This is a genomic window from Nonomuraea sp. CA-218870, from assembly GCF_050936535.1.
GTDB lineage: Bacteria > Actinomycetota > Actinomycetes > Streptosporangiales > Streptosporangiaceae > Nonomuraea > Nonomuraea corallina.
The window spans coordinates 55,724-167,356 of sequence record NZ_JBNJMN010000001.1; the positions used below are offsets into that span (position 1 = coordinate 55,724).

Annotated in this window: 106 protein-coding genes, 4 tRNA genes and 1 pseudogene (1 of these 111 running past the window's edge); 59 read left to right on the plus strand and 52 right to left on the minus strand. The window is 71.4% G+C overall.

Translation table 11 applies throughout. The features are described 5' to 3' along the window. On the minus strand, nt 1-73 hold the 5' portion of the coding sequence (locus tag ACQEUU_RS00265) for a hypothetical protein (RefSeq protein ID WP_433058578.1). It extends 422 nt beyond the left edge of the window; 73 of the gene's 495 nt are visible here — the first part of the coding sequence; the start codon lies at nt 71-73; the stop codon falls past the left edge of the window. A gap of 42 nt (nt 74-115) precedes the next feature. Then, nucleotides 116-388, minus strand: a complete 273-nt coding sequence (locus ACQEUU_RS00270) for a hypothetical protein (protein ID WP_433058581.1) — start codon at nt 386-388, stop codon at nt 116-118. A gap of 11 nt (nt 389-399) precedes the next feature. Here ACQEUU_RS00270 and ACQEUU_RS00275 point away from each other — a divergent pair, with 11 nt between their 5' ends. Together ACQEUU_RS00275 and ACQEUU_RS00280 are read left to right on the plus strand one after the other, a co-directional pair. Continuing rightward, on the plus strand, nt 400-1,146 hold the full coding sequence (locus ACQEUU_RS00275; protein WP_433058584.1) for a class I SAM-dependent methyltransferase: 747 nt from the start codon (nt 400-402) through the stop codon (nt 1,144-1,146). A 178-nt stretch (nt 1,147-1,324) separates the two neighbouring features. Beyond that, the gene (locus ACQEUU_RS00280) at nt 1,325-2,944 is read left to right on the plus strand and encodes an ABC-F family ATP-binding cassette domain-containing protein (protein WP_433058586.1); all 1,620 of its coding nucleotides are present in this window, start codon (nt 1,325-1,327) and stop codon (nt 2,942-2,944) included. Here the strand turns inward: ACQEUU_RS00280 and ACQEUU_RS00285 are convergent. Further along, the gene (locus ACQEUU_RS00285) at nt 2,933-4,168 is read right to left on the minus strand and encodes a hypothetical protein (RefSeq protein ID WP_433058589.1); all 1,236 of its coding nucleotides are present in this window, start codon (nt 4,166-4,168) and stop codon (nt 2,933-2,935) included. The two genes, ACQEUU_RS00280 and ACQEUU_RS00285, sit on opposite strands and share 12 nt — an antisense overlap. Before the next feature lie 171 nt (nt 4,169-4,339). On the opposite strand from ACQEUU_RS00285, the gene ACQEUU_RS00290 reads away from it, so the two are divergent. Both ACQEUU_RS00290 and ACQEUU_RS00295 read left to right on the plus strand, forming a co-directional pair. Continuing rightward, complete coding sequence (locus ACQEUU_RS00290) at nt 4,340-5,296, plus strand: NAD-dependent epimerase/dehydratase family protein (RefSeq protein ID WP_433058591.1); 957 nt, start codon at nt 4,340-4,342, stop codon at nt 5,294-5,296. Further along, nucleotides 5,293-6,129: a glycosyltransferase family 2 protein gene (locus tag ACQEUU_RS00295; protein ID WP_433058594.1), complete on the plus strand. Its 837-nt coding sequence runs from the start codon at nt 5,293-5,295 to the stop codon at nt 6,127-6,129. The genes ACQEUU_RS00290 and ACQEUU_RS00295 overlap by 4 nt, the downstream gene beginning before the upstream one ends. On the opposite strand, the gene ACQEUU_RS00300 is transcribed toward ACQEUU_RS00295, so the two are convergent. The 3 genes from ACQEUU_RS00300 to ACQEUU_RS00310 are packed head-to-tail and all read right to left on the minus strand — an operon-like array spanning nt 6,015 to nt 8,454. Continuing rightward, entirely contained in the window at nt 6,015-6,548 is a 534-nt protein-coding gene (locus ACQEUU_RS00300) for a GtrA family protein (RefSeq protein ID WP_433058597.1), read from the minus strand. The two genes, ACQEUU_RS00295 and ACQEUU_RS00300, sit on opposite strands and share 115 nt — an antisense overlap. After that, nucleotides 6,545-7,291, minus strand: a complete 747-nt coding sequence (locus tag ACQEUU_RS00305) for a class I SAM-dependent methyltransferase (protein WP_433058600.1) — start codon at nt 7,289-7,291, stop codon at nt 6,545-6,547. The genes ACQEUU_RS00300 and ACQEUU_RS00305 overlap by 4 nt, the downstream gene beginning before the upstream one ends. Next, a complete protein-coding gene (locus ACQEUU_RS00310) occupies nt 7,288-8,454 on the minus strand; it encodes an NAD-dependent epimerase/dehydratase family protein (RefSeq protein ID WP_433058602.1) in 1,167 nt (388 codons plus the stop codon). The genes ACQEUU_RS00305 and ACQEUU_RS00310 overlap by 4 nt, the downstream gene beginning before the upstream one ends. A 461-nt stretch (nt 8,455-8,915) precedes the next feature. Here ACQEUU_RS00310 and ACQEUU_RS00315 point away from each other — a divergent pair, with 461 nt between their 5' ends. The 3 genes from ACQEUU_RS00315 to ACQEUU_RS00325 all read left to right on the plus strand — a co-directional run bounded on the left by ACQEUU_RS00315 (nt 8,916) and on the right by ACQEUU_RS00325 (nt 11,580). Continuing rightward, the gene (locus ACQEUU_RS00315; protein WP_433058605.1) at nt 8,916-9,314 is read left to right on the plus strand and encodes an ATP-binding cassette domain-containing protein; all 399 of its coding nucleotides are present in this window, start codon (nt 8,916-8,918) and stop codon (nt 9,312-9,314) included. A gap of 260 nt (nt 9,315-9,574) precedes the next feature. Then, complete coding sequence (locus ACQEUU_RS00320; protein WP_433071683.1) at nt 9,575-10,237, plus strand: response regulator transcription factor; 663 nt, start codon at nt 9,575-9,577, stop codon at nt 10,235-10,237. A gap of 41 nt (nt 10,238-10,278) precedes the next feature. Beyond that, nucleotides 10,279-11,580, plus strand: a complete 1,302-nt coding sequence (locus ACQEUU_RS00325) for an ATP-binding protein (RefSeq protein WP_433058607.1) — start codon at nt 10,279-10,281, stop codon at nt 11,578-11,580. On the opposite strand, the gene ACQEUU_RS00330 is transcribed toward ACQEUU_RS00325, so the two are convergent. The 4 genes from ACQEUU_RS00330 to ACQEUU_RS00345 form a co-directional block, all read right to left on the minus strand. Continuing rightward, entirely contained in the window at nt 11,571-12,473 is a 903-nt protein-coding gene (locus ACQEUU_RS00330; protein WP_433058609.1) for a TAXI family TRAP transporter solute-binding subunit, read from the minus strand. The genes ACQEUU_RS00325 and ACQEUU_RS00330 overlap by 10 nt on opposite strands. A gap of 43 nt (nt 12,474-12,516) precedes the next feature. After that, entirely contained in the window at nt 12,517-13,872 is a 1,356-nt protein-coding gene (locus tag ACQEUU_RS00335; protein WP_433058612.1) for an FAD/NAD(P)-binding protein, read from the minus strand. Nucleotides 13,873-13,927: 55 nt separating this feature from the next. Then, nucleotides 13,928-16,165: an SCO7613 C-terminal domain-containing membrane protein gene (locus tag ACQEUU_RS00340; RefSeq protein WP_433058615.1), complete on the minus strand. Its 2,238-nt coding sequence runs from the start codon at nt 16,163-16,165 to the stop codon at nt 13,928-13,930. Between the two features lie 506 nt (nt 16,166-16,671). Then, a complete protein-coding gene (locus ACQEUU_RS00345; protein ID WP_433058618.1) occupies nt 16,672-17,328 on the minus strand; it encodes a hypothetical protein in 657 nt (218 codons plus the stop codon). Nucleotides 17,329-17,388: 60 nt separating this feature from the next. On the opposite strand from ACQEUU_RS00345, the gene ACQEUU_RS00350 reads away from it, so the two are divergent. Next, nucleotides 17,389-19,398: a BTAD domain-containing putative transcriptional regulator gene (locus tag ACQEUU_RS00350; protein ID WP_433058621.1), complete on the plus strand. Its 2,010-nt coding sequence runs from the start codon at nt 17,389-17,391 to the stop codon at nt 19,396-19,398. A gap of 32 nt (nt 19,399-19,430) precedes the next feature. Here ACQEUU_RS00350 and ACQEUU_RS00355 read toward each other — a convergent pair whose 3' ends face one another. From ACQEUU_RS00355 to ACQEUU_RS00375, 5 genes are read right to left on the minus strand one after another with little or no spacing between them, the layout of a single operon-like run. Continuing rightward, on the minus strand, nt 19,431-21,044 hold the full coding sequence (locus ACQEUU_RS00355) for a hypothetical protein (RefSeq protein WP_433058623.1): 1,614 nt from the start codon (nt 21,042-21,044) through the stop codon (nt 19,431-19,433). Then, nucleotides 21,037-23,775: a hypothetical protein gene (locus ACQEUU_RS00360; protein ID WP_433058626.1), complete on the minus strand. Its 2,739-nt coding sequence runs from the start codon at nt 23,773-23,775 to the stop codon at nt 21,037-21,039. Before ACQEUU_RS00360 ends, ACQEUU_RS00355 begins: the two co-directional genes overlap by 8 nt. After that, nucleotides 23,772-24,128, minus strand: a complete 357-nt coding sequence (locus ACQEUU_RS00365; protein WP_433058628.1) for a hypothetical protein — start codon at nt 24,126-24,128, stop codon at nt 23,772-23,774. The genes ACQEUU_RS00360 and ACQEUU_RS00365 overlap by 4 nt, the downstream gene beginning before the upstream one ends. A gap of 3 nt (nt 24,129-24,131) precedes the next feature. Further along, nucleotides 24,132-24,839 carry a hypothetical protein gene (locus tag ACQEUU_RS00370; RefSeq protein WP_433058631.1) on the minus strand — a complete coding sequence of 236 codons (708 nt, stop codon included), beginning with the start codon at nt 24,837-24,839 and terminating at the stop codon, nt 24,132-24,134. A 10-nt stretch (nt 24,840-24,849) separates the two neighbouring features. Continuing rightward, nucleotides 24,850-25,365, minus strand: coding sequence for an IPT/TIG domain-containing protein (locus tag ACQEUU_RS00375; RefSeq protein ID WP_433058632.1), 516 nt, complete (start codon nt 25,363-25,365; stop codon nt 24,850-24,852). Between the two features lie 300 nt (nt 25,366-25,665). Between ACQEUU_RS00375 and ACQEUU_RS00380 the strand changes: the two genes are divergently transcribed. From ACQEUU_RS00380 to ACQEUU_RS00390, 3 genes are all read left to right on the plus strand, one after another. Continuing rightward, complete coding sequence (locus ACQEUU_RS00380; protein WP_433058634.1) at nt 25,666-26,493, plus strand: NAD(P)-dependent oxidoreductase; 828 nt, start codon at nt 25,666-25,668, stop codon at nt 26,491-26,493. A gap of 39 nt (nt 26,494-26,532) precedes the next feature. Beyond that, on the plus strand, nt 26,533-26,877 hold the full coding sequence (locus ACQEUU_RS00385) for a winged helix-turn-helix transcriptional regulator (RefSeq protein WP_433058636.1): 345 nt from the start codon (nt 26,533-26,535) through the stop codon (nt 26,875-26,877). A 160-nt stretch (nt 26,878-27,037) separates the two neighbouring features. Beyond that, on the plus strand, nt 27,038-27,322 hold the full coding sequence (locus ACQEUU_RS00390) for a DUF1540 domain-containing protein (protein WP_433058639.1): 285 nt from the start codon (nt 27,038-27,040) through the stop codon (nt 27,320-27,322). A gap of 54 nt (nt 27,323-27,376) precedes the next feature. Here the strand turns inward: ACQEUU_RS00390 and ACQEUU_RS00395 are convergent, their stop codons facing one another. Then, complete coding sequence (locus tag ACQEUU_RS00395) at nt 27,377-28,819, minus strand: RICIN domain-containing protein (protein WP_433058641.1); 1,443 nt, start codon at nt 28,817-28,819, stop codon at nt 27,377-27,379. On the opposite strand from ACQEUU_RS00395, the gene ACQEUU_RS00400 reads away from it, so the two are divergent. The 6 genes from ACQEUU_RS00400 to ACQEUU_RS00425 all read left to right on the plus strand — a co-directional run bounded on the left by ACQEUU_RS00400 (nt 28,818) and on the right by ACQEUU_RS00425 (nt 34,645). Continuing rightward, entirely contained in the window at nt 28,818-28,967 is a 150-nt protein-coding gene (locus tag ACQEUU_RS00400) for a hypothetical protein (RefSeq protein WP_433058644.1), read from the plus strand. The genes ACQEUU_RS00395 and ACQEUU_RS00400 overlap by 2 nt on opposite strands. Nucleotides 28,968-29,123: 156 nt before the next feature. Beyond that, entirely contained in the window at nt 29,124-30,428 is a 1,305-nt protein-coding gene (locus ACQEUU_RS00405; RefSeq protein ID WP_433058647.1) for an RICIN domain-containing protein, read from the plus strand. Between the two features lie 62 nt (nt 30,429-30,490). Then, nucleotides 30,491-31,915, plus strand: coding sequence for an RICIN domain-containing protein (locus tag ACQEUU_RS00410; protein ID WP_433058650.1), 1,425 nt, complete (start codon nt 30,491-30,493; stop codon nt 31,913-31,915). A gap of 218 nt (nt 31,916-32,133) precedes the next feature. Further along, nucleotides 32,134-32,340, plus strand: a complete 207-nt coding sequence (locus ACQEUU_RS00415) for a cold-shock protein (protein WP_106241661.1) — start codon at nt 32,134-32,136, stop codon at nt 32,338-32,340. Between the two features lie 354 nt (nt 32,341-32,694). Beyond that, entirely contained in the window at nt 32,695-34,104 is a 1,410-nt protein-coding gene (locus ACQEUU_RS00420; protein WP_433058653.1) for a DEAD/DEAH box helicase, read from the plus strand. Between the two features lie 58 nt (nt 34,105-34,162). After that, nucleotides 34,163-34,645: a LuxR C-terminal-related transcriptional regulator gene (locus ACQEUU_RS00425; protein ID WP_433058656.1), complete on the plus strand. Its 483-nt coding sequence runs from the start codon at nt 34,163-34,165 to the stop codon at nt 34,643-34,645. Nucleotides 34,646-34,844: 199 nt separating this feature from the next. Here the strand turns inward: ACQEUU_RS00425 and ACQEUU_RS00430 are convergent, their stop codons facing one another. After that, nucleotides 34,845-35,240 (minus strand): nitroreductase/quinone reductase family protein, encoded by a 396-nt coding sequence (locus tag ACQEUU_RS00430; RefSeq protein ID WP_219550557.1) that lies wholly within the window; start codon nt 35,238-35,240, stop codon nt 34,845-34,847. Between the two features lie 5 nt (nt 35,241-35,245). Further along, a complete protein-coding gene (locus ACQEUU_RS00435; protein WP_219550552.1) occupies nt 35,246-35,992 on the minus strand; it encodes an SDR family NAD(P)-dependent oxidoreductase in 747 nt (248 codons plus the stop codon). A 69-nt stretch (nt 35,993-36,061) separates the two neighbouring features. Between ACQEUU_RS00435 and ACQEUU_RS00440 the strand changes: the two genes are divergently transcribed. From ACQEUU_RS00440 to ACQEUU_RS00450, 3 genes and pseudogenes are all read left to right on the plus strand, one after another. Next, the gene (locus ACQEUU_RS00440; protein WP_219550547.1) at nt 36,062-36,904 is read left to right on the plus strand and encodes a LysR family transcriptional regulator; all 843 of its coding nucleotides are present in this window, start codon (nt 36,062-36,064) and stop codon (nt 36,902-36,904) included. 39 nt (nt 36,905-36,943) lie between these two features. Beyond that, entirely contained in the window at nt 36,944-37,855 is a 912-nt protein-coding gene (locus ACQEUU_RS00445) for a hypothetical protein (protein ID WP_433058660.1), read from the plus strand. Then, nucleotides 37,807-38,163 (plus strand): annotated as a pseudogene (locus ACQEUU_RS00450) (tyrosine-type recombinase/integrase); the annotation flags it as partial. The gene ACQEUU_RS00445 and the pseudogene ACQEUU_RS00450, both read left to right, overlap by 49 nt. Before the next feature lie 170 nt (nt 38,164-38,333). On the opposite strand, the gene ACQEUU_RS00455 reads toward ACQEUU_RS00450, so the two are convergent. Both ACQEUU_RS00455 and ACQEUU_RS00460 read right to left on the minus strand, forming a co-directional pair. Beyond that, nucleotides 38,334-38,409 (minus strand) — tRNA-Lys (locus tag ACQEUU_RS00455). Nucleotides 38,410-38,456: 47 nt separating this feature from the next. After that, nucleotides 38,457-39,611, minus strand: a complete 1,155-nt coding sequence (locus ACQEUU_RS00460; RefSeq protein ID WP_433058663.1) for an acyl-CoA dehydrogenase family protein — start codon at nt 39,609-39,611, stop codon at nt 38,457-38,459. Between the two features lie 91 nt (nt 39,612-39,702). Here ACQEUU_RS00460 and ACQEUU_RS00465 point away from each other — a divergent pair, with 91 nt between their 5' ends. Further along, nucleotides 39,703-39,999, plus strand: coding sequence for a PspC domain-containing protein (locus tag ACQEUU_RS00465; protein ID WP_433058665.1), 297 nt, complete (start codon nt 39,703-39,705; stop codon nt 39,997-39,999). Here ACQEUU_RS00465 and ACQEUU_RS00470 read toward each other — a convergent pair whose 3' ends face one another. Next, nucleotides 40,000-41,274, minus strand: coding sequence for an MFS transporter (locus tag ACQEUU_RS00470; protein ID WP_433058668.1), 1,275 nt, complete (start codon nt 41,272-41,274; stop codon nt 40,000-40,002). Between the two features lie 109 nt (nt 41,275-41,383). Beyond that, nucleotides 41,384-41,734 (minus strand): metallopeptidase family protein, encoded by a 351-nt coding sequence (locus ACQEUU_RS00475; protein WP_433058671.1) that lies wholly within the window; start codon nt 41,732-41,734, stop codon nt 41,384-41,386. 33 nt (nt 41,735-41,767) lie between these two features. Here ACQEUU_RS00475 and ACQEUU_RS00480 point away from each other — a divergent pair, with 33 nt between their 5' ends. From ACQEUU_RS00480 to ACQEUU_RS00505, 6 genes are all read left to right on the plus strand, one after another. Further along, nucleotides 41,768-43,327, plus strand: coding sequence for a metallophosphoesterase family protein (locus ACQEUU_RS00480; RefSeq protein WP_270153052.1), 1,560 nt, complete (start codon nt 41,768-41,770; stop codon nt 43,325-43,327). Next, nucleotides 43,328-43,400 (plus strand) — tRNA-Glu (locus ACQEUU_RS00485). A gap of 85 nt (nt 43,401-43,485) precedes the next feature. Then, nucleotides 43,486-43,560: transfer RNA gene (locus tag ACQEUU_RS00490), tRNA-Asp, on the plus strand. A gap of 5 nt (nt 43,561-43,565) precedes the next feature. After that, nucleotides 43,566-43,639 (plus strand) — tRNA-Phe (locus ACQEUU_RS00495). A 133-nt stretch (nt 43,640-43,772) separates the two neighbouring features. Further along, on the plus strand, nt 43,773-44,033 hold the full coding sequence (locus tag ACQEUU_RS00500) for a type II toxin-antitoxin system Phd/YefM family antitoxin (RefSeq protein ID WP_270153012.1): 261 nt from the start codon (nt 43,773-43,775) through the stop codon (nt 44,031-44,033). Further along, on the plus strand, nt 44,018-44,425 hold the full coding sequence (locus ACQEUU_RS00505) for a PIN domain-containing protein (RefSeq protein WP_270153011.1): 408 nt from the start codon (nt 44,018-44,020) through the stop codon (nt 44,423-44,425). Before ACQEUU_RS00500 ends, ACQEUU_RS00505 begins: the two co-directional genes overlap by 16 nt. An 89-nt stretch (nt 44,426-44,514) precedes the next feature. Here ACQEUU_RS00505 and ACQEUU_RS00510 read toward each other — a convergent pair whose 3' ends face one another. Together ACQEUU_RS00510 and ACQEUU_RS00515 are read right to left on the minus strand one after the other, a co-directional pair. After that, entirely contained in the window at nt 44,515-45,141 is a 627-nt protein-coding gene (locus ACQEUU_RS00510; protein ID WP_270153010.1) for a hypothetical protein, read from the minus strand. A gap of 9 nt (nt 45,142-45,150) precedes the next feature. Next, the gene (locus ACQEUU_RS00515; protein WP_270153009.1) at nt 45,151-45,708 is read right to left on the minus strand and encodes a TetR/AcrR family transcriptional regulator; all 558 of its coding nucleotides are present in this window, start codon (nt 45,706-45,708) and stop codon (nt 45,151-45,153) included. A 150-nt stretch (nt 45,709-45,858) separates the two neighbouring features. Between ACQEUU_RS00515 and ACQEUU_RS00520 the strand changes: the two genes are divergently transcribed. Continuing rightward, nucleotides 45,859-46,365: a hypothetical protein gene (locus ACQEUU_RS00520; protein WP_270153008.1), complete on the plus strand. Its 507-nt coding sequence runs from the start codon at nt 45,859-45,861 to the stop codon at nt 46,363-46,365. A 127-nt stretch (nt 46,366-46,492) separates the two neighbouring features. Beyond that, nucleotides 46,493-47,701, plus strand: a complete 1,209-nt coding sequence (locus tag ACQEUU_RS00525) for an RNA polymerase sigma factor (RefSeq protein ID WP_270153007.1) — start codon at nt 46,493-46,495, stop codon at nt 47,699-47,701. 18 nt (nt 47,702-47,719) lie between these two features. On the opposite strand, the gene ACQEUU_RS00530 is transcribed toward ACQEUU_RS00525, so the two are convergent. From ACQEUU_RS00530 to ACQEUU_RS00555, 6 genes are all read right to left on the minus strand, one after another. Next, nucleotides 47,720-48,082, minus strand: a complete 363-nt coding sequence (locus ACQEUU_RS00530; RefSeq protein WP_270153006.1) for a YciI family protein — start codon at nt 48,080-48,082, stop codon at nt 47,720-47,722. 99 nt (nt 48,083-48,181) lie between these two features. Next, nucleotides 48,182-48,907: a DUF6882 domain-containing protein gene (locus ACQEUU_RS00535; RefSeq protein ID WP_433058679.1), complete on the minus strand. Its 726-nt coding sequence runs from the start codon at nt 48,905-48,907 to the stop codon at nt 48,182-48,184. A gap of 69 nt (nt 48,908-48,976) precedes the next feature. Continuing rightward, nucleotides 48,977-49,444, minus strand: coding sequence for a S26 family signal peptidase (locus ACQEUU_RS00540; RefSeq protein ID WP_433058682.1), 468 nt, complete (start codon nt 49,442-49,444; stop codon nt 48,977-48,979). Nucleotides 49,445-49,599: 155 nt separating this feature from the next. Further along, a complete protein-coding gene (locus ACQEUU_RS00545; RefSeq protein WP_148035312.1) occupies nt 49,600-49,806 on the minus strand; it encodes a hypothetical protein in 207 nt (68 codons plus the stop codon). A 102-nt stretch (nt 49,807-49,908) separates the two neighbouring features. Beyond that, on the minus strand, nt 49,909-51,711 hold the full coding sequence (locus tag ACQEUU_RS00550; RefSeq protein WP_433058685.1) for an ABC transporter ATP-binding protein: 1,803 nt from the start codon (nt 51,709-51,711) through the stop codon (nt 49,909-49,911). Continuing rightward, nucleotides 51,708-52,259 carry a hypothetical protein gene (locus ACQEUU_RS00555; protein WP_270153003.1) on the minus strand — a complete coding sequence of 184 codons (552 nt, stop codon included), beginning with the start codon at nt 52,257-52,259 and terminating at the stop codon, nt 51,708-51,710. Before ACQEUU_RS00555 ends, ACQEUU_RS00550 begins: the two co-directional genes overlap by 4 nt. A gap of 209 nt (nt 52,260-52,468) precedes the next feature. Between ACQEUU_RS00555 and ACQEUU_RS00560 the strand changes: the two genes are divergently transcribed. Further along, entirely contained in the window at nt 52,469-52,954 is a 486-nt protein-coding gene (locus ACQEUU_RS00560; RefSeq protein ID WP_270153002.1) for a DinB family protein, read from the plus strand. Nucleotides 52,955-53,057: 103 nt separating this feature from the next. Here ACQEUU_RS00560 and ACQEUU_RS00565 read toward each other — a convergent pair whose 3' ends face one another. Continuing rightward, entirely contained in the window at nt 53,058-53,510 is a 453-nt protein-coding gene (locus ACQEUU_RS00565) for a flavodoxin family protein (RefSeq protein WP_433058689.1), read from the minus strand. Nucleotides 53,511-53,621: 111 nt separating this feature from the next. Here ACQEUU_RS00565 and ACQEUU_RS00570 point away from each other — a divergent pair, with 111 nt between their 5' ends. Together ACQEUU_RS00570 and ACQEUU_RS00575 are read left to right on the plus strand one after the other, a co-directional pair. After that, nucleotides 53,622-54,269 (plus strand): HNH endonuclease family protein, encoded by a 648-nt coding sequence (locus ACQEUU_RS00570; RefSeq protein ID WP_433058692.1) that lies wholly within the window; start codon nt 53,622-53,624, stop codon nt 54,267-54,269. A 79-nt stretch (nt 54,270-54,348) separates the two neighbouring features. After that, the gene (locus ACQEUU_RS00575) at nt 54,349-55,122 is read left to right on the plus strand and encodes an ArsR/SmtB family transcription factor (protein WP_433058695.1); all 774 of its coding nucleotides are present in this window, start codon (nt 54,349-54,351) and stop codon (nt 55,120-55,122) included. Between the two features lie 424 nt (nt 55,123-55,546). Here the strand turns inward: ACQEUU_RS00575 and ACQEUU_RS00580 are convergent, their stop codons facing one another. Then, complete coding sequence (locus ACQEUU_RS00580) at nt 55,547-57,583, minus strand: cellulose binding domain-containing protein (protein WP_433058698.1); 2,037 nt, start codon at nt 57,581-57,583, stop codon at nt 55,547-55,549. Between the two features lie 233 nt (nt 57,584-57,816). On the opposite strand from ACQEUU_RS00580, the gene ACQEUU_RS00585 reads away from it, so the two are divergent. Genes ACQEUU_RS00585 through ACQEUU_RS00600 form a run of 4 tightly spaced genes read left to right on the plus strand, consistent with a single transcriptional unit; the run spans nt 57,817 to nt 61,227 of the window. Beyond that, nucleotides 57,817-58,728, plus strand: a complete 912-nt coding sequence (locus tag ACQEUU_RS00585) for an ABC transporter ATP-binding protein (RefSeq protein ID WP_433058701.1) — start codon at nt 57,817-57,819, stop codon at nt 58,726-58,728. Nucleotides 58,729-58,733: 5 nt separating this feature from the next. Continuing rightward, nucleotides 58,734-59,429 carry an ABC transporter permease gene (locus ACQEUU_RS00590; protein WP_433058703.1) on the plus strand — a complete coding sequence of 232 codons (696 nt, stop codon included), beginning with the start codon at nt 58,734-58,736 and terminating at the stop codon, nt 59,427-59,429. Nucleotides 59,430-59,432: 3 nt separating this feature from the next. Then, the gene (locus ACQEUU_RS00595) at nt 59,433-60,605 is read left to right on the plus strand and encodes a sensor histidine kinase (protein ID WP_433058706.1); all 1,173 of its coding nucleotides are present in this window, start codon (nt 59,433-59,435) and stop codon (nt 60,603-60,605) included. Then, entirely contained in the window at nt 60,598-61,227 is a 630-nt protein-coding gene (locus ACQEUU_RS00600; RefSeq protein WP_433058708.1) for a response regulator, read from the plus strand. Before ACQEUU_RS00595 ends, ACQEUU_RS00600 begins: the two co-directional genes overlap by 8 nt. Nucleotides 61,228-61,231: 4 nt before the next feature. Here ACQEUU_RS00600 and ACQEUU_RS00605 read toward each other — a convergent pair whose 3' ends face one another. Next, a complete protein-coding gene (locus ACQEUU_RS00605) occupies nt 61,232-61,861 on the minus strand; it encodes a response regulator (protein ID WP_270152993.1) in 630 nt (209 codons plus the stop codon). Next, on the minus strand, nt 61,839-63,956 hold the full coding sequence (locus ACQEUU_RS00610; protein WP_433058711.1) for a sensor histidine kinase: 2,118 nt from the start codon (nt 63,954-63,956) through the stop codon (nt 61,839-61,841). The genes ACQEUU_RS00605 and ACQEUU_RS00610 overlap by 23 nt, the downstream gene beginning before the upstream one ends. A 163-nt stretch (nt 63,957-64,119) precedes the next feature. Between ACQEUU_RS00610 and ACQEUU_RS00615 the strand changes: the two genes are divergently transcribed. Next, nucleotides 64,120-64,758, plus strand: coding sequence for a hypothetical protein (locus tag ACQEUU_RS00615; RefSeq protein ID WP_433058714.1), 639 nt, complete (start codon nt 64,120-64,122; stop codon nt 64,756-64,758). 38 nt (nt 64,759-64,796) lie between these two features. Here ACQEUU_RS00615 and ACQEUU_RS00620 read toward each other — a convergent pair whose 3' ends face one another. The 5 genes from ACQEUU_RS00620 to ACQEUU_RS00640 all read right to left on the minus strand — a co-directional run bounded on the left by ACQEUU_RS00620 (nt 64,797) and on the right by ACQEUU_RS00640 (nt 71,900). Continuing rightward, complete coding sequence (locus tag ACQEUU_RS00620) at nt 64,797-65,774, minus strand: acyltransferase domain-containing protein (RefSeq protein ID WP_433058717.1); 978 nt, start codon at nt 65,772-65,774, stop codon at nt 64,797-64,799. An 11-nt stretch (nt 65,775-65,785) separates the two neighbouring features. Beyond that, nucleotides 65,786-67,507, minus strand: coding sequence for a glycoside hydrolase family 2 protein (locus tag ACQEUU_RS00625; protein WP_433058720.1), 1,722 nt, complete (start codon nt 67,505-67,507; stop codon nt 65,786-65,788). After that, the gene (locus ACQEUU_RS00630) at nt 67,504-68,796 is read right to left on the minus strand and encodes an MFS transporter (protein ID WP_433058723.1); all 1,293 of its coding nucleotides are present in this window, start codon (nt 68,794-68,796) and stop codon (nt 67,504-67,506) included. The genes ACQEUU_RS00625 and ACQEUU_RS00630 overlap by 4 nt, the downstream gene beginning before the upstream one ends. A gap of 99 nt (nt 68,797-68,895) precedes the next feature. Beyond that, entirely contained in the window at nt 68,896-69,792 is an 897-nt protein-coding gene (locus ACQEUU_RS00635; RefSeq protein WP_433058726.1) for a sugar phosphate isomerase/epimerase family protein, read from the minus strand. An 11-nt stretch (nt 69,793-69,803) separates the two neighbouring features. Beyond that, nucleotides 69,804-71,900 carry a PQQ-dependent sugar dehydrogenase gene (locus tag ACQEUU_RS00640; RefSeq protein WP_433058729.1) on the minus strand — a complete coding sequence of 699 codons (2,097 nt, stop codon included), beginning with the start codon at nt 71,898-71,900 and terminating at the stop codon, nt 69,804-69,806. A gap of 246 nt (nt 71,901-72,146) precedes the next feature. Here ACQEUU_RS00640 and ACQEUU_RS00645 point away from each other — a divergent pair, with 246 nt between their 5' ends. Both ACQEUU_RS00645 and ACQEUU_RS00650 read left to right on the plus strand, forming a co-directional pair. Further along, nucleotides 72,147-73,190, plus strand: a complete 1,044-nt coding sequence (locus tag ACQEUU_RS00645) for a trypsin-like serine peptidase (protein ID WP_433058732.1) — start codon at nt 72,147-72,149, stop codon at nt 73,188-73,190. A 74-nt stretch (nt 73,191-73,264) separates the two neighbouring features. Beyond that, nucleotides 73,265-74,080: an SAM-dependent methyltransferase gene (locus ACQEUU_RS00650; RefSeq protein ID WP_433058735.1), complete on the plus strand. Its 816-nt coding sequence runs from the start codon at nt 73,265-73,267 to the stop codon at nt 74,078-74,080. Between the two features lie 3 nt (nt 74,081-74,083). Here ACQEUU_RS00650 and ACQEUU_RS00655 read toward each other — a convergent pair whose 3' ends face one another. Then, the gene (locus ACQEUU_RS00655) at nt 74,084-74,926 is read right to left on the minus strand and encodes a helix-turn-helix domain-containing protein (RefSeq protein WP_433058738.1); all 843 of its coding nucleotides are present in this window, start codon (nt 74,924-74,926) and stop codon (nt 74,084-74,086) included. A 463-nt stretch (nt 74,927-75,389) separates the two neighbouring features. Between ACQEUU_RS00655 and ACQEUU_RS00660 the strand changes: the two genes are divergently transcribed. After that, complete coding sequence (locus tag ACQEUU_RS00660; protein ID WP_433071685.1) at nt 75,390-76,352, plus strand: endonuclease/exonuclease/phosphatase family protein; 963 nt, start codon at nt 75,390-75,392, stop codon at nt 76,350-76,352. Between the two features lie 31 nt (nt 76,353-76,383). Here the strand turns inward: ACQEUU_RS00660 and ACQEUU_RS00665 are convergent, their stop codons facing one another. The 3 genes from ACQEUU_RS00665 to ACQEUU_RS00675 all read right to left on the minus strand — a co-directional run bounded on the left by ACQEUU_RS00665 (nt 76,384) and on the right by ACQEUU_RS00675 (nt 79,357). After that, a complete protein-coding gene (locus tag ACQEUU_RS00665) occupies nt 76,384-77,571 on the minus strand; it encodes an NAD(P)/FAD-dependent oxidoreductase (protein ID WP_433058741.1) in 1,188 nt (395 codons plus the stop codon). A gap of 3 nt (nt 77,572-77,574) precedes the next feature. Further along, complete coding sequence (locus tag ACQEUU_RS00670) at nt 77,575-78,261, minus strand: helix-turn-helix transcriptional regulator (RefSeq protein WP_433071687.1); 687 nt, start codon at nt 78,259-78,261, stop codon at nt 77,575-77,577. A gap of 181 nt (nt 78,262-78,442) precedes the next feature. Next, nucleotides 78,443-79,357 (minus strand): transglycosylase SLT domain-containing protein, encoded by a 915-nt coding sequence (locus ACQEUU_RS00675; protein WP_433058744.1) that lies wholly within the window; start codon nt 79,355-79,357, stop codon nt 78,443-78,445. A gap of 81 nt (nt 79,358-79,438) precedes the next feature. Here ACQEUU_RS00675 and ACQEUU_RS00680 point away from each other — a divergent pair, with 81 nt between their 5' ends. From ACQEUU_RS00680 to ACQEUU_RS00690, 3 genes are all read left to right on the plus strand, one after another. Next, on the plus strand, nt 79,439-79,741 hold the full coding sequence (locus tag ACQEUU_RS00680) for a 4a-hydroxytetrahydrobiopterin dehydratase (RefSeq protein WP_270155652.1): 303 nt from the start codon (nt 79,439-79,441) through the stop codon (nt 79,739-79,741). Between the two features lie 82 nt (nt 79,742-79,823). Beyond that, the gene (locus tag ACQEUU_RS00685) at nt 79,824-81,212 is read left to right on the plus strand and encodes an AAA family ATPase (protein WP_433058748.1); all 1,389 of its coding nucleotides are present in this window, start codon (nt 79,824-79,826) and stop codon (nt 81,210-81,212) included. After that, nucleotides 81,206-82,402, plus strand: a complete 1,197-nt coding sequence (locus ACQEUU_RS00690; protein WP_433058751.1) for a tetratricopeptide repeat protein — start codon at nt 81,206-81,208, stop codon at nt 82,400-82,402. The genes ACQEUU_RS00685 and ACQEUU_RS00690 overlap by 7 nt, the downstream gene beginning before the upstream one ends. Nucleotides 82,403-82,406: 4 nt before the next feature. Here the strand turns inward: ACQEUU_RS00690 and ACQEUU_RS00695 are convergent, their stop codons facing one another. After that, nucleotides 82,407-84,542 (minus strand): MMPL family transporter, encoded by a 2,136-nt coding sequence (locus tag ACQEUU_RS00695; RefSeq protein ID WP_433058754.1) that lies wholly within the window; start codon nt 84,540-84,542, stop codon nt 82,407-82,409. Between the two features lie 144 nt (nt 84,543-84,686). Between ACQEUU_RS00695 and ACQEUU_RS00700 the strand changes: the two genes are divergently transcribed. Continuing rightward, the gene (locus ACQEUU_RS00700) at nt 84,687-85,154 is read left to right on the plus strand and encodes a MarR family winged helix-turn-helix transcriptional regulator (RefSeq protein ID WP_433058757.1); all 468 of its coding nucleotides are present in this window, start codon (nt 84,687-84,689) and stop codon (nt 85,152-85,154) included. A gap of 38 nt (nt 85,155-85,192) precedes the next feature. Here ACQEUU_RS00700 and ACQEUU_RS00705 read toward each other — a convergent pair whose 3' ends face one another. Then, the gene (locus ACQEUU_RS00705) at nt 85,193-85,672 is read right to left on the minus strand and encodes a hypothetical protein (RefSeq protein WP_433058759.1); all 480 of its coding nucleotides are present in this window, start codon (nt 85,670-85,672) and stop codon (nt 85,193-85,195) included. A 339-nt stretch (nt 85,673-86,011) separates the two neighbouring features. On the opposite strand from ACQEUU_RS00705, the gene ACQEUU_RS00710 reads away from it, so the two are divergent. The 5 genes from ACQEUU_RS00710 (at nt 86,012) to ACQEUU_RS00730 (ending at nt 90,076) form a co-directional block, all read left to right on the plus strand. Then, nucleotides 86,012-86,863: an AlbA family DNA-binding domain-containing protein gene (locus ACQEUU_RS00710; RefSeq protein WP_433058762.1), complete on the plus strand. Its 852-nt coding sequence runs from the start codon at nt 86,012-86,014 to the stop codon at nt 86,861-86,863. A gap of 83 nt (nt 86,864-86,946) precedes the next feature. Beyond that, on the plus strand, nt 86,947-87,309 hold the full coding sequence (locus ACQEUU_RS00715; protein ID WP_433058764.1) for a hypothetical protein: 363 nt from the start codon (nt 86,947-86,949) through the stop codon (nt 87,307-87,309). A gap of 69 nt (nt 87,310-87,378) precedes the next feature. After that, nucleotides 87,379-87,987: a hypothetical protein gene (locus ACQEUU_RS00720; protein WP_433058767.1), complete on the plus strand. Its 609-nt coding sequence runs from the start codon at nt 87,379-87,381 to the stop codon at nt 87,985-87,987. Between the two features lie 225 nt (nt 87,988-88,212). Continuing rightward, on the plus strand, nt 88,213-89,481 hold the full coding sequence (locus tag ACQEUU_RS00725) for an AAA family ATPase (protein WP_433058770.1): 1,269 nt from the start codon (nt 88,213-88,215) through the stop codon (nt 89,479-89,481). Next, nucleotides 89,462-90,076 carry an RloB family protein gene (locus ACQEUU_RS00730; protein WP_433058773.1) on the plus strand — a complete coding sequence of 205 codons (615 nt, stop codon included), beginning with the start codon at nt 89,462-89,464 and terminating at the stop codon, nt 90,074-90,076. The genes ACQEUU_RS00725 and ACQEUU_RS00730 overlap by 20 nt, the downstream gene beginning before the upstream one ends. Before the next feature lies 1 nt (nt 90,077). Here the strand turns inward: ACQEUU_RS00730 and ACQEUU_RS00735 are convergent, their stop codons facing one another. Both ACQEUU_RS00735 and ACQEUU_RS00740 read right to left on the minus strand, forming a co-directional pair. Beyond that, on the minus strand, nt 90,078-91,217 hold the full coding sequence (locus tag ACQEUU_RS00735; RefSeq protein ID WP_433058775.1) for an acyl-CoA dehydrogenase family protein: 1,140 nt from the start codon (nt 91,215-91,217) through the stop codon (nt 90,078-90,080). After that, nucleotides 91,214-94,609 (minus strand): indolepyruvate ferredoxin oxidoreductase family protein, encoded by a 3,396-nt coding sequence (locus tag ACQEUU_RS00740; RefSeq protein WP_433058777.1) that lies wholly within the window; start codon nt 94,607-94,609, stop codon nt 91,214-91,216. The genes ACQEUU_RS00735 and ACQEUU_RS00740 overlap by 4 nt, the downstream gene beginning before the upstream one ends. A 150-nt stretch (nt 94,610-94,759) precedes the next feature. Here ACQEUU_RS00740 and ACQEUU_RS00745 point away from each other — a divergent pair, with 150 nt between their 5' ends. From ACQEUU_RS00745 to ACQEUU_RS00770, 6 genes are all read left to right on the plus strand, one after another. Continuing rightward, nucleotides 94,760-95,218, plus strand: a complete 459-nt coding sequence (locus ACQEUU_RS00745) for an Lrp/AsnC family transcriptional regulator (RefSeq protein ID WP_433058779.1) — start codon at nt 94,760-94,762, stop codon at nt 95,216-95,218. Between the two features lie 66 nt (nt 95,219-95,284). Next, entirely contained in the window at nt 95,285-97,063 is a 1,779-nt protein-coding gene (locus ACQEUU_RS00750) for a flavin-containing monooxygenase (protein WP_433058782.1), read from the plus strand. 69 nt (nt 97,064-97,132) lie between these two features. Then, the gene (locus ACQEUU_RS00755) at nt 97,133-97,648 is read left to right on the plus strand and encodes a DUF5709 domain-containing protein (RefSeq protein ID WP_433058784.1); all 516 of its coding nucleotides are present in this window, start codon (nt 97,133-97,135) and stop codon (nt 97,646-97,648) included. Nucleotides 97,649-97,656: 8 nt separating this feature from the next. Further along, entirely contained in the window at nt 97,657-98,091 is a 435-nt protein-coding gene (locus tag ACQEUU_RS00760) for a hypothetical protein (RefSeq protein ID WP_433058787.1), read from the plus strand. Between the two features lie 32 nt (nt 98,092-98,123). After that, a complete protein-coding gene (locus ACQEUU_RS00765) occupies nt 98,124-98,411 on the plus strand; it encodes a DUF2795 domain-containing protein (RefSeq protein ID WP_433058790.1) in 288 nt (95 codons plus the stop codon). A 35-nt stretch (nt 98,412-98,446) separates the two neighbouring features. Next, the gene (locus tag ACQEUU_RS00770; protein ID WP_433058793.1) at nt 98,447-99,166 is read left to right on the plus strand and encodes a YqjF family protein; all 720 of its coding nucleotides are present in this window, start codon (nt 98,447-98,449) and stop codon (nt 99,164-99,166) included. Nucleotides 99,167-99,238: 72 nt separating this feature from the next. Here the strand turns inward: ACQEUU_RS00770 and ACQEUU_RS00775 are convergent, their stop codons facing one another. Continuing rightward, nucleotides 99,239-100,672 carry a nitronate monooxygenase gene (locus tag ACQEUU_RS00775; RefSeq protein WP_433058795.1) on the minus strand — a complete coding sequence of 478 codons (1,434 nt, stop codon included), beginning with the start codon at nt 100,670-100,672 and terminating at the stop codon, nt 99,239-99,241. A 137-nt stretch (nt 100,673-100,809) separates the two neighbouring features. Between ACQEUU_RS00775 and ACQEUU_RS00780 the strand changes: the two genes are divergently transcribed. Next, nucleotides 100,810-101,166 (plus strand): hypothetical protein, encoded by a 357-nt coding sequence (locus ACQEUU_RS00780; RefSeq protein WP_433058797.1) that lies wholly within the window; start codon nt 100,810-100,812, stop codon nt 101,164-101,166. 4 nt (nt 101,167-101,170) lie between these two features. Here ACQEUU_RS00780 and ACQEUU_RS00785 read toward each other — a convergent pair whose 3' ends face one another. Then, entirely contained in the window at nt 101,171-102,859 is a 1,689-nt protein-coding gene (locus ACQEUU_RS00785) for a serine/threonine protein kinase (RefSeq protein WP_433058800.1), read from the minus strand. 158 nt (nt 102,860-103,017) lie between these two features. Here ACQEUU_RS00785 and ACQEUU_RS00790 point away from each other — a divergent pair, with 158 nt between their 5' ends. Beyond that, nucleotides 103,018-104,988 carry a glycosyl hydrolase family 18 protein gene (locus tag ACQEUU_RS00790; protein ID WP_433058803.1) on the plus strand — a complete coding sequence of 657 codons (1,971 nt, stop codon included), beginning with the start codon at nt 103,018-103,020 and terminating at the stop codon, nt 104,986-104,988. Nucleotides 104,989-105,036: 48 nt separating this feature from the next. Here ACQEUU_RS00790 and ACQEUU_RS00795 read toward each other — a convergent pair whose 3' ends face one another. The 3 genes from ACQEUU_RS00795 to ACQEUU_RS00805 all read right to left on the minus strand — a co-directional run bounded on the left by ACQEUU_RS00795 (nt 105,037) and on the right by ACQEUU_RS00805 (nt 109,137). Further along, nucleotides 105,037-105,456, minus strand: a complete 420-nt coding sequence (locus ACQEUU_RS00795) for a glycoside hydrolase family 16 protein (protein WP_433058806.1) — start codon at nt 105,454-105,456, stop codon at nt 105,037-105,039. Between the two features lie 348 nt (nt 105,457-105,804). Continuing rightward, on the minus strand, nt 105,805-107,559 hold the full coding sequence (locus ACQEUU_RS00800; protein ID WP_433058809.1) for an ABC transporter ATP-binding protein: 1,755 nt from the start codon (nt 107,557-107,559) through the stop codon (nt 105,805-105,807). A gap of 423 nt (nt 107,560-107,982) precedes the next feature. After that, a complete protein-coding gene (locus tag ACQEUU_RS00805) occupies nt 107,983-109,137 on the minus strand; it encodes an MFS transporter (RefSeq protein WP_433058812.1) in 1,155 nt (384 codons plus the stop codon). Between the two features lie 239 nt (nt 109,138-109,376). Between ACQEUU_RS00805 and ACQEUU_RS00810 the strand changes: the two genes are divergently transcribed. Together ACQEUU_RS00810 and ACQEUU_RS00815 are read left to right on the plus strand one after the other, a co-directional pair. Next, a complete protein-coding gene (locus tag ACQEUU_RS00810) occupies nt 109,377-111,233 on the plus strand; it encodes a SpoIIE family protein phosphatase (RefSeq protein WP_433058815.1) in 1,857 nt (618 codons plus the stop codon). Beyond that, nucleotides 111,226-111,621 carry an ATP-binding protein gene (locus tag ACQEUU_RS00815; RefSeq protein WP_433058818.1) on the plus strand — a complete coding sequence of 132 codons (396 nt, stop codon included), beginning with the start codon at nt 111,226-111,228 and terminating at the stop codon, nt 111,619-111,621. Before ACQEUU_RS00810 ends, ACQEUU_RS00815 begins: the two co-directional genes overlap by 8 nt. Nucleotides 111,622-111,633: the final 12 nt, after the last annotated feature.

The window sequence follows — 111,633 nt, forward strand, 5'->3', positions numbered from 1 at the left end:
GAAGGACGACGACGTGGCGGCCCGCAACCTGACCGCGGCCGCCGCGCGCCGGGGTCCGGCACCTGGCGCACATCTCGGTGATCGGCGCGGACCGCGTGCCGCTGGCCTGGTTCCGCTACCAGCGCGACGCCGAGCGGGCCGTGATGGACTCGGGCGTCCCCTGGACGATGCTGCGCGCCGCCCAGTTCCACGACCTGGTGCTCAAGGCGGTGACGCGGGTGGCCAGGCTCCCGGTCGTCCCGGTCCCCGGCGGGCTGCGGTTCCAGCCGGTCGACGCCCGCGACGTGGCCGCCCGCCTCGTGGACCTGACGGCCGGCGGCTTCCCCGCGCTCCCCGGAGGGTGGAGCCGGTCGCCCGGGCGGGGAAAACCGTTCGACACCCCCGACACGGATCACGATCATGGCCGGTATGCGACAGCAGGACATCTGGGACTCCGAGGCCGCCCGGGGCTACGACACTCCGGGCGCCGGCATGTTCGCCCCCGAGGTCCTGGAGCCGGCCGTGGCCCGCCTCGCCGAGCTCGCGGGCGGCGGCCGGGCGCTCGAGTTCGCCGTCGGAACCGGCCGGGTGGCCGTGCCGCTCGCCGAGCGCGGCGTGAGCGTCACCGGCATCGAGCTGTCCCGCCCGATGATCGATCAGCTCCGGACCAAAGCCGACGAGGCGACGATCCCGGTCGTCGAAGGCGACATGGCGACGGCCGTCGCGCCGGGGACGTACACGCTGGTCTACCTCGTCTACAACACGATCTCCAACCTGCTCACGCAGGCCCAGCAGGTCGCGTGCTTCCGCAACGCCGCCCGTCACCTCGGGCCCGGCGGCCGGTTCGTGATCGAGCTGTGGGTGCCGGAGCTGCGCAAGCTGCCGCCGGGGCAGCAGGCCACGGTCTGGCAGTGCGAGCCGGGCTACATCGGCCTCGACACCTACGACGTGCTGCGCCAGCACGTCGTCTCGCACCACTTCCGGTTCGGCGACGGCAGGCAGGCCCGGCTGTCGCGCAGCCCGCACCGGTACATCTGGCCGGCCGAGCTCGACCTCATGGCGCAGCTGGCCGGGTTCGAGCTGGAGAGCAGGCACGCCGACTGGGCCGGAGCCGAGTTCACCGCCGACTCGCCCTCCCACGTGTCGGTCTACCGCCTCCCCGGCTGACCGGGCACGTTTCAACCCCTGGGGAGACGCCGGGGTCCTTTGTTAGCATCGGGGCGTGCACTTGTACTTCCTCTGATGGCGACGCCACCGGCCGCTGACCCGGCCGGATCTTCCGTCGTCGTCCATCCCTTGTCAGCGGGGCCTTCCGCACGCGCGATCGCGGCCCCGTGGAGGAAGCATGTCCACGAGTGCTCTGCCTGCCCATGCCCGGGCTCATCTCAACGCCACCGAGCTGCGTCTCGCCCGCGGTGGCCGGGCGGTACTGAACGGTGTCGACCTGACCGTCTCACGCGGCGACCGGCTGGGGGTGGTGGGCGAGAACGGCCGGGGCAAGACCACGCTGCTGCGGGTGCTCGCCGGCTCCCTCGACCCCGACTCCGGCACGGTGCGCCGGGCCGGCACCGTCGGCGTCGCCGACCAGGTGATCCCGGCCGGCGACGGCCGCACAGTCGGCGACCTGATCGACCTCGAACTGGCCCAGGTGCGCGCCGTGCTGGAAGCGCTGGAGTCCGCGACGCTCGCGCTCGCCGAGGGACGCCCCGGCGCGGACGAGGAGTACGCGGGCGCGCTGTCGGCCGCCGAGTCCATCGACGCCTGGGACGCCGGCCGCCGGGTCGACATCTCGCTCGGCGCGCTCGGCGCGACGCACGACCGGGACCGCCCGCTGGCCGGCCTGTCGGTCGGCCAGCGCTACCGGATCCGGCTGGCCTGCCTGCTCGGCGCCGGATACGACCTGCTGCTCCTGGACGAGCCGACCAACCACCTCGACGCCGGTGGCCTGGACCACCTGACCGACCGGCTGCGGGCCTACCCGGGCGGCGTGGTCCTGGTCAGCCACGACCGGGCGCTCCTGGCGGACGTCGTCACCGCGGTCCTCGACCTGGACCCGACCAGCGACGGCCGCCCCCGCGTGTACGGCGGCGGCTACGCCGGCTACCGGGAGGGCAGCCGCGCCGAGCGGGAGCGGTGGGAGACCGCCCACCGCGACCAGCTGGCCGAGCGCCACCGGCTCGCGCAGGACCTGTCCGCCGCCCAGAACCGGCTGACCACCGGATGGCGACCGGAGAAGGGCACGGGCAAGCACACCCGCGCCACGCGGGCGCCCGCTCTGGTGCGCGCCGTCCACCGGCGTCAGGAGGACCTGGAGGCGCACGTCCTCGACGTCCCCCCGCCGCCGCTGCGCTTCCGGCCCCCTCAGATGGGGTCCATGCCGGGGGCGGTGCTGCTGCGCGCCGACGAGGTCACCGTGACCGGCAGGATCGACGTGCCCTGCTCGGTGCTGCTGCGCTCCGGCGACCGCCTGGTGGTGACGGGGCCCAACGGCTCGGGCAAGTCCACCCTGATCGGCGTGCTCGCCGGGACGCTCGCCCCCGCCACCGGCTCCGTGCAGCGCCATCGGGGCGCGCGGATCGGCCTGCTCGCCCAGGAGTCGCCCCCGCCGTCCCGGCGGCGGGCCGTGGAGGTGTACGAGGCCGCGATCGGCGGGCTCGTCACCTCGGGCGCGCTGAAGGAGTCCGACCAGGTCGGCCTCTCCCAGCTCGGCCTGCTGCCCGCGGAGGCCGCCCGGCGGCCGGTGACGGAGCTGTCGGTCGGTCAGCGGCGGCGGCTCGACCTGGCCGTCATGCTGGCCGCGCGCCCGCATGTCGTGCTCATGGACGAGCCGACCAACCACCTGTCGATGACCCTGGTCGAGGAGCTGACCGAGGCGCTGGGCGCGACCGCCGCGGCGGTGGTCCTGGCCACCCACGACCGGCAGCTGCTGCGGGACACCGAGGGCTGGCCGCGGCTAAGGTTCTGACTCCGCCTTGGTCTCCCGTACCGGCTCGGCGGCGCGCTCGTCCTCGGCGGGGCGCGGCGCGTTCCTGGGCGGCAGGGCGGCGAGCAGGAAGGGGATGACCAGGAAGGAGGACAGCGCCCACACGCCGTGGAACTGCCACCACCCCATCCCGGTGAACGGCTGGATACGCAGGTAGCCCGCCGCGGCCCAGGCGCTGGCGGCGATGATCGCCGGCCACGTGAAGCGGCCGGGGCGGGCGAGCAGGTAGGGCACCGGCCACAGCAGGTACTGGGCGCCGAGCCGGTACGTCAGGACGAGGAAGACGAGCAGCAGGACCAGCGTGAGGTCGATCGGATCGGCCCTGCGCCACCACCACACGGCCGCGAGCAGCCCGGCGACCAGCACGAGCGTGCCGATCCTGCCGAGGCCGGCCGACACCGTCTGGTCGCCGCCCGTCACCAGGGCGGTCCAGCCCCAGTCGCCCACCACCGGGCGCGTCGACATGATGGCCCTGGCCAGGTCGACCAGCCCGGTGACCGGGGTGTCCAGGAACACCGAGCTGCTGAGCAGCCAGAGCCCGGGGACGGCCGCGGTCCAGCCGAGCACCACCAGGCGGCGCGTCCCGGCGACGGCGAGCACGACGCCGGGCACCAGCAGGACGGACCAGTTGGTGCAGGCCACCGACAGGCCCATGAGCACCCCGGCCCAGTGGGCCCGGCCGGCCCTGGCGGCTACCAGGGCGGCCACCCCGAAGGCCAGGGTGAGCGGCGGGAACTGGCCGTGCAGGCCGCTGACCATGACGCCGAGCGGCACGCACGCGTACTGGAAGCCGCGCAGCGCCCCGCGCTCGCCGGCGAGCTTGGCCACCAGCGGGATCAGCGCCAGGTCGGCCAGGACGGGGACGATCCGGCCCGCCACGTTCCAGGAGAGCCCGAGCAGGTCGCCCAGCTCCTTCTGCCCGGCGAGCACGTAGGCGAGGAACGGCAGGAAGTGCCAGCCGCCGTCGCGCATGTGGGTGGTCGGGTTGTGCCCGGCGAGCACCTCGTCGGCCGCTTCCGAGAAGTCGACGGCGAAGTCGTACGGCTGGGCCGGGTCCTGCGCGGCCCACGCCAGGGCGACGACGCGCAGCACGGCTCCGAGGCACAGCGCCGCCCACAGCGGCGGCGACCAGCCGCGCCGCTGCGCGACCAGCGCGAGGACCAGGCCGGCCACCAGCGGAGGACCCACCACCAGAGCTGGGCTCACGCGTACTCCTCCAACTGCCTCATGATCGGTCGCCAGGACGAGAGAGACCGTAGCCTACGCACCGAGTCCAAGGGTTTGCTGAGAATGGCCGCCCCGGGCCGGGAGCACGGCCGGGCCGCACTCCGGATGCCGGTATCGTCGCTGGGACCCGAGGGAAAGGAATGCCAGGAGATGCCGGACGTGACCGGAGCCCGGGTGCTCGTGACGGGCGGATCGGGGTTCATCGGAAGGCGGCTGGTGGCGGCGCTGCTCGGCGAAGGGGCCGAGGTGACCGTGGCCGACCTGCACCCCCACCCTGATCCCGGGGTCACGTCCGTCGTGGGCGACCTGCGCGATCCCGGGGTGCGCGAGCGGGCGGTGACCGCCGGGCTGGACGCGGTGGTCCATCTCGCCGCCGTCACGTCGGTGCTCCGGTCGGTGGAGGACCCGGCGGGGACGTACGCGACCAACGTCGAGGCCACGGCGGGGCTGCTGGAGCTCGCCAGGGAGCGGGCGGTGCCGCGGTTCCTGCTGGCGTCGACCAACGCGGTCACCGGCGACGTGGGCGGCGCCCGCATCACCGAGAGCCTGGCGCTGCGCCCGCTCACCCCGTACGGCGCGACCAAGGCCGCGGCGGAGATGCTGCTCAGCGCCTATTCCGGGGTCTACGGGATGCGCACGGTCGCGCTGCGGTTCGCCAACGTCTACGGGCCGGGCATGCTGCGCAAGGACAGTTTCGTCCCGAGGCTGATGAGAGCCGCCGCCGAGGGTAGAGGGGTCCAGGTGTACGGGGACGGGGGGCAGCTGCGCGACTACGTCCATGTCGACGACGTGGTCCAGGCCGTGCTGCTCGCCTGGCGCGCGGACCACGACGGTCCCCTGATCGTCGGGTCCGGCGTGTCGGTGAGCGTCAACGAGCTGATCGACGCCGCGCGGAAGGTCACCGGGGCGCCGATCCCGGTCGAGCGGGTGCCCGCGAAACAGGGCGAGATGCCGGCCGTGGTGCTCGACGTCTCGGCGGCGCGGGCGATCGGATATCGGCCACGTCACGATGTGACCTCAGGAATGGCCACGGTATGGCCGGACTTCGCGCCTTCTCGGCCAGAATCGGCTGCGGCAAAGAGTGACACAACGGAGGATGACGCATGACGAGCGCGGAGACGCCGCCGGACATCGACGCCGCCGCCGTGGCGGAGTTCACCGCCCAGTACGGCTCCGACCTGCCTCCTGTCGCGATCGTCATCGCCGCGTACGACGAGGAGCACAGCATCGGCGCGACGGTGAACGGCATCCCCGCCATCGTCCACGGCATGGAGACCGCGACCATCGTGGTCGTCGACGGCGCCACCGACAGGACCGCGGCCGAGGCGCGCAAGGCCGGGGCCATGGTCTGCGACGTCCCGGTCAACCGCGGGCAGGGGGCGGCGCTGCGGCTCGGCTACCGGCTGGCGCGCGAGAGCGGCGCTCGTTACATCGTCACCACGGACGCCGACGGGCAGTACGATCCGGCCGACATCACGCGGGTGCTCGCCCCGGTCGTCGACGGGGAGGCCGACTTCGCCACCGGCTCCCGCGTGCTCGGGCGGCAGGAGACCCACGACCGGGTCCGCCGCCTCGGGGTGCACGTGTTCGCCTGGCTGATCAGCCGGTTCACCGGGCAGCGGATCACCGACACCTCCTTCGGCCTGCGGGCCATGCGCGCGGAGGTCACCGGGGCGGTCACGCTCAAGCAGCCGCAGTACCAGTCGTCCGAGCTGCTGATCGGGGTGATCTCCCGGGGGTTCCGGGTGGTGGAGGTGCCGGCCACGATGCGGCTGCGCGCGGCCGGCACCACCAAGAAGGGCGGCAACCTCGTCTACGGCTACCGCTACTCGCGGGTCGTCGTCGGGACCTGGCTGCGCGAGCGCCGCCGCCCCGCTTCGCCCTCCTCTCCGGCGTCCGCGCGCTCCTCCTCGGAGCCGGTGCCGGCGAAGACGAAGTAGTGGAACAGGAAGAACTTCGCCACGAACAGCAGCCCGTAGATCCCCAGGAAGACGGCTCCCACGAACACCACGCGGGGGCCGTCGGTGGTGAAGATCTGGTGCCCGATCCGGTCGGCGGCCGCGGTGCCCCAGGAGGCGATGGCCAGCCCCGCCACCGCGGTCAGCCAGTACGGGAGCAGCTCGCGCAGCGGCTTGGGCCGCCCGCGCACCTTCCAGGCCCATGACCGGTTGAGCACGTAGTTGACGATCGCGCCGAGTCCCCAGGCGACGACGGAGGCCATCGAGGCGCTGAGGAGCCCGAGCCCGTACACCGTCAGCAGCGTGACCTCGCTGACCACGCCCGCCACCACCGACCCGATCGCGTAGCGCCCGAAGATGCGCGGGAGGGCGCCCCGCAGGAGACGACGGAGCCTGTTCACGGCGCCGCGTGCCCCCGGCCCTCGGGCACCCGGAAGACGCCGAGGATCGACTGGCCGAACGGGATCGGCAGGACCCGGTCGAGCACCCGGGTGACCGGGACCAGGACCCGGTCGTACAGGCCGACGGCGCCCGCCTTGGGCGAGCCGGCCTTGCCCAGCCGCACGGCGGCCCACCAGGCGAGCCCGCCGAGCAGGTTGACCGGGCGGGCCAGCTCGACCTCCAGCCCGGCGCGCACCGCGGCGTCCCTGAGGGTGGCCGGGGTGTAGCGGCGGAAGTGGCCGACCTTGCGGTCGAAGTCGCCGTACAGGCTCTGGTAGGCCGGGACCCACAGGACCAGCGTGCCGCCGGGGACGACCGAGCGGGCCAGCAGGGTGAGGAGGGCCGCGTCGTCCTCGAAGTGCTCCAGCACGTTGATGGCGATCGCGGTCTCGACCGGACGGTCCAGGGTGGCGCCGCAGGAGAGGTCGAACTGCGCCGCCTCGACCTCGCCGCGGCCGGCGAACCGGGCCTTCATCACCTTGACCGCGTCGGGGTCGACGTCGGTGACCACGAGCCGGTCCAGGCCGGTGAACTGGCTCGCGAACTCGCCGAGCCCGGCCCCCACCTCCAGCACGCTGCGCCCGCAGTGCGGGGCGATCAGGTCGAACTGGTAGCGGCGGTAGCGGGGCTTGTCGTGGCCGCCCTCCTCCCGCTCCGCGGTCCGGCCGGTGGCCCGCGCGAACGCGCCTTCCTCCGCGCTCACCGCCGGTTCTCGCCCTTCAGCGCGCCCCGCCAGTCGACCCGCGGCCGCATGGCGTCCAGGTCGACGCGGTCGGCGTAGCGCTTGGTCACGTCGAACAGCGACGTGATGAGGGTGTCGGACAGCAGGTGGGGTTCGAGGCCGAGCTCGACCAGGCCGCTGTGGACCACGTTGTAGTAGTGCTCCTCCTTCTCGACCCGGGGGTTGGCGAGGTTGTCGACGACCACCTCGTCGGGGAAGCTGCGGGCGACGGTCTCGGCGATCTGGGCGACCGACAGCGACTCGGTCATCTGGTTGAACACCCGGAACTCGCCGCGCTCGGCCGGGTTCTCGCAGGCCAGCTGGACGCACCGGACGGTGTCGCGGATGTCGATGATCCCGCGCGTCTGGCCGCCGGTGCCGTAGACGGTGAGGGGGTGGCCGAGCACCGCCTGGACGACGAACCTGTTGAGGACCGTGCCGAACACCGCGTCGTAGTCGAACCGGGTGGCGAGCCGGTCGTCGAGGCTGGTCTCCGGGGTCTGCTGGCCGTAGACGACGCCCTGGTTGAGGTCGGTCGCGCGCAGGCCCCAGATCCGGCAGGCGAACTCCATGTTGTGGCTGTCGTGCACCTTGGACAGGTGGTAGAACGAGCCGGGCCGCTTGGGGTAGAGCACGCGGTCCTTGCGCCCCTTGTGCTCGACCTCCAGCCAGCCTTCCTCGATGTCGATGTTGGGCGTGCCGTACTCGCCCATGGTGCCCAGCTTGACCAGGTGGATGTCCGGGTCGGTCTCGGCGATCGCGTAGAGCACGTTGAGCGTGCCGGCGACGTTGTTGACCTGCGTGTAGACCGCGTGCTTGCGGTCGATCATCGAGTAGGGCGCCGCGCGCTGCTCGGCGAAGTGGACCACCGCCTCAGGGCGGAAGTCGCGGATCATGTCGTAGGTGAAGTCCGCCTCGGTCAGATCGCCGATGTACGCCTGAATGGTCTTGCCGGTGAGCCGGTGCCACGTGGCGATCCTGGTGTGCAGGGATTCGATCGGCACCAGGCTTTCCACGCCGAGCTCGAAGTCGTACTGCCGCCGGACGAAGTTGTCGGCGACGGCGACCTCGTGCCCGCACTGAGAGAGGTGGAGCGCGGTGGGCCAGCCGAGATAACCGTCACCGCCGAGGACCAAAATCCGCATTGACCTGACTTTCTGACTACTGTGCGACAAGGTCGGGGCACCTCCGTGCGCGCACATGGTGTATCGCGCCGGATGTGTGAATCTTCCCCCCGCTTTACTCATCACACTCGTACCACATGACCTTTGCTCGCCTTCCCATCTCGCGCGGGTTCACAGCAGGTTGACAGACATGACAGCCCGCAGTCCGCCCCGGTGGCGGGTGTGACCAGGCGGGGCTGGTCTGCTTGACCAGGGCGGTAGGTACGCTCCTCGCCCTGACGGTGACCGCCTGCGGTGGCTCCGCGCCCGGAGGCGCCGCCCCCGACGCCGCCGACGCCTCAGGGACCATCAAGATAGGCTCCATCCACCCGCTCGGCGGCGCGAAGCTGCGGACTCGACGTGATCATGTAGGCCGTCCTGCTGATCGTCGTGGTCCTGGCCATGCCTCGCGGGCTGTACGGGAGATTCGCCAGGAGGCCGCGATGATCCTTCGTCTGACGGACGTGAGCAAGGCGTTCGGCGGCCTGCGGGCGCTGGGCGGGGTCACGTTCGAGGTCGAGCCGCGCACCATCCACGCGGTCATCGGCCCCAACGGGGCGGGCAAGACCACGCTGTTCTCGGTGATCTCCGGTGAGCAGCGCCCGGACAGCGGCCGGATCGAGTTCGACGGTCAGGACGTCACCGCGCGGCCCACCCATCTGCGCGCCAGGGCGGGGCTGGTCCGCACCTTCCAGCTCACCAGGCCCTTCGCCGCCCTGTCGGTCCTCGACAACGTGGCCGTGGCCGCCGGCGCGCACCTCCGTACCCGCAAGGAGGCCGCCGCGTGCTGGAGCTGTTCCCGAGGCTCGCCGAACGCCTGGACCAGCGCGCCGACACCATGAGCGGCGGCGAGCAGCAGATGCTGGCCATCGGGCGGGCGCTGATGACCCGGCCGAGGCTGCTCATGCTCGACGAGCCGTCGGTGGGCCTCGCGCCTCTCATGGTCCGGGCGGTCTTCGACGCGCTCGGACGCATCCGCGAGAGCGGCGTCGCGATCCTGCTCGTCGAGCAGAACGCGGCCCAGGCGCTCGCGCTCGCGGAGGCCCGGCGTCCGCCCGGCTGTTGCCCGCCCACGTCCGGGTGCTCGTGCTTAACTGAGGCCGTGCGTGTTCTCCTCGTGGAAGACGATGACCGGTTGGCCGCGGCGCTGACCACCGCACTCCAACGGCACGGGAACGTCGTCCAGCGCGTCGCCCAGGCCAACGGCTGTCTCCGCCTCGCCGGAGACAACGACTTCGTGCTCCTGGACCTGGGCCTGCCCGACATGGACGGCATGGAGGTGCTGCGGCAGTTGCGCCGCGCGTCGGCCGTCCCGGTCATCGTGCTCACCGCCCGCTCGGGCGAGCGCGACGTCCTGCGCGGCCTGCGCGGCGGGGCCGACGACTATCTGGTCAAGCCGTTCCGTACGGCCGAGCTGCTGGCGCGCATGGAGGCGGTCGTCCGCCGCGGCACCCGTCCGCTGCCGCCCGGCACCCAGGTGGTCGAGGTCGGCGACGTGCGCATCGACCTGGCCGCGCGGCGGGTGAGCGTGGCGGGCGAGCCGATCTCGCTGACCCGGCGCGAGTTCGAGGTCCTGGCGCTGCTGGCCCGCCGGCCCGGGGCGGTGCGCAGCCGTGAGGAGATCCTCGACGAGGTGTGGGGCGACCCGTTCCTGTCGGCCTCGCGCTCCCTCGACGTGCACGTGGCGTGCCTGCGCGCCAAGACCGGCCGCCCCGAGCTGGTGGAGACCCTGCGCGGCACCGGTTACCGCCTGGGCGTGCGGTGAGACGCAGGCTGGTCGGCACCTTCACGACTCTGATCGTCCTCATGATCGCGTCACTGGCGGTGCCTCTCGGTCTCGCCTACTCCACCCACCGCACCAACCGGCTCCTCCTCGACCGGCGGGCCGACAGCCACCGCATCACCGAGCTGGCCGACTCCGCGATCCGCCTGAACGACCTCAGGGTCCTGGCCGAGGAGATCAACCGCTACACCGACCTGTACGGCGCCGCCGTCGAGGTCCTCGACCGCGAGGGCAACGTCCTCGCCAGGGCCGGCGCCCTGGTCGCCGGTGACCGTGAGGCGGTCAGGGTGGCCCTGTCCGGCAGGATGACCGAGAGCCTGCCCCCCATCACCCCCTTCGGCCCGAGCACCGTGCTCATCGCGCAGCCGGTCGGCAGCGGCTCGCAGCTGTCCGGCGTCACGCTCCTGCGCGCTCCGGCCACCCAGGCCGTGCGTGACGTGACCGTGGTGTGGGGCACGCTGGCCCTGGCCGCGATGGTCTCCCTCGGGTACGGCGCGCTGGCGGCCAGACGCCTCACCCGGTGGATCATGCGTCCGGTGATCGAGCTGGACCGGATGACGCAGGCCATCGCCGAGGGCAGGCACGACACCCACGCCGTGCCGGAGGCCGGCCCTTCGGAGCTGCGCGCGCTGCAGGAGCGCTTCAACGCGATGGGCGACGCGGTCGCCGCCGCGATGGAGCGGCAGCGGGCGTTCGTGGCCGACGCCTCGCACGAGCTGCGCACCCCGCTGACCGGGCTGATCCTGCGGATCGAGAACCTGGAGCCGTACCTGGCGGACGAGGGCAAGGAGGAGTACGAGGAGGCGCTGGCCGAGGCGTCACGCCTGGCCCGGCTGGTGGACGACCTGCTCGCGCTGGCCAGGACCGAGGCGGCCGGCGTGGTGCGGAAGACCGACGTGGCCGCCCAGCTCGCCGCCCGGCTGAGGACGTGGCGCGAGGTGTACGCGGCCCAGGGCATCGACCTCGTCGCCGACCTGCCGCCGTCCTGGACGGGACCGGCCGCCGTGATCAGGATCGCCGACATCGCGCTCGACAACGCGCACAAGTTCGTACCGGAAGGCGGGCGCGTGTCGGTGACGCTGCGCGGCGGCACGCTCCGCGTCGAGGACGACGGGCCGGGGCTGAGCGCCAGGGAACGCGGGGAGGCGCTGGGCCGGTTCTGGCGGTCGGCCGAGCACGTCAACGTGCCGGGCAGCGGGCTCGGGCTGGCGATCGCCGCCGAGCTGGCCCGGCTCAGCGGCGGCACGCTGCGCCTGCTGCCCGCCGAGCCGCGCGGGCTGGTCGTGGAGTTCGCCCAGGCCGGGCCGGTGGCCGCTCAGCCGTAGTCGGCGCGGTAGTAGCGGGCGGCGCCCTCGTGCAGCGGCACCACACCGGTAGTGATCGCGTACCGCTTGACCAGGACCATGCCCGGCGCGTCGGGCGCGCCCAGCCTGTCGCGGCTCTCGAACAGGATCCTGGTCACGTCGAAGGCGACGTCCTCGGGCAGCCCGACGCGGCAGACCAGGTAGCTCGGCGTGCCCACGGTCTGGACGGGCCGCGTCGCGCCGTACACGCCGGTGGGCACCAGGGCGATCTCGTAGAAGGGGCCGAACGCCCGGCGCAGCGGGAGCACCACCTCGTCCAGGGGCACCAGGCGCAGGCCGCGCCGGGTGGCCACGGCGGGGGTGGGGACGCCGCCCGACCAGAACAGCGCGTCGATCGTCCCCCGTTCCAGAGCCTTGAGCGAGCCGTCCAGGTCGAAGCCGCTCTCGGTGACCCGCAGCCGCAGGACCTCCAGCACCCTCAGCGCGGTGAGGTGCGTCCCGGAGCCCTCGGGGCCGACGGAGACGCGCTTGCCGGCCAGGTCGCGCACGGTGGTGATGGGCGAGGAGGCCGGCACGACCAGGTGCACGTAGTTGAGGTAGATCCGGGCCACGGCGGAGACCGCGCGGCGCCGCCGGCGCACGAAGAAGTCGGCGCTGTCGGCCAGCGCGAGCCCCAGGTCGGCCCGGTTGTCGGCGAGGCGGGTGAGGTTCTCGATGCTGCCCGTGCTCGGCATCGGCGTGGTCGGGAAACCTCTCCGGGTCAGTTCGGCGGCGAACCGGTTGCCCAGCGCCTCGTACAGCCCGCCCGCCGTCCCCGTCGCCAGCCTCAGCCGTCGCGCGGCCGGCGGCCCGCTCACGCAGCCGGACGCCCCGAGCAGCCCCAGCGTCACCAGGGCCCGGCGGGATAAGGACACGCGCCTAGGCTGACACGCCGGTCGGCGTTCCGCCAGGGAGCGCTCAGGCCGTCAGCCGCGAGCGCGGGACGCGGACCGCTTCGAGGAGGCGCGGCGCGAGCGCCGCCGCCTGCGCGCGGATCTCGGGTACGGCGGTCGTCTCGTACAGGCCGCCGCGCAGCAACGGCCCCACGGCGAAGACCCGCTCGCCCGGCCGGCCCGTCGCGTCCAGGACCGCGCCGTCCTGGCCCGCGTCCAGGCCGAGGCCCAGAGCGTCGCGCCGGGCCGCCCCGGCGGAGACGAGACCGGCGAGGAAGGGGTCGGACGTCACGTCGGCGCCGGGCCCGGTGGCGTTGACCAGCCAGCCCACGTCGAGCTCGCGGACCGTGCCGTCCACCTCGGCCAGGACCCGCAGACCGGCGCCGGCGGGCCGGGCCCCGACCAGGCCGCCGCGCAGCAGGCGCAACCGGCCGGAGGCGAGCAGCTCGGCGAGCGCCGCCGCGGAGGCCGGCGGGACGCGGTGCCGGTGGATCTCCCAGTAGCGCGCCACCCGGTCCAGGAAGATCCGGCGTTCGCCGGGGGCGAGCCTGGTCCACAGCTCCTGCGTCCGAGGGCGCAGGCCTTCCATGACGCCGTGCCAGTCCCCCGCGTTCGCCCGTACGGCCTGACGCACCACCCGCAGCAGGTCGGCGACCCGCAACGGCCCGTCGGGGAAGGTCACAGGGACGGGCGCCGCCGGGACGGGCGGGTGGGCGCGCGGGAGCAGCCCGCGCCGCGACAGCGCGTAGACCACGGTGCCGGGATGGGCCCGGGTCACGGTGAGAGCCACGTCCACCATGGTCAGCCCGGTGCCCAGCACCAGCACGGGCGTGCCGTCGCCGACCTCGTCGAGCGCGCCCGCGGCCCACGGGTCGGCGACGTGGCGGGGGTGCGCGGGCGTCCCGGGCAGCGGGGCGGGGGCCCGGTTGCCGAGGGCCAGGACGACCGCGTCCGCGGCGACGCGGCGGCCGTCGGCCAGGCGCACGGCGTGGTCGCCTTCCAGGCCGGTGGCGGTGCCGGTGATCAGGTGGAGCGCGCGGGCCGGCGGCTCCGCCGAGGCGGCCAGCACCTCGCGCAGGTAGCGCCCGTAGACGGCCCGCGGCAGGTAGCCGGTCCCGCTCGCGTCCAGGCCCGTGGCGCGCGCCCAGCTCAGGAAGTGGCCGGGCTCGCCCTCGACGGCGCTCATCCGGTCGGCCCGGGTGTTGAGCAGGTGGTGCGGATCGGTGGTCGCGTACGCCTGGCCGAGTGCGTGCCGGCCGTGCTGGTCGATGAGCGTGACGGCTGTCGGCGTCCTCCGGGTGCGGGCGAGCCGCAGCAGGTGGATGGCGGTCAGAGCGCCGCTCGCGCCGCCGCCGACGACGACGATCGATGGAGTCTCCACCCAACCCACACTACCTGTAGGTAATTGGGATTAGCCTGATCACGCGCCCTTTCCCTCACCTCATCGCGGTCAACGTGTCACGCAGCCGGCGCAGGTTCCGCATCCGCGCCTCGTACGTCGCCCCGATCACCACGAGCAGCAGCCCGCCGACCGCGATCGGCGCCCAGCGCGGCACCACGAGGAGCATCTCCGACACGTACGGAGCCAGCTCGCGCACCGCGACCCCGGCCACCACGACGGCTCCGATCACCGTGGGCGCCTGGAGCCTGAACCTGACCCCGGCGAGCAGCACCACCAGCGCCAGCACCCCGAGCGCAAGCGACCGCCGCCATTCCACGTCCGCGTACACCGCCAGCAGGCTGGGCAGCATCGTGAACGACAGGCCCGCGCCGCAGGCCGCCCACGACGAGACCGGCGCGCCGCGCCGCCGCAGCCAGGCGGATCCCAGCAGGACCAGCGAGCACGGCACCGTGTACGCCTCGACGACGGTGACCTCGTCCGCCGCCAGCCGCAGCCACGAGGCCAGCAGCAGCAGGGTGACGCCCGCGTACCTGAGGCCGGCCGTCCCCGCCCTGTCCGGCCACAGCGACCTGAGCAGCACCAGCACCCCCGCCGCGGCGCATCCCACGCTCATCGCGACCAGGACGCGCAGGCCCAGCGAGAACCCCGCCGCCACCGCCGCCAGCCCCAGGAACAGCGCCGCGAAGCCCAGCCCCCACGCCCGCAGCCCCTTCACCCTGGCCGCCAGCGCCACACCGGCGGCCGCCGCCGCCAGCACCGGCAGCACGATCAGCGTCGCGGGCTCGCTGCCGAACGCGTACGCCGCCGCCCGCACCGAGGCCGCCAGGGCGACGAACGCGCACGTCACGGCCCACCACGGCACCCGGCTCACGGTGGCGGCCACCACCGCCACGACGGCGAGCACCGCCTGCACCGCCACGGCGGCGGGATAGGGCATCCCGAAGGCGTGCGGGGCGACGGCGACCATGAGCGCCCCGAACACCAGCGCACCGCCCACAGCCGCCTTCACCCACCACCGACCGCCGCCGGAAGGCGCCGCAGCCACCGACCCACCACCGCCAGGCATCCCGTCGCCCGGTCGCCCACCGCCGCCAGGCGTCCCGGCCCTCGGTCGCCCGCCGTCGCCAGGAGGCGCTGCCGTTGCGGGGCGCCCGCCGTTGGCTCGTACGGCCTTCACCAGGAGGGTGGCCGCCACCGCGCCCAGCACCGCCACGTCCGCCGGTGTCACCGTCGCGAACGGCTCCCACCGCGGTCCGTCCCAGGTGCCCGTCAGGAGCACGTCCAGCCAGGCGAGCGGCGACACCAGGTCGCCCATGAGCCGGGGCAGCAGCGTCAGCATGACCAGCAGCGCCACCAGCCCACCGGTGGCCATGGCCGCCGACCATACCTTCGGCCGGGGCAGCCAGGTGGCGGCGAGCACCACCGCCAGCGCCGGCACCAGGTAGCCCAGGGAGCGCCAGTCCGTGCCCGAGATCCACAGCACCGGCTGCGCCCACGCCGCCGGCACGGCGATCACCGCGAGCACGGTCCCGATGGTGACCGCGGCGGCCCAGAGCTCCCCGTTGGCCTTGCCCGCCCTGACGAGCAGCCACGTCACGAACCCGCCGAGCAGAGCCAGCGCGGCCAGCGGCGCCGACCTCAGCACGGCCTGCCCCACGGTGGGCGCACCCAGCGCGTACAGCGCGCCCCCCAGCAGCGCGAAGCCGGCGACCGCGCCGCCGCAGACCGCGGCCGTCACCCTCACCGCTCCCCCGCCGTAGCAGACCAGCGCCGCGTCCGCCGCCACGGTGACCACCAACATCGCCACCAGCCAGGTCCCCGACATCTCGCCGAACAGCAACGGCAGGACCGGCTGAGCCAGCACCACGGCGACCGGAGCGGGCCCGCGGAGCCGGGTGACACGGGCATAGGCCACCAGGACGAGCGCGGTGACCCCCAGCACCCCCGCCGTGTAGTGCAGCCCGTTGAGAGCGTCGAGATCGAGGAATCCCGCCCGCCTGGCCGCGTACCCGTCGAGCAGCAGCAGCACGACCCCGAACCCGGCCACGGTCTCGGCCGTCGCGGTGAGCCTGCGCCGCGTCAGCAGGACCGGCGCCAGCATGACCAGTGCGGTGAACCCCGCCAGCACCGCCGCCCGCCCGCCGATGCCCAGCCGCCCCCAGCTGACCACGGTGAACACCACCGCCGCCACGGTGAGCAGCAGCCCGCCGAGGATCAGCAGGACGTTCTTCGCGGCGGCCGGAGAAACCTCCCGCGCCGGAGGCCCTGCCACCATTCCGGGATACGGCGCCGCCCCCGGGTACGGCGGCCGGGCTCCGGCGTGGGCAGTGCCCCCGGGCACCTCACCCCCGGTGTTCTGACCCTCCGCGCCCACGCCCGCCGCCGCAGGCCCTCCCCCGCCGGCACGCAGGACACCCAGCAGTTCCCCACGGCGTGCCTGCAACCGGGCCTGCCGGCCGCTCAGCTCGGCGAGAGCCTGGTCCACCTGCCAGAGCTCGTACGCGACAGGCCCCTGCAGAGGCAGCCCGCACCGCGGACACCTGGAAACCGGCGCTTGGGGCCCCGGAGACCCCCATGCCGCCCCGCAATCCGGACATGTCGCACTTTGCCGCACGATACTCCGCCTTTACGCCCGTCGAGATGACCCATATTTCACCGTCATCCCCTTGCGAACCACTGTCACGGGCAAACCAGCACCGAACCCGACACCGTCCGGCAGAGCACCCAACCTCGGCACCCGCCGGAGGATCGCCTCCGGCGGGCTCTCCGGGCAGGCGGTCAGGAGATCCGGCGCCAGGCCGCCTCGGTGAAGCCGTTGGCCACCCGCTCCACGTTCCCGTTGCTCGCGTCGGCATACGTCTCCATGACGGTCGAGCCCGAGCGCACCACGGTGACCATGTACTCCGGTTTGGGAAGGTGCTTCCACGGGCTGGGGGTGAGGGAGACCTTGACGGCGCTGACCCGCGCGCCGGGGATGTCGGGCAGGTCGGTCACCTTGGTGATGCGTACGGTGATGCGCTTGCCGTCGTAGTGCTTGACCGTGACCCGGCCGCAGCGCGGCGGCACGGCCTGCGCGGGCAGCCGGGTGGACGACGGCACCGAGACGAGCGTCTCACCGTAGAAGGACCCGCGCGTGTTGATCAGGGACATGGCCGCCGGCCGCCCGCCCAGGCGTCCGCTGAAGAGCAGACCCACCGTCGCGGCCGTCTGGCACCGGTCGGGGAGCCGCGAGTACGACCACCGGTCCTGCCCCGCGATCACCGACCGCGCCGTGCCGGACCGGACCAGATGGGCCTTCTTGCCCTTCCACTTGGTGATGAGCGCCCGCTTGAGCTGCTTGGCCGTGGGATCGGCCGCGGCGTGCGCGGCGGCCGGTACGAGGGAGACGAACATGGACGCCGTCAAGGCGCCGGTGATGAAGAAACGTCGCATCATGGTCGTCATGGTGCGAGCGGGGGGTTGTGCGGGGCGTATACGACCCGTATAACCCCAGGTGTGGTGTTCGTCTCGGTGTTGGGGCACATCGAAGTCACGGGGAAGCGGCTCACCGCGCAGAAGCCGGCGATCCTCCTGGCGACCCTGGTCGCCGCGGAGGGTGAGCCGGTCAAGAACGACCGCCTCGTCGAGGCTCTCTGGCGCGGCCAGACTCCGCGCTCGGCCGTCGACAACCTACGCGTCTACGTCGCGCAGCTCCGGCGCACGCTGGGCGGCGAGGGCCGCCTGGTGTCCAGGCACGGTGGATACGCCCTGCTGCTCGCCCCGGACGAACTCGACGCGGGAGTCTTCGGCGAACGCGAGCGGGCGGCCCGGCGGCTCATCGCCGCCGACGACCTGGAGGCCGCCGCGCACGCCGCCCGGCAGGCTCTGGACCTGTGGCGCGGCCCGGTGTTCGACGGGCTCGACCTGCCCGATACCGCCGGCGACTACGCGCGGCGGCTGGAGGAGAGGCGCACCGCGCTCACCGAGGACTGGGTCGAGCTGCAGCTCGCGCTCGGCCGCCATCGCGAGACGATCGGCGAGCTGCGCGCCCTGGTGGCCGCCCACCCGCTGCGCGAGCGCCCGCATGGCCAGCTCATGCTCGCCCTGCACCGGTCCGGCCGCCGGGCCGAGGCGCTCGACGCGTACCAGGAGGCGCGCCGGGTGCTGGTGGCGGAGCTCGGCCTGGAACCGGGCGGCGAGCTGCAGGCCATCCAGGCGGACATCCTGCGCGGCACCCACGCGCCGTCACGGGTGGGCTCGGTCTTCAGGGCTCGGTTCAAGCAGGTCAGGCAGTGGACGCGGCTGGCCGCCTCGCTGCTCCTCCTGGTCCAGGCGGCGCAGCCGGCGCGCCGGCCCGACGCCCCGCCCCCGCCGCCCCCGGCCGTCGCCCAGGTGGGCGGGGTCGTCGGCGACGGGATGCTGACCATCGCGACGCTGCTGCCGATGACGGGCAGCCTGTACTTCATCGGCGCCTCCACCTCCACGGCCGCCGAGCTGGCCGTCCAGGACGTCAACGCCGCCGGTGGGGTGCTCGGCCACCCGGTGCGCCTGATCAAGGCCGACTCCGGCGACGCGACCGACGACCTGGCGGTCACGGCCGTCCGGCAGCTGGTCGAGAGAGAGGCCGATGTGATCGTCGGACCGGCCTCCAACTTCGTCTCCATGGCGGTGCTGGACACCGCGACGGAGGCGGGCATCGTCATGATCTCTCCGTCGACCACCGCCGCCTCGCTGTCGACCGTGTACGACCGCGGCCTGTACTTCCGGACCTCGGCCTCCGACACCATGCAGGGCCGGCTGATCGGCCGGCTCCTCGCCGAGGACGGCAACCGGACCGCCGGGTTGATCGCCCTGGAAGACAGCTACGGGGACGTCCTCGTCTCGGCGGTGAAGGCCGAACTCGCTCGTCGTGGCGTCGACGTGGTGAAGACGGTCAGATATCGGGACGACAAAGCCGACTTCTCCGCTCTCGCCCCGATCGACGCCGACGCCCTGGTCCTCATCGGATTCACCGAGACCCTCGACATCATGCGGAGGCTCGAACGCGGGAACCAGCGATGGTACCTGGTGGACGCCAACCTCTCCGACTACTCCGAGGACCTTCCGCGCGACGCGCTCACCGGCACCCGCGGGACTCTGGCGGGTGTGGAGACCGCACCGGCTCTCAAGGAGCGGATGCGGGCCCTGGACCCGGCGATGAGGGATTTCTCGTACGCCGCCGAAGTGTACGACGCGGTGGTGCTAGCGGCGCTGGCGGCCCGGGCGGCCCGCGGCGACCTCGGCAAGTCGGTGGCCGGGCGACTGGCCGCGGTGAGCGGCGGCGGGCGGCGGTGCACCACCTTCGCGCAGTGCGCGGCCCTGCTCGACGCCGGAGTGGAGATCGACTACGACGGCCTCAGCGGGCGCGTCGAGTTCGACAGCAACGGCGACGTCGGCGAAGGCACGTTCGGTGTGTACACCTACAAGCCGGACAACACGTACGTGCGCACGGAGACCCGCGTCGTACCGTCCCAGGCCCAGCCATGACTAGGCCCCGCCGTACCTAGGCCCAGCCGTGACTAGGCCCCGCCGTGACGCGGGGCGTCCAGCAGCACGACCCCGGATCCGCCGAGCGCGTTGCGGGCCGACACCGCCGCGCGCCCCGGCAGGTCGAGGGCGCCGGCCACGCACGCCAGCGCGTCGGCGCCGAGGAAGCGGAAGGCACGCGGCACCGCGGATCCGGCCGGCGGCGAGGACCGGCCGATGAAGGCCAGGGCCGTCGCCAGGTCCTCACCCGTGCAGCCGCTGGCGATCGTGACGTCCGGCGCGTGCGCGCCGAGCTCGGCGCGGAAGGCGTCGCAGGCGTCGCGGCGGGCGACCAGGCTCCGGATCCGCCGCTCGCCGGCCTGGTCACCGGCCGGCCCGAGCACCAGCGCGGATACCGACGATCGCAGGTACGCCTGGTCGGGGCAGTCGAGCACGGCGAGCGCGCGAGCGGCGCCCGCCCCGACCCAGTCGCCGGCGATGACCGCGACGGCCGGCACCGCGCCCTGGTTGATCAGGTCCTCGGCGATCGCCAGCGCGAGCAGCGAGGCGCCGGGAATTCCGGTCACCGCGAGGTGCGGGCCGCGCAGCCCCCGGTCGAGGTGGTGCCGCCGCAACCCGCCGGCGAAGGTCATCCGACCGGCCGCTTCGGCGACCTCCGGTGTCGTGGCTCCGCTCTCGATCGCGGCGAGCGCATACTCGGGAGACAGGTCGAGCAGGCTCGCGACCACCACCCCGAGGTCCCGCGACCCGGCCGCGCGGATGCTCTCATCAAGCAGCCTCCGACCGCGGTCGACGAACCCCTCCGGGTCGGCGGGCCCGGGCGCGGCCGGCGCCACCCAGCGAACGACGCAGCCGGCCCCCGGGGTTCGCCCCGCGCCGGCTCGGCTGTCACCGCAACCCGGCCCCGAGCCTCGCACCGCGCCGGCTCGGCTGTCACCGCAGCCCGGCCCCGAGGTTCGCGCCGCGCCGGTTCGGCCATCACCGTCGCCGGCCGCCAGGTAGTGCTCGATCGCCGGTACGCAGGCCGCCGGGTCGGTGGCCTGGGAGGGCACGGCGAGGCCGAGCGCCGTCGTCCGCTCGATGACCACGGCGACCGCCTCATGCCGGCCGGGATCGTCCGCCCGGGGCTCCACGCAGACCACCACCATGGCGTCGGCCCGCCCGGAGTCGACGAACAGCCCGGCGACCGCCAGCGGCGTCAGCCCGCAGTCGCCCGGCAGGCACAGCTCGGGGCCACCCGCGCCGAGCATCGCGGCCACGTCCTGCGCCAGGCCGCCGGACACGAAGCGCGACACGGCGAGCAGGACGTCCAGCCGGCGCGACCGCTGACCGGCCGGATCGGCGGTCGGCGGCAGGAAGGCGTGCGGGGACCGCGCCACGGCGTGGCGGTCGGCGGCCGAGGTCGCGATCACCAGCCCGGTGCGCCGGCCCGCCCCGCGCAAGCCGAGGCGGGAGCACGCGAGCGTGGCCGCGTGCAGGGCCGGGTACAGCCGGCGTGCCAGAGAGTCCTGCGCCGTGCGTCGCTCGCCGAGCTCGTGGTCGGCGATCGAGCTCCCGTACCCGGCCGGGACCGGCTCACGTGCCGGCCGCGCCACCGCCTCGGCTCGGGCGTGCCCGGTGATCCGTGCGCGCGGCGCCTCAGGCATCCCTGATCCCCGGCAGGTCGAGGCCCTCGAACGCGGACTCGGGGTAGACGTTCCACGCGATCTCCGCGAATTCGATGGTCCGTGGTCCGCCCCAGACGACCGCCGTGACGAACACGGACCCGGCCGGGGGCGCCCACTTCACCCGCAGCCGCTGGCGGCCCAGCGCCACGACCCGGCCCTGCACCTCGCCGATGGGCGTGTCCGACGGGATGACCGGGCGGCCGCCCTCGAATCTCGGCTGACCGACGTGAGCCCGGACCGTGACCAGCTCGGCATCGGTGAAACCGTGGTTGAAGACCTCGACCACGATGTGCACGGTTCCGTCGGGCTGCTTCTCGAAGCCGATGCTGCGGCTGAAGATCTTCTCAAGCGGGTCCTGGCTCTGGTGCCGGAAGGGCAGCATCAGCATCGGATAGGGGTTCGCGTACCGGCTACGCCATCCGGGACCGAGGTTGCCGACCTTGAAGGCCACGACCAGGGCGCCGAGGCCGGCGTGCTGGTAGATGTACGGCGTCACCGTGAATCGGAAGCTGGCATCGGGGACGGTGCCGCCGCTGACGCTGATCGACAGGGATTCGGTCCGCGACAAGGACGTCATCTCCATCTCGCTTTCGGAGAAGGTCTCGCTGGAGCCCAGGTTGAACCCGAAGGACACCGGCAGGTAGCTGAACAGGTTGGTGTTGGCGAGCAGGTTGGCGCTGCTGCTCGCCGAGCTCGCCACGAAGTAGTGCTTGCCGATGGTGTCCTGGTTGGCGTCGCTGCGATCGTAGGTGTTGGTGTCGGGCTGGTCGTTGGTCACTTCCAGACTGACCAGCGGCGTGAAAAGCAGCAATTCACCCTGCTTGGTCTCGTCCCAGCCGTCGAGCTCGACGTTCAAGTACGACAGCAGCACTCCCGGCTCGTACGCGGTGCGGTACCCGAACTGCCGGTCGTAGGCGATGGGGGTGCCCTGCACCGGAATCGACGAACCGGGGAAGATGACCATCAGCGTCCCGCCCGGCTCCGAGCCGCGAGAACGGCGGACGATCGGGTAACGCCAGACCGAGTAGTCGACGGACATCGTCACGAGCCGGTCCAGCTGCGTCGGCGTCCGGCTGATCGCGACACCCACCGACGTGCTGCTGTCCTCCGTATGAGAGAAGCCGTGGCCGTACGTCTTGCCCAGGTGGAAGCTCAGCGCCGAACTGCTGACGCCGAGCGACAGGCCGGCGTCGTCGGACATGACCCAGTCCTTGGACGAGGTCACCGACAGTCCCTTCACCCTGTTGTCCGACTCGGAGAAGATGAGCGACGGCGCCATGCTGACGTTCTCCCGGTCGAAGGGCGGCACCTGGAGGATCGCGAGCAGCTGACCACGCGACGACAGCTGGGTGAGGACGGGCGGTCCGAGCATGACGCTGAGCCCGGCCAGGTCCACCACCGATCCGAGGATTCCGGGCGCCTTCAGCCCCGTGACCCCGACCTGCGTCACCGCGGGGAGCATGGCCGGGGCCTCGGCATAGGGCGGGAAGCGGAGCGTGACCGGGTCGACCGGCACGATGCCGGCGAAGACCTGCGCCTCGCCCCTCATGATGTGCGCGAGGTCGCCTCCCGCGCCGAGGACGAACACGCCGCTGGTGACCGCGTCGCCGAGAACGCCCGAGCCGAGCCGCAGGTCCAGGCTCGCGAGCGGAGCGCCGCCCGGCCCCGCCGCGACGTACCTGCTGCTCGCCTCCAGCCGATCGCGTTGCGCGTCGAAGCGCAGCAGCACGAAGGCGGCCGCGCCCGCCACGCCGCCGTAGTCGGCCGGGTAGGCGAGCACGAGTTCCTCTTGGCCGTTGTTGTCCAGGTCGGCGCAGGTCACGCGATACTGTCCCGACCGGGGCTTGGCGAACGCCGTATCGATCACCGCGACGGCGAGCTGCGCCGGCTTGCCCGCGTCGAAGCCCTGCATGACCACGAACGGGGCGCCGGACGGCCCGGCCGCGGCGAGGATGAGCTGGCTCCCGGCCGATCCGGGCAGCATTCTCCCGAGCGTCGCGTCCACACCCGATCCCGTGGCGAGGTCCACCCGGGGCAGGTGATGCACCTCGGCCGCCGGAAGCGGTTCGCCGGGGCGGAGCGCGGCCGTGGGGACCGCGAGAGTCGACAGTGCTCCGGCCGTGCGTACGGTGACGAACACCCAGGTCGTGAAGTCCTGCACCACGATCCAGCTGCCGGCCGGTGGGCCCTGGGGCGAGCCGGGCAGCGTCCAGGTTCCCGTGAGCTTCCCCGACGACGTGTCGAAGGCGCCCACCACGACGCCCTGGTCCGAGGCCCCGGCGACCAGCACGACCTGGGCCTTCGTGGCGAGCACGGCTTCGCCGGCGATCGACCGTACCCAGCTCGCCCCCAGCGGGAAGGTCGTCCGCCCGAGCGCCCCGGCGGCGCCGAGCGTCACCCGGTCCAGGAAGACCTCGCCGCCGGCCTGCCGGACGAACCACACCTGCTGACAGCCGGTGCGCGCGTCGTCCACGACGGAAGAGGCGACCACCTCCCCGTACGAAGGGAAGGGGATGCTGTCGGCGACCGCGATCCGCACGGCGGGAACGTCGTCCACGCCGCCGGTTCCGCTCTTCACCGCCCCGGCCTGCGGCAGCCGGAACGAGATGCGGGAGAACGCGGACCCCGGGCCCGCGCGGTCGGGCGTCACCAGGTAGCCGTCGAACATCCGGTACATCCCCGCGTCGGGCAGGGGGCCAGATTCCGTCATGTCAGGAACTCAAGGGTGCTCAGGCGTTCGATGACCACGCTGCCGACCGTCTGGTCCAGGTTCAGGTCGGCCGCGATCGTCGCGCCGACCTCGTCGGGCGGCGCCGGGACGCGGACCGTGAACGGCGCCGTGGCCCGCACCGGCTCCTCCCCCGGCATGACCGGCGTCCAGTACGACACCTGCGCCGTCAGCAGCACGTCCAGCGTGGCGGGGTCCTCGGCATAGGTGCCGCTGAACCGCCGGTCGTCGACGTCGAACCCCTCGAACCGGCCCGCCTTCAGGATGAAGAGCACGGGACTGACGGTCCCGCCGACCGCGACGGTCGCCCGGTAGATGCCCTCGATCGTGGCCATGCCTCATCCCTGTGCTCGTTGCGCGAGTGTCGCGCCGATGATCCGGTTCAGCTCGTTCACCATGTCCCGGCCGAACTCGCCGTGGGAGAAGAACGAGTCGAGCGCCGACGAGATGATCAGCCGCTGCGAGCCCGCGCTGAACGACCCGAGCAGGATGCGGAGCAGCGCGTTGTTCGGCTGGCCGTCGGCCTCCAGGTTGATGCTTCGCTGGCCGTCCACCTTGGCCCCGGTCAGCTCAAGCCGCAGCGTCTTGTCCGGGTCGACGACCTTCAGCTGATAGGTGAGGCTGCCGCGCTCCGACCTGGCGCTGATGTTCCCGGCGCCGTTCAGCTTGGCCGGAGCGCCTTTCTTGCCCAGGCTGTACTGGGCGCACGGCTGAATGTAGGCGTACCGGCCGTTCGCCGCGAGCAGCGCGAACGACAGCGGCAGCTCGACCTGGAGATTTCCGAACTTGGCGTCCTGGGCGGAGACCGAGGTGAAATCTCTCACGTGCAGCGACGTCAGCGCCACGGTGCCCGGCCCGTCGTCATTCCAGACCGCGGCGCCCGTGTTCGGCCCGTTGAGCAGTACGCAGACGCCGAGTTCTTCCTTGTACGTGTGGTCGGACAGCGGCTTTCCGGTTACCGCCTTCGGAAGTTCGGCGGCGACCTTCGCTTTGATGCTGTCCCAGCTCGCCTTGACAATGGCTTGCCAGTCAGCTGTCCCGGGCATTTTCGCGCCCTCACTTGATGGTGAAGGGCTGCGGGCTCCTGACGGTGCCACGATGGGTGGTGACTTCGATATACACCACCCCGGGCCTGGCGGTCGACGGTATTGTCGCCCTGATGACCTCCGCGCTGCTCCAGTCTATCTGGGTGGATTCGTAACCGCCGAATTTGACGGTCCCTTTCCTGGTGGGGCCGATATCGAGCCCGTGCCCGATGATGGCTATCCGCTCCCCGGGCTGGCCGCTCGTCGGCTTGAGCCCCGTGATGTAAATAGGCGGCTGTACGACGGTGAAGGACTTGGTGCTGGAGCTGCTCTCGCCGTTCGGGTTCCGCAGATGGATGACGCCGGTCTCGACCACCTCCGGCACTTTGACCGTCAGTTCTGTGGCGGTCCTCACCTGCACGTCGTACCCATCCCGGTCCTGGAAGAATATGACGCGGATGCCGGGCATGAAGCCCTGACCCGTAATTCTGATAATGTCTCGCGGCTTGCCGCGGTCTGGAGTGAAGTCCCCGATCGTGAGCGGCATTAAATCCCCCGTGTCCGCTGATTTCCCCGTGTGAGCGTATGACGCCGTTACTATGAGAATGTCGCATGAACCTTGGAGACGCCAGACACCCGGTCGTAAACAATTGGCAATCGAATGCCGGCGAGCGGGACGGCGGAGGAGCGATTATTTCCGGGTTCGGCGCGGCGGGATCCCGCCTTCCTCCGGGCGGCGCTCGCCTCAAGCCTGCCGGCGAACGGGCCGCATCGCTAACCTCCGGGTAACCACGCACTTTCAAGTGCGTTCTTGTGGCCGGACCCGTATGGATTGAACAGTGTGGCCATGAACATGAAGCACGCACGCATCACCGTCCTCGGTCTAGGAGCCATAGGGCGCACGCTGGCACGCACGCTCCTCGAAGCCGGTCGCGAGGTGACGGTCTGGAACCGTACTCCCGGAAAGGCGGGCGACCTCGTCTCCCGCGGCGCGCGGGAGGCGTCGGGCGTGGGCGAGGCGATCGAGGCGGGCGGCCTCACGGTGGCGTGCCTGCTGGACGACGCCAGCGTCCGCGAGACGCTCGCGCCGGTCCTACCGGCCTTCACCGGCGGCCCGCTCGTCAACCTCACCAGCGGCTCCGTACGGCAGGCGCGCGAGCTCGCCCGGTGGCTCGACGGGCACGGCGTGCGGTTGCTCGCCGGCGGAGTCCTGGCGGTGCCCCCGACGGTCGGCACGGAAGCGGCCTCCGTCCTCTACAGCGGCCCGCGGGACCTGTTCGACCGGGTCGCGCCCGCGCTGAGCCCGGTCGGTCGTCCCCACTGGGTGGGCGAGGACCCGGGATTCGCGTCGCTGTACGACATGGCCGCGCTCAGCGGCATGTACGGCATGAGCGCCGGGGCCGATCACGCCGTGGCGCTGGTCCACGCGGAAGGCGGCGACGTGGAGGCGTTCAAGCGCGAGGTGCTCCAGCCGTGGATGGAGCAGATGCTTGCGATCATCGCCGGCGAGGCCGACGTGAGCGTGTCCGTTCCTGAGGAGTACAACGCCGCGATGCAGGCGACCGGCCTGGAGAACATGATCTCCGCCTCCGGGGAGGCAGGGGTGCCCGCGGAGCTCTCCGGCCACCTGCGCGCCTCGCTGTGGCGGATGCGGCGCGCCATCGCCGCAGGCTGAGCCCGCGCCGGGCAGGCCGGCTGCGCGTACCATGCGGGAGTGCGCAATCCGCCCTACGTCTGTGCTCTCGACGCCGCGTTCGACGTCGTCGGCGGCAAGTGGAAGGCACTGATCCTGTGGGCACTGGACGAGCGGCTGCGTCGCTTCGGCGAACTGCGGCGCAGCCTGCCCGGCATCAGCGACAAGGTCCTCGCCCAGCAGCTACGCGAGCTCGAAGCCGACGGCATCGTCCGGCGGACCGTGTTCGAGGAGACACCGCCCCGGGTCGAGTACGAGCTGACCCGCGAAGGCGTCGCGCTCTACGCGGCACTCGGCGCCCTGGGGGAATGGGGCGAACGCCGCATGCGCGCGCTCGACCTCGTCCCCACCCACGGCGAGGAGTGAAGGCGCCGCAGCCCGGGGCGGCGCGGCTCTCGCCATCGCCAAGACTTCCCCCAGCTTCGTGGCGGCGCGGAGTGAACGCCATGACGCCGGGGCAGCATCCTGAGCGGTTCCGAGAAGCCGCTGACCGGCCTCGGCCACACGTCACGTTCGGGGGAATGCGATGAAGATGCCTGTGGTCAACGCGTGCGACGTGGAAGCATGCGCCTACAACGCCGACGGTAACTGTCACGCCATGGCCATCACCGTGGGTGACTCCCGTCATGCCCACTGCGACACCTTCTTCACCGCCTCGGCCAAGGGAGGCGATCCCGCGAACGTCGGCCACGTCGGCGCGTGCAAGATGGCGGACTGCCGGCACAACACCCAGTTCGAATGCCAGGCTCCCAACATCACGGTCGGCTACGGCTCGGGCACGGCGGACTGCCTCACCTACTCACCGGCCTGAGCCGGACCCGACGCCGACGTCGTTGAGGCTTTTGATACACAGCATCCGTGTTTTTCAGGATGAGGTACGGCTCCACTGCTGATTTGTGCCGCTGCCGCAGGCGTACTGCTGGATGTCGGCGCCGTCGGCGGTGGACGCGTTGACGACGTCGAGGCATTTGCCGCTGTGCCGGGCCCGGAGCTGGAAATGGCTGCCGGTGGCCACCCATTGCCATTGCTGGTTGGTGCCGCCGCCGCAGGTGTACTGGATGACGTTGGCCCCGTCGGCGGTCGAAGCACTGGCCACGTCCAGGCATTTGCCACTGTTCTGGTTCATCAGCCGGTAGTAGCCGCCGCCCGTCTCCTGGAACTGCCATTTCTGGTTCCCGCCGCCGTTCCACGGATACTGCTTCACCTCGGCGTTGTTGGCCGTCGACGCGCTGACGACGTCCATCACCTTTCCGCTGCCGCGCCCGGTGATCCGATAGTACGGGGAGGTGCCGCCGCCGGAGATGACGCCGGTGGCGGCGTCGATGGTGATCTGGGGGTGCCAGGTCAGGCTCATACTGGTGGCGGAGGGGAACGTGATCGGCAACCAGACGTACTGGGAGTCGTTCACCGGCCCGCCCCAGGCCCCGGCCCAGCGATCCCCCAGGTACAGGTATCCGGTGGTCGACGAGCCCTGGATCGGCAGCACGTACGTCGGCTGGGAGTTGTACGTCGTGCCGTCGCCGACGTTGGTCCACCCGGTCCACGGACCGGAGATGCTCGACGCGGTCGCGTACTTGGCCTGGTTCGGGCTCCACCCCGTCGCCCCCGACGTCAGCAGGAAATAGACGTTCCCCCGTTTGAACATGGCCGGGGCTTCGCGGTGGGCGTCATTCCAGAAATTGCCCACCAGCGTGCTGACATTCAGATAGTCCGGCGTGAGCCGGTAGACGTGCAGGTCGTAGTTCTCGTCGGCGGCCGAGATCATGTAGGCGGTGCCGTTGTCATTGAAGAGCGTGATGTCCCTCGACATGTGGCCGAGCGGGCGGAAGCTGCCGTGGTAGGTGTAGTCGCCGTCCACGGTCGCGGAGGAGGCGACGGCGGCGCGGGCCTCGCTGTAGTTGGAGCCGTTCTCCTTGTGCATCCACATGACGTATCTGCCGGTGGAGCTGTTGTAGATCACCTTCGGCCGCTCGATGTTGGCGACGCCGAGTTCGGGGTGCGACGACTGGGTGAGGACGTCGTTGCGGTACTCCCAGTTCATCAGGTCCGTGGACCGGTAGACCGAGACCGCGCGGAAGGTGCTGTCGGGGTTGCGGTTCTCTCCGAACCAGTAGTAATAGCCGCCGTCCCGGAGCACGCCGCCGCCGTGGGCGTGCAGCGCGTTTCCGCTGGTGTCCCTGAACTGGGTGCCGTTGGTGATGGTCACCGGAGCCGCGCCGGCCGGGGCGGCGGTATGACCGACGAGGGCGCCGGCGAGCAAGAGGACGGCCGCGACCGAGCGGCCAAGGCGCAGGAGCCGGGGGTTCATGCTGGTCGACTTCCCCTCTGATCCGGTGGCCGGGCACGGGACCGAGGCGGGTGTTCGTGGCAACGCCCACCAACTCGTCGGTAACATGCGAATTTACGGTGCGTTTCCGCAGATCGTTGACGGCGGCGGCGAGAATGTCAATACCTGACCGTGAATCACTCCCCGACCTCCGGACGCACGGGTATTGACCGGCTCGATGCACGCGAACACACTGTTGTAACGCCGACGTAATCCCTATTGACCCGGCGCGCGTGATGTTAACGCTAACAGGATTCAGCCCTGTTCCGGCAAGGGGAGCTCACCCGTGAACAGACAGCTCAAGGTCAGGCGATGGCTGGCGCGGCTCTGCCTCGTGGCACTCACCGCCGCCACCGGAGTCGCCGGCGCGACCCCCGCGCAAGCCGCCCCCGGCTACGTCTACACCACGTTCAAGGGGGACGCCGCGGCCGACCAGGAACTCTGGGTCTACTCCTCGTCCGACGGCACGAACTTCAGCGTGCTGGCCGACACCGGCTACCAGGGCCCGTCCGGCGTGCTCCGCGACCCCAGCGTCATCCAGCACAACGGGCTCTACTACATCGCCCACACCGTCCAGTCGTGGACCACCAACTCGACCCACTTCAACATCGCCTCCAGCCCCGACCTGGTCAATTGGACCCACGTCACCAGCGTCGGCTCCGGCGTCCCGGACACGCGATTCACCTGGGCGCCCGAGTTCTACGTCGAAGGCGGCACCGTTCGAGTCATCGTGAGCATCGCCCAGACGACGTGCTCCAACTGTTTCCGCCCCTACGTCTTCACCGCCCAGAACGCCTCGCTCACCTCCTGGAGCGGACCTGCGCAGATGGGCGGCCTCGGCTACCACTACATCGACACGTACGTGGTCAAGTCGGGCAGCACCTACCACGCCTTCACCAAGAACGAGACCTCCAAGTACATCGAGCACTGGACCAGCGCCAGCCTCACCAGCGGCTGGAGCAACCAGGGGCAGTTGTGGAGCTCCGGCTACGAGGGACCGGCCGTGCTGCGGATGAGCGACGGCTCCTGGCGCATCTGGGTCGACAAGTACACCAACGGCGGCATCTGGACCGCCACCAGCGCGAACCTGGACTCCTGGTCGGGCCTGAGCCAGATCACCTGCCCCGGTTGCCGCCACGGCACGATCCTGCCCGTGGCCGACGTACCCGGCCCGGCTCCCGCGTACCGCGTCACCAACCGCAACAGCGGCAAGGTCATGGACGTCATGTCGGCCTCCACCGCGAACAACGCCGAGGTCAAGCAGTGGACCTGGAACGGCGGCGGGAACCAGAAATGGCAGTTCCAGGAGACGGGCGGCGGCTACTACCGGCTGATGAACCAGAACAGCGGCAAATGCCTGGACGTGGCCAGTGCTTCGACCGCCGACGGGGCCAACGTCATCCAGTACACCTGCGGCGGCGGCACCAACCAGCAATGGCAATGGGTGGCCACCGGCAGCCATTTCCAGCTCCGGGCCCGGCACAGCGGCAAATGCCTCGACGTCGTCAACGCGTCCACCGCCGACGGCGCCGACATCCAGCAGTACGCCTGCGGCAGCGGCACCAACCAGCAGTGGTCCCGTACCCAGTGATCGGAACTCTCATGACGCACGCACCAGGACCGTCGCCCTTACGCCGATCACTGATCGCGGTGGTGGCGACGCTCACCGCGGCGGCGAGCCTCGTCGTCGCCGCGCCGCCCGCCGGCGCCGCCACCAGCCAGTTCAGGGGCATGAACTGGGCCGTGCTGGGCGACAACTTCAGCACCGGCCCGCTCGTCCTGCACGGCCTGAGCCAGTCCGACAGCAACGCGACCGTACGGGCCAAGGCCGACGCCCTCTACGACGACCTGGCCTCCACCATGGGCGTCAACACCGTCCGGCTGCCCGTCAACACCCATACCGTCGCCAACTCCACCTGGTGGAACGCCTACCGCGGCGCCATCGACGCCGCCACCGCCCGGGGATTCAAGGTCATCCTCGCCTATTGGGAGGACGGCGCCGCCTCCGGCGGCAGGATCACCGACCTTGCCGCCTGGCACACGATGTGGTCCAGCGTGACCAGCACGTACGGCTCGAACGGCAACGTCTACTTCGAGCCGATGAACGAGCCGCACGGCTACACCTCCGCGGAGTGGCGCGACGTCGCGGCGAACTGGCTCAGCCGGCACACCGCGGCAGTGCCCGGACGGGTCCTCATCGGCGGCACCGGCTACAGCCAGGACCTGCGGGACGTCTGCGGCGACAGCCGCTTCGCCTCGACACTGCTCTCCTTCCACCATTACGCCTTCTTCTACGGCGCGATGACCTACGACGCCTTCCGCAGCCACATCCAGACGCGCCTGGGCAACTGCGCCTCCCGCGCGGTCGCGACCGAGTTCGGCGCGCCGATGGCCACCGGCCTCGACTACGGCGACGCCAACAGCACCGACAACTTCGTGCGCCACATCCGCGCCATGGCCCAGGTCATGCGCGACAACCAGATGGGCGGCACCTACTGGCCCGCCCTCGGCGGCAAGCCGACCGGCAGCTCCGGCTACGACCACTATTCGATGTACGCGCTGACCGGCAGCGGCACCGACCTCGGCCTGACCGTCCGCAACCCCTCCGGTGCCGACCGGATCCGCTACGCCTGGGGCGACACCATCGGCACCGCCCCCACGACCTACTACAGGATCGACGCGCGCCACAGCGGCAAGGCCATGGACGTCCAGCAACCCAACACCGACAACGGCGCCCGCGTCGGCCAGTACGCCTACGGCGGCAACGCCTGGCAGCAGTGGCGGTTCCAGGACGCGGGCAGCGGCTACTGGCGTGTCATCAGCCGCCACAGCGGAAAGTGTCTCGACGTGGTCGGCGCCTCGACCGCCGACGGCGCCGAGCTGATCCAGTACACCTGCGGCACCGGCGCCAACCAGCAGTTCCAGCTGGTCGCCAACGGCGGCTACTTCGAGCTCCGGGCCCGGCACAGCGGCAAGTGCGTGGACGTACCGGCCGCGTCGACCGCGGACGGCGCGATCCTCAAGCAGTATCCGTGCAACGCGGGCGCCAACCAGCAGTGGTCACGCACTCCCGTATGACGACCGCGGGCGGCATACGCACACAGCACGGCGACACATGTGCTAGGTTGGAGTCAGTTGCAGTTGTGGTACCCATAAAAACTTGTGTGCACCTGACGGTATGTAGCCTCAGGTGCATTTTTTGTTGTCCGGTCATCTCCGGGTGTGTGGTCCTATCGCCGCAACGCGGAATCCGTTCGATGCGGATTTCGGCTTTGCACCCATCAAAGGAGATCAACATGGCTTCTGGCACCGTGAAGTGGTTCAACGCGGAAAAGGGCTTCGGCTTCATCGAGCAGGACGGCGGCGGCGCCGACGTCTTCGCCCACTACTCCAACATCGTCGCCAACGGCGGCTACCGTGAGCTGCGCGAGGGCCAGAAGGTGGCCTTCGACATCACGCAGGGCCAGAAGGGCCCGCAGGCCGAGAACATCGTTCCCGCCTGACACCGCGCACCACGCAGCCGGGGCCCGCGCCGCAGGGCGCGGTCCCCGGCGCGTTGCTTTTGTGGCATCCATCGTGCCGTGATGACCTCACAACCCGAGAAGCACAGCGTGTCTGTTCTTCCGCCGCACACCGGATGCACCACCGATGGCTCCGGTTCGGGCACAGGCCCGCTCCAGTTCTACGGCGCGGCATCACAGCCGCGTTCTTCCCGGCGAAAGCCGACCATTTCGACGTACGAACCCAGGCTGTTTCCGCCGGTTCGACTCGTCTTTCTACGGCTCGTGCTAACTGTTCTTGTGCCGCTCATCGCGCCGAGGATCGCCTGACACGTGCCGCATTGAGGAAGGTTCTGCATGAACCACGCAACTCGCGCGCATGACCGCAACTTCTCGTCCCATACGGGCGGCTCCGCCCGAGGCAGGGGCGGCCGATACAGCTCAGGCGCCTCCAACCGGTCCGGCAACGGGCGGCGTCCCGCCGCGCTCCAAGGAGAGTTCGCGCTGCCGGTCACCGTAACCCCGGCCCTGCCCGCAGCCGCGACCTTCGCTGAGCTGAGCATGCCGCCCGCACTGCTGAAGGTGCTCACCAGCCTGGGCATGAACGAACCGTTCCCGATCCAGGCGGCCACACTGCCGAACTCCCTGGCCGGCCGGGACGTCCTGGGGCGGGGACGCACCGGGTCGGGCAAGACACTCGCCTTCGGCCTGGCCCTGCTCGTCCGCACCTCCGGACAGCGGGCACAATCGCGGCGACCGCTTGCCCTGATCCTCGTCCCCACCAGGGAACTGGCCCAGCAGGTCACCGATGCGCTCACCCCGTACGCCCAAGCACTGAAGCTGCGACTGGCCACGGTCGTCGGCGGCATGTCGATCAGCCGCCAGGCCCATGCGCTGCGCAACGGTGCCGAGGTCGTCATCGCGACCCCGGGACGGCTCAGAGACCTCATCGAGCGCGGCGACTGCCGCCTGGACCAGGTTGACATCACCGTGCTGGACGAGGCCGACCAGATGGCCGACATGGGCTTCATGCCGCAAATCACCCACCTGCTCGACCAGGTGCGCCCAGGTGGCCAGCGGATGCTGTTCTCCGCCACGCTGGACCGCAACGTCGATCTGCTGGTCCGCCGCTACCTGAGCGACCCGGTGGTCCATTCGGTCGACCCCTCGGCAGGCGCCGTCACCACGATGGAGCACCACGTGCTGCACATCCAGGGCGCCGACAAGCAGGCCGCCACCGTGGAAATCGCTGCTCGCGACGGCCGGGTGATCATGTTCCTGGACACCAAGCACGCTGTGGACCGGCTCACCGAACAGCTGCTGAACAGCGGAGTACGCGCCGCCGCGCTGCACGGAGGCAAGTCCCAGCCCCAGCGCACCCGTACCCTCGCCCAGTTCAAGAGCGGCCACGTCACGGCGCTGGTGGCGACCAACGTCGCGGCCCGCGGCATCCACGTCGACAACCTGGACCTCGTCGTCAACGTCGACCCGCCGAGCGACCACAAGGACTACCTGCACCGCGGCGGCCGCACCGCCCGCGCCGGCGAGTCCGGCAGCGTCGTCACCCTGGTGCTGCCCAATCAGCGCCGTGACATGACCCGCTTGATGGCCGACGCCGGTATCGTCCCGCAGACCAGCGCGGTCCGTTCGGGCGAGGCCGAGCTGAGGCGCATCACGGGCGCCCAGGCTCCCTCAGGCATCCCCGTGACCATCACCGCACCGGTCGCCAGTCGTCGGCCGGGACGGAACGGCAGACGGTTCCGCTAGCAGCGGATGAGGGCTCGCCCAAGACCAGGCAGTTGAGGCTTTCGGGCTGCCGGCAGGAGTGCTGAAGAGATCGGCCGGGCGCGGCGCTGTGGCCGCGCCGACGCCTGTCCCCAGCGACCACCCCGAACTCACCCACCGCTTCCACAGGCTGGTCAGGGCCAGCGGCCTTCCCCCGGCGCGGCTGCACGATTCGAGGCGTGGAGCATCGGCCGTCCCGGTCATCGTGCTCACCGCCCGCTCGGGCGAGCGCGACGTCCTGCGCGGCCTGCGCGGCGGGGCCGACGACTATCTGGTCAAGCCGATCGCGTGCGTTTTGGGGCCGTACCAGTCACGCGAGGTGTTGTTGGGTGCAGGATGTGGCGCCCAGGACGGGCCGCCCTCGCCGCCACAGCGCTGTGCTGCCGCCCGCATCCTGTTCATCAGCGAGGCCACGGTCAAGAGCCACGTGCTGCACATCTACGCGAAACTCGGCGTGAACGACCGAGCAGCGGCCGTCGCCGTGGCCTTCCGGCGCGGCCTGCTCACCGTGGAGAGCGACTGACCCGGCTCGCAGGCGGGGAACGGCGTCACAGGCGGGCGAATCAAACGAGGTGAGCGAGACCGTGGCCCCCTGGAAGCGGGCCTTCTCGGTGAAGATGTCGGGCAGGGTCAACCGCTTCACGAGGTAGAGGAGAACCACCGAGGTCGAGTCCCCGGCAGACCCGAGGCGGCGTGGTGGCCGAGGTTGGCGTCGCAGACCGCTACGTTTCGGCCGGGTCGAGGCAGAAGACCGGGTGGTCGGCCGGGTCGGGCAGATCGGTGAAGAAGCTCTGGACCCGCCAGCGATCCAGGTAGGCGGTGATGACGGATGCCCGCTCGTCCCCGGAGAGTTCCACCGCTGCGTACGTGCGCCGTCGCCCCCGTTCCCGGAGGACGCAGCGCCCAGCGGCGCGGAGGTTGCGCACCCAGTGGGCCTGGCCGCGCATGGAGACCAGATAGCGGTGGCCCGCGAGGTCGAGCACGTTGACCGGCACCCGCTGAAGGGTGCCGGTCTTGCGCCGTACGACCTCCAGCGTGGCGGCCGCGCCCAGCCGGCTGAGCAGGGGATTGAGCACGTGTACGGTGAAGCGCCCCGGACGCCGGTACTTTCCCGTCATCGGGCTCACCACGACACCGGACCGGCGTCGTTGAAAAGGCCGCCGGTGGGACCGTCGGGTCCGAGGGTCGCCAGTTTCACGGCGATGGCCGCGCCCTGGGTGGCGGTGCGGTGGACGGGGAGGCCGGTCGGCCTGGTGAGGTCAGTGTCGCAGCCGCCGGGGTCGGCGGCGTTGACCAGGATGCCGTCCTTGCGTAGGGCCTTGGCGTACTGCACGGTCAGGGCGTTGAGCGCGGTCTTGGAGAGTGCGTACGCGGTCGCCACGGGGAGCCGGGCCATCGGCCCGCCGGGGGCGTGGGCGGCCAGCGAGCCGACCGTGCTGGACAGGTTGACGATCCGCGGCGCGGAGGACCGTACGAGCAGGGGCAGCAGGGCGTCGATCACCGTGATCACGCCGAAGACATTGGTGTCGAACACGGCCCGCACCGTGTCCAGGTCGACGGCGCCGGGAGACTGCCCGGTGAGACTCCCGGAGATCCCGGCATTGTTGATCAGGATGTCGAGCCGGCCGAACCGCCGCTCGATCTCGGTGGCGGCGGCCGCGGCGGCGGCCGGGAGGGTGACGTCAAGCGTGATCGGGCGAACGTCGCCGACGGCGGCCCGCAGCGTCGCGGCCGCCTCCCGGCCTCGATCCGGATCCCGGGCCGCGAGCAGGACCGTCATGCCCAGCCCGGCGAGTCGCGCGGCGATCTCGTACCCGATGCCTTTGTTTGCACCGGTGACCAAACTGATCTTCAGGGGTGTGTCTGTCATGGCCAAAGCTCACCACGGGCGGCCGCATAGAACCACGATCGTCTCGGTCGCGAGCGATACCCTGGCGGTATGGACGGGATAGAAGCCCGCGAACTGGCCTATTTCGTGGCCGTTGCCGAGGAGCTGAACTTCACCCGGGCGGCCGAACGCCTCTGCATCGCCCAACCGCCCCTGTCTCGAGCCGTCAAGCAGCTCGAACGCCGCCTCGGGGTCACGCTGCTGGAGCGGAGCAGCAGGAGGGTCGCGCTCACCCCGGCGGGACAGGTGCTGCTCGACGAGGGCAGAAGGGCGCTGGAAGGGCTGTCAGCGGCTGTCCGCCGCACCCGGCGCGCGGGGCGTCAGGAACCCCGGCTCACCCTGGTGATGAAGGCCGTCGGCGACGGCGGCATGCTGCCGGACATCCTGGCCGCGTACGAGAAGGAACCGGACGCGGTGCCGGTGGAGGTGCTGTTCTGCGGCTTCGGCGAGCACGCGGCCCTGCTGCGCGGCGGTTTCGCCGACGTCGGGCTGCTGCACGGCCGGCCGGACCTGACCGGGCTCGACCACGAGGAGCTCCTGGTCGAAGAGCAGATCGTGGTGCTGCGGCTGGGGCACCGGCTGGCCGGACGGGCTGCGGTCACCCTGGCGGACCTGAAGGACGAGGTCATGCCGCGCTGGGCGGGCCTGCCCGGCGACCGCGGCGATGGCCCGGAGGTGCGGGATGCCGGACAGCTGCTGCAGCTGATCGCCCTGGGGCACGCCGTCGCCGTCCTGCCGGAGTCCGCCCGTGCTTACCTGGGCGGCGACGTGGTCGCCGTCCCCGTGCTCGACGTGCCGCCGACCACGATGATGGTCGCCTGGCCGGAGTGGAGCCGTTCCCCGGCCCTGGCCGCCTTCGTCCGCACGGCCACCGAGACAGCCGGCCGGACCTGAGCCGACGACTGGCAGGCCGAACGCTGTGATGGAAAACGTTTGTACCTACGGCTGGGCGGCTTCAAGACCGAAACGGAACTGATCGCCTTCTACGAGAAGGCCGGACGGCTGCTCGACATCCCTGAGGCCGGACCAGAAGGTCACGAGGCGCGTATGGAGATCCTGGCCATGGTAAAAGCGGCGCACAAGAAGCAGGCGTCGCTTCCAGATCACGACGAACTACGCCGAAAGTACACCGGCGGACAGCAACTCAGGACGACACTCTTCGGCGACTTCTTCGAGGCCTGCATGGTTTCGTTCAAACGGCGCGGCCTCCGCGGGACCACCCTGCTGTCTACCCTGGAGAAGGTGTTCGAGCGCATCGACGAGAAGAACGAGGAGATCCTGGCGGCGCAGCAGTCGGACGACCCCGCTGTCCGGGCCTCGGTGCGAGGCATGAGAGTCACCGGGCCTGCGACGAAGGTCCGTATCCGAGCGACCCTGAGCACGGTGTTGAGCGAGGCCGTGCGGCAGGAGGTCATCAGCGTGAACAATGCCAAAGCGATCAAGCTTGACCCGGCGAAGCGGCCCAAGGCCTTGGTCTGGACCGCGCAGCGCGTAGCCGTATTCAACGAGAAGTTCGGCACGAAGCTCGACGACGTTCGGGCCCAGAAGGGCGGTAAGAAGGTCAGCGCCGTACGGATTTGGGAGGCGGCCGAGCTACGGCCATCACCAGTTATGGTGTGGACGCCAGTCCAGCTCGGGAAATTTCTCGATCATGCCTACCAGCACCGGCTGTACGCCCTCTTCCACTTGATCGCGTTCCGGGGCTTGCGCCGAGGTGAGGCATGCGGAGCCAAGTGGGAGTTCCTCGACGTCGCGGAGCGCACCCTCGCTGTGGAGAAGCAGCTCGTACAGATCGGATGGGACTTCGAGGAGGGCGACCCAAGACCGAGGCCAGCGACGGCGTGACGGCCCTGGATACGGGCACGGTGGCGGTGCTGGAGGAGCATCGGGCGCGACAGCACGCCGAGCGCCTGGAGTGGGGCGAGGCGTGGCAGGACACGGGCCGGATCTTCACCCACGAGGACGGCTCGGAGCTGCATCCGGCATGGGTCAGCGAACAGTTCTCGATCCTGGCGTACGAAGCGGGGGTGCCGCCGATCCGGTTGCACGACCTCCGCCACTGCGCCGCGACGTTGGCGTACGCGGCCGGCGCCGACACCAAAATGGTCTCCACGATGCTGCGGCACAGCTCGACCTCGATCACGGAAGACACCTACACGACAGTGCTGCCGGAGCTTGCGCACGAGATGGCCGAAGCACTCGTGGCGATCGTTCCCAGAGAAGCGTCCGGAACTGGCGGTCTCCCCTCGGTCTCCCAAGAGGGCTCAGGCGGCCCTGTGGATTCCAGAACGGAGGCAAAGGCCCAGGTCAGAAGGGGAAAAAGTGGTAGGGCGCCCGGGGCTCGAACCCGGAACCTACGGATTAAAAGTCCGCAGCTCTGCCAATTGAGCTAACGCCCCTAGCGACAGCCAAGCGTACCGAGGTTACCGCCCGCCACGCGACGCCCTTACCGGTATGCCGCCAGCCCCGTCAGCGCCTCGCCCAGCACCAAGGTGTGGATCTCCTGTGTTCCCTCGTACGTGAGCACACTCTCCAGGTTGTTCATGTGCCTGATCACAGGGTACTCCAGCGTGATCCCGTTCCCGCCGAGGATGGATCGGGCCTGCCGGGCAATGTCCAGGGCGGCTCGTACGTTGGCGAGTTTGCCGAAGCTGATCTGCCGGGGTTCGAGGGCGCCGGCGTCCTTCAGGGCGCCGAGGTGCAGCGCGGTCAGTCCGGCCTGGGCCAGTGCGACGTACATCCAGGCCAGCTTCTCCTGGGTCAGCTGGAAGGCGCCGATGGGCTTGCCGAACTGGACGCGGGTCTGGGCGTACTCGACGGCCGCCTCGACGCAGGCCCGGGCGGCGCCCACGGTCCCCCACAGGATGCCGAAGCGCGCCTCGGAGAGGCAGGACAGCGGTCCCTTCAGGCCGCGCACTCCGGGCAGGACGGCCGTTTCGGGCAGTCGCACGTCGTCGAAGTAGAGCGACGACGTGATCGACGCCCTCAGGGACATCTTCTTGTGGATCTCAGGGGCGGAGAAGCCCGGGGTGTCGGTGGGGACGACGAAGCCGCGGACGCCGTCGTCCGTCTGTGCCCACACCACCGCGACGTCCGCGACGGATCCGTTCGTGATCCACATCTTGGATCCGTTGAGCACCCAGTCGGAGCCGTCGCGCTTGGCGTACGTGCGCATGCCCGACGGGTCGGAGCCGTGGTCCGGCTCGGTCAGGCCGAAGCACCCGATCGCCTCACCGGCGGACATCCGGGGCAGCCACTCCGCTTTCTGTTCATCCGAGCCGTACCGCCAGATGGGGAACATGGCCAGCGAGCCCTGCACCGACACGAACGACCGCAGCCCCGAGTCGCCGGCCTCCAGCTCGCGGCAGGCCACCCCGTACGAGGTCGCGTCCGTTCCGGCGCAGCCGTAGCCCTCCAGGTGCATGCCGAGCAGGCCGAGCGAGCCGAGCTCGGGCGCGAGCTCGCGCGCCGGGAACGTGCCCTCCTCGAACCAGTCCGCGACGTGCGGCAGGACGCGGTCGGCGACGAAGGACCGCACGGTGTCACGGATCAGCCTCTGGTCACCGTTGAGCCGATCGTCCAGGCGCAACAGGTCGTCCATGGCGCGCTCCTCTCCTCATTAGGGGGCTACCAGGGTTCTACCAGGGGGAATCCCGATGTGCGAACGGCGGGTCGGGGGGCAGTCTTGAGGCATGAGCGAATACCACAGCAGCAAGAAGTTGCGTCGGACCCACAAGGGCCGGATGATCGCGGGCGTCTGCTCCGGCGTCGGCGAGTTCGTCGGCATCGACCCGAACATCATCCGCATCGGCCTGGCGATCGTCACGCTCTTCGGCGGCCTCGGCATCGGCGTCTACGCCATCGGCTGGCTGCTCCTGCCGGAGGAGGGCAAGGACACCTCGATCGTTCAGGACCTGCTGGCCAAGCAGCAGGAGAAGAGCACGAGCAGCAACCCGTGGAACGAGGACGACCACAAGCCGCGCCAGTGATCAGGCGGTGGCCTGCGCGCTCACTCTGGGGCCGCGGGCAGCGGCCCAGACCATGGCCAGCACGGCGGCGACGGTGAGGCCGGTGACGCCCGAGAGGGCGACGACCGGCTCGGGGCCGAGTCGTTCGGCGGCGTAACCGCCGATCAGGATGGCGATGCCCTGCACCGCCATCAGGCCGGAGTGCACCAGGCCGAACGCCTGCCCGCGCTGCCCGGCGGGCACTCTCTGAACGAACGCCACGTTCGCGGCGAGCTGATAGGCGCCTCCCACGCCGGACAGGAACCAGGCCGCCAGCACCATCTCCAGCGGCGGCCGCAGCGCGGTCACGACCAGCGGCGCGCAGCTCAGCATGGCCAGCCAGCCCATCAGCCGCAGCCGGCCCGGCGGCGAGACGAACCGGCTGAACAGGAACGCCCCCACCACGGTGCCGGCCGGCATGGACGCCATCAGCAGACCCGTGATCACCGGAACGGGCAGGTCGCCCGTGTAGAGGGCGACCGCGTACGGCACGGCGATGCCCTCCGGCAGCACGTAGAAGCCGCAGAGCCAGGCGAACAGCACGAGCGTGCGCAGCTCGCGGTCACCGAAGACGAGTCCGGCTCCGGCTCTGGTCATGGCCCACATGGACGGCTGGTCCCCTGGGTCGCGCGGGGCGGGCCGCCGCCGCACGCCGGCGACCAGGATCAGCGCCGAGGCCAGGAAGGTCGCCGCGTTCAGGGCGAGAGCGCGGTACGGGCCCATGGCGGCGATCATGGCGCCGCCCGCGGCGAAACCGATCATCTGGACGGCCTGGTTCGTCATGTTCTGCAAGGCGGAACCGACCACGTACCGGTCTCCCTGGAGCACCTCCGGCAGCAGAGCGGCGCGCGCGGCCGAGAAGGGCGCGCTGAGCAGCACCACCAGGAACACCAGCGCGCACAGCGCCCAGAACGGGATGAACGGCAGCGCCATCACGCACACCAGCCCGGCGCGCAGCAGATCGCACGCCAGCATCACGCCCCGGCGCGCGAACCGGTCGGCCAGCCCGGCCAGCAACGGCCCGCCGAGGATCGACGGGAGGTAGGTGAGCGCGTAGACGGCGGCGGTGGCCAGCGGCGACCGGGTGCGGTCGTAGACCAGGACGGCCAGCGCCACCTGAGCCAGCTGGTCACCGAGCAGGGACAGGCCTTGCGCGTACCACAGCGCCCTGAACTCCTTGACGGCGATGACCTCGCCGTAGGTGGCCTGGCGCTCGGTGGAGCGCCTGTGCCGCCCCGGCAGCCGTCGCGCACGCATGGCCCCCACTGGACTCCGGTGTGCCTGACTCACAGTGCTGAATATGTCACCTAAGGTGCCCGATCAATCGGCAATGCGCAACCCAAAGGAGCGCCTCACATGCAAAGAGTTACCAGCCCAGCTCGTGCAGGCGGGCGTCGTCGATGCCGAAGTGGTGACCGACTTCGTGGACGACCGTGATCCGTACTTCCTCGATCACTTCGTCCTCGGTCCTGCAGATCTCACAGATCGGATTGCGGTAGATCTCGATCCGGTCGGGCAGAACGCCCGAGTACCAGTCGCCGCGCTCGGTGAGGGGAATGCCGGTGTACAGACCGAGCAGGTGGGGTTCGGGCGGATCGTCCACCACGGTGACGACGATGTTGCTCATCACCTCGGTCAGCTCGGGCGGGATCGTGTCCAGCGCCTCGGACACGAGCTCGTCGAACCTCTCCGGTGAAACCTCGATCACACGTGTCATTCTGCCCCGTGGCTCGGGTATCCAAGAAAGCGTATGAACTTCTCGGACGCATTGAAGAAGGTCATCCGCTCCAGGGTGGTCAAGGCGGCGGCGGTACTCCTGGTGGCCGCGGCCGGCGCCTGGCTGGGCATCTTCCTGAGCGGCACCGTACGCGCCCAGATCGGCCCGGTCGAGACGGGGATGACCGTCCGGCCGTCGTGGTCGGGCGAGACGATCGTGGACGCCAGCCCGCTGGGCACGCTCACGTTCCGCAGCCACGACGCGCCCCTCACCCTGCGCATCACGCTGGAGAACATCGACCAGGAACGCGCCCGCCTCCTCCTGGAGGACCCCAAGCTCACCGACCGGCTGCCGGCCATGATCGAGCGCGATCTGATGGACGGCGTGCGCGAACTCGCGATCCGCTCGCTGCTGTGCGCGGGCGCGGGCGCGCTGATCGCCGTCCTGCTGGTCTTCAGGCGCCCGCTGGTGGCGCTGACGGGCCTGCTGGCGGCCGCGGTGGCGCTGGCGGGCACGGGAATGTTCGCGGTCCGTACGTTCCAGCCGGGCTCGCTCGTCGAACCCCGCTACTCCGGCCTGATCGCCGCCGCCCCCTCCCTGGTGGGCAGCGCGGAGGCCATCGTGTCCAGGTTCGAGTCGTACCGCGCGCAGCTCACCAAGCTGGTGACGAATGTCTCGAAGCTGTACGACGCGGTCTCGACACTCCCGGTGTACGACGCCGACGACCGGTCCATCCGCGTCCTGCACGTCTCCGACATCCACATCAACCCGATCGCCTGGACCGTGATCCGCTCCCTGAAGGACCAGTTCGCCGTCGACCTGATCGTCGACACCGGGGACATCTCCGATCACGGGACGAAGGCGGAGAACAAATTCGTTGAGGAGATCGGCACCCTAGGGGTCCCGTACGTGTTCGTACGGGGCAACCACGACTCCAAGACCACCCAGCGCGCGGTCGCCGGCCAGAAGAACGCCATCGTCCTCGACGACAAGATGCGCAACGTCGCCGGCCTGGACATCTACGGCCTCGGCGACCCCCGGTTCACCCCCGACAAGACCACCGTCGTCCAGCCCGACCCCGCCTCCATGGAGCAGTACGGCCGCGACCACCGGGCCAAGGTCGAGCAGGCCGACCTCGTGGCCGTGCACGACGACATCGTCGCCCGCGGCTTCTCCGGCGCCACTCCGCTCGTGCTCACCGGCCACGCCCACGCCCGCTCCACCGCCATGCTGCCCACCGGCACCCGCGTCATGGTCCAGGGCTCCACAGGCGGCGCCGGCCTGCGCGCCCTCGAACACGAGGCGCCCACCCCCGTCCAGGCATCCGTCCTGTACTTCGACAAAGAGACCAAACGCCTCCAGGCCTGGGACGACATCACCCTCGGCGGCCTTGGCGAGCAGTCGGTGTACGTCCAGCGTCACGTGGAACCCGACCCGGGTCGTACAATTCTCCCAGAGCCAACGAGCGCCCCGACGCCATCGGGATCGATCAGCGGCACGACCACGCCGGCCAACGGAAAGCCGCTTTGGCATGAGGGGCAATCGTCCCCTATGCTTCAGAGGTCTCCGACGGAAGGCGACAGGGAATCCTGAGCCCCCATCGTCTAGCGGCCTAGGACACCGCCCTTTCAAGGCGGCGGCACGGGTTCGAATCCCGTTGGGGGCACAGCGAGCGCCTGGCGCACCGCGAAACGGATGGTCTGAGACCACCGGGGAGCTGGTAAGCTAAGCGAGCGCAAAGCAAGAAGCAAGGTCCTGTAGAGCAGTTTGGAGTGCTCGCCACCCTGTCAAGGTGGAGGTCGCGGGTTCAAGTCCCGTCAGGACCGCTCTAGGTCAGGTAGCTCAGTTGGTACGAGCGTCCGCCTGAAAAGCGGAAGGTCGGCGGTTCGACCCCGCCCCTGACCACCTCATCCGACCAGCAAGAATGCCCCGTAGCGATCATCGCTTCGGGGCGTTTTCGTGTTTACTGATGGCGGAGCCATAGCGGACAGCCTGCTTACAGCCAGCGATCAACGGAGGTATCAGATAGTCTGATTCCATGAAGGCGATGACCGCTACGGAAGCGTCCCGAAACTTCGCGGCCGTCCTTGACGAGGCCGAGCGCGGGGAGACCATCGTGGTGACTCGCGGCGGCAAGCAGATCGCCGTGATCGGCCCCGCGCCGGCCGCGCCGGGCCGTATGGTCAAGGCGTTCCTGTCCAGAAGCGCGGGCACGTTGGACGCCGATTTCGAGGCTGACGTGGCGGCGGCACGTGAAGCGACCGACAACGAGATGAGAGACACGTGGCCCGGCGCCTGATCCTGGACACAGGTGTGCTCATCGCCGCCGAGCGAGGCAAGGCGGCCGTGGACACGGTGATCGGGGACGCCGATGATGTGGCGATCGCGGCGATCACGGTGGCCCAGTTGTTCGTCGGCGTGGAGTTGGCCGATGAGGACCGCCGGCCCGATCGGCAAGCTTTCGTGGATCAGGTCCTCGCGTTGATCCCTGTCGAGGAATACACCACGAATGTCGCCAGGGTCCATGCTCGCCTCATGGCGCACATACGGCGGGCGGGAAAAACACGTGGCGCCTATGATCTGCTGATAGCGGCGACGGCGGCGGCCACCGCGCGGACAGTGATCACGATGGACTCATCTGCCGCATTCGACGACCTGCCGGGCGTCAGCGCTCAGGTCGTTCCCCGATGAACGGCTACGGCAACCCGTACGGCAATGTCCACCAACGTTGAACGCCGACGAGCTTCAGGCGCGGCACACCAACTGTTGTGTGTCGAGGGTTACGCGGTGGTGGGGCGGCCAAGCGGGACGGTTCGGGTTCGCCAGAGGGAGACCGCGAGCCATCCGCATCCGGCGGCCATGAGTACGCCGTGCGCGATTCGCCCTGCCTCGCCGACGAAGAACTGGGGGATGAACAGGGCGAAGCCGATGCCGAAGAGCACTGCGCTGTATCGAGGGAGTACGCCGGAGCGCCAGATCGCGACGGCGGCGGTGAGTGCGCCGGCGCCCAGCAGGATCAGCCCGATGAGGAACGTGGCCGCCGCCGCCGGGTGGTAGCGGATGCTCTCCGTGAGGCCGAGCAGGTCTAACTGCCGGCCTTCGCTCACCTTGAGGGCGATGGTGTTCAGCGCGAAGTTCTCCGCGCCGTAGTAGGGCAGGGTCAGGCCCGCGCCGATCCACATGATGACGGCGGCGATACGGTTGATCGGCAGCAGCGCCAGCGGGACGAGGATGAACCCGATCATCGCAAAGAGGTGGGTCGCCACCCACCAGGGCGAGGACAGCGCGTGCAGGGCGCCGTCGGCTGTGGATTCGTCCGCCCACGGGCGGAGCGCCGGGTAGAGGAAGAACAGCACACCGGCGGCGGTCAGTGCGGCGGCGGCGAGTCGGGTGTGGGTGAGCGGCACGGCGATCTCCTAAAGCGGGGGGAGGGTGGCGAGGAACAGCCGGATCAGGCGCTCGTAGGTTTCGTCGAGGTCGTGTGGCAGGCCGAAGCCACCCGCCGCCTCCAGTGACGCGAAGCCGTGGACGATCACTCTGGCGGCCCGGATCGCGTGGATCGATTCGTTCTCGTCGAGCTGCCAGGGGCGCAGCGCCGCTTGCATGACCTCGAGCATGCGGCGCCCGGAGGCGGCGTACTCCTGCTGGTGCAGCGGGTCGACGGGAACGGCCGCGTAGCGGGCGGGGTGGGCGGTCACGTAGGCGCGGTAGGCCCGCATGAGCGCGGTCACGGCGTCGGTGCCGCTGCGGCCGAGCACGGCGGCCGTGAAACCGTCCGTCATCTCCTCCATCACACGTATGCCGACCAGGGTGCGCAGGTCGGCGATGTTGCTCACGTGCTTGTAGAGAGACGGGGCCGCGACGCCGCAGTGTTCGGCGACGGCGGCGAGGGTCAGCGCTGGAAGGCCGTGCTTGTCGACGAGTTCGATTGCGGCGTCGACGACCCGGCTGCGGGTGAGCCCGGCCCTAGGCATGGGCGGTTTCCCTGCTCCTGTAGCTAGGTTGCATATCTTAAAAGCTATTCCACATAGCTAACAGCTGTCAATCGGTACGCGCCGCGGCCTGATCGTCTGGGTGTCGCCACGGCTCGAAACGGGCTCGGCCGTCCATGGTTGACTGGCGCGGTGATCAAGGCTTCGGGCGCGATGGCGAGCATCAAGCTGGTCCCGGTTCTCATCGTGCTGAGCGCCGTCTTCGCCTCCGGCTGCGGGCTGCTCGGCGTGGTGGCCGGCGGGCGGTCGTGTCATGAACGGGCGGACTATGAGAACGACCTCGTCCGGGAGGCGTTGCGTCCCGCTCTCTCCGAGGGCGACCTGGTCGCGACCATGGAGGACTGGAATGACTGCGACTCCTCCACATTCGGGGCGCACGTCAAGGTCCACATCGAGGATGTGACGCCGAAGGAGGTCGTGGCCGCCTTCGGCAAAGCGGGGTGGAGCAGCGAACCGGCCTCCGAACGCACACGGGACTGCACGGTGCGGTGTGAGGCGTACGACCTGACCAAGAGGTTCGGGGAGCGGGTCGTCGAGGTGTTGGTGGAGGGCGACCGCGAGGCGAGACTCATCGCTTCGGCGGCGGATCACTGCTGGGATGCCGACGGCTACGCATGCCCTGGTGGGACGAGCCGGTGAGAGGGGCTGGACCCGACGCCTGATTCCAGACCGGCGCCGGCGGAGCGAACGTCAGGGACCAGGGGCTCCCTCCCGGGCAGGGCCGCCGGGTGCGGGGGCGTGTCGCACACGCGGGGACACTGGTGCGATGGGCGACGTGGCGGAAGTGTTAGATCGGATCTGGCGGGCGGACGCGGCCGGCATGCTCGGCGCGCTCACCCGGCGGCTCGGCGACTTCGACCGGGCCGAGGAGGCGTTGTCGGACGCGCTGGCCGAGGCGCTCAGGCGCTGGCCCGTCGAGGGCGTGCCCGATAGCCCCACCGGTTGGCTGGTCACCACGGGCTGGCGCAAGGCGCTGGACCGGCTGCGCCGAGACGCCGTCGGCCGCGAGAAGTTGGCGCGGGTGGCCGCCGAAGCGCCGCCGGAGCCGGGCGTGGACGATCGGCTGGCCATGGTGTTCGGGTGTTGCCATCCGGATCTTCCCGAGCCGGCCCGGGTGGCGCTGACGTTGTACGCGGCCGCCGGGCTGAGCACGGCCGAGATCGCCGCCGCGTTCCTGGTGCCGCTGCCGACGATGGCGCAGCGGCTCTCCCGGGCCAAGCGCCAGTTGCGGGAACGCGGGGTCCGGTTCGAGGTGCCGCGGCCGCAGGAGTACGCCGACCGGCTGCCGGCCGTGCTCGCGGTGATCTATCTCGTCTTCAACGAGGGTTATCTGTCCAGTGGCCGGTCCGTTCAGCGGCGCGAGCTGGCCCGTGAGGGGGTGGAGCTGGCGGGCCGGCTCGCCGGGCTGCTGCCCCATGAGCCGGAGGCCGCGGGGCTGGCGGCGTTGCTGGAGCTGCATCACGCCCGCGTCGGCGCGCGGTTCGACTCCTGGGGCCGCATCGTGCTGCTCGAACGGCAGGATCGGCGGATGTGGGACAGGGCGGCGATCGGACGGGCGGCGCTGCGGCTGCGGGCGGCGGTGCGCCGTGGCCGGCCGGGACCGTACCAGGTGCGGGCCGGCATCGCCGCGTTGCACGCCCTGGCCGGCTCGTACGAGGCCACCGACTGGGCGGGCGTGCGGGCGCTGTACGACCGGCTGTACGTGTTGGACCCGTCGCCGGTGGTGCTGCTGAACCGGGCGGTGGCCACGCGGTTCGCGGTGGGGCCGGCTCCTGCGTTGGACGAGGTCGAGGCGCTCGGTGACCGGCTCGCCGGTTATCACCTGTGGCACGCGGCCCGGGCCGATCTGCTGGCGGCGCTCGGCCGTCCGTCGGAGGCGCTGACGGCGGCGGAGCGGGCGCTGGAGCTGGCGGCGAACCCGGCCGAACGGGAGCTGATGTCGCGCCGGGTGGCTGAGCTGAGGCGCCGGCTGTGAGACCGGCGCCCGGCGTCACTACTGGTCGCGGCTCATCACGGGGCGGACCTCCACCGCGCTCATCCCGGCGGCGAGCGGCCAGGTGGCGGCGATCCGCCCGGCCTCGTCGAGGTGGTCGCACTCCAGCATGACGACCGCGCCGATAACCTCCTTGAGTTCGAGGTACGGCCCGTCAATGATCATCGGCCGGCCGTCCGCGCCGGCGCGGACCGTCTTCGCCGTGTCCCGGGGCCGCAGCTCGGCGCCGCCGTCGACGATCTTGCCGGTCGGCTGCCAACGCTCGTACCACTCGTGGATCTGGCTCATCAGGTCCTGCTCCTCGGCCGGGGACAGCGCGTCCCACTCGCGGTCGTCGCCGAAGATCAGCATCGCGTACTTCATCGTTGCTCCTCGTGGTCGGAAGGGCTGTGTCGTGCAGGTGACGAACGGCCGGCACCGATCCTCGACAGGTTCCACCGGATTTTTCACTGGAGCGCCGCTTCAGGGGGTCGGTCCGTCGGGTGAGGACAGGCCGGCCTTGATGGCGGTGACGCGGCCGTACGCGTCGAGGTCCACGACCGCTTCGAATCCCGGCCCGGTGAGCCGGCCCTCGCGGTCGTCGAACTCCGCGCCGAGGCCGCGACCGGCGGCGTAGGCGCGCAGCGCGCGCCGGTGGTCGGTCAGCAACAGGTCGGCGAGCGCCTGCTCGATGACGCGGATCACCCGGACCGGCTCGGGCGCGGGCAGGTGGAAGTCGGGGTGCTCCACGAGGAACGCGGCCCGGGTCCCGCCGCCGGCTTCCCCGTTGTACGAGGTCCAGTGCCCGGTCACCGTCTTGGCCGCCTCCGTGAGCAGCCCGGCGACCACGTGCGGCGCTGACGGGGAGCCGGGCAGCGAGGCGAACGGCACCTCCGCGGAGGCCAGTTCCGGGATGTCGTGCTGACGCCCGAAGTCGCGTACCCGTTCCGAGGCGGACACCACGGCCTCCGGGAAGCCCGACGGGTTCGCCCACGCCCACAACCACGAAGCCGGTCCGGGGGCGGCGGTGCCGAGCAGGTGGAAGGCGGTACAGGTGATCGACCGGTCGCCGGTGAACTCGAAGAGCGGCTGCTTCAGGTTCACGTGCCAGGAGTGCTCGGCGAGAACTTCTTCGAGGTGCAGCTGGTGCTCCAGGGAGAGCAGGGCGGCGTCGTCGAGGAGGTTCGCGAAGGTGAGGGAGTTGCGCACCTCCCGCAGAATAGAGACTGCCTTACGGTTTCGCCTGATTTCCTGCGCGCCCGCCGGATGGGGACCGCGTTACGGGTTGGCCTGATCTCTTGCGGGTTCGTCCTTGACCGGGTCCGAGGCGCCGAGGGCGCGCACGACGACGCCGACGAGCTGCTCCTGGGTGACCAGGCCGTAGTCCCGCGAGTCGCGGCTGGCGTCGGGGTTGTCCCCCAGGATCGCCATCCGGCCGGGAGGGACGCGTTCGTGCGCCGGCGCCGGGACGTGATCCGGTACGGGATCCCCCGGTACGGCGGCCAACCGTTTGATCACGTAGCCGGTGGTGTGGCGCGGCCCCGCCGCCATCCGGGCGTCCGGCACGACCACGACGATGTCGCCCACGCTCAGGCGCGACAGGGGCGCGCGGCGTACGAGGAGACGGTCGCCGGGACGCAGGGTGGGCGTCATGCTGTAGCCCGCGACGGTGGCCAGCACGAACCTGCGCCGCAGCACCGCGGCGAGGGCCGCCACGCCGGCGCCTGCCAGGAGCACTGCGATCACGGCCTGCACGGAAGGCGCCTTACTCTTCGGTGGAACTCATCGGCGGGTCGCACGATGAGGGTGGGAGCGTCATCGACCGCCGCCAGGCGGCCGGGTCCGTGACACGGAAGCGGCCACCGGCTCCGGCCGGCGGCCACTCGCGTCTTACGGGTGAGCTAGCAGCTGTACTTGGCCCCTCTCACGTTGCACGGCCCGCAGGTCGTCTGGCTGCTGTCGCAGCCGCGGTCGCACCACCGGGAAATGGAATAGACACCGCTGCAGTAGCAGAATTCCTTCCAGGTCGTGCAGGCGGCCTGGGCGGTGACCTTGGGCACGAAGGCGGACAGCATCCGGTCGCCCAGCGTGTTGAAGAGTCGCAGCATGCTTACTCCCTTGTGAGGTGACGGGCCGCTCGTCGGATACCGGTAGGCATCGCTCGATTTTGACCCGTTTTGACCTACAGTAAAGATCTATTCAGGTCGCGGTCAATCCCGATATCCGGCGGCTTGGAGGGAGAACAGCTCGGCGTAGAGCCCTCCCGCCTCGACCAGTTCGTCGTGCCGCCCGGCCTGGGCCACGGTGCCGCCGTCGAGCACCAGGATCAGGTCGGCGTCCCGGATCGTGCCGAGCCGGTGCGACACCAGCAGGCTGGTGCCGCCGGCGCGAAGCCGCCGGAAGCCCTGGTGGATCTCGTGTTCGGCCTCGGCGTCGAGGCGTGCGCTCGGCTCGTCGAGGATGAGCAGGTCACGACCGCCGCGCAGGAAGCTGCGGGCGATGGCGACCCGTTGCCACTGGCCACCGGAGAGCGTGGTGCCCGGGGTGTTCCCGTTGAGTTCGTCGCCGGCGAAGTAGATGCGGCTGAGCAGCGTGTCGTACCCGTGCGGGAGCCTGTCGAGGATGTCGTGGACGCCCGCGTCCCGGGCGGCGGTCTCGACGCGTGACCGGTCCGCCAGGGCTTCCACGTCCCCGATGCCGATGTTCTCGGCGGCTGACATCTCGTACGAGACGAAGTCCTGGAAGACGCCCGCGATCCGGGCGCGCAGCTGCGCCGGGTCGAGGTCGCGCAGGTCGACGCCGTCCCAGAGGATCTGGCCGCGGTCGGGATCGTAGAAGCGGCACAGGAGTTTGATGATCGTGCTCTTGCCGGCGCCGTTGTACCCGGCGAGAGCGACCGACCGGCCTTTCGGGATGGTCACGGTGACGCCGCGCAGCACCCACGGGAGGTCCTCCCGGTAGCGGAACCAGACGTCGCGCAGTTCGATGCCGTGCCGCAACGGCTCCACCGGAAGGGGGCGGGCCGCCACCGGCAGGTCGGGCTCCGCCTCCACGACGGCGAGGTAGTGGCCGAACATCAGCAGCTGGGTGTGCGCCCCGGCCAGGTCGCGCACGATGCCGAGCAGCGCCGCCTGGACCGCGGCGACGGCGGCGACCAGCATGGACACGTCACCGATGGAGACCGCCCCGGCGGCGGCGGCGTTGACCACCCAGACCAGGCAGCCTCCCGCGACCGCGGTCGAGAGCGCGGTGAGCAGCGCCTCCGTGCCCAGGGCGCGCCGGTCCATGGCCCGCTCCACCCGGTTGGCGCTGCGGCGTTCGCCGAGCATCCGTCGCCGGAGGAAGGAGCCGACGCCGAACAGCCGCACCTCGGTGGCCGCCTCCACGTCGGAGAGCAGCTGGCCGTAGAACAGCTCGCGCCGTTCCAGCGGTCCCACGGTGTTCATGGCCTCGGCCCGCCGGCGGGCGAGCGCGAACTCGGCGCCGACGGCGGGCAGCGCGCCGGCCAGGACGACCACCGCCAGCACCGGGCTGACGGTGACCAGGGAGATGACGAACCCGGCGGTCACCAGGACCTGCTGGAGCAGGTTCAGGCTCACGGCCACGATCTCGGCCGGTCCGGACCCGCCGGCGTGGCGGGCGAAGCGCAGCCGGTCCGCGAACTGCGGGTCCTCGAACCGTCCCAGGCCGACCAGCCTGTTGACCGCGGCGTAGAGCCGGTCGAGGGCGGCGAGTGCGACGATCCGTCCCTGTTCGGCCCGCAGGTAGCGCAGCACCTGCGCGAGCAGCGCCGTCAGGATGCCCGCGGCGACCAGGCCGGTGATCGGCCACGTCAGGTCTCCGGGTCCGTCCGGGGCGCTCAACCGGTCGAAAACGATCTTCGTCAGCCACGCGACGGCGAGGGGCGCGCCCGCGCCCAGCACGGTCAGCACGAGCTGGGCGACGGTCGTACGCGCCGAGGACCGCCAGGCCAGCCGCCACGCGGCGAGGGCGACCCGCCTGCCGGTCGTCACAGGGCCACGGAGTCGGGCAGGACGTCGACCCGGAACCCGGTCACCTGGAGGACGCCGTCCTGGCCCATGAGGCAGAAGGCGGGGTATCCGCGCAGGGCGAACGCCGTGGACATCGCGCCGTCGACGTCCGGCTCGATGACGATCCGCGCGACCTCGCCCAGCTCCTCGCGCAGCCCGGCGAGCTCCTCGGGTGTGCCCAGCAGCACGGCGATCACCTGGTCGGGGCCGCCCGGCAGGCCGGAGGCGTACCGGATGAAGGCCGGCTTCTCCTCCTCACAGGTGGGGCAGCGCGGCGAGAAGAAGGCCACGAGCATCCCCGGCCGGAGATCCTCGCGGGTCAGCGTCCGGTCGTCGACCGTGACGGCGCTGAACTCGCCGACGCGGGAGCCGGCGGGCAGGGTGATCTCTTCCTGTCCGGGGTGCTGTCCGCCTCCTCGATTGAGCAGCTCGGTGTGCTCGCGAAGGCGCCGGATCACCGCGATGGTGAGCACGAGGTTGAGCAGGCAGATGACGAAGACGATCGCTAATGCGGCCCACAAGACTGACACGGCGTAAATCCTCAGTGTTGATCCTTTTAGGAGCGGCCAGGATAGTACAGCTCTAGTCACGCGAAGCGGGTCATGGTTATCGTCAAGGCATGCTCTACGTACTTCATGACAAAGAGGACGTTTAGCTTCACAAGCGGCCGCGCGAGAAATGTCGGAGGCGGTCGTTAGCCTTCGGTGCGGCGGGTTGGCCGGAGAAGGGCTGTGGGCCGGTGAGCGACAGCGAGAAGGACGCCCTGCTGACGTTCCTGGAGGCGCAGCGCGCCGCCGTGCTGGCGATCCTCGACGGTCTCGACGACGACGCCCTGACGACCGCCGTCCTGCCCTCGGGATGGACCCCGCTGGGGCTCGTCGAGCATCTGGGTCACGCGGAGCGCCACTGGTTCCAGGAGGTCGCCCTGGGTTCCGCCGAGCCCCTGCCCTGGCCGGCCGACGACCACGAGCCGCTCACGACCCCGCGCCCGCCGTCGGTGGTCCTGGCCTTCTACCGCGCCCAGTGCGCGCGGTCCGACGCCGTCCTCGCCGCCCTGCCGCTGTCGGCGCGGCCCCGGGGACGCCATCCCCATCCGCCGGGAGACAAGATCTCCGACTTACGGCAGATCGCGCTGCACATGATCGAGGAGACCGCCCGTCATGCCGGGCACCTCGACGTCGTACGCGAGCTGATCGACGGGAAGACCGGGCTCGCACCCCGCTAGCGATCGGTCGCCGCCGGGTGGTCGGCGTGCGCCCCGGCCGGCCAGAGTGCGGACGACGACGCCCCCGCACGTTCCACTCGTCGGCGTGCCAGTGGCGAACCGCTCATGCGCTGATCGTCGCGGCGACGGTGGCGCCGAGTTCCCAGCAGGACTCCAGGTCGTCCTTGCCGGGCGGGCCCGTCACCGTGGCCGGCGGGCGGACCCGCTCCCAGCCGAGCCCGGTGGCGATGGACTCCACCGCGCGGACGGCTCCCGTGGTGTCGTTGTTGCCGTGGACGTAGAGGGCGTACGGCAGGCGCCGGGTCTCCTCCAGGCAGGGGTAGTAGATCGTGTCGAAGAAGTGCTTGAGTGCGCCGCTCATGTAGCCGATGTTGGCCGGGGTGCCCAGGATGATCGCGTCGGCCTCGAACACGTCGACGGCGGTGGCGGCCAGCGCCGGGCGGGTGACCACGTCGACGCCCTCGATCCCGTCGGCGGCGGCGCCGCGCCGGACCTCCTCGAAGAGTTCGCGCAGCGTGGGCGAGGTGGTGTGGTGCACGATCAGCAGGCGCGACACAGTGCCGATCCTCTCACGCCCCCGTCCGCGCGGGGTTCCGGGACCTGTCGCGACGGCCAGAAGCCGCGAATAGGGCGAATATCGCCGCCATGATCGGGGATGCCGCTGGGCATGGGCAAAACCATGATCTCCCTGCGGCGGTCGGCACACATCGCCGCGCTCACCCTTGTGGCTCTCCCGGCCACCGTCGTCCTGACTACCCCTCAGGCGGCGGCCGAATCCTCCAAACAGGCCGCGGCCCGGCGCGCGCTGGCTCAGCTCAAGGTGGCCAGGCCGCTGTCCATCCGGGGCTACAGCCGGGAGAAGTTCCGGCCGCACTGGGCCGACCGCAAGGGGCGGTGCAGCACACGGGAGCTGGCGCTGGCGCGAGACGGGCGGGGCGTGCGCAGGAACGCGGCCTGCCATCCGGTCAAGGGTCACTGGTACAGCCCGTACGACGGCAAGAGGCTGAAGAGCGAGAGGCACGTGGACGTCGACCATCTGGTGCCGCTCGCGTACGCCTGGCGCTCGGGCGCCAAACGGTGGAGCCCGGCCAAGCGGCGCGCGTTCGCCAACGACCTGATCCGGCCGGAGCTGCTCACGGTCAGCCACTCCGCCAACATCGCCAAGGGCGGCCAGGGGCCGCAGAGCTGGCGGCCGCAGCGCCGCGCCTACTGGTGCGAGTACGCGACGTCGTGGATCACCGTGAAGCGTCACTATGGGCTGTTCGTGACCCGCGGGGAGAAGGTGGCGCTGCTCAACATGCTGCGGAGGTGCTGAGGCGGCCTTGACATGTAGCCTTTTGGCTGCCTATTTTCAGACAAGCAGCCGAACGGCTGCATTTGTGAGGTGGTTCCCCGTGGACGAGGTGTTCAAGGCGCTGGCCGACCCGAGCCGCCGCCTGCTCCTGGACAGCCTCCACGCCCGAGACGGCCAGACGCTCAACGAGCTGTGCGAGGGCCTGGCCATGGCGCGCCAGTCCGTCAGCAAGCACCTGGCCGTCCTGGAGGCCGCCGACCTGATCAGCACGAGGAGGCGCGGCCGGGAGAAGCTCCACTATCTCAACGCCGCCCCCATCAACGAGATCGCCGACCGCTGGATCCGCCGCTACGACCGCCGCCGCGTCCAGGCCCTGTCGGCGCTGAAGCACGCCCTGGAGGAGACCGCCGTGTCCAAGCCCGAGTTCGTCTACACGACCTACATCGCCACCACGCCGGAGCGGCTGTGGCGCGCCCTCATCGAGCCGGAGTTCACCGAGGCCTACTGGGGTCTCGCCCTGGAGTCGGCCTGGACCGAGGGCGCCTCCGTCGGCTGGCGTTCCGGGGAGTCGGCGTTCGACGACGGCGGCAGCACCGTCCTGGAGTCCGACCCGTACCGGCGGCTCTCCTACAGCTGGCACGCCTTCACCCCGGAGTGGGCCGAGGTGTCCGGCGTCGGGGCCGACGTGCTGGCCGAGCTCAAGGGCGAGCCCCGCTCGCGCGTGACCTTCGAGCTCGAACCGCACGGCGACGGCGTCAGGCTGACCGTGGTCCACGACGGGTTCGAACCGGGCAGCACCGCGCTGGAGATGCTCAGCAGCGGCTGGCCTGAGGTCCTGTCCGGGCTCAAGACGCTGCTCGAACGGCAGGTCTGAGAAATCCGGGCGCCTGAATCGCGGGCACGAAAAAACGGATCGCGGCGATCTCGCAGTCGGCGATGACCGTCGCAATCCGTTAGATGCGGGGTTCTACCACCAGTAGCCCCAGTCGTCATCCCAGTCGTTCCAGAAGCCCCACCACCTCCTGCGGCGGCAGAAACGACGGTGGTGACGACGGCGGCAGCCTCGTCCGTATCCGCCAGACATGGTGCCTCCCCTCGATCTGATTGATTCCTCAATTAGGACGCTAGCACCCAAATAGGGATCAATCACGCCCTCTCCACCGGCTTAGAAAAGACTTGACTGGCACCGGAGGATCGCCATCCCGAGATGCACGAGGGACTGCTGTGACGCGAGTGGCAGATCTGGGACGCCCGGTCCGGGTGCGGCGGTCCGGGCCGCCGCACCCGGCCGGCGGGCGTCAGCCGCCGGCGCAGACCCTGCCGTTGAGGGTGAAGACCGACGGCAGGACGTTGGGTCCGGAGTAGGCGCCGACGAAGCCGACGGTGGTCGTCGCCCCCGTGGCCAGCGCGCCGTTCCCCGGCTCGCTCACGGCCTTGACGTCCTGCCCGTCCTGGGTCCAGACCGCGCTCCAGCCGCTGTCGAGCCGCTGCCAGGTCCGCGGCCAGGTGAAGGCCAGGGTCCAGCCGTCGACCGGGGCGCCGGTGTTGGTCAGCTCGATGCTGCCGACGTAGCCGCTCGCCCAGTCCGACTGGATCGTCAGTTTCGCCCGGCAGGTGCTGGTGGCCGGGGTGGCGGTGGTGAACGTCACGGGCGGCGAGGACCAGGACAGCCCTCCGCCGGTGTCGCGGGCCAGCACGTTGAGCGTGTAGCGGGTGCCGGGCCGCAGGTTGCGGACGGTGAACGTGGTCCCGGCGGTCTCGCCGAGCTGCTCGGTGACGGCGCCGTGCTGGCGGTGGATCTCGTACTTGGCGACCGGGCGGGCGCCGTCGGCGGCGCGCGGCCAGGTGATGGTGGCGGTGGTGTCCGTCACGCCGGTGGCGGCGGGCAGGCCGGGGGCGCCGGGGCCGGTCGCCGGGGCGGCGGGGCGCAGGACGAGCGTGGTGAGCGAGAGCGGGGGCAGGAGCCGGCTGCCGGGGGTGCCCGCGGTCTCGGTGGTGATCGCGGTGGCGCCGTTGACGTGGGTGAGCACGGTGGGGGCGCCGGGGGCGGGGGTGTAGCCGGCGTAGTCGAGCGTGGCGGCGTACGAGGTGTCGTGCGAGGAGTTGATCAGCAGGACCGCCAGGGAGCCGTCGGGGCGGCGGGCGGCGTGCGCGAAGACGGCGGACCGGTCGGTCGCCGCCCGGACGAACTGGTCGCCTGGGCGGGCGAACCGGCTGACCATCTGCAGCGCGTAGTAGGGCGCGAACGGGGTGTTGAGCGCGGGCTCGCAGACGGAGCCGTCGGACGTGCAGGACGCGCTGGACAGCAGCCCGAAGTCGCCGTAGTCGGTGTGGCCCGCGACCTCGGTGACGGCGCCGATGCCGTTGCGCACGTTCCACCAGTCGACCGTGAAGACGCCGTTGGCCAGCAGCGTCGCGTAGGCGTCGGCGGCGGCCAGGGCGCCCGGCTGGGTGGTGGTCCCGTTGCTGCTGGAGCCGGTGTTGAACTCGGTCATGGCGATGCCGATGCGCTCCGCGCCGGGGCCGGCGTGCCGGGCGATCTGCTCGCGGGTGAGCTGGATCATGTCGGGCACGTGGCCTGTACGGTCGAGGGCGCCCGGGTACCAGTGCAGGATCACGAAGTCGATCTTGTGGCCGGCGGCCGACAGGACGACCTCGTTCCAGCTTCCCTCGTCGCCCTCGGCCACGATGGCGTCGGGCCAGTTGGCGGGGGTGGTGAGCACGGCGCCGATCTTGATGGTCGGGTCGACCGCCTTCATCGCGTCCGCGTAGGCGACGACGTGCCGGGCGTACTCGGCGGGGCTCTTGTCCGGGTGGTCGTCGGCCTCCCAGGCGGCGCCGTAGTGGCCGTTGCCGTAGTTCTCGTTGCCGATCTCCCAGTACTTCACGCCGTAGCCCTTGGTGACATTGGCGTACCTGACCCAGGCGGCGGCCTCCTCGGCCGTGCCGGTGCCGTAGTTCGCGGTCACCATCGCCTTGGCTCCGGTGCGGCGCACGCCGGCCATGTAGGTGTCGAAGTCGGTGTTCGGCGCGACGTAGCCGCCGGGGGCGGTGTGGTCGGCCCAGTGGTAGATGTCGGAGTACGAGCCGCCGGGGTAGCGCAGCAGCCGCACGCCCGCCGCCTTGAGCAGGTCGGCGGTCTCGTCCGTCCCCAGGTTGGCGTCCCAGATGGCGTGGTTGGTGCCGATGCCGGTCTCGGGTACGGCGGCGAGCGCGGCGCGGGTGTTGACGGTCACGTCGACGGGCGCGGCCTCCTGGGCATGGGCGGTCGGGACGTTCAGGGCGGCCAGCGTCAGCACGATCGCGGACGCGGCGCGGAGCAGGGTTCTCGGCATCGGTGCACCTCGCCGTGGGCAGTGGTCCTCACTCGACGCCTCCTCCTGACCAGGAGACAAGCGTGATCATGGGCGGCGGCGGCCCGTTCGTCAACCGCCGGTGAAAGTTTCAGCTCCGAGTTCGGCCCGTGGGCGCATCAACCGATCGGTTGATTTCCGGATCAACCGCAACCGCGGCGGATCATGGCCGGCGGGTCGATTCGCCGGAGCCGCCGGCGGACGAGGCTTGAGCCATGGCAGTCATCGAAGTCACCGGCCTGCGCAAGTCGTACGGGAAGCTGACGGTTCTGGACGGGGTGTCGTTCTCCGTCGAGGAGGGCGAGATCTTCGGCATCCTCGGCCCCAACGGCGCAGGCAAGACCACCACCGTGGAGTGCGTGGAGGGCCTGCGCAGGGCCGACAGCGGGACGATCAGCGTGCAGGGCCTCGACCCCGCCAGGGACGAGCGGCGGCTCCGCGAGGTGGTCGGCGTGCAGCTCCAGCACACGCAGCTGCCGGAGAACATCAAGGTGTGGGAGGCCCTGGACCTCTACGCCTCCTTCTACGCCCGGCCGCGTGACTGGCGGGAGCTGATGACCGAGTGGGGGCTGGACGACAAGCGCGACGCCCGGTTCGGGAAGCTGTCGGGCGGCCAGAAGCAGCGCCTGTTCATCGCGCTGGCGCTGGTCGGAAACCCGCAGGTGGCCTTCCTCGACGAGCTGACCACCGGGCTGGACCCGCAGGCCCGCCGCACCACCTGGGAGCTGGTCAAGCGGGTCCGGGCGAGCGGCGTGACGGTGGTGCTGGTCAGCCACTTCATGGACGAGGTCGAGGAGCTCTGTGACCGGGTCGCCGTCTTCGACCGCGGCCGCGTCGTCGCGATCGACACCCCGGCGGGGCTGATCGACGGGGGCGACGCCGAGCACCGGATGAGCTTCACCCTGATGGGCGGCGAGCCGGCCGGGCTGGAGTCCGTGCCCGGCGTGACCGGGGTGAGCAGGACCGGCGACCGGGTGGTCGTCACCGGCCGGGCCGACTTCGCCACCGCGGTCACCGCCCATCTCGCCCGCCACCACGTGCTCGTCAGCGACCTGCGCATCGACAAGCGCACGCTCGACGACGCGTTCATCGCCCTGACCGGGCGTTCCTTCGGCAACCAGGAGTAGGACCCGTGACCAAGCTCGCCCTCGTCGAACTGAAACTGCTGACCCGGGAGCCCGGGGCGGTGTTCTCGCTGCTCATCCCGCTGTTCATCCTGGTGGTCTTCGGCAGCTCCATCCAGCCGGGTGACACCGTGCTGGTGCCGATGGCGCTGGCCATCGCGGTGGGGCTGGTGGGCCTGTACATGCTGCCGACCACCATGGCCACCTACCGCGAGCGGGGCATCCTGCGCCGGCTCTCGGCGACGCCGGTACGGCCGATCAACATGCTGGTGGTGCAGCTGATCCTGCAGCTCGTGCTCGCGGTGGCCGCGGCCGGCCTGCTGCTGGCCGTGGCGGGCGGGGTGCTGGGCGCCCACCTGCCCTCCCGGTGGCCGCTGATGGCGCTGACCTTCCTGCTCGGCACGGGGGCGATGTTCGCCGTCGGGCTGCTCATCGCGGCTCTGGCCAAGAACGGGCGGGCCGCCAACGGGATCGGGGTGCTGCTGTACTTCCCGATGGCCTACCTGGCCGGACTGATGCAGCCGATCAACCAGATGCCCGATATCTTGGCCCTTGTCGGCGAATACACTCCCCTGGGCGCTTTCCGGCAGAGCCTGCAGGACGTCTGGGCGGGGAGTCACGCCGATCCGCTGCCGATGGCGGTGATGGCCGCGTACGCCCTGGGGGTCAGCGTCGTCGCGGCCAGGTTCTTCCGCTGGGAGTGAGACATGACGGGCCGGCTGGACCGGTGGGAGCACCTCGTGGAGCGGCAGCTCGCGGCCTCGCCGTACGTCCTGCTGGCGGTCTCCACGGTGCTCGCGCTGCTCACCGGGAGCGCGGACGACCGGCCGTGGCTGATGGTCGCACTGGCCGCGCTGGCCGCCGCCTGGATGGCGCTGGTGCCGCGCGGCGTCGTCTACACGGCCGGGCTGATCGTCCTGATCGTCGTGCTCTGCACGCAGGCGGTGTGGTTCGCCAGCTTCTTCGCCTTCATCGGATACCTGCACTCGTGGAACTACCTCAAGGGGCCGTGGCGGTTCGCGGGGGTGACCGCCACGGCGACCATCAGCGTCACGACCTTCTTCGGCGGGCCGCCGCGTCCCGTCGCGTCCGAGATCCTCACCCACCTGCTCCTCACCGCCGGCATCGTGGCCGGGGTCGGCCTGTTCAGCTTCGTCGGCGAGATCACGGCCGCGCGCAGCGCCGAACGGAAGGAGATGGTGGCGCGACTGGAGGAGACGCTGCAGGAGAACGCGGGCCTGCACGCCCAACTGCTGATCCAGGCCCGGGAGGCGGGCGTGCTGGACGAGCGGCAGCGGATGGCGGCGGAGATCCACGACACCCTGGCCCAGGGCCTGACCGGCATCATCACCCAGCTCCAGGCGGCGCACCAGGCCGACGACTGGCGGCGCAACGTCGACAACGCGATCCGGCTGGCGCGCGAGAGCCTGGCCGAGGCCCGGCGCTCGGTCCACGCGGTCGGCCCCGGCCAGCTCGACGCCACCCCGCTGCCCGAGGCGCTGCGCGAGGTCGTGGACCGGTGGAGCGAGCTCAACGCCGTGCGCGCCGGCCTCACCACCACCGGCACCCCCCGCCCCCTGCACCCGGAGGTGGAGGAGACCCTGCTCCGCACCGCGCAGGAGGCGCTGGCCAACGTGGCCAAGCACGCGGGCGCGTCCCGGGTGGGGCTGACGCTCTCGTACATGGAGGACCTGGTGACACTGGACGTGCGCGACGACGGCGCGGGCTTCGATCCCGAACGGGTACGGGACGGCGGCGGCTTCGGCCTGACGTCGATGCGCAAGCGCGTCAGCCGCCTGGCGGGCACTCTGGAGATCGAGACCGAGCCCGGCGGCGGCACCGCGGTCTCCGCGAGCGTCCCGGCGGTGGCGCGTGACTGAGCGCCCGATCCGGCTGCTGATCGCCGACGACCATCCCATCGTCCGCGACGGCATCCGCGGCATGTTCGCCGGCGACCCGGGCTTCGAGGTGCTCGCCGAGGCCGGCGACGGCGCCCAGGCGGTCGAGCTGGCGCGGACCCTGGAGCCCGACGTGATCCTCATGGACCTGCGCATGCCCGTGATGGACGGCGTCGCCGCCATCAGGCGACTGGCCGAGCTGGGGCTCCGGGCCCGGGTGCTCGTGCTCACCACGTACGACACCGACAAGGACGTGCTGCCCGCCATCGAGGCCGGCGCCACCGGCTACCTGCTCAAGGACACCCAGCGCGACGACCTGGTCAGGGCCGTGCGCACGGCGGCGCGGGGCGAGTCCGTGCTCTCCCCCTCCGTCGCCACCCGCCTGGTGGGGCAGGTGCGCACGCCGGCCGACCCGCTGAGCGCCCGCGAGATCGAGGTCCTGGACCTGATCGCGCAGGGCGCCACCAACCGGGAGGTGGCCTCGCGCCTGTTCATCAGCGAGGCCACGGTGAAGAGCCACCTGCTGCACGTCTACACCAAGCTCGGCGTCAACGACCGCGCGGCGGCCGTCGCCGTCGCCTTCCGGCGCGGGCTGATCGGCTGAGTGCTCAGAGTCCGGCCTCCCGGGCCCGCATGATGGCCTGCGCCCGGTCGGCCACCTGGAGCTTGGCGAAGACGGCCGAGACGTGGTTGCGCACCGTCTTCTGGCTCAGCCCGAGCCGGGCGGCGATCTGCGGGTTGGTCAGGTGGGCGGCGATCAGGGCGAGGATCTCCCGCTCCCGAGGGGTCAGGCCGGGCAGGGCCGGCTCGGCGCGCTCCCCGGGCGAGAAGTAGCCGACCAGGCGGGAGGCGAGGGCGGGGCCGAAGACGGCGCCGCCCTCGGCGACGGTGTGCACCGAACGGACGAGTTCGGCCTTGCGCGCGCCCTTGACCACGTAGCCGCGCGCCCCGGCCCGGACGGCGGCGAAGACCGAGTCGTCGTCGTCGGACATGCTGAGCACGAGCACCCTGATGTGCGGATGGTCGCGGGTCAGCCGCTCGGTCGCCGCGATGCCTCCCATGCCGGGCATGTCGAGGTCCATGAGCACGACGTCCGGCTGGATCCGGGCGGCCAGCGCGAGCGCCTGCTCCCCGCTGCCCGCCTCGTCGGCGACGTCGATGCCCTCGGCCGTCGCCAGCAGGGTCCGCAGGCCCGCGCGGAACCCCGCGTGGTCGTCAACCACCAAGATCCGGATCATCACCGTCACCCTCCCCGCCCGCGGGCAGCGCGACCCGGACGCGGGTGCCTCCCCCGGGACGCTCGTCGATCACGCACGACCCGCCCAGCTCCGCGGCCCGCTCCCGCATGGACGCCAGCCCGACCCCCGTGCCGCCGGTGCCGCCTTTGCCGCTCTGGCCTCCGGTGCCGCCCTGGCCGCCCTGGCCGCCCTGGCCGCCCTGGCCGCTCGGCGCGGTGATGCCGCGCCCGTCGTCGGAGATCTCCAGCACCAGCGTCCCGTCCTCGATCCCGGCCCGCAGCCACGCCCGCGTCGCGTCCGCGTGCCGGCGCGTGTTGGCCAGCGCCTCGGTCGCGATCCGGTACGCGGCGGCCTCGGTGGCGGCGGGCAGCGCAGGCAGATCGGCCGGGACGCGCACGTCCACCCGGGGGCCGGACGGCTGCCTGTCCGCGTGCGCGCGCAGCGCCCCGGCCAGGCCCAGGGAGTCCAGCGCGGGCGGGCGCAGCCCGTCGACGAGGGTCCGCACGTCCGCCAGGGCCGTCTCGGCGTCGTCCACGATCTCGGCGAGCAGCTTGCGCGCCCGCTCGTCGGCGACCAGGTCGTGCGCCGCCTCGGCCCGCATGGTCAGCGCGGCCAGGGTGGGCCCGAGCCCGTCGTGCAGGTCGCGCCGCAGCCGGCGGCGCTCCTCCTCCCTGGCCATCACCAGGCGCTCGCGGGAGCGGCGCAGGTCGGCGGAGAGCCGTACGGCGTGCACGGCCACCGCCACCTGCCGCGCCAGGTCGGCGAGGACGCGCAGGTCGCGGGGGCCGAACCCGCTCTCCCCCGGCCGCGGCGCGAGCACCAGGCCGCCGACCCGCTCGCCGTTGTGCGTCAGCGGCAGCCGGACCGGCTCGACGGCCCTGACCGGGCCGCCCTGACGGTGCTCGTAGCGCTCGCCCTGGGCGGTCTCCACGGCCGCGTACGGCAGGCGGAGCGCCTCGGCGATCGACCGGGCGATCCCGGGCAGCACGGTGCCGGGGTCCGCGGTGCTCTCCAGCCTGCGGCCCAGCCGGGTGAGCGCGGCGTACGGGTCGTGCCGCTCGCCGTAGGTCAGCAGGTTGACCCAGCTCTGCAGCCGCCGGCGCAGCGGCGCGAAGGCGAGCGCCACCAGCCCGGCCGCCAGCACAGAGACCGGCAGGTCACCGGCGGGGAAGATCGCGCCGAGGTAGGCGACCACGAACACGTAGCCGCCGGTCACGCAGCCCGACAGCAGCATGTACACCAGCGTGCGGTTGATCACCAGGTCGATGTCGAAGAGCCCGTGGCGCAGGATGGCCACGCAGATGGCGACCGGGAGGAGGGTGGCGCCCGCGACGCCGACCAGTTCCCAGAGCACGCTGCCCGACGGCCACACCGAGCCGGGGACGTCGTCGGTGAGCCCGGCCGCCAGCCTGGCCGCGATCACCACCGTCTCCAGCCCGACCACGTACACGAGCCACGCGATCTGGTGTCGTTCTGCGCCCTCGCCGCGCCAGGCGCGCACGGCCAGATCGGCGGCGCCCAGCAGGAAGGCCGCCGGCAGCAGGACGGTCAGCGCCGCCTCGGTCGCCTGCGCGAACCCGGCCAGGGCGGGCACGCCGAGCGGGTTGGGCACCGCCGGCCCCATGCCGACCTGGTGGTTGTCCCCCGGCCGCAGCGCGTTCGCCACGGCGGTGAGCGCGGCGAGGAGCACCAGCGCCACGACCGGCGGGCGCAGGCGACGGGAGGACAGCCGGCCGCCGGGGAAGTACAGCGGGATCAGGACGGCCGCCACGTTCGCCGGGATCCACAGCCAGGTCTGCGGCCAGGCCAGCGCCCGCGCGAACGGCAGCCCCTCGCGCAGGCCGAGGATCGCGTAGTGGCCGCAGACCTCCATGAGGGCGAAGCAGAACGCGCTCAGCGCCAGCAGCCGCCCCACCATGTGGCCGGGCCGGTGCGCGCCGATCAGCCCGCCCGCCACCGCGCACCCCGCCACGAACAGCAGGTGGACGACCGAGAGGGGGGCGGTGCCGTCGGCGAAGGCCAGCCCGGCGGCCGTCGCGGACAACGTCAGCGTCAGGGCGCACCACACCCACGCGACCCGAGCCGTGACCGCCATCCGTCCCTCCTCCGGCCACACCGTATCCGCCCGTGGTCCCGGGCCGGTCGGGACGGTGTCCCGGGAGGTCCGGGCGTTCTTCCCGGAAAGCCGGGGACGAGCGCCCGGGCGCCGCGGGACAGGGCTCCGCTTCTCTGGGCGAGTGCTGAAAAATCCTGATTCATTGCGCCGGATCGTCGCCGGCCTCGCCCTGATCGCCTGGCCGGTGTTCCAGTTCCTGGCCTTCCTGACCTCGCCCCCCGGGGCCGAGCACGATCCCGAGATCTTCCGTACGCACGCGACGGCCGTCCAGGTCAGCGCCCTGTTCTACGTGTGGGCGACGCTCAGCCTCATCCCGGTCGTCCTGGGGCTGGCCCACCTCCTGCGCGAGCGCGCCCCCCGCGCGAGCAACGTGGGGGCGGCGCTCGGCCTGGTCGGCGCCGGCCACGGGCTGACGCTCTTCACCACCGACTTCTACGACCTCGCCCTGGCCCAGACCCTGCCCGACGCCCAGGCCGAGGAGGTCACGCGGCGGGCGAACGAGCTGGGGGGCTTCGTGTACGGGATGCTGCTGCCGGGGTTCCTGCTGCACGTCGGCCTGATCACGCTGCTCGTGACCCTGGTCGCGGTGAAGATGGCGCCCTGGTGGGTGCCGGTCGCCGCGCTGGCGGGCACGATCGTGCCGTTCCTCACCATGGACCAGGCTCCGGTCGTGCAGTCCACCGGCTCCCTGCTGCACCTGGCCGCCTACGGCTGGATCGCGCTGCGGGTGCTGCGCATGCCGGCCGCCGAGTGGGCCGGCACGCGGCCCGTGCGCGTCTGAGCGATGCTCGTCCGTGCCCTGACGGCGGTGGCGAGCCGTCAGAGCGGGAACCACCCGTTGCCGTCGTACCAGTGGCCGCCGGCGCGCAGGTGGGCGACGACGGCGTGCTCCAGCGTGGTGCGCGGGGACAGCTCGTCCACCGTCAGCGCGGGGTCCCCGAAGACGAACTCGATCGGCCCGGCGTCGTTGGGCTCCTCGTTCCGGTAGCCGGGGCGGAAGCGGCGCTGGAAGGCGACGATGTTGGCCGTGTCCGGCAGGTGGTCGGCGAGCTGGGGGTCCAGGAGCCACGAGAAGCAGACGGCGACGGCGCAGGTCTCGCCGGGGAAGTGGCGCGGGAAGAAGGCGCGGGCACGGGCGAGCGAGTCGTCGCAGGCGGCGGGTGTCAACGGGCCGGAGAAGTCGGGGATGTGCAGGCTGAGGGCGGGCGAGCCGGGGCCGGCGGGCAGCGCGCTCGCGACGGCCGCCCCCATCCGGCCGCCCAGGACGGTGCGCTCGAACTGCAGCCGGCCCAGCTGGTAGAGCACGCCGCGGAAGTGCAGCTGGATCCAGGAGGGCTGGATCACCCCGCCGACGCCGTGCCGCCTGCGGTGGACGGCGAGGTTGCGGCCGAGGTCGGCCAGAGTGTGCCGGGAGACGTCGGCCGGGACGCCGTGCTCGCGGTGGTAGGCGCGCACGTGCGGCAGCGCCGCGACGAAGGCGTACAGGTGGAGGTAGCGGCCCGCCGCGCCCAGCTCGGCGGGCAGGTACGGCAGGTCGAAGGCGATGCCGGCGGCCCCCATGTCGCGCACCAGCCGCCGCGCGCACCGTCCCAGCAGCCACCGCAGGCCGGGGTCGTCCAGGACCGTCCCGGCGAGCGCGAGGATCTCGTTGACGTCCTCGTGCGGCACGGCCAGGTCGAGCAGGGTGAGGGCGTCCGGCGGGACGAGTTCGACGTCCGGCGAGTCGTCGGACTCCAGCCCGGCGAGCCAGGCCGCGGTCCGGTGGTCGGCGCGGAGCAGGTCCAGGGCGTTCGCCATGGGGGTCTCCTTCATGGGGTCCGGTTCAGGGTGAGCCTCCGGTTGACCGCGCGGACCAGGTCCTCCGGGAGTTTCATGACCTCGCGGTCGTAGGTGAGCAGCCCGTTCAGCTCGTCCTCCACGTCGGAAAGCTGGGTGTAGACGGTGGCGCTCAGGCCGCGCGGGACGGCCGGGACGATCTGGTCGGCGTGCAGCCGGGCGAAGGCGGCGCCGAGCCGGTCGGGGGTGTCGTAGCGCCGGTAGCCGAAGGCGCGGTCGTTGAAGGTGTGGCCGTCGACGCGCAGCCCGTAGCCGCCGTACTCCGACAGCACGAGCACCCGCCGGTCGCGACGGCGCGGCACGCGGAAGCGGCGGAAGTAGACGTGCAGGCTGCGCAGGTCGCCCGCGCCCTGGTCGTGCCAGCCGCTGGCGTGGTCGACGGTCCGCGTCGGATCGAGCGCGGCCAGCTCCGCCGCGACCCCGGCCGCGTCGAACTGGCCCCAGCCCTCGTTGAACGGCACCCAGACGGCCAGGCTCACCACGTTGCGCAGGTGCTCGACGGTCTCGCGCAGCTCGGCGCGGAACCGCTCCCTGCCGGGCCTGCGGAACAACCGGTCGGGGAGGTGGAACGGGACGATCGCCGGGGCGGTGACCAGCAGCGGGTGGTAGCGGCCGCCGCCGTTGACCAGGTCCTGCCAGACGAGCATGCCGAGCCGGTCGCAGTGGTGGTACCAGCGCATCGGCTCGATCTTGATGTGCTTGCGCAGCATGGTGAAGCCGAGCCGCTTCATCGTGGCGATGTCGTGGATCATCGCCTCGTCCGACGGCGGCGTGTACAGGCCGTCCGGCCAGTAGCCCTGGTCGAGGATCCCGGCGTGGAAGTACGGCCGCCCGTTGAGCAGCAGCCGGGGCACCCCGTCGGCGTCCGGTCCGATCCCGTACGAGCGCATCCCGACATAGCTGGTCACCCGGTCCGTGCCCAGTTCCACCGTGACGTCGTACAGGAAGGGGTCCTCCGGGGTCCATGGCCGCACGTCCGGGATCGGGACCCGCACGGGCCGCCCGGCGGGGACGGTGGCGCGGGCGACGACGGACCCGGCGGCGAGGATCTCGACGTCCGCCTCCCCCGCGGCGGCGTGCACGGTCACCTCGACGCACGAGTCGGCCAGGTGCGGGGTGAGGGTGAGCCGCTCGACGTGCGGGTCGGGCACGCGCTCGGCCCACACGGTCTGCCAGATGCCGGACTGCGGGCTGTACCAGATGCCGCCCCGCTCCAGCTTCTGCTTGCCGCGCGCGTGGTGGCCGGCGTCGGTGTCGTCGCGCACCGCGACGGTCAGCACGTTCTCGCCGTCGCGCAGGGCGTCGGTGACGTCGCAGCTGAACGGGAGGTAGCCGCCGACGTGGCTGCCGGTCTCGACGCCGTTGAGCAGCACCCGGCAGGTCTGGTCCACCGCGCCGAAGTGCAGCAGGACCCTGCCGCCCGCGCCGAACCCGTCGGGCAGGGTGACGGTGCGCCGGTACCACAGGGTCTGGCCGGGCAGGAGCCGCCGGTCGACGCCGGACAGCGGGGCCTCGGGCGAGAACGGCACCACGATCCGGCCGTCGTACGTCCCGGGCTCCTCGCCGCCGGTGATGGCGTAGTCCCAGTAGCCGTTGAGGTTGAGGTAACTGTCGCGGACCAGCTGGGGCCGGGGGTACTCGGGCAGGACCGCCTCGGGGTCCAGGGCCCTGCCCCAGCGGGTGAGCGTGCTCATGCGGCCTCTCTCTTGCGCAGCGCCCGGACGGGGACGGCGATCAGCAGCAGCACCAGGGCGGCGGCCAGGAAGACGGCGGGCGTGGGCACCTGTCTCAGCACGCCCAGGTCCTCGTAGTACGCGTCCGCGCCCCGGATGACGAGCGCCCCGACGTACGGCCCGATCAGCATCGGGATCAGGGTGGCGAACACCATCCGCAGGCCTTGGACGTGTCCCGCGTGCTCCGGCGGCGTGTGGTCGCGGACCAGCGCGCCGATGGTCGCGGCGACCAGCATGAGGCCGGACATCAGCACCAGGCCGGCCGCGATGACCGCGACCATGCCGCGCGCCGGGAACATCGCCAGCAGCCCGGCGGCGTAGACGGCGAGCGCGGGCGGCAGGAAGCGGGCCTTGCCGACGCGGTCGATGAGCCGGCCGCAGGCGACGGTGACGACGGACGCCCCGGTCAGCACCACGCCGAGGACGACCGCGTACGCCTCGATCTGCAGGTAGCGCTGCATATAGATGATCAGGTACGGGAGGAAGACCTGGGCGGAGACGCCCCAGATCGCCCACGCCGACAGCAGCAGGTAGAGGGCGGGGTTGGCGCGCATCGAGCGGGGGCGCAGGCCGTGGAGGAGCGCGTCGAGGGCGCCGCGGGTCCGGGGCCGGGGCCGGTCGGGCCGGTCACGGACGAGGAACCAGGACGCCACGCCGACCACGGTGATGACCGACCCGACCACCAGGAAGAACTCCCGCCACTGCCCGGCCCGGGTGAGCGGGTCGAGCGCGCCGAAGACGGCCAGCATCGACACCAGCGGCATGATCGCCAGCACGGACTCCACCCGGCCGCGGTTGGCCGGCCGCGTCACGTCGGTCACCCACGCCTGGAAGGCGGCGTCGTTCGCGCCCGAGCCCAGGAACGACATGACGCAGTCGAGCACGATGACGGCGGTCATGGCGAGCAGCACGGCGTTCGCGGCCGGCGCGAGGCCGGCCACCGTGTCCACGGTGACCAGCCCGAAGGCGGCCGTGGACAGCCCCCACAGGACGTAGCCGGCGGCGATGAAAACCCGGCGCCGGCCGGTGCGGTCGGACAGCGCGCCGACGAGCAGCGTGGCGAGCGTCGCGGCGAACGCGCTCGCGGCGACCATCGTGGCGATGGCGGTGGGGTCGTCGCTGATCGTGTCGTACAGGAACACGTTGAGATACATGTTCTCGACGGTCCAGGCGACCTGCCCGACGAAGCCGAGCACGACCAGCGCCGTCCAGCGGCGGGAGCCCAGCCGAGCCGGGACTTCTGGTGTCACGGGCGACAGCGTATAGCTGCCGATCAGTACAAACCGTCTCGATCAGGACAAGCCCGTCCCGGGCGGACCCCGTGCGGGATCCACCCGGAACGCCCCCCACTAGTAGCGCAGCTTCCGCAGGTAGCGGTAGCCGACCTCGGACGTCTGGCGCGGCGTCACGTCCGGGGTGTCGTTCTCCACGATGTACTCCTGGACGCGGTGCGCGTCGAACACCCGCCGGAAATCGATCGTCCCCGTCCCCAGGTCCGCCATGTCGCCGTCGAGGTGCCGGTCCTTGACGTGGTACTGCAGCACCCGCTGCGGCGCCCGCCGGATGACGTCGATCGCGAACTTCACCGGGTCGCGGGCGCCCCGGCCGACGCCTCCGGTGACCGCCCAGTAGATGTCGATCTCCAGGTGGACCAGGCGCGGGTCGAGCTCGGCGGTGAGCACGTCCCACGGGGTCCGGCCGCCGCCGAGGTCGATGGTGAACTCATGGGCGTGGTTGTGGTACCCGTAGCGCAGCCCGGCCTCGCGGGCGGCCCGCGCCTCGACGTTCATCCGCTCGGCCCAGGCCTTCCACTGGTCCAGGCTGTCGGAGTTCAGGTACGGCACGACCATGTAGGACTGGCCGAGGGTCAGCGCGTTCTCGATCTTGGTCTGCAGGGCGGCGTCGTCGGGGCTGATGCCGTCGTGGCTGGAGGTGGCGCGGATGCCGAGCCCGTCCAGGAACGCGCGGAGCTCCTTGGCCGTGCGCCCGAAGTAGCCGAGGGCCACCTCGATGCGCGGATAGCCGATCTCCGCCAGGTAGGCGAGGGTGGCGTCGTAGTTCTGCGCGAGATCGTCGCGTACGGTCCAGAGCTGCATGCTGATCTGGCCCGGAGGGACGGGACGCCGCCTGCCGGGGCCGTGCGGGTTCGCCGCGGCGGCGGGGGAGGCGGCGGCGAGCGCCGCCGCGCCGAGGCCGAGGCCGGCGGCGAGCAGGGACCGCCGGCTGGGGCCGTAGCCGTAGCACATGAGGACTTCTCCTAACGGGTGGGCTGGAGGACGACCTGGTCGGTGCCGGTCAGCTCGGGCAGACCGCCGGTGCCGGGGTCGGTGTAGTTGGCGACGAAGACCCCGGTCAGCTCGTCGTTCTCCGGATCGTGGCCGCCAGGCTCGGTGGTCTGGATGGAGCCGACGCAGCCGCGGGCCGTGGTCTGCGGGTGACCGTGGTCGTCGTGGCCGAGGATGTAGTCGACGGTCACCCGGGCGCAGTCGACCGGCTGGTCGTCGGTGACCCGCACCTCGAACTCGACCACGTCGCCGAAGGAGAACGGGGCGCCCTCGGCCGGGCGGAGGATCTCCACGACCGGGGCGTCGTTGCCGACCACGATCCGCACCGACGTCGAGGCGGACCTGCCGCTCGGGTCGCTGACCCGCAGCGTGGCGTTGTACAGGCCGTTCTCCGTGTACGTGAACGACGCCTCGGGACTGCGGGAGTCCACCTTGCCGTCGGCATCGAAGTCCCAGGCGTACCGGAGCCTGTCACCGTCGGCGTCGGTGGTTCCGGCGCTGGTGAACCGGACGGTGAGCGGGGCGAGGCCCGCGGTCGCCGACGCCGCGGCCACGGGGACGGGCGTGTGGTTGCCGGTGTTGCCGATGTAGTCGATGCGGGCCAGCTGGGCGTCCGGGTTCTCCCGGAAGTAGCCGTCGCCGTACTCCAGCACGTAGAGCGCGCCGTCGGGGCCGAACTCCATGTCCATCGGGTTGTCGAAGACGATCGACGGGAGCACGTCCTCGATCCGCCCGCCCGGGTGGAACGCCTTGACGTAGTCGCGGGTCCACTCGTAGAAGAGCGGGACGCCGTCGTAGTAGCGGGGCCAGCCGACGGCGTCGCGGCCGCGCGTGTCCCGCGGGTCGAAGGCGTAGGCGGGGCCGGCCATCGGCCCGATGCCGCCGGTCTCCAGCTCGGGGAACTCGGCCGACGGCCCGTAGGTGTACCACACGTCCGGCTGGACGACGGGCGGCAGCTCGCGCCGCCCGGTGTTGCGCGGCGACTCGTTGACGGGCGCGGCGCAGTCGAACGCCTCTCCGGACGTCCCGGTCGCGAAGTCGTAGTCGGTGTACGGGAGCCGCGCCGTGGAGCAGTAGGGCCAGCCGTAGTTGCCGGCCTTGCGGACGATCGTCCACTTGCCGTGGCCTGCCGGGCCGCGCGCCGGGTCGGCGTTGCCGGCGTCGGGCGAGTAGTCGGCGACGTAGAGATCCCCGTTGCGCCGGTTCAGCTCGATGCGGAACGGGTTGCGCAGGCCCATCACGTAGATCTCGGGCCGGGTGCCGGGGGTGCCGCGCCGGAAGAGGTTGCCGCTCGGGATCGAGTAGGACCCGTTGTCGTTCACCTTGATCCGCAGGATCTTGCCGCGCAGGTCGTCGGTGTTGCCGGAGCTGCGCTGGGCGTCGAACGCCGGGTTGCGGTCGGGGCGTTCGTCGATCGGGGTGTAGCCGTCGGAGAAGAACGGGTTGGTGTCGTCGCCGGTCGACAGGTAGAGGTTGCCCTTGCCGTCGAAGACGATGTCGCCGCCGACGTGGCAGCAGATGCCGCGGTCGACCGGCACGTCGAGGATGCGCTGCTCGCTGCGCAGGTCGAGGGTGCTCCCGGAGAAGCGGAACCGCGACAGCCGGATCAGGCCCTCGAACGGCTCGAAGTCCTCAGGTGAGCCGGTGAGCGGGGCGTCGCCCTCGTTCACGTCGGGCGTCGCGGGGTCGTCGACGGGGGTGTCGAGCGGCGGCGAGTAGTAGAGGTAGACCCAGTCGTCCTTCTTGGAGCCCTGCCCGAAGCCGGGGCTGAGGGCGATGCTCTGCAGGCCCTCCTCGTCGTGCTGGTACACGTCGAGGTCGGCGGCCAGCGTGTTGAGCCCGGTCTTCGGGTCGTGTAACCAGACCTCGCCCTTCCTGGTCGTGTGCAGCACCCTGGAGTCGGGCAGCACCGCCAGGTCCATGGGCTCGCCGGGGTGGTCGTTGAGGGTGACCTTCTGGAACCGGTCGTCGGGGGGCGGGGCGCTGACGGTCTCGGCGGCCTGGGCGGCCGCGGCCGGCATGAGGATCGCCGCAGCAGTCACGGCCGCGATCGCGGTTCTCGCTCTCATGCCTCTCCCTTCGGTCAACGTGAGGGATGAGTGAGGGCAAATCAACGTGAATGTAACCCGAGTTACGCCGACCGACGAGGGCCTAATCGCGGAAGGATGACCGACTTCCGCGTCTGATTGGACAAAGTCCGGCCAGCGACCATGATCAACGGATCGGGGCCATACCCGTACGCGATCGCCTTGAGGAAGATGGACGGCTCCGTGCGTACCTCATGACGGCAGATTCCGGTCTTCGGGAGGTACGTCATGCACCGCAGAGTCGCCCTGCTCTCCGCCGCCGCGCTCGCCCTCGCGGGCGCGCTCGTCCCCGCCGCCCAGGCCCAGGCAACCGGTACGGCCGATCACCGGCCCGTCCGGTGGTCAGGCGCGGACTCCTGGTCGGAGCGCAGGGCCGTCCTGCAGTACTGGACCACGCAGCGGCTGCTGGCCGCGCAGCCGATGGACACCATGGCGGCGCCCCGCCGCGCCGCCCGGTCGAGCGGCCCGACCAGGGGCGAGCCGTGGGCGGCCAGGGGCACGGCGGCCCGGTCAGGGCAGCGGACCCCGTGGCGGACCCAGGGCTCGGCCCGCGACGGCGCCACCCTGCGGGCCGCCGTCCCCAACAGCCGCGGCCTGCGGTGGACCGACGGCGGCGCGGTCGTGCGCACCAGCGGGCGGCTGTTCTTCACCACCGCCGGCGGCGGCAACGCCTCCTGCTCGGGGACGGCCGTGACCAGCGCGAACGAGAGCGTGGTGATGACCGCCGGGCACTGCGTCAAGCTGAACGGGGCCGCGCACCGCAACGTGGCGTTCGTGCCGGCCTTCGACAACGGCCGGCGCCCGTTCGGCACCTGGGTGGCGACCAGGCTGCTCACCACGCAGCAGTGGAACGCGCGCGAGGACATCAACTTCGACATCGCCGCGGCCGTGGTCGCGCCGCTCCAGGGCCGCACGCTGACCGACGTCGTGGGCGGGCAGGGGGTGGCGTTCAACCAGGCGAGGCAGCGGCAGATGTTCGCCTTCGGCTATCCGGCGGCCTCGCCGTTCGACGGCTCCGACCTGATCTACTGCAGCGGGCGGGCGTTCAACGACCCGGTCGCGACCCGGGGCCAGGGGGTGCCCTGCACGATGACCGGCGGGTCCAGCGGCGGCGGCTGGTTCCTCGGGTTCGACGAGTCGACCGGGGTCGGCATGCTCAACTCGGTCAACAGCTTCACGTACGACTTCGCGCCCGGCTTCATGTTCGGCCCCTTCTTCGGGGACGAGGCGATGGAGGTGTACCAGGCCGCGCAGAGCACCGACGCGCTGTGAGAACGGCCGGTGGAAATGGGAGGGGCGGCGGCGCTACGTTGAACGGCGTATCCCGACGTAAGAGGAGAATTCGGATGACGAGTGAACCCCCTCCCCCCGGCCAGGCGAATCGCATCGACACCACCGTCCCCCACCCCGCGCGGATGTGGAATTACTGGCTCGGCGGCAAGGACCATTACGACGTCGACCGCGTGGCGGGCGACCAGTTCAGCCAAGCATTTCCGGACATTGTGCATATCGCTCGTCTATCTCGTCATTTAATAGCCCGAGTCGTGCTTTATCTGGTCACTGAGGCTGGTGTCCGCCAATTTCTAGACGTCGGGACGGGGCTGCCCACGGTCGACAACACCCACGAGGTCGCCCAGCGCGCCGACCCGGCCTGCCGGGTGGTGTACGTGGACAACGACCCGCTGGTGCTGACCCACGCCCGCGCCCTGCTGGTGGGCACGCCGGAAGGCGCCACCGACTACGTCGAGGCCGACCTGCGCGACCCCGAGGCGATCATCGCCGCCGCGGCCAGGACGCTCGACCTCACGCAGCCCGTCGCGCTGATGCTGATGGGCATCGTGGGCTTCGTGAGCGACGAGGAGGGCGCGCACGCGCTCGTGGCCCGGCTGATGGACGCGCTGCCGTCCGGCAGCTACCTGGCCCTGTGGGACGGTGTCAACGTCGTCACCGGCGAGGCGCTCGACCAGGCCCAGGACGACTACAACGAGCGAGAGGGCGTCCCGTACAGCCTCCGCACCCGGGAGCGGTTCGGCGCCTTCTTCCACGGCCTGGAGCTGGTCGAGCCGGGGATCACGTCGCTCCCCTTCTGGCGGCCCGACCCGGACCCGCTGGCCGAGCTCAAGGAGGTGGACGCGCTGGTCGGCGTCGCGCGCAAGCCGTAGGGCCTACAGCTCCGCCATGATCTCGCGCAGGATCCCGGGCGTGGCCGTGGGCGGCGGCGCGTGCACGCTCAGCTCGTCCAGCAGCCGGCGGTACGGGCCCACCTCGGAGTCCTTCGTGAGGTACTGGGCGCCGGAGAGATGCTCGAGGTAGACGATGTCGCTCAGCTCGGCCTGAGGGAAGCGCAGCAGGGTGACGGGGCCGACGCCGCCCACCGCCACCTCGACGCTGAACGGGAGCACCTGCAGGGTGACGTGCGCCAGCCCGGCCATCTCGACGAGGTGGCCGAGCTGGGCGCGCATCACCTCGCGCCCGCCGACCACCCGGCGCAGCGCGCACTCGTCCACGATGACCCAGAGCCTGCGGCCGGACGCCACCAGGTAGTCCTGGCGCCGCATCCGCATCGCGACCCGCAGGTCGATCCGCCCACGCGCCTCGCCGCCGTGGCCCCTGGCGATGACCGCGCGGGCGTACTCCTCGGTCTGGAGCAGGCCGGGGACGTACTGGATCTCGTACGTACGGATCAGCTCGGCGTCGTGCTCCAGCCCGAGGAACTCCTCGAACCAGTCGGGGACCAGGTCGCGGTACTCCTGCCACCAGCCGGGCTGGTTGGCCTGCTCGGCCAGCAGCAGCAGCGGCGCCCGCTCCGCCTGCCCGGCGAGGCCGTACAGGGTGAGCAGGTCCTCCACGTCGCGCATCTTGAAGCCGCTGCGCCCGCACTCCATCCGGCTGATCTTGGAATGCGATCCGCGGATGGCGTATCCGGCCTGCTCCCGGGTGATCTTGCTGGTCTCGCGCAGCCTGCGCAGCTGGGTGCCCACCAGAATCCGCAAGGCGGTCGGGCCCACGTGCTGGAGCTCCCCACCCGAAATTCCGGTCAGAACCCCCAAATCACGAGAAGTCGACATTTCCGCTCCCCAATTTCCTCGCCGCCCCACCCCTGGCCCGGCTTGCTCGGCAATCCTGCCACGCCCATTCCCGCATCACCATAAAGGACGACGACCCGTGAACGCACCGTCATCACACTGGTACGGAAAAGGGGGTATCAGAAAACGCGCGGAGTGCGGCGCTCACGACGGGGGAAGGCGGCGCGGCGGCTCGGCGGCCCGCGCGACCGGACAGTACTGGCCGTACCGCTTCACGGCACCCTCCTCATCGGGGCACTACAGAAACGCGCTGGATCGGCGACGGGGCGACGACGTTCAGCTACTGACCGCGCGCAGGGGGTTCGCCACGCCCCTCACGGCCGCGTCTCCCGTGGTGACGCTCATGGGAGTTTAAGAATGGCCGCCTAGATTCGTCGCCGTGCTCATGCAAGAGACCGGCGGCGGGCCGGGACGGGCTCGGGCGGTTCGGCCGGTCCTGGTAGTGGCGGTGGTGTTCGCGGCCGGGACGGCGATCCGGCTGGGCGGGCTCGAGACCGGGTTCCTGCTCGTGCCGCTGGTGTCGTTCACGCCGTACTTCGCGGTGGCGGCGCTGGTGGCGCTGGCGTTCGCGGTCCGGGCCAGGAGCCGGGCGGCCGTGGCGATCCTCCTGGCGGTGTGCCTCTGCCTGACCTGGCTCGTGGCGCCGCGCGCCGTCGCCGACGCGGCGCCGGCCGAGGGACGGCCGCTGCGGCTGCTGACCGCCAACCTCAACGGCGGCCGCGGTGACGCCCCGGCCGTCGTCGACCTCGTACGGGAACTCGACGTGGACGTCTTCAGCGTGCAGGAGCTCACCTGGGCCGCACGCGAGCGGCTGCGGGCGGCCGGGCTGCGCGAGCTGCTGCCGTACGAGGTCAGCCACCCGATGCCGCGCGGCCCCGAGGGCAGCGGGATCTACGCCCGCCACCCGCTGCGGGAACGGTCGGGGCTGTTCCGGCCGGTGGGGCACCGCATGCCGGTGGCGCAGGTGGTGCTGCCCGGCGGCGCGGCCGTGGAGGTGGTGGTCGTGCACCCGGTGGCGCCGGTCCCGTGGACGGTGGACGAGTGGGAGGCGGGGATCACGAGCCTGCCGCCCGCCCCGTCGGACGGTCCGCCGCGCGTCCTGGCCGGCGACTTCAACGCGACGCTCGACCACGCCGTGTTCAGGCGGCTGCTGGACACCGGCTACACCGACGCGGCGGCGGCCACCGGGCGCGGGCTGGCGATGACCTGGCCGGCCCGCAGGCTCCCGCCGCTGGTGGCCATCTCCCACGTCCTGACCGACGACCGCGCCGGCGCGGCGGCGACACGGGTGTACGACGTCCCCGGCTCCGACCACCACGCCCTCTTCGCCGACCTCCGCGTCCGCTGACCGGCCGCCGTGGCGTCAGGCCAGGGTCGCGTCAGGCCAGGGTCTCCGAGAGGGGGACGGACGGGTCGGCGAGCTTGGACCGGTCGGCCGGGGCGGCGGCGCGGATGAGCGCCTTGATGTCGTCCGTGACGTCCCAGATGTTGACGTTCATGCCGGCCACGACCTTGCCCTCCGACAGCCAGAACGCGAGGTACTCGCGGCCGGCGAGGTCACCGCGGATCACCACGTCGCCGGTGTCGCCGGGGCGGACCCAGCCGGTGTATTCCATGCCGAGGTCGTACTGGTCGGTGTAGAAGTAGGGCAGCCGGTCGTAGGACACCTTCCTGCCGAGCATGGCGCCCGCGGCGACGGCGGGCTGGTTGAGCGCGTTGGCCCAGTGTTCGACCCGGATGTGGGCGCCGAGCAGCGGGTGGTAGGCGCGGGCCACGTCGCCGGCGGCGAAGATGTCGGGGTCGGAGGTGCGCAGCGAGGCGTCCACCACCACGCCGTCGTCGACCTTCAGCCCGGCGGCCTCGGCGAGCCGGGTGTCGGGCTCGACGCCGATCCCGGCGATGACCGCGTCGGCCTCCACGCGGGTGCCGTCGGCCAGCAGGACGCCGCCCCCGCCGACCTCCTGGATCTCGACGCCGAGCCGCAGGTCGACCCCGTGGGCGCGGTGCAGGTCGGCGAAGGCCGCGCCGAGGCGGGGGCCGAGGACGCGCAGCAGCGGCTGGTCGCCTGCTCCCAGCAGGGTCACCTCCGCGCCGGCGAGGCGGGCGGCGGCGGCCACCTCCAGGCCGATCCAGCCCGCGCCGACGATCGCCACCCGGGAGGCGCCGGCCAGCACGTCGCGGATGCGCTCGCTGTCGTCGACCGAGCGCAGGTAGAGGGCGTCGCCCGGGAGGCGGCGCGGGGTCGCGCCGGTGGCCAGCAGCAGCTTGGCGTAGCCGAGCCGCTCGCCGGTGGACAGGACGACCTCGTGGGCGGCGCGGTCGATCTCCGTCACCTCGACGCCGAGTCGCAGGTCCACGTCATGCTGGTCGTACCAGTCGGCGTCGTGGACGAAGATCTTGTCGCGCTCGGACCTGCCCTGCAGGTAGGACTTCGACAGCGGAGGCCGCTCGTAGGGAAGGTGCGGCTCCGCCCCCGCCACGACCAGGCGGCCGTCGTAGCCCTGCTCGCGCAGCGCCGTCGCGGCCTTGGCGGCGGCCAGGCCGCCTCCGGCGATCACATAGGTCATCGGTCAGGCTCCTCTCAGTTCGACGCAGCAGGCGCCCTGGCGCGGGGCCGGATGGGCCTCGGCCGCGGGCGCGTCCAGCCCGTCGAGGAACCCGGCGAGGAACGCGTGGCTGATCGCGCACACCAGCTCGGGATCCCGGGCGGCCAGCGGGTGGAAGGGGCAGTTGCGCAGCCGCAGCAGGGTCGGGGTGACCCGGACGGGCTCGAAGCCGTGCCGGTCGAGCACCCGCGCGGCGCACGTCAGCGCGCGCTCGGCGCCCAGCCGCCCCGGCCTGGCCCGGTCGCGCTCGGCCGCGCCCAGCTCGCGTCCGCGCCCGGCGGCGGCGCGCAGCGCGGCCTCGCGGCCCGTCTCCCCCGGGGCCTGGGCGCGTACGCCTTCCAGCAGGATGCCGGCGAGCAGCTCGTGCTCGCGCGGCGGGATGCTGACCCGCACGTCGAGGCCGGTGGGCCGGTAGACCTTGGGCGCCCGGCCGACGGGGCGGGGCTCGCCCGGCCGGCCGTAGGCCGCCGACAGCAGTCCGACCGCGACGAGCTTGTCGAGGTGGAAGGCGGCGAGCTTGCGTGAGATGCCGACGCTCTCGGCGGCCTCGTCACGGGTGACGGGCTCGCCGGCGCGGCGGATGTGGTCGTACATGCGCCGTCGCAGGTCGTCGCTGAGCACCGCCACGACCGCGCGGGCCTGCTCCGCCATCGTCACGCCGTCAGGTTAACACCCAGTTCCGCTGGCGAAAAAGGATCTGTCGACGGAAAATCCGCTTATAGCTAACACTTGTTGGTGAAAATAGCCGACCGAACCGATCCTCATCCAGCGCCCGATCATCACCGCCGCCGACGGCACCGCCGTGGTCGGCCGGAGCGAGCAGGCGGTCCGGTCAGCCCTCTGACGGCCCGGTGACGCGGCGCTCGCCCTTGGTGGTGATCACGTACACCTGCCAGTTGTAGTAGACGTAGTAGTTGACCGGGTCCCGCTTGATCTGGCGGGCGTGCAGCTGGATCGCGTTCACGTACGCCTGCGAGGGGTTGTAGGCGTGCAGCGCGCGCCGGTAGTCGCCCGGGGCGCCGGTGGCGCGCAGGTAGTTGGCGGCGGCCATGACGGCGTCGCGATGGTCCTGGACGTCGCCGCCCATCCCGTACGCCTTCCAGGTGGCGGGCATGAACTGCATCGGCCCCTGCGCGCCGACGTGGCTGGCCGACCGGACCCGGCCGAACTTCGTCTCGGCGAACATGACCGCCGCCAGCACCTCCCACTCCACGCCGAAGCGGCGCTCGGCCTGCTTGAAGTAGCGCAGCAGCTCGGCGGCGGGGCGGGCGTCGCGCGTCCTGATGACCGACGCGCTCTTGACGGGGTGGGCCAGGGCCAGCAGCTCGCGGATGGCCCTGGCGTTGTCGCGGGCCTGGGCGGCCGGCCGGCGGGGCAGGCGGGCGAACGCCTTGGCGGCGATCTCGGGGTTGCGCGCGGCGAACCGGTGGATCCGCTGGTGGTGCAGGGCGAGGAGCTCGACCTCCCGCGGCGGATCCTGCTTCTTGTCCCAGCCGTCGATGGCCGCGACGAGCGCCTCGCTGGTCTTCTCCAGGGCCGCGGCCAGCTTCGCCGGGTCCTTCGGGATGGGCTCACCGGGATCGGGCAGGTCGGGCCCGGGGGTTTCGGCCGGGCTGGACGCGGGAGGGGAGCTCTCCCGCGCGGGACTCTCCCGTACGGCGCCCTCCCCCACGGGGCTCTCGCGGGTGGCGCAGCCCACCAGGGCGGCCACCACCGCCGCGGCCGTCACGACGCGGAGACTTCGCATAGGCGGCCAATCTACCCGGTGTGTGAAGGCCCGCTCCGGTGGTAGCCGATGGGGAGAGGACTACAGACACAGGGAGACACCATGACCGAACTCCTCAGCCGTGACGAGATCGACACCGCGCTGGCCGCGCTGGAGGGATGGCACAGCGAGCAGGACGCCCTGGTCAAGGACGTTCCGATCACTGCGGAGAACTTCGGCTGGCTGAGCGAGGCGGTCCGGCACGAGGCCGACGAGATGAACCACCATCCCGACATCGACCGGACCGACGCGGGGATCCGCTTCCGCCTTTCGACGCACAGCGCGGGCGGCGTCACGCCCAAGGACGTGGAGCTGGCGGCCCGCATCGACCAGGTCCTGAGCGGAGCCACCCGCGACAAGGGTTGACGTCCCGGCCACGGCCCCGGTCCGATTTCGGTAATTTACCTAGTTCTGAATCACCGAAGCCGCGACAGAAGGGACCGGGCACGTGGTCGACGACCCCGGTTTGAAGGCGCTCGGCGAAGCCGCGCGCCTTTCTCCGGACAACCTGCCCCTGCGGCGGCATCTGGCCGAGCAGCTGCTGAGCAAGGGGTACCTCGCCGACGCGGAGGCCGAGTTCCGTGCCGCGCTCGCGCTCGCGCCCCACGATCCGGACATCGTCGCGGGGCTGGCCGAGGCGTTCGTCCGGCAGAGCTCGTACGGGGCGGCGCTGTCGGCGCTGGAGCCGCTGCTCGCCCGAGGCGGTCACCCGCCGCGCGTGGGTGTGCTGGCGGCCCGCGCCCTGCTCGGCGAGGGGGACGTGCACCAGGCGGCCTACCGGTACCACGAGGCGGTCTCGCGGGATCCGTCCGTCGCGGACGCCGACCTGGCGGCCCGCCTGGTGGCCCCGGCGCCGGTCGTCACCGAACCGCCCGTCACGCCTGTCAACGAGCCGCCCGTCAACGGGACGGCCGGGAACGCCTACCTGGCGCCCTCCGCGGCCACGCACGAGCGGGCCACCGCCGCGGTCGAGCGGTCCGGCTCCGGCTTCGCCGACGTCGCCGGGATGGACGAGGTCAAGGAGGCGCTCCGGATCAAGCTGCTGCTGCCGATCCAGCAGCCGGAGCTGTTCGCCGCCTTCGGCAAGCGGGCGGGCGGCGGCGTGCTGCTGTACGGGCCGCCGGGCGCCGGCAAGACGCACCTGGCCAGGGCCGCCGCCGGTGAGCTCGGCGCGGCGTTCGTGAACGTCGGCCTGGCCGACATCCTCGACATGTACGTCGGCTCCAGCGAGCGGAACCTGCGCGCCACGTTCGACCTGGCCCGCCGTCACCGGCCGTGCGTGCTGTTCTTCGACGAGGTGGACGCCCTGGCCGCGCGCCGCTCCGACATGCGGCAGGCGCACGGCCGGCAGATCGTCAACCAGTTCCTGGCGGAGCTCGACGGCGTCGACCAGAGCGCCAACGAGGGCGTGCTGGTGCTGGCCGCCACGAACGCGCCCTGGTACATCGACGTGGCCTTCCGCCGTCCGGGCCGGTTCGACCAGCTCGTCTTCGTACCGCCGCCTGACGCGCGGGCGCGCGCGGCGATCCTGCGCATCCTGTGCCGGGACAAGCCGCTGGCCGAGGTGGACTTCGACGCGGTGGCCAAGGCGACCGACCAGTTCGTCGGCGCGGACCTCAAGGGGCTGGTGGACCGCGCGGTCGAGGCCAAGCTGCACGAGTCCATCCGGGCCGGCCGGCCGGTCCCGCTCGCCACGCGCGACCTGCTGACCGCCGCCAAGGCGGCCAGGCCCACGGCGGTGCGCGAATGGATGGCCACCGCGCGCAACTACGTGCTGCACGCCAACGAGTCCGGCGCCTGGGACGAGCTGATGCCCTGGGTCCAGCGGAAATGGTGAACACGACCGACGCGCTGTCACGGGCGCGGCTGTTACTGCAGCTGGGCCGCCCGGCGGACGCCGAGCGGGAGCTGCGCGGCATCCTCGCCGAGGAGCCCCAGCACTCCGGCGCGCACGGGCTGATGGGCGTGGCCCTCGTCCAGCAGGGACGTACGGACGAGGCCCTGGAGGAGTCGCGCGAGGCGGTACGGCTCGCGCCCGACCACTGGGTGCCCCACTACCTGTCCGGCCAGGTGCACCAACGGGCGGGCCTGACCGAGGAGGCGCTCCGCGCGACCGCCGCCTGCCTGGCGCTCGCGCCGGAGCACGTCCCCGCCTGGGACCTGCTCGCGCGCGTGCACCTGACGCGGAAGGACTGGCCCCAGGTGGCCGCGGCCGCCCGCCGCGGTCTGGAGCTGGAGCCGCAGGACGCCGACCTGGCAGGCCTGCTGTCCATGGCGCTGACCATGCTCGGCCAGGACGAGCAGGCCAGGGCCGTCGCCGCCCAGGCGGTGGGCAACGACCCGGAGAGCACGCTGGCGCACTGGGCCCGCGGCCTCGCCGCGCTGTCCGGCGGCGACCCGGGGACGGCAGCCGGGGCCTTCCGCGAGGTGCTCCGCCTGGACCCCGGCGTCGAGGGGGCCCGGGACTACCTGGTGCACGCGCTCAAGCAGCGCAACCCGGTGCTTCGCCTGCTGTCGCAGTGGCGGCAGCGGTTCGTGGGCGGCTGGCGGCTGCTGTTCCTGCTGCCCGTGCTGCCACCGGTGATCGCCGTGTTCGCGATCATCGCGCTGTTGCACTGGGTCGCCTGGCTCGTCGAGTCCTGGACCACGCTCCGCCTGACCAGGAACAGGACCACCCGGCTGCTGTTCGAGGGCCCGGCCGCCCGGGTGTCGCTGCTGTGCTGTGCCCTGCCGGTGGCGGGCGCGGTCCTCCTCGGCCTGGGCATCGGCCTGGGCCTGGACGGGCTCGGGTCCGCCGGGACGGCCACCATGGCGCTGGTCACCCCCGTCCAGGAGGCCGCCCACACCGGCTCGCCGATCGGGCGGCGCATCCTGTACGGCTGGGCGGTCCTGCTCGCGGCGGCGGCCCTCGCCGCGGCGGTCACCGGGGCCTTCCTCCCGGCCCTCCTGGCGACCTACGCGGCGCTGGCCACCGTCTGGTTCGCGGCAGGCGTACGGAAGATCTTCCGCCCCCGCGAGGCCGTCTGAACGGTCAGCGGGACAGCCGGCTCGGCCACCACATCCGCCGGCCGATGTCCAGCGACAGTGCGGGCACCAGCAGCGAGCGCACGATCAGCGCGTCCAGCAGGACGCCGAACGCCACCAGGAAGGCCAGCTGGATCAGGAACAGCAGCGGCAGCACGGCCAGCGCCGCGAACGTCGCTGCCAGCACCACGCCGGCCGAGGTGATCACACCGCCGGTGAGCGTCAGCGCGCGCAGGGTGCCTTCGCGCTCGCCGTGGCGGATCGTCTCCTCCCTGGCCCGGGTCATCAGGAAGATGTTGTAGTCGATGCCCAGCGCCACCAGGAAGACGAACGCGAACAGCGGCACCGCGGGATCCGCGCCCGGCAGGTCCAGCACGTGGTTGAAGACCAGCGCGCCGACGCCCATCGCGGTGGCGAAGGACAGCACCGTGGTCGCGATGAGCACGAGCGGAGCCACCAGCGAACGCAGCAGGACCACCAGCACCAGCAGCACGACCAGCAGCACCAGCGGGATCACCACGCGCAGGTCACGCTCGGAGGTGTCGAGCGTGTCCAGGGTGACCGCGGCCGTACCGCCGACCAGCGCGTCCGCTCCCTGCACCGGGTGCACGGCGGTGCGCAGGTCACGGACGATCTCCACGGCCTCGGTGGACTCAGCGGGCGCGTCGAGCGTCGCGTGCAGCAGTGCCCGGCCGTCCACGACCTTGGACTGACCGTCCGCCCCGACGGTGGTGACCTCGGTGACGCCGTCCACCGACTCGGCGGCGGCCTTGACCTCGTCCACCCGGTCGGAGGCGGTGAGGATGAGGGCGGGCGTGGCCGAACTGCCGGCGCCGAAGCCGCGCTCCAGCGTCCGCTGACCGGCGACCGACTCCACCTCGGTACGGAACACGTCCAGCTGCGAGGTGCCCTCCGCCTTGAACTGCGGCACGAACGCCGCCGCCGCGGCCAGCAGCACCACGGTGGTCACCCAGTAGGCGCGCGGGCGGCGCTCCACGGACTTGGCGACCCGGCCCCACAGCCGGTGGCGACGCACGATCGCCACGGTCGAGTCGGCGTCGCCCTCCCCCGCGCCCGCGCGCGGCACCAGCGGCCAGAACGCGGCGCGGCCGAGCAGCAGGAGCACCGCGGGCAGGAACGTGAGCGCCGAGATGAGGGCGGCGCCGATGCCGAGCGCGGCCACCGGGCCCAGGCCGCGGTTGGAGGCCAGGTCGCTGGCCAGCAGGCAGAGCACGCCGAGGATCACGGTGCCGCCGGAGGCGACGATGGGCTCGACGGTGCCGCGCACCGCCACCCGGACCGCGTCGATCGGCCGCTCCCGCTCGTACAGCGCCTCCCGGTAGCGGGCGACCATGAGCAGGGCGTAGTCCGTACACGCGCCCACGACCAGGATGAACAGGATGCCCTGGCTCTGACCGTTCAGCTCGATCCATCCGGCGTCGGCCATCAGGTAGACGACGAAGGCGGCGAGCACGAGGGCGAGCATGGCCGCGACGATGACCACGAACGGCAGCAGCGGCGACCGGTAGACGACGACGAGGATGACCAGCACCGCGCCGAGCGCCACCAGCAGGAGCGTGCCGTCGATGCCGCCGAAGGCGGCGCCCAGGTCGGCGCCGAGCGCGGCGGGGCCGGCGACCTGCACGGTCGCGCCCTCCGCGGCGGTCTCGCCCACCAGCGCGCGCAGTTCCTCGACGGCCACATCCGCCTCGACCTGGTCGCTGATCGGCACGATGAGCTGGGCGACGCTCTTGTCCTCGGTGCCGGGGACGGGCCCGGCGACCTTACCCTGGATCCAGGGTTCGGCCGAGATGCGCTGCGCGTCCTGGGCGATCCCGGCCAACCGCTCCTGGTCGAAGGGCTCGTCAGCCGAGTAGACGACGAAGGCGGGCACCGCGCCGCTGTCCTCGAAGGCCTGCTGCGCCTCCTGGACCTGCGTGGACTCCGCGCCGATGGGCAGGAAGGCGGACTGGTCGTTGGTCTGCACCTCGGTCAGCTTGCCCATGAACATGCCGAGCGGGCCGGCGCCGAACAGCCAGACCAGCGCGATGACGATGGCCGCGCCGTACCAGGCGCGGCGCCGGCGCGGCCGGGCGTGCCGGCGCTCGGCCCCGGTGCGCTGGCGGGTGTCGTGAAGGGACATCCTTCGGCTCCCGATAGCTAGAAAATCGAGCTTCTCGAAAATCAAGATATATGATGGAGACGAAGGCCGCGCACCCACCCCCCGAAGAAGCCGGGAGCTGCCCCTAGAATTGCGACGAAACCGCGCCAGTCGGTAGGGAGACAGATGGACACCTCGCGCGCCGAATCCCGCGAGCGCCTCTATCTCGACATCCAGAAGGACGGTCAGCGGCTCGCGACAGGTCTCGTCCGGCTGCTCCACACCATGTCACTGGGGCTCGACCTCAACCCCACCGACTTCCAGGCGTACGCGCTGGTGCGCATCCAGGGCCCCATGACCCCGGGCGAGATCGCCCAGTGGTTGCGACTCGCCACCGGATCGGTCACCGTCCTCATCGACCGGCTGGAGGCCCGCGGCCTCGTCGTCCGCGACCGCCACCCCGACGACCGGCGCAAAGTGATCGTCCGCCCCGCCACCAGCCCCGAGCCCGGCCCCGCCACCGGCGACCAGCTCGGCATCGCCCAGGCCATGACGGCGATGCACGAGCGCTACACGGAGAGCGAGCTGAAGGTCATCGCCGACTGGCTGCACCGCGCCACCAACACGCTCAACGACCTCGCCACCCGGCTCTGAGCCGGCTCAGACCGGGGCCCGCTCGGGCCGTTGCCCGCTCAGGCGGGCTCGGGCGCCGCGGCTGCGACCTGGCCCGAGGGCCGCGCGACCGGCCCGGTCAGGCGGCGCGCGACCACCTGGGCGACCTGCCCGTGCGCCACCGCCACCGCGCCGAACCCGACGACCGCGGCCGCGATGTACGTCATGCGACCGTCAGGCGCCAGCAGGACGGCCGCGCCGTCGGCGAACCCGTTGGTCGCCATGCCGAACCCGGTGAGGGCCGCCGTCACCCACCGCCCCGCCACCCGCACCGCCGCCGGAGCGGCCGCGGTCAGCGCGGCGGGCACAGCCAGCACGGCGAACACGAGCACGATCCCGAGACTGCCGACGAACGTGAACGTGCTCTCCTCGGCCGCCGCGACCGCGATCAGGCTCATCAACAGCCGCGCCGCACCCCCGACCACGACCCCCGCCACGACCGCTCCCCCAGCAGCCGCCACCAGCACCCGAACGACACGCCGGCCACTGAACCCCGACATCCAACCCCTCCACTCACTTGAAAGGGTTGTAGCGGTCCGGCTTCGTCAGAAGCAATGCCCGAAATCGTGCTGTTATTGATGGTTTGTCGGAGAATGCATGACAGGACCTAGTCGAGGTCACCGAGGGCACTGAGAGCCAACTGAGACGTCGTGCATCCCGACACGTTCTCAGTTGATAGGGAGGCGACGTACCCGAGTTCGCCCCGTCGGCACCTCGCAAGTCACTGATGTCCGACGAGGACGCCCAGGCCAGACCGGGCCACATCTGGTCCGCCACCAGTCGACCCTCACCACTGAGAACGCGTTGCCTCTGCACACCTTCTCAGTTACCGTCGGTACATGGACCACCAGGAAGCATGGAAGGCCCTGGCCATCGTGGGAAACGGTGTGGCAGCAGATGCTCTGGAGACAGAGCGAGTCGACTTCAAGCTTGTGGCAGACTCCCAGAAGTCCACCTATAACCTATTGGCAGATGCTCTTGTCTGTTTCGTGAACGCTCGTGGCGGAACCGTCGTCCTGGGTGTGGACGACAAAGCGACCAACCGCCAGCACGCCCTTCGCGGAGTGCCGGCTTGTTACAGTGTCGACTCGATACGCAAGGGCATTTTCGATCGCACGAGGCCGCCGATAACGCCATTCGTCGATGATGTGTCCGTCGACGGAGTCCGACTGATTTTGATCACCGTGCCGGAAGGCGTGATGCCTCATAGCAATGCGGCAGGTCTATCGACTCGCCGCCTGGGAAAAGAGTGCCTGCCGTATCCACCTGACCAACAGCGCGAAGTGATGATCGCACGTGGTCAAGTGGACTGGTCGGCAGATTCATCCGGCGTCGACCTCTCGGATCTCAGCGCCATCGAGTTCGAGAGACTGCGCCACACCTTGTTCATCGGTGGACGCGACAACTTGGCGGACCTGCCGAACAAGGCGCTTCTGGAGTCGCTGAGGTTGATCGCCTCAGATGGGAGTGTGACGAACGCCGGCGTACTTCTGCTGGGCGAAGAGTCGCTCATCAGCAGGGTGGTGCCCGGCTACGGCTACTCGTATCAGTTCAGGCCGACGCTCGGCAGCGAGGCCACCGGAAGGATACGCGGAAACCGTCCCCTCATCGCGGCCATCCAGATCCTCACAGAGGCGATAGAGACGCGTCGGGAGATACACCCGCTCAACTTGGCCGGTGGAGTGCACTGAACGTCCTGCTCACCCTGTCATACCTACGCCACAACAGCAGCATCGATGCAGCCAAACTCACCGGCATCATCCAACGCACGCCGATGGAGGCCCAGGAAGTACTTGCCACCATGGCGGACGAGTACAACCTGGTCGAGGCCACCCGTCGCACGGCCAGCAAACCGTTCCCGGTATATCGCCTGCGTTCAGAGACCCTTGCCTCCATGTCGCGATCCGTCACGTACCGCCGCCGCACGATCGATGAAACCGACCAGAAAATCATCGAACACGTGAAGGAGTACGGCTTCATCACCAACCAGACCATCCGCCGCCTGTTCGACCTCCATGTCTACGCCGCCCGCGATCTGATCAACAATCTTCGCGAACGTGAGATTCTACAGAAGATTGGAGATGCGAAAGGAGGAGCAGGGGTACGTTATGGGCAGGGAGCCAAATTCCCCAAATGAGATACGCATCGACGGAGGACACTCCCGTGGCTTGACAGGATCTCATCGCAGGCGATAGAAGCGTCGCTGGTGTCGTCGAGAATCTCCGTACCTTCCTTATCCGCTCTGGCGATCCTGACGCCGCTGGCGCCTGCGGTCATCGTGCCCAAACCCGCGAACGTAGTCGCCGGGGCCGTCATCTCCGCCCTGCTGGTGGCACCCGTGGTGGCACTGCGCCGCAAACGGGGGGCGTCGTGGGTGGGTGCCGCGCTGCTGGCCCTGCTCGCCATGACCGCCGCCGTGCAGCCGGTGTTCGGGTTCGGCAACCCGAGTGCGGAGGAGATCCGGCGCCAGGTCGAGATCCAGATCGCTCTCGGCAGGCCGATCGACCTCCATGGCGGGGCGCTGCGGTTCCTCCCCTGGGACGCCAACGACCTGCTGCTGCTCGCCGTCGCCGCCCTGACCACGGCGGTGCTCGCTGCTCACGCTCCTTCCCGTCGTCCTCATCGTGCTGGCGGTACGGGTGCGCCGGGTCTCGACAAGCGCCTCACCTCCTTCCGCCCGCTCTGCGGCAACGAGCACGATGGCGTCCCGCCCTGGATCCAAGACGAACGGAAACTGACGTCAACGTCCCCCGCCTCCCAACGCAAGGAAGCGAGGTTTCGCACGTCAAGGCCTATTTCGCCAGATCCCTGCTGATCACCCGGCGCCGCGTCCAGGTAGGTGGCGCAGGGCCGAGCCCACCGCCGTCACCAGGAGAACCACCGCCCCGAACCGTGGCTGGACGGCGTTGGCCTCCTGATCCGGAAGGAATGCCTACCGAGCCGGATCAGCCGCTGTAGCGTAGGGTGACTGCGTACGTTACATGTGATTTTTCGACGTAGAAACCGCTGTAACCCACTCTACAGAGAGGTCACATCGCCCATGCTGCTGAGTTTCCGCGTGGCGAACCACAGGTCGCTCCGTGATGAGCAACAGTTGCTCTTGACTCCGACCTACGACACCGAGGCGGCATCCGCCCAGGGCTGCCCGGCCCTACCGGTGATCGGAATTTTCGGAGCAAATGCCTCAGGAAAGTCAAACGTACTTGACGCTTTGATCTACATGAGGAACCTCGTCCGCGGCTCACTGCGGGAATCCGAGCCGGGAAGCGGAATCGCTCGCTCCCCCTTCGCTTTGGATTTCTCCGCCGGCGAAGATCCATCATTGTTCGTGGTAGATCTGATGATTGATGGAGTCAGATACACTTATGGATTCGCGGTCAACGACGAGCGGGTAGTCGAGGAGTGGCTCTACAGCTACCCGCTGAAAAAGAAGCGGGAAGTCTTCCATCGACGCAACGATGAATACAGCTACGGAGAGCACTCGCCGCAGTCCATGAGGCAGGTGGCGAACATCACCGAATCCAATGTCCTCTTCCTTTCCGTGGCCGCACGCTCACGGCAAGAACTGGTCAGGCCCGTCTACGACTGGTTCATGCGGGTGCTGGTGCGCAACCCCCGCCACGTTCGAACAGCACCGAGGACACTGGACTCAGTCGATCGTCTTGGCCTGCTGAACCGCATGGTAGAACTCCTCCAGGCAGCGGACACCGGAATCGAGTCTGCGGAGATCGTCGAGGAGACCGACGCCGAATTCCTTGAGAGAACAGCCCGACAGAAGGCGCCGCAGGGTTTCGTTCCGGAGCGCCGAAAAGACGTGCTCTTCAAGCATCGAGGCGAGGCGGGCAGTTTTCCACTGACACTGCGCGAGCAGTCCTTGGGAACACAGGCGCTCTACGAGATCGGGGTGGATGTGTTCAGGGCTCTCGATCGCGGGGCAGTCCTGGTCGCGGATGAGCTGGACTCAAGCCTCCACCCGTTCCTGACAGCACAGCTGATCAAACTGTTCAACGATCCCGCTGTCAATACTGAGGGCGCGCAGTTGGTGTTCAGCAGTCACGACACGACACTTCTCGGCAAGATCCAGGGGGAAGAGGTGCTGAGAAGGGACTCCATATGGTTCACCGAGAAGGACGATCACGGCGCGACCGAACTGTTCCCGCTGACGGATTTCAAACCTCGCCGCGACGAGAACAGAGAACGCCGGTATCTAGCCGGTCGTTACGGGGCGGTCCCCATCATCAGCGACAGCTTGTTTGCTGCCGCCGTCGTGGCACGAAGGGAGGCCGAAAATGTCTCCCCAGAATCCTAGACCGAAGAAGAAGCCGTTCAAAATCACTACTGAGACGAACCTGGAGCACAAGAGTTCCGGCACTCGAGAGGAGCGCGCTTCCTATTTGATCCTATGTGAAGGGAAGACCGAAAGAGACTATTTCACAGGAATGCGAACCCGGCGTGGGCCGCACATAAATGTTGAGCTGCCCGGTTCTGATCACATGTCCATCGCCCGAGCGGCGGCGAATCGGAACAGCGACGAGTACAGCAGCGTCTGGTGTGTTCTGGACACCGAACTCGACTCGATGACGACGGCCAAAGTGCTCGCCGTCATCCAGCAGAGCTCGGCCAACGCCTGTCTTTCCACGCCTTCTTTCGAGGCATGGTTGATCATGCATCACGAAGATTGCCTCAGGCCCTTCCAGTCGGCGGACGAAGCGAAGAGAAAACTCAAGACGATCGTCCCGTCCTGGAGTGAAGGCGGTACACGCTTCTCCGACTTTTCCCATGGCGTGCAGGATGCCATGCGAAGAGCGCGCAAGATCGACTCATCCGGAGAGTCGGTTCTCAAGAATCCGTCGTCCAACGTCTGGCGACTGGTCGACCTGTTGATCGCTACGGCCGAGGACTGAACTATGTAGCCAGATCCCTGCTGATCACCAGTCGCTGGATCTGGTTCGTGCCCTCGAAGATTTGCATGATCTTCGCCTCGCGCATGTACCGCTCCACCCGGAACTCCCGCGTGTACCCGTACCCGCCGAACACCTGCACCGCGTCCGTCGTCACCTTCATGGCCGCGTCCGTGGCCACCAGCTTCGCCACGGACGCCTGCCGCGAGTAGGCCAGCCCCGCGTCCCGCCGGCGCGCCGCGTCCAGATAGGTGGCGCGGGCCGAGTCGACCGCCGCCGCCATGTCCGCCAGCAGGAAGCCGAGGCCCTGGTGGTCGATGATGCGCTTGCCGAAGGTCTGGCGTTCCTTGGCGTACGCGACCGCCTCGTCCAGGGCCGCCTGGGCGAGGCCGACGGCGCAGGCGGCGATGCCGAGGCGGCCGGAGTCGAGGGCGCTGAAGGCGATCTGGAGGCCCTGGCCCTCGGCGCCGATGAGGCGGGACGGGTCCAGCAGGACGTCGTCGTAGTGGGCGGTGGTGGTGGGGACGGCGTGCAGGCCCATCTTCTCCTCGGGGCGGCCGAAGGTGAGGCCATCAGCAGTACCCGGGGCGAGGAAGCAGGAGATGCCGCGGTTCCCCGAGCCGGTGCGGGCGAACAGGGCGTAGAAGCCGGCGAGGCCGCCGTGGGTGATCCACGCCTTGGTGCCGGTGATCCGGTAGCCGTCGTCGGTGCGCGAGGCGCGGCAGGTGAGGGCGGCGGCGTCGGAGCCGGCCTGGGGTTCGGAGAGGCTGTAGCCGCCGATGATCCGGCCTGCGAGCATGTCGGGCAGCCAGCGCGCCTTCTGCTCGTCGCTGCCGTAGGTGAAGATCGGGAAGCAGGCGAGGGTGTGCACGCTGGTGGCGACGGCGACCGACGCCCAGCGGGCCGCCAGTTCCTCGATCACCTGGAGGTAGACCTCGTACGGCTGGCCGCCGCCTCCGTACTCCTCCGGGTAGGCCAGGCCGAGCAGCCCGGCCTCGCCCAGCAGCGCGAACAGGCCCTCGGGGTAGGTCTCGGCGCGCTCGTGCTCGTCGACGCGGCGGGCGAGCTCCTTGTCGGCGATCTCGCGGGTCAGGTCGATGAGGTCGCGGGCGTCCTGGCCGGGCAGCAGGCGGTCAACGGTCACGGTCTCTCCTGAGCGGCGGTCCGGAGCTGGTCGTCCTGGGCGAGGGCGGTGAGTGCCTCGGCGGCGCGGGCGCGGAAGTCGGCGACGCGGGACAGCTTGATGTCCTCGTACCCGCGGATGCCCTCGGGCAGCGCGGCGAGCGCCGCGACGGCGGCGGCGTTGCCGGGGGTGAGGCGGGCGAGGGCGTCGTTCATGAGGCCACGGTATTCGCCGATGAGCTCGCGTTCGACCCGGCGTACCCCGGCGCGGCCGAACACGTCGAGCGTGGTGCCGCGCAGCACGCGGGCGGCGCGCAGGCCGCGGAACAGCACTCCGGCCGAGCGCCGCACCTTGATCTTGCGCTTCATGCCCATCGCGCGGAACACGGGCGGGTGGAGCAGCACCGACACCTTGGCGTCGGGGCCGAACTCGCGGTCACGACGGGCCCGCTCGTCCGGGTCGAGGTGGAGCCGGGCGACCTCGTACTCGTCCTTGTAGGCCATGAGGTGGTGCAGGCTCCTGGCGTACGCGAGCGCGACGCGGGCGCCGGCCTCCTGCCCGGCGCGTTCGGCGGCGAGCGCGTGGACGCGCCGCACGTCCTGCTCGTACGAGTGCGCGTACGCGGCGTTCTGGTAGCCGGTGAGGTCGGCGGCGCGGATGGCGATCGTCTCCTCCAGCCCGGTGGGCTCCGGAGGGGTGAGTCCGGCGGCCTTGAGGACGGCGTCGCGGTCGTGGGCCAGGGCGCGGCCCCAGCGGAAGGCGGCCACGTTCTTGTCGACGGCGGCGCCGTTGAGCTGGATGGCGCGTTCGACCGCCGAAGCGGAGACGGGCAGGCAGCCGTGCTGGTAGGCGGCGCCGATCAGCAGCATGTTCGCCGGCATGTGGTCGTCGAAGAGCGCCTCGGCCAGGCTGTGGGCGTCCACGTACAGGCCCGAGAGGGTGGCGGACTCGATGCGGGTGAGCGCGTCGGCGGGCGAGCCGGGCACGGCGGCGCGGCCGGTCACCATGGCGGCGGTGGGGACGACCGAGGTGTCGATGACGGCGATGGTCCGGTCGGGGGCGGCGACGGCAAGGTTGGCGTCGGCGGCGGCGCCGAGCAGGTCGAAGCCGATGAGCACGTCGGCGCTGCCGCGCGTGGCCCGCACCGAGCCGGTGACCGGCCGGGTGGAGATGCGGACGTCGCTGACGACGGGGCCGCCCTTCTGCGCCAGCCCGGTCTGCTCCAGCCCGGCGGCGTGCAGGCCGTCGAGGTGGGCGGCCATCTGCAGGATCTGGGAGACGGTGACGACGCCGGTGCCGCCGATGCCGGGCATCCTGATCAGCACGGTGTCGCCGACCTTCCGGTCCGGCTCGCCGGGTTCGACGGGCAGGTCGGGGACCTGGTGGGCGCTTCTGGTGCCCGGCTCTACCAGCAGGAACGACGGGCAGTCGCCCTTGAGGCAGCTCAGGTCGGTGTTGCAGGACGGCTGGTGGATGCGGGTCTTGCGGCCGAACTCGGTCTCCACCGGCTGGACCGACAGGCAGGTGGAGACGTCGCCGCAGTCGCCGCAGCCCTCGCAGACGCGCTCGTTCACCACGATCTTGGCGGTCGGGACGGGGAGTTTGCCGCGCTTGCGCAGCCGGCGTTCCTCGGCGGCGCACCGGTCGTCGTGGATGAGCACGGTGACGCCGTCGATCGCGGCCAGTTCGCGCTCGACCTGCTGGAGTTCGTCGCGGTGGCGGACGTGGGCGATGCCCGGCAGCCGGACTCCGCGGTACGTCTCGGGCTCGGGGGTGGTGACGACGATCCGCCGTACGCCTTCGAGGGCGAGTTCGTGGGCGAGGGCGGGCACGTCCAGGCGGCCTTCTGCGCGCTGGCCGCCGGTCATGGCGACGGCGTCGTTGTAGAGGAGTTTGTACGTCATCGTCACCCCGGCGGCGACGGCGGCGCGGACGGCGAGGGAGCCGGAGTGGTGGAAGGTGCCGTCGCCGAGGTTCTGCACGAAGTGGCGGTCGTCGGTGAACGGGGCGAGCCCGATCCACTGCGCGCCCTCGCCGCCCATCTGGGTGAGCCCGACCTGGGCGCCGCGTCCGTCGCCGTCGAGCGCGATCATGGCGTGGCAGCCGATGCCGACGCCGACGAGCGTGTCGTCGGCGGTGCGGGTGGAGGTGTTGTGCGGGCAGCCCGAGCAGAAGTACGGGGTGCGGGCCGCGATCAGCGGCAGGGAGCGGCGGGCGGGCCGGGGTTCGGCCGGCGGCCGGGGCAGGTTCTCGGGGCCGGCGCAGCGGGTGATGGCGCGGGCCACCTCGTCGGCGCCGAGGGTCCCGCGGGCGGTGAGCAGGTCGCGGCCGTGCACGACGGGGGTGTGCTCGCTCCCGTACAGGGCCTGCTTGAGGTGGCCTTCCAGGAACGCGACCTTGTCCTCGACGACGAGGACCCGCTCCAGGCCGGCGGTCTGCGCGGCCAGCGCAGCGTGGTCCAGGGGGAACGGCATGCCGATCTTGATCAGCCGGAGCCCGAGGCGGGCCATGGCGTCCTCGTCCACGCCGAGGTCGGCGAGCGCCCGGCGGACCACGGCGAAGCCGGTGCCGGAGGCGAGGATGCCGAGCCTGGCGCGCGGCGCGTCGAACACGACCCGGTTCAGCCCGTGCGCGGAGGCGTAGGCGCGGGCCAGGTCGAGGCGGCGGGTGAGCATGTCGTGCTCGGCGTCGAGGGAGGCGGGGCCGACGAGCACCGGCGGCTTGCGCGGGGCGGCCCTCTCGGGCTCGGGGACGCCGTGGTCGCCGCCGAGCTCGACGGTGGCGGCGGCGTCCGCGACGTCAGCGACGATCTTGAGACCGGTCCAGAGGCCGCTGGCGCGGGACAGCGCCACCGCGTGCAGCCCGTACTCGATGATCTCGGCGACGGAGCCGGGCGCGAGCAGCGGCATCGACAGGCTCTGGCACATCGGCTCGCACGAGCTGGGCACGGTCGAGGACTTGCTGCCGGGGTCGTCGCCGATCCAGGCCACGGCCCCGCCGAGCGGCGCGGTGCCGGCCAGGTTGCCGTGGCGGATGGCGTCGGCGGCCCGGTCCAGGCCGGGGTTCTTGCCGTACCAGAAGCCGGTCACCCCCTCGTGGCGGCGGCCGGGCAGCGCGTCGAGGAGCTGGGTGCCGGCCACGGCGGTGGCGGCCAGTTCCTCGTTCAGGCCGGGCTTGAAGACGACTCCGGCGGCCTCCAGGAAGCGCGCGGCCCGTCCCATCTCCAGGTCGACGCCGCCCAGCGGGGAGCCCTGGTAGCCGGAGACGAAGACCCGGGTGTCCAGGCCGCGTTCGCGGTCGAGTCTGCGCTGCTCCAGGGTCAGGCGGACCAGGGCCTGGATGCCGGAGATCAGCGCGCGGCCGCTGTCGGCCGCGTACTTGTCGTCGATCGACACCTCGACGGGAACGCTCACGCGAACCTCCTATGCACGTGGAACCCTCAGCACAGCAAGGGTGTGAGGCAGCGCGCAAGAGTCAGCGAACCTGGAGGTTGAAAAACGCAAAATGTTTGATGATGCTGGGTGAATCGGCCGCTTTCTTTGCGCCGGCGAGGGGGGTGTCCCATGTCAGAGGTGGACGAGATCGATCATCGGCTGCTGCGCCTGCTCCGGGAGGACGGCCGCCGGACGTTTTCGGAGATGGCCGAGCGGGTGGGCCTGTCGGTCGCGGCGGTCAAGCGGCGCGTCGACCGGCTCAGGGAGCTGGGCGTGATCACCGGGTTCACCGTCGAGATCGACTACGCGAAGCTGGGCTGGGGCATCGAGGCGTTCACGGAGCTGAGCTATCCGGGCACGACCCCGGTCGCCGACATCGTGCGGACCGCGGCGACCGTGCCGGAGGTGCAGGAGGTGTTCACGATCGCCGGGGACCCGGACGCGCTCATCCACGTCCGGGTCCGCGACCTGGGTCATCTGCAGCAGGTGATCGACCGGCTGCGCCGGGCGGGCGACGTGACGGGCACCAAGACGCTGCTGGTGCTGGGCTCGTGGACCCGTGACACGGGGGCGCCGCGGCCCCTGTGACGTGCCCTTGCCGGGGTTATTTCGGGAATGCCATTCTGGAATCCCTGGCTTACGGGAGCGCGCATCGTGGACAAAGAAGCCATTCGCCTGAAATATCGGCAAGAGCGGGACAAGCGGCTTCGCCCCGACGGCAACGACCAGTACGTCCGGCTCACCGGCCCCTTCTCCCACTACCTCGACGACCCGTACACGCGAAGGACCGAGCGCGAGCCCAGGACCGACGACGTGACCGTGGCGTTCGTCGGCGGCGGCTTCGCCGGCCTGCTCACCGGGGCGCGGCTGAAGGAGGCCGGCGTCCGGGACGTGCGCATCGTCGAGAAGGGCGGCGACTTCGGCGGCACGTGGTACTGGAACCGCTACCCGGGCGCGCAGTGCGACACCGCGTCGTACGTCTACATGCCGCTGCTCGAAGAGACCGGCCACATGCCGACGGAGAAGTACGCGCACGCGCCCGAGATCCTGGAGCACTGCCGGCGCATCGGCAAGCACTACGGCCTGTACGACGACGCGCTGTTCCACACGGAGGTCACCGGGCTGGAGTGGGACGCGACCCGGTCGCGGTGGGTCGTCACGACCGACAGGGGCGACGCGTTCACGGCCCGGTTCGTGGCCATGGGGATCGGGCCGCTGCACGTGCCGAAGCTGCCCGGCGTTCCCGGCATCGAGGACTTCCGCGGCCACTCCTTCCACACCAGCCGGTGGGACTACGACTACACCGGAGGCGACCCGTCGGGCGCGCCCCTGGACCGGCTCGGCGACAAGCGGGTGGGCGTCATCGGCACCGGGGCCACGGCCGTGCAGTGCGTGCCGCACCTGGCGCGGTCCTGCGGGGAGCTGTACGTGTTCCAGCGCACGCCGTCATCGGTGGACGTGCGCGACAACCGGCCGACCGACCCCGAGTGGTTCGCCTCGATCGCCTCCCCCGGCTGGCAGCGGCGCTGGCTGGAGAACTTCACCGCCATGCAGACCGGCGTGCTCGCCGACGAGGACCTGGTGATGGACGGCTGGACCGACATCGCCCGCAGGGTCCGCTCCCGGATCGCCGCGCTGCCGCCGGAGGAGCGCGCCCTGGAGCGGATGCTGGCCGCGTTCGAGGACTCCGACTTCGAGAAGATGGAGGAGATCAGGGCCCGCGTGGACGCCGTGGTCGAGGACCCGGAGACGGCCCGGCGGCTCAAGGCGTGGTACCGCCAGCTCTGCAAGCGGCCCTGCTTCCACGACGAATACCTCCAGGCGTTCAACCGGCCGAACACCCACCTGGTCGACACCGACGGCAAGGGCGTCGAACGGATCACCCCGGACGGCGTCGTGGTGGCGGGCCGGGAGTACGCGCTGGACTGCCTCGTCTACGCCTCGGGGTTCGAGGTCGGCACCGCGTTCACCCGGCGGGCCGGCTACGACCCGGTGGGGCGTGACGGGGTCAGGCTGTCGGAGCGCTGGGCCGAGGGCATGCGCACGCTGCACGGCATCCACGTGCACGGCTTCCCCAACGCCTTCATCGTCCAGCCCACCCAGGGCGCGAACCTCGTCTCCAACATCCCGCACAACCTCACCGAGTCGGGCGCGACCATCGCGGCGATCGTCAGGCACGCCCTCGACCACGGCCACCGCGAGGTCGAGGTGACCCGGGAGGCCGAGGACGCCTGGGTGGAGCTGCTGCTGACGGGGACCGGCGGGCTGCTCGGCGGGGCCGACTGCACGCCGGGCTACTACAACGGCGAGGGACGGGACTCCGGTCTGCTCGGCCGCCTCTTCGTCGGCTACCCGCACGGGGCGACGGCCTTCTTCGACCACATCGACCGGTGGCGCTCGTCGGGCGCGTTCGAGGGGCTCACCTTCCGATGATTTTCCCGTGAGGTCGCGGCCGTCCGGGGTAGCGGGCGATGGACGGCCAGAGACCTGGAGGGGGACGTTGTGACCGAACACACGCCTGAACACGATCCGCACTCGCGGTTCGAGGACGAGGGGATCCCGGATCTCCAGGACGGAACGCCGGAGCAGCAGTGGGCCGAGGACCCGCAGGAGGCGCCGCTCCCGGCCGACCGTCCCATCGCCGTCGACGACTACGGCACCACGGTCGACGAGCAGATCCAGGGCGAGCCGCTGGACGGCCGCCTGGAACGTGAGGTGCCCGAGGAGGAGGCGTCCTTCGGCACCGACACGCCGGTGACCGTGCAGCGGGCCCCCCGATCCGACCCCGACGAGCGTCCGCTCACCGAGGACGGCGGCCTGGGTGTCGGGTCCGACCTCGACACGGACTTCCAGGAGGACACCGGGGTGGACGAGGACCCCGGCCGCGCCGGCCGCCTGGTGGCCGCCGACGAGGGCGCCCATCCCGACACCGAGCCGGACGAGGTGGCCCGCGACGTCGGCCCCGACATGGGCGGCTACTCCGCCGAGGAGGCCGCCATGCGGGTCGAACCGGAATAGGGAGAAACATGACCAGGAAAGATGAGAAGGGCGGCTACTCGCAGGAAGCCGGGTACATGGCCGGCCGCGACGACGAGTACGGCGTCACGGCGGGCTCCGGCGAGAAGTCCGTGGCCGCCCGCACCGACGAGATCGAAGGCCACGAGGAGGTCATTCCCGGGCCCAGCCCGCACCCGATGCCCGCCGCCGCCACCCGAGGCGACCAGGGCCACGGCGGCGATCCGGGCTTCCGCGTACGCGGCCCGGTGGACGAGGCCAGGCACGGCGAGGTCGAGGACGACGGCGAGGACCTCGGCGAGCGCGTCCCGGCCGGCGGTCACCTGAACGGCGACGCCGACTGGGTCGACTCCGACGTCGCGGAGGACCCGGACGCCGGCTCCGGCCGCACCGAGGCGGACGACGGCGGCTACCTGCCGGGCGAAGGCACCGGCCGGCCGCTCTGAACAACACCCACCCCGAACGAAGGAACGAGGACATGGAACAGCAGCGAGGCGACGACAGGCACCAGCCCGACATCCACGAGCCGGGCTCGCCCGAAGGCATGAGCGCGGAGGAGGTCGACGCCCGCAGCGACCTGGCCCGCTGGATCAGCGGCGTGCACGCCTTCCCTGCGGACAAGAAGGAACTCGTGGAGCGGGCTCAGGGGCAGTCCGCCCCCGACCCGGTGCTGTCCGTGCTGCGGTCGCTGCCCGACCGCAGCTACGACACCATGAACGACGTGGCCGAGGAGCTCGGCCTGGCCGGGCGGGGCCAGTTCGACTGATCGCATATCGGCGCCGGTGCGGGTAGGGACGGGGCATGAAAGCCCCGCCCTCACCCCGGGTCGCCCGGCCGGTGATGTACCAACGCTGGTCGAACATGACGTTCCTGCACTGGCGCTACCCTGCCGAGACGGTCCAGGCCCTGGTGCCCCCGCAGCTCACGGTCGAGACGTTCGACGGGACCGCGTGGGTGGGGATGACCCCGTTCCTCATGGAGGACGTGCGCGCGCCGGGCCTGCCCCAGCTGCCGTGGGTGTCGAGGTTCCCGGAGACGAACCTGCGCACCTACGTGCGCGACGGGCGGGGGCGCTCGGGGATCTGGTTCTTCTCGCTCGACGCCGGCCGGCTGCCCGCCATGCTCGGCGGGCGGGCGGGCTACTGGCTGCCGTACCACTGGTCCGACATGTCGGTACGCATCGACGCCGGTCACTGGCGCTACCGGAGCCGCCGGATCTGGCCGGGGCCGCGCGGCGCCCGCTGCCACGCCGAGTCCAAGGTCGGCCTGGTGCTGACGGAGCGGGAACGGGACGGGCTCGCGCACTTCCTGACGGCCAGGTTCCGCCTGTTCTCGCAGGTCGCGGGCCGTACCGTGACGGCGGAGGTGGAGCACCCGCCCTGGCCGCTGCACCGCGCCGAGCTGCTGGAGCTGGACCAGACGCTGCTGAGCTCGGCGGGCCTGCCCGACGCCGGGCACGACCCGCTGGTGCACGCCTCCCCGGGGGTGCCGACCCGCATCGGCATGTGGCGACCGTTCTGACCCGGCCGCGCGCTTCCCGTCTCGCTGCCTGGGGACAGGGACCTTGGTCCCCGGTCAGGCGTATGCCACAGGCTAGGCGGTCCGTACCCGGGCTCCCGTCAGGATGTACTCGATCACGTCGGTCGCCGAGTGGTCCTCCGGCAGCTCGGCCAGGAAGCCGACGTCCTGGCCGAGGGTGAGCAGGGGCGGCTCGGCGTAGCCGTCGGGGCGATGCTGGCCGAGCCCGATGGCCGCGAGCAGCCCGTTGCACAGGCAGCGCCGGTCCTCCGCCTCCTCCGCCGGCCGGCCCTTGCGCACGTAGACGTCGACCGGCTCCGCGGGGCACCGGTAGCCGACCGCGCCGTCCTCCTTCGCGTACGGGGTGCGCAGGTAGCCCAGATCGCACAGGCGCGGCCGGTCGGCGTAGACCGCCGGGTCGGCGAGCGTGCCGGGCACGTCCGCGACCTTGAAGGGGAACCCGGTCGGCGAGGCCAGCGGGTCGTTGCGCACCCGGAGCGTACCGGCGGAGGCCTCCCGCAGCAGGCGGTCCCTGAGCGTCGGGTCGAGCCCCGACTCGCGGCAGAGCGCGAAGGCCGAGCCGGCCTGGATGCCGTTCGCGCCGGCGGCCAGCGCCGCGGCCAGGCCGTCGGCGGTGCCGTACCCTCCGGCGAGCCAGAACGGCAGCCCGATCGCGGCCACCTTGGCGATGTCCACCTCGTCACGCGGCCCGTACACCGGCTCGCCCCGCTCGTCGAGCGTCATCCGACCGCGCGGCGGCGCGCTGTGCCCGCCCGCGACGGGCGACTCCAGCACGAACCCGTCGGGACGGGTGCGCGGCGTGCGGGCCAGGTAGGTGGCCAGCACGTGCGAGGAGACGATGGCGAGCAGCCGGGGCCGCGGCAGCGGCGGGAGCGTCCGCCCGAACAGCCGGCGCGGCTCGACCGCCACCGGCTGCCGGTCGCCGTCGGCCACGGTGACGGCGACCTCTCCCCGGCGGTGCGCGGCCAGCTCGTCCAGCAGGTGCGGGATCTCCGCCGGGATGCCGGCGCCGACCAGGACGTAGTCGACCCCGGCCAGCATCGCGCCGTAGACGGCGGCGGGCGTGGCCATCTGGATCTTCTCCAGGTAGTTGACGCCGATCAGCCCGTCGTGCCCCTCCTTGGCCAGGTACACCTCGCAGAAGTTGGCCGCCACGGTCAGCTCGTCCAGCGCGCGGCTCTGCCGCAGGCCCAGCCGGGGCACGGGCCGGTACGGCGACCCCTCGGGGATGCCGCCGGGCACGAAGTAGCGGCGCAGCACCCGCCCGGCCACCTCGGGCACCGGGAAGGCGGCGAGCGCCCGGCGCAGGTCGCCGCCGGGGTCGCCCTGCTGCAGCCGCCGGGCCAGGGTGAGGTCCAGCGCCGTCCCCGACACCACGCCCAGTTGCCCGGCCCTGGACACCGTCCGTGCCAGCCGCCATCCCGACACTCCCACGCCCATGCCGCCCTGGATGAGGACGGGCGGGTCGCCCTGCGCACTCCTGCCCATGATGCCCAGTGCAGCAGGTGCGGCCTCCGGTGCTGTAGGGGCCAAAGTCCCTCCCGCCGGTGACTCCCGCCCCTACCCGGGACCGCCGCGGCCCGCTGTCATGCTGGCAGACCCCCTCGCACAGCAGGAGAGATCCCGTGACCGTACGATCCAGGGCCGCGCTGCCGCAGCCCTACGACGGGATGTACGCGGCCTACGCCACCGCGCTGTCCGGCGCCCGGCTGGCCGAGTCCAGCAAGTCCCGTTACCTCAACCGGGTGCGCGCCTTCCTGACCTGGACCGCGGAGGCCTCGGCCCGCGGCGCGCTGGGCCGCGACCCGCTCGGCGACATGGCCGCCGCCGTCGGCGCTGCGCACGGCTACCAGTGCCATCTCCGGGACGGCGGGTACGCGCCCGCGACGATCGACGGCATGCTGGCGGCGGTGGACGACTTCTACGCCCGCCGCGGCATCGGCGCGACCGGCGCCCGCCGCGAGCGCTCCGGAAGCGTCTGACCGGTCAGCGGGGGAACTCCAGCACCAGATACTCGTACTCGGCCGGGCCGGTGAGGTCGAACCGCTTGTCGCCGTCGCGGTCGACGAAGAACGACAGGTAGACCTCGCCCTTCCACTCGCCGGCGGGGGTGGCTGCGCCGTTCTGGGAGATCGTGGAGAACAGCACCTTGTCCTGGGTGTCCGAATGCTCGGCGACCCGGGTGTCGACCAGGTGGTTGTGGGCTCGCTCGTCCATCCAGAGGGTGCCGGACCCGTGCTCGTAGTCGGCGATGCCGGTGCCGGGCGCGTAGCAGGTGTGGTCCTCGACCTTCGCGCCCTGCTCGACGCGGAGGACCGAGTCGTCGGTCCAGGCGCAGATCTGGGCTGCGGTGTCCTTGGCCAGGGTGGGGAAGCGCAGCTCGAACGGCTCCGCCTTCATCGTGACCCGGGTGATCTCCCGATCGCGGTCGGAGAACGCCATGGTGCTCGCCGTGCCGCCCTGCCAGACCTCGATGCCCAGCCGGGGCGAGCGGGCGACCTGGTCACGCACGGGTGACGGGGTGCCCGACGCGCTCGGCGTGGGCCCGGAGGTCGCGCCCCCGGTGGGGCGGTCCAGGTTGAGCGCGAGCGTCACGGCCACGGTGGCCACCGCGACGGCCCCGGCGACGAGCGACGCGCCGATGACCATCCCCGCGCGCCGGCGTCCCGGCTGCGTGGCGGGCGCCCCCGACAGCACCGACGCGGACCCCCACGCTCCCCCCGGCCCCGGGCCGGACTGAGGGCCGGACGGGGGACCTGACTGAGGGCCGGACCGGAGGGCTGATGGCGGGGGCAACGGCACGGGGGTGCCGCTCGGCGGCGGGAGGGTGCCCGGCCTGGCCGTCGGCATGGCCTCCTGGTTCCTGTTCATCAGGCCGAGCAGCACCTGCTCGGCCGTCGGCCGCCGCGCCGGGTCCTTGGCCAGGCAGGCGGCCACGAAGTCGCGCAGCCGTCCCGACAGCCGCCCCAGGTCGGGCGTGCCGTTGAGGATCCGGTTGATGACGGCCGGCATCGGCTCCTGACCGAACGGCGGCCGCCCGTTGGCGGCGAACGCGATCGTGCAGGCCCAGGCGAACAGGTCGAGCGGCGCTCCCGCGGGATGCCCGGACAACTGCTCGGGAGCCATGTACGCGGGAGTGCCGACGACCCCGCTGGCCGGGGCGGCGGTGCCCTCGAACGGCCGCGCGATGCCGAAGTCGATCACCCGCGGCCCGTCGGCGGCCAGCAGCACGTTGCCGGGCTTGAAGTCGCGGTGCACGATCCCCGCCGCGTGGATGGCGCCCAGCGCGGTCGCGGTCGCCACGGCCAGCCGGTCCAGGTCGGTCCCGGCCAGGACGCCGCGCTCGCGCACCGCCTCCTGCAGCGACGGGCCTTCCACGTACTCGCTGATCACGTACGGCGGGTCGGACTCGGGGTCGGCGGCGAGGACCCGGGCGGTGCAGAACGGCGCGACCCGTTGCAGGGCGGCCAGCTCGCGGTGGAAGTAGCGCCTGGCGTCGGCGTCGTCCCCGAAGTCGGCGTGCAGGAGCTTGACCGCCACCCGCTCACCGGAGTCCGACTCCGCCAGGAACACGGTGCCCTGACCGCCCTCGCCGAGGCGGCCGCTGAGGGCGTAGCCGGCGATCTCCCGGGGGTCGTTGGCGCGGAGGGGGCGGACTCCGCTGATCGATGGCATGTCTCGATTGTGCCGGATGGCCCGGTGCCGGGGCTTGCGGTGTGCTTGACGACCGCCTCGGGAAGAGGTTATGTTCGGAAGCAATTTAAAGGAAACTTTACTAATAGTTTCCTGCGACTCCCATCCCCGTTCACCCCCCAACCGGATGCCGGAGCACCATGAACCAGAGAGTCCTGGCCGTCCTCGCCACGCTACTCATGCCGCTCGCCGTGCTGGTCGCCGTCCCCGTGACCGCCTCCGCCTCCTCGACGGCCGCCTCGTCGGCCGTCTCGTCCGTCGCCGCGCTCGCCGAGTGGGCGCCGTGGACCGCCTACACCGCCGGCACCCGCGTCACGTACCAGGGTGTCACGTACGAATGCCGCCAGAGCCACACCTCGCAGCCCGGCTGGGAGCCGCCGAACGTCCTGGCGCTGTGGCTGCCGACCACCGGAGGCGGCGGCGACACCCAGGCCCCATCGGTGCCCGGCAACCTGCGCTCCACCGGCGTCACCAGCAGCAGCGTCTCCCTCGCCTGGAACGCCTCCACCGACAACGTCGCCGTCACCGGCTACGAGGTCTACCGCGGCTCCACCCTCCTCACCACCGTGACCGGCACCAGCCACAGCGACACCGGACTCAACGCCGACACCGCCTACACCTACACCGTCCGCGCCCGCGACGCCGCCGGCAACCGCTCCGCCGCCAGCACCGCCGTCACCGCCAGAACCTCCACCGGAGGCGGCGGCGACACCCAGGCCCCGTCCGTGCCCGGCAACCTGCGCTCCACCGGCGTCACCAGCAGCAGCGTCTCCCTCGCCTGGAACGCCTCCACCGACAACGTCGCCGTCACCGGCTACGAGGTCTACCGCGGCTCCACCCTCCTCACCACCGTGACCGGCACCGGCCACACCGACACCGGACTCAACGCCGACACCGCCTACACCTACACCGTCCGCGCCCGCGACGCCGCCGGCAACCGCTCCGCCGCCAGCACCGCCGTCACCGCCAGAACCTCCACCGGAGGCGGCGGAGGCGGGGACAAGGTCCTCGGCTACTTCGTCAACTGGGGCGTCTACCAGCGGGGCTACCACGTCAAGAACATCGACACCAGCGGCTCCGCGGCCAAGCTCACGCACATCAACTACGCCTTCGGCGACGTGCGGAACGGCCAGTGCGCGCTCACCGACACCAACGCCGACTACGACCGGTTCTACAGCGCGGCGGAGAGCGTGGACGGCGTCGCCGACACCTGGGACAACGGAGCCCTGCGCGGCAACTTCAACCAGCTGCGCAAGCTCAAGCAGAAGCACCCGCACCTCAAGGTGCTGTTCTCGTTCGGCGGCTGGACCCTGTCCGGCGGCTTCGGCCAGGCCGCGCAGAACCCGGCCGCGTTCGCCGAGTCCTGCTACCGCCTGGTCGAGGACCCGCGCTGGGCGGACGTGTTCGACGGCATCGACATCGACTGGGAGTACCCGAACGCCTGCGGCCTGAGCTGCGACAGCAGCGGCCCCGCCGCGTTCCGGAACCTGATGCAGGCGCTGCGCGCCCGGTTCGGCTCCGGCAACCTGGTGACCGCCGCGATCACGGCCGACGGCACGAACGGCGGCAAGATCGACGCCGCCGACTACGCGGGCGCCGCCCAGTACGCCGACTGGTACAACGTCATGACCTACGACTACTTCGGCGCCTTCGCGGCCCAGGGGCCGACCGCCCCGCACTCGCCGCTCACCTCCTACAACGGGATCCCGACGCCCGGGTTCTACTCCGACGCCGCGATCCAGAAGCTGAAGAGCAAGGGCGTCCCGGCGAGCAAGCTGCTGCTCGGCATCGGCTTCTACGGCCGCGGCTGGACCGGCGTGACCCAGTCCGCCCCGGGCGGCACGGCCTCCGGCGCGGCTCCCGGCACCTACGAGGCGGGCATCGAGGACTACAAGGTGCTCAAGACCCGCTGCCCCGTCACCGGCACCGTCGCGGGCACCGCGTACGCCCACTGCGGCAACCAGTGGTGGAGCTACGACACGCCGGCCACGATCGGCGGCAAGATGGGCTACTCGAAGAACCAGGGCCTCGGCGGCGCGTTCTTCTGGGAGCTCAGCGGTGACACGACCAACGGGGAGCTGATCACCGCGATGCGTGACGGCCTGCGCTGATCCCCCACCGCCCGGCAGGGCCGGCCCCGCGGTCCGGGGCCGGCCCTCTCACGTCAGGCGGTAGCCGCGCACGTAGTCGACGGTGAACTCCTTCGGGTACGGCCCCTGCCGGGGGCCGGGGACCTCGTAGACGTTGAGCATGAGCTGCATCGGGTAGCCGGGCGACTGGCCGACGGTCCTGACGTGCTCGCCGTCGACGAAGAAGGCGACGTGATCGGGCGTCCACTCGGCCGCGTAGGTGTGGAAGTCGCGGGCGTCGATGGGGAGCGTCTCGCGGGTGAAGTCGTCGGTGACGGACGGGTCGCCGAACGGGTGCAGCCCCATGCCGACGCCGGTCGAGTCCGGGCCGACGTCGCGGCCGAAGATCTCGCACACGCAGATCTCGGCCGAGCGTTCCGGCGTGTCCTCGTACCCGATCATCCAGAGCGCGCACATGGCGCGCGGGTCGTCGCTGACCTTGGCCCGCATCTCGATCCGGCCGTGGTGCGGGGGTGTAGAGCCGGACGTTCTCCTGGGGCTCGCGGACCACGCCGCCGCCGCGCCCGTGCTGGCCGACGGTGCTGCCGACCGGGCCCGCGAACACGCCCGTCTGCAGGGACGACACGCGCAGCTCGCCCTCCAGTTCGGGGCTCCAGGGCGGCTGGTCCTCCTCGATGAGCAGCCGCAGCCGGCCGCCGCCGGTGCGGTAGCGGGCCGCCGACCGGTCGCGGGTGGTCCACTGCGGCAGGTAACGGGCCACCCACTTCGCCGGGTCGAGCTCGTCGCCCTCGAAGGTGTCTTCGAACTCCAGCTCGTAACGCACCAGACCACGGTACGTCAGCGGATCATGGATTCGGCGCCCGCGGCCCACCGCCTGAACTTGATCGGTTCGCGCGGCGGGGCGGCGGGCTCCAGGTTGATCACCCGGGCGTCCTCGGGCACGTGGCGCAGGTCATGCGTGATCATGATGGTGGTCCGGCCCGTCATCAGCCGCCGCAGCGGCTCCATCACGCGGGCGACGGTGGCCTCGTCCAGCCCGGTCATGGGCTCGTCCAGCACCAGCACGGGGGCGTCGCGCAGGATCGCCCTGGCGATCGCCACCCGCTGCCGCTGCCCGCCGGACAGCAGCCTGCCGCGCTGGCCCACCGGTGAGTCGTAGCCGTGCGGGAGCGTTCTGACGAACTCGTGCACGCCGGCCAGCTCGGCCGCCGCCATCACCTCCTCGGGCGAGGCGTCCGGCCGTCCGTAGGCGATGTTGTCGCGTACGGAACCCGAGAACAGCAGCGTCTCCTGGTGCAGGATCGTGATGTTGTCGCGCACCGACGCCCTGGTCAGGTCGCGCAGGTCGATCCCGTCCAGCAGCACCCGCCCGCCGCTCGGGTCGTAGAACCGCAGCAGCAGCTTGGCGAGCGTCGACTTGCCGGCGCCGCTCGGCCCGGTGCAGGCCACCAGTTCGCCCGGTTCGACGGTGAACGAGAGGTCCACCAGCGTCGGCCGCTTGCGGCCCGGATAGGTGAAGGTGACGTGGTCGAAGGCGATCGCGCCGCGGCTGCGGCCGGGGAGCGGCGTCGCGTCCTCCCGGTCGGTCACCGCGGGCTGGACCTTGAGCACCTCGATGACCCGGTCGGAGCCCGCCGCCGCCTCCGACACGGTGAGGGCGATCTCGCCCAGGCTCTGCACGGCCGGGTAGAGCATGGCCAGGTAGGCGGCGAAGGCCAGCAGCCCGCCGAGCGTGAGCCGGCCCGAGGCGATCTCCCAGGCGCCCACGCCGAGGACGACGATCAGGCCGACGGTCTCCAGCACCTGCATCAGCGGCCCGTACACGCCCGCCAGCCACGCCTGGCGCAGGTTCGCGCGCAGCCAGCCGCGCCCGGCGCGGTGCAGCCGCCGCGACTCGCTCGCCTCGCGGTTGTACGCGTGCACGAGGGCCTGGTTGGCCAGGCCTTCCTCGATCACGCTGTTCATGTCGCCGTTGCTGGCCCGTTCGGTGGCCGAGGCGGTCCTGAACCGGGACGCGAAGACCTTCGAGGCGATGAGGAACGCCGGGAACAGCGCCAGCGTGACCAGGGCCAGGTCCCAGCGGATGAAGAACGCCGCCCCGGCGAAGAAGACCGCGCTCGCGGCCGTGGTCACCAGTTTGACCAGCCCGGAGCCCATCAGCTCCTCGATGGCCTCGATGTCGTCGGTCAGCCGGGCCATCAGGTCGCCCAGGCGGCGGTTCTCCGCGAAGTCCGGCGACAGCTTCTGCAGGTGCGCGAACACCCGGTCACGAAGGCGCAGCAGGAACCGCTCGGCTCCGACCGCCGTCGCGTAGGTGCCGGCGATCGACGTCACCCCCGCCACGGCCGCCAGCCCCAGCCACGCGGACGCGGGCGTCCAGAAGGCGGACAGGTCGCGGGTGGTGAGCACCTCGTCGGTGATGTAGCCGAACAGCCGGATGGCGATCACCTCGCAGAGGGCGGCCAGCACCGCGAACACCACACCCGCCGCGAAGAACCGGCGCATGCCGCGGGTGTCAGGCCAGAACTCCCTGAAGGTACGGCGCAGCGTGACCGTCGGCGCGAGCGGCCCCCGCGCGCTCCGGTCGGCCAACTGGAGGGGGAGCCGACGGTTGACCCGCCGGCCCCCCCGACTTCCTTTTACCACCCCCACCACCTGTTGCAGCAGGAGTAGCAGCGACAACAGCGGTACCTACGTCTGTAGCAGCACCGCCGCCGTCTTCCGCATCCACTCGTAAGAGCCATTTCTGCCTCCCCCGAATCGATCGAACCGTCTTTTTCGGACGGTAGCACCTATATGCCCTCAATTCACGGCAGAAACATCCGCAAAACGCGCCTTGACCTGCAACGCCCGTTCTTTATGTCGGACATCGGAAAACGGTCAAAGAACGGCAACACTCGAACGGTGATGTATTTCTAACTTCATCCTCCCGATGACAAGAATTCCCCTGAACGAGATTCTGGTCGCGGTACGGATGTGACCCGCGGGACACGAGTCCACGGTCCGCCAGAGGATTCAGTCCATGGATCTACCGGCCGGCGGGGAAACCGTGGCCGTGTCGCGCGCCGCCAGCACCGTCAACGCCGCCAGACCCGCCAATCCGGCCCCCGCCACGTACGGCAGCGCCGTCCCCACGTCGAACAGCACGCCCGCGCCCGCCGGCCCCGCGATCCTGGCGAAGGCGCTCGCCGACTGGCCGGCCCCCAGCCGGGCGCCGCGCCGCTCCGGCGGGCCCGCCGCGGCCAGCAGGCTCGCCACGGTCGGCGTGACCAGGCCGTTGCCCGCCGACAGCACGCACACGGCCAGCACGCACAGCCACGCCGGACCCGCCGGGACGACGGGCAGGCAGGCCGCCATGACCACCGCCCCGGCCGCCGCCACCCGGGCGTCGCCCCACCGCCTGGCCAGCAGCGTCACCGGCCCCGCCTGCACGGCCGCCATGGACAGCCCGGCCGCGGCCATGGCCAGGCCGATCGCCTCCGGCCCCCAGCCGTAGCGGTCCCTGCCGAGGAAGGCCAGCGTGGTCTCCATGCCGACGAAAGCCGCCATGGTGAGGAAGCCCGTCCCGGCCAGGAGCAGCACGCCGCCGCTCCGCGCGCCGGCGCCGCCGGCGGCCTCCGCGCGCCGGCCCGGCTCGGGGAGCAGGAAGAACGCCGCCACCAGGTTGGCGGCGGCCAGGGCCGCGGCCGCGTACGCCGACGCCTGGAACCCCCAGGGGGCCAGCGCCGCGCCCAGGGCGGGGCCGGCCACGAACGCCGTGCCGATGGCCATGCCCAGGCGCGCCATCGCGCCGGTGCGCCGCTCCTCCGGCACGGCGTCGGCCAGGTAGGCCTGGGCGACCGAGATGCTCCCGCCGAACGCCCCGGCCAGCGCCCTGGCGGTGACCAGCCAGCCCAGGGAGGTCGCCGCGCCGGACATGGCCAGCGACAGCGCCGAGCCGGCGAGGGCGATCAGCAGCACGGGACGCCGCCCGTACCGGTCGGACAGCCGCCCGAGCAGGGGCGCGGCCAGGAACTGCGCCACGGAGTAGGCGCTCACCGTGACCCCGTACCAGACGCCCGTCGCGCCGAGGTCGGCGGCGAAGAACGGCAGCGACGGCAGGATCACCGTGAACCCCAGCAGGTCGACGAAGACCGTAAGGATGATCACGAGCTGGGCCGGCCGCCGCATCGGCACTCCAAGGGAGGTGGATCTGGGTTCGGCGTGTCATGCTACAAGTCGACGCGGTGCTCTCCGCGACAGTACTGAAGTGCCGATATGCTGGCGAAACCCTTTTACTGGTGATAGACAGCTCTACTGGTGATGGACAGCGTAATGCCGGGACAAATCAACCAAGCCCTCATCTGGCCGGGCCGGCAGGACGCCCCGGCGAGGTGGGCGGCCGTGACAGGACGGTCCTGAACAATCCGATGGAGCCCTCCCAGAACTACTTCGACCGCCTGGCCGACCTGGACGCGCGACTGGGACGGGCGCGAGGCGACGACGCGATGGCGCTGGAGCGGGCCGCCGGCATTCTGGCCGGGCGCACCTCGTGCCGGATCGCCGAGGCGCACGCCTACCTGCGCAGGATCGCCGCCGAGCAGGGGCGCGAGGTGTTCGAGCTCGCCGCCGAGGTGCTGGCGGCGCTGGAGGGCGACGCCGAGGACGGCCCCGAGCGGCTGCGCGCCGCCGTCGCCTCGGCGCTGCGGCCCCCGCGCCGGACCCACTCCCCGGCGGACGGTGACTGGGCACGCGTCACGCAGCAGGTGCTCGACGCCCTGGGCGGCAGCCACACCGTGCTGATGCCGGTGCGCGGCGCGGGCGGGCGCATCGAGGACTACGTGTTCACGGCCGCGGGCCCCGAACTGGTGGACATCTCCGGCCGGCGCGGCACCGAGATCGTCGGCCTGCGGGTCAGCGAGGTCTATCCGACGCTCATGGGCGGTCCCGTATGGGACGCCTGGGAGCGGTGCGTCGCCGACGGGATGCCGCGCCAGGTCGGCCCCATCCCCTACGTCAGCGTCCTGCCCAGGGCGCCGGCCGAGATGTCCATCTCGGTGCAGGTGAGGCCGGTGGGCCCCGGCGTGATCAACACCTGGGTGCGGCACGACGTGGAGACCCGGCTGGAGGTCCGGAGCTCGCAGACCGAGCGGCTGGGCAACCTCGGGTGGGGCGAGTGGGACCTGGTCACCGGCGAGATCACCTGGTCGCCCGGCCTCTACCGGGTCTACGAGCGCGACCCGGCCGGCGGGCCGCTCTCCCAGCAGGCGCTCGACGCCCTCACGCTCCCGGAGGACGTGCCGGTGCGGGCGCAGGCCGCCGCGGACTTCGCCAGGGGCCGGACCGCCGATCTCACGTACCGGGTCAGGATCGGCGCCCGGGTCAAGCACCTGCGCATGATCGCCGACGCGGTGCGCGACTCCGGGGGCCGCCCGGTCAAGGTCTTCGGCGTGTTCCAGGACGTCACCGCGCGCGAGACGACCCGCATCCAGCTGGCCAGGGTCGAGGAGGAGCTGCTGGAGCACCGGCGCAGCCTGGAGGTCGAGCACCGGCTCGCCGCCGAGCTCCAGCACATCGTGCTGCCCATCCCGGCCGAGCCGATCGACCTGCCCCGGCTGCGGGTGGCGGTCCGCTACCTGCCCGCCGTCCAGGCCCAGCGGGTCGGCGGCGACTGGTACCACGCGGCGATCGCCGGCGACGGCAGCGTGGTGCTCGCCATCGGCGACGTCGCGGGCCACGGCGTGCGCGCGGCGGCGTGCATGGCCCAGCTCCGGCACGCGCTGGCGGCGCTGGCCGTCACCACCACCAGCGACCCGGCCGAGCTGCTCTCCCACCTCAACCACCTGCTGTACGTGGGAGGCGAGGGGACGAGCACCGCCACCGCCGTGGTGGGCCGCTACCTGCCCGACACCGGCGAGCTGCGCTGGGCCCAGGCCGGCCACCCGCCGCCGCTGCACACCCGGGGCGGGCGCACCATCGAGCTGGACCGTCCGCACGGCCCGCTGCTCGGCGCCGTCCCGGCCGCCGCCTACGGCACCGCCGCCGTCACGATCGAGCCGGGAGACCTGCTGCTGCTCTACACCGACGGCCTGGTCGAGCGCCGCGACCGGACCCTGCGCGAGGGGCTCATCCCGGTGATCTCCATCCTCGACCGCACCTCCGCCCAGCGCAGCCCTCAGCCCGTCGCCGACGTGATCACCCAGCTCCCCGACGCCAACCCGCACGACGACACCTGCGTGCTGGCCGCGCGCCGGCTGCCCGTCCCGGCGGAGAGCGGCCATGGCTGAGGACCTGGAACCGCTGCTCAGCCGGGACTTCAACCTGGACTCCCTGGTCTCCCTGCGCCGTGAGGTGGAGCGCCGCAGCGAGCAGGAGGGGCTGACCGGGCTGGCGCTGTACCGGTTCGTGGTGGCCGTCAACGAGATCACCACCAATGCCGTACGGCACGGCGGCGGGGGCGGACGGCTGAGCCTGTGGAAGGGCCCGGGCCGGCTCCGCTGCGAGGTCACCGACCGCGGCGGCGGCCTGCCCGACGGCGCGGAGCGGGCGCAGACACCGCCGCCCACCTCCCCCAACGGCCGCGGCCTGCTGCTGGCCAGGCACGGCGCCAGCCGGCTCGACGTCCACAGCGGCGCCGACGGCACCAGCGTCGTGCTGGAGCTCACCTACCCCTGACCGGTGCGCGGC

What these genes read in the sequence shown, in the direction of transcription:
- ACQEUU_RS00275 (WP_433058584.1), top strand. Translation starts at nt 400, where the DNA reads ATGGCCGGTATGCGACAGCAGGACATCTGGGACTCCGAGGCCGCCCGG.
- ACQEUU_RS00280 (WP_433058586.1), top strand. Translation starts at nt 1,325, where the DNA reads ATGTCCACGAGTGCTCTGCCTGCCCATGCCCGGGCTCATCTCAACGCC.
- ACQEUU_RS00290 (WP_433058591.1), top strand. Translation starts at nt 4,340, where the DNA reads ATGCCGGACGTGACCGGAGCCCGGGTGCTCGTGACGGGCGGATCGGGG.
- ACQEUU_RS00295 (WP_433058594.1), top strand. Translation starts at nt 5,293, where the DNA reads ATGACGAGCGCGGAGACGCCGCCGGACATCGACGCCGCCGCCGTGGCG.
- ACQEUU_RS00310 (WP_433058602.1), bottom strand. Translation starts at nt 8,454, where the DNA reads ATGCGGATTTTGGTCCTCGGCGGTGACGGTTATCTCGGCTGGCCCACC.
- ACQEUU_RS00315 (WP_433058605.1), top strand. Translation starts at nt 8,916, where the DNA reads ATGATCCTTCGTCTGACGGACGTGAGCAAGGCGTTCGGCGGCCTGCGG.
- ACQEUU_RS00325 (WP_433058607.1), top strand. Translation starts at nt 10,279, where the DNA reads ATGATCGCGTCACTGGCGGTGCCTCTCGGTCTCGCCTACTCCACCCAC.
- ACQEUU_RS00345 (WP_433058618.1), bottom strand. Translation starts at nt 17,328, where the DNA reads ATGATGCGACGTTTCTTCATCACCGGCGCCTTGACGGCGTCCATGTTC.
- ACQEUU_RS00355 (WP_433058623.1), bottom strand. Translation starts at nt 21,044, where the DNA reads ATGCCTGAGGCGCCGCGCGCACGGATCACCGGGCACGCCCGAGCCGAG.
- ACQEUU_RS00360 (WP_433058626.1), bottom strand. Translation starts at nt 23,775, where the DNA reads ATGACGGAATCTGGCCCCCTGCCCGACGCGGGGATGTACCGGATGTTC.
- ACQEUU_RS00365 (WP_433058628.1), bottom strand. Translation starts at nt 24,128, where the DNA reads ATGGCCACGATCGAGGGCATCTACCGGGCGACCGTCGCGGTCGGCGGG.
- ACQEUU_RS00370 (WP_433058631.1), bottom strand. Translation starts at nt 24,839, where the DNA reads ATGCCCGGGACAGCTGACTGGCAAGCCATTGTCAAGGCGAGCTGGGAC.
- ACQEUU_RS00375 (WP_433058632.1), bottom strand. Translation starts at nt 25,365, where the DNA reads ATGCCGCTCACGATCGGGGACTTCACTCCAGACCGCGGCAAGCCGCGA.
- ACQEUU_RS00380 (WP_433058634.1), top strand. Translation starts at nt 25,666, where the DNA reads ATGAACATGAAGCACGCACGCATCACCGTCCTCGGTCTAGGAGCCATA.
- ACQEUU_RS00390 (WP_433058639.1), top strand. Translation starts at nt 27,038, where the DNA reads ATGAAGATGCCTGTGGTCAACGCGTGCGACGTGGAAGCATGCGCCTAC.
- ACQEUU_RS00400 (WP_433058644.1), top strand. Translation starts at nt 28,818, where the DNA reads ATGCTGGTCGACTTCCCCTCTGATCCGGTGGCCGGGCACGGGACCGAG.
- ACQEUU_RS00395 (WP_433058641.1), bottom strand. Translation starts at nt 28,819, where the DNA reads ATGAACCCCCGGCTCCTGCGCCTTGGCCGCTCGGTCGCGGCCGTCCTC.
- ACQEUU_RS00415 (WP_106241661.1), top strand. Translation starts at nt 32,134, where the DNA reads ATGGCTTCTGGCACCGTGAAGTGGTTCAACGCGGAAAAGGGCTTCGGC.
- ACQEUU_RS00420 (WP_433058653.1), top strand. Translation starts at nt 32,695, where the DNA reads ATGAACCACGCAACTCGCGCGCATGACCGCAACTTCTCGTCCCATACG.
- ACQEUU_RS00430 (WP_219550557.1), bottom strand. Translation starts at nt 35,240, where the DNA reads ATGACGGGAAAGTACCGGCGTCCGGGGCGCTTCACCGTACACGTGCTC.
- ACQEUU_RS00435 (WP_219550552.1), bottom strand. Translation starts at nt 35,992, where the DNA reads ATGACAGACACACCCCTGAAGATCAGTTTGGTCACCGGTGCAAACAAA.
- ACQEUU_RS00440 (WP_219550547.1), top strand. Translation starts at nt 36,062, where the DNA reads ATGGACGGGATAGAAGCCCGCGAACTGGCCTATTTCGTGGCCGTTGCC.
- ACQEUU_RS00460 (WP_433058663.1), bottom strand. Translation starts at nt 39,611, where the DNA reads ATGGACGACCTGTTGCGCCTGGACGATCGGCTCAACGGTGACCAGAGG.
- ACQEUU_RS00465 (WP_433058665.1), top strand. Translation starts at nt 39,703, where the DNA reads ATGAGCGAATACCACAGCAGCAAGAAGTTGCGTCGGACCCACAAGGGC.
- ACQEUU_RS00470 (WP_433058668.1), bottom strand. Translation starts at nt 41,274, where the DNA reads ATGCGTGCGCGACGGCTGCCGGGGCGGCACAGGCGCTCCACCGAGCGC.
- ACQEUU_RS00475 (WP_433058671.1), bottom strand. Translation starts at nt 41,734, where the DNA reads ATGACACGTGTGATCGAGGTTTCACCGGAGAGGTTCGACGAGCTCGTG.
- ACQEUU_RS00480 (WP_270153052.1), top strand. Translation starts at nt 41,768, where the DNA reads ATGAACTTCTCGGACGCATTGAAGAAGGTCATCCGCTCCAGGGTGGTC.
- ACQEUU_RS00500 (WP_270153012.1), top strand. Translation starts at nt 43,773, where the DNA reads ATGAAGGCGATGACCGCTACGGAAGCGTCCCGAAACTTCGCGGCCGTC.
- ACQEUU_RS00515 (WP_270153009.1), bottom strand. Translation starts at nt 45,708, where the DNA reads ATGCCTAGGGCCGGGCTCACCCGCAGCCGGGTCGTCGACGCCGCAATC.
- ACQEUU_RS00525 (WP_270153007.1), top strand. Translation starts at nt 46,493, where the DNA reads ATGGGCGACGTGGCGGAAGTGTTAGATCGGATCTGGCGGGCGGACGCG.
- ACQEUU_RS00530 (WP_270153006.1), bottom strand. Translation starts at nt 48,082, where the DNA reads ATGAAGTACGCGATGCTGATCTTCGGCGACGACCGCGAGTGGGACGCG.
- ACQEUU_RS00545 (WP_148035312.1), bottom strand. Translation starts at nt 49,806, where the DNA reads ATGCTGCGACTCTTCAACACGCTGGGCGACCGGATGCTGTCCGCCTTC.
- ACQEUU_RS00570 (WP_433058692.1), top strand. Translation starts at nt 53,622, where the DNA reads ATGGGCAAAACCATGATCTCCCTGCGGCGGTCGGCACACATCGCCGCG.
- ACQEUU_RS00580 (WP_433058698.1), bottom strand. Translation starts at nt 57,583, where the DNA reads ATGCCGAGAACCCTGCTCCGCGCCGCGTCCGCGATCGTGCTGACGCTG.
- ACQEUU_RS00585 (WP_433058701.1), top strand. Translation starts at nt 57,817, where the DNA reads ATGGCAGTCATCGAAGTCACCGGCCTGCGCAAGTCGTACGGGAAGCTG.
- ACQEUU_RS00595 (WP_433058706.1), top strand. Translation starts at nt 59,433, where the DNA reads ATGACGGGCCGGCTGGACCGGTGGGAGCACCTCGTGGAGCGGCAGCTC.
- ACQEUU_RS00605 (WP_270152993.1), bottom strand. Translation starts at nt 61,861, where the DNA reads ATGATCCGGATCTTGGTGGTTGACGACCACGCGGGGTTCCGCGCGGGC.
- ACQEUU_RS00610 (WP_433058711.1), bottom strand. Translation starts at nt 63,956, where the DNA reads ATGGCGGTCACGGCTCGGGTCGCGTGGGTGTGGTGCGCCCTGACGCTG.
- ACQEUU_RS00620 (WP_433058717.1), bottom strand. Translation starts at nt 65,774, where the DNA reads ATGGCGAACGCCCTGGACCTGCTCCGCGCCGACCACCGGACCGCGGCC.
- ACQEUU_RS00625 (WP_433058720.1), bottom strand. Translation starts at nt 67,507, where the DNA reads ATGAGCACGCTCACCCGCTGGGGCAGGGCCCTGGACCCCGAGGCGGTC.
- ACQEUU_RS00635 (WP_433058726.1), bottom strand. Translation starts at nt 69,792, where the DNA reads ATGTGCTACGGCTACGGCCCCAGCCGGCGGTCCCTGCTCGCCGCCGGC.
- ACQEUU_RS00640 (WP_433058729.1), bottom strand. Translation starts at nt 71,900, where the DNA reads ATGAGAGCGAGAACCGCGATCGCGGCCGTGACTGCTGCGGCGATCCTC.
- ACQEUU_RS00645 (WP_433058732.1), top strand. Translation starts at nt 72,147, where the DNA reads ATGCACCGCAGAGTCGCCCTGCTCTCCGCCGCCGCGCTCGCCCTCGCG.
- ACQEUU_RS00650 (WP_433058735.1), top strand. Translation starts at nt 73,265, where the DNA reads ATGACGAGTGAACCCCCTCCCCCCGGCCAGGCGAATCGCATCGACACC.
- ACQEUU_RS00660 (WP_433071685.1), top strand. Translation starts at nt 75,390, where the DNA reads ATGCAAGAGACCGGCGGCGGGCCGGGACGGGCTCGGGCGGTTCGGCCG.
- ACQEUU_RS00665 (WP_433058741.1), bottom strand. Translation starts at nt 77,571, where the DNA reads ATGACCTATGTGATCGCCGGAGGCGGCCTGGCCGCCGCCAAGGCCGCG.
- ACQEUU_RS00670 (WP_433071687.1), bottom strand. Translation starts at nt 78,261, where the DNA reads ATGGCGGAGCAGGCCCGCGCGGTCGTGGCGGTGCTCAGCGACGACCTG.
- ACQEUU_RS00675 (WP_433058744.1), bottom strand. Translation starts at nt 79,357, where the DNA reads ATGCGAAGTCTCCGCGTCGTGACGGCCGCGGCGGTGGTGGCCGCCCTG.
- ACQEUU_RS00680 (WP_270155652.1), top strand. Translation starts at nt 79,439, where the DNA reads ATGACCGAACTCCTCAGCCGTGACGAGATCGACACCGCGCTGGCCGCG.
- ACQEUU_RS00690 (WP_433058751.1), top strand. Translation starts at nt 81,206, where the DNA reads ATGGTGAACACGACCGACGCGCTGTCACGGGCGCGGCTGTTACTGCAG.
- ACQEUU_RS00695 (WP_433058754.1), bottom strand. Translation starts at nt 84,542, where the DNA reads ATGTCCCTTCACGACACCCGCCAGCGCACCGGGGCCGAGCGCCGGCAC.
- ACQEUU_RS00700 (WP_433058757.1), top strand. Translation starts at nt 84,687, where the DNA reads ATGGACACCTCGCGCGCCGAATCCCGCGAGCGCCTCTATCTCGACATC.
- ACQEUU_RS00705 (WP_433058759.1), bottom strand. Translation starts at nt 85,672, where the DNA reads ATGTCGGGGTTCAGTGGCCGGCGTGTCGTTCGGGTGCTGGTGGCGGCT.
- ACQEUU_RS00710 (WP_433058762.1), top strand. Translation starts at nt 86,012, where the DNA reads ATGGACCACCAGGAAGCATGGAAGGCCCTGGCCATCGTGGGAAACGGT.
- ACQEUU_RS00715 (WP_433058764.1), top strand. Translation starts at nt 86,947, where the DNA reads ATGGAGGCCCAGGAAGTACTTGCCACCATGGCGGACGAGTACAACCTG.
- ACQEUU_RS00725 (WP_433058770.1), top strand. Translation starts at nt 88,213, where the DNA reads ATGCTGCTGAGTTTCCGCGTGGCGAACCACAGGTCGCTCCGTGATGAG.
- ACQEUU_RS00730 (WP_433058773.1), top strand. Translation starts at nt 89,462, where the DNA reads ATGTCTCCCCAGAATCCTAGACCGAAGAAGAAGCCGTTCAAAATCACT.
- ACQEUU_RS00745 (WP_433058779.1), top strand. Translation starts at nt 94,760, where the DNA reads ATGTCAGAGGTGGACGAGATCGATCATCGGCTGCTGCGCCTGCTCCGG.
- ACQEUU_RS00760 (WP_433058787.1), top strand. Translation starts at nt 97,657, where the DNA reads ATGACCAGGAAAGATGAGAAGGGCGGCTACTCGCAGGAAGCCGGGTAC.
- ACQEUU_RS00765 (WP_433058790.1), top strand. Translation starts at nt 98,124, where the DNA reads ATGGAACAGCAGCGAGGCGACGACAGGCACCAGCCCGACATCCACGAG.
- ACQEUU_RS00770 (WP_433058793.1), top strand. Translation starts at nt 98,447, where the DNA reads ATGAAAGCCCCGCCCTCACCCCGGGTCGCCCGGCCGGTGATGTACCAA.
- ACQEUU_RS00775 (WP_433058795.1), bottom strand. Translation starts at nt 100,672, where the DNA reads ATGGGCAGGAGTGCGCAGGGCGACCCGCCCGTCCTCATCCAGGGCGGC.
- ACQEUU_RS00785 (WP_433058800.1), bottom strand. Translation starts at nt 102,859, where the DNA reads ATGCCATCGATCAGCGGAGTCCGCCCCCTCCGCGCCAACGACCCCCGG.
- ACQEUU_RS00790 (WP_433058803.1), top strand. Translation starts at nt 103,018, where the DNA reads ATGAACCAGAGAGTCCTGGCCGTCCTCGCCACGCTACTCATGCCGCTC.
- ACQEUU_RS00795 (WP_433058806.1), bottom strand. Translation starts at nt 105,456, where the DNA reads ATGCGGGCCAAGGTCAGCGACGACCCGCGCGCCATGTGCGCGCTCTGG.
- ACQEUU_RS00805 (WP_433058812.1), bottom strand. Translation starts at nt 109,137, where the DNA reads ATGCGGCGGCCGGCCCAGCTCGTGATCATCCTTACGGTCTTCGTCGAC.
- ACQEUU_RS00810 (WP_433058815.1), top strand. Translation starts at nt 109,377, where the DNA reads ATGGAGCCCTCCCAGAACTACTTCGACCGCCTGGCCGACCTGGACGCG.
- ACQEUU_RS00815 (WP_433058818.1), top strand. Translation starts at nt 111,226, where the DNA reads ATGGCTGAGGACCTGGAACCGCTGCTCAGCCGGGACTTCAACCTGGAC.